General features: G+C 60.0%; 100 protein-coding genes (1 of these 100 running past the window's edge). 25 read left to right on the top strand and 75 right to left on the bottom strand.

Annotated elements, in window-relative coordinates:
• The 4 genes in view from NUW12_02060 to NUW12_02045 are tightly spaced (at most 43 nt apart) and all read right to left on the bottom strand, a layout consistent with a single transcriptional unit that may run on beyond the window.
• Positions 1–875: the beginning of a DUF6259 domain-containing protein gene (locus NUW12_02060; GenBank protein MCR4401558.1), read on the bottom strand. 1,435 nt of this gene lie to the left of the window's left edge; the window shows 875 of its 2,310 coding nt (coding positions 1–875); its start codon is at positions 873–875; its stop codon lies off the left edge, out of view.
• Positions 876–918: 43 nt separating this feature from the next.
• A complete protein-coding gene (locus NUW12_02055; protein ID MCR4401557.1) occupies positions 919–1,665 on the bottom strand; it encodes a sugar isomerase domain-containing protein in 747 nt (248 codons plus the stop codon).
• Positions 1,652–2,677 (bottom strand): hypothetical protein, encoded by a 1,026-nt coding sequence (locus NUW12_02050; GenBank protein ID MCR4401556.1) that lies wholly within the window; start codon positions 2,675–2,677, stop codon positions 1,652–1,654. Before NUW12_02050 ends, NUW12_02055 begins: the two co-directional genes overlap by 14 nt.
• On the bottom strand, positions 2,674–3,435 hold the full coding sequence (locus tag NUW12_02045) for a GntR family transcriptional regulator (GenBank protein ID MCR4401555.1): 762 nt from the start codon (positions 3,433–3,435) through the stop codon (positions 2,674–2,676). Before NUW12_02045 ends, NUW12_02050 begins: the two co-directional genes overlap by 4 nt.
• Before the next feature lie 205 nt (positions 3,436–3,640).
• On the opposite strand from NUW12_02045, the gene NUW12_02040 reads away from it, so the two are divergent.
• Together NUW12_02040 and NUW12_02035 are read left to right on the top strand one after the other, a co-directional pair.
• Positions 3,641–4,552, top strand: coding sequence for a glycyl-radical enzyme activating protein (locus NUW12_02040; GenBank protein MCR4401554.1), 912 nt, complete (start codon positions 3,641–3,643; stop codon positions 4,550–4,552).
• A 5-nt stretch (positions 4,553–4,557) separates the two neighbouring features.
• A complete protein-coding gene (locus tag NUW12_02035) occupies positions 4,558–6,915 on the top strand; it encodes a glycyl radical protein (protein MCR4401553.1) in 2,358 nt (785 codons plus the stop codon).
• A gap of 50 nt (positions 6,916–6,965) precedes the next feature.
• On the opposite strand, the gene NUW12_02030 is transcribed toward NUW12_02035, so the two are convergent.
• From NUW12_02030 to NUW12_01960, 15 genes are all read right to left on the bottom strand, one after another.
• Positions 6,966–7,670 (bottom strand): ABC transporter ATP-binding protein, encoded by a 705-nt coding sequence (locus tag NUW12_02030; protein ID MCR4401552.1) that lies wholly within the window; start codon positions 7,668–7,670, stop codon positions 6,966–6,968.
• Between the two features lie 14 nt (positions 7,671–7,684).
• A complete protein-coding gene (locus NUW12_02025) occupies positions 7,685–8,629 on the bottom strand; it encodes a DUF1177 domain-containing protein (GenBank protein MCR4401551.1) in 945 nt (314 codons plus the stop codon).
• A gap of 8 nt (positions 8,630–8,637) precedes the next feature.
• A complete protein-coding gene (locus NUW12_02020; GenBank protein MCR4401550.1) occupies positions 8,638–9,405 on the bottom strand; it encodes an ABC transporter ATP-binding protein in 768 nt (255 codons plus the stop codon).
• 178 nt (positions 9,406–9,583) lie between these two features.
• A complete protein-coding gene (locus tag NUW12_02015) occupies positions 9,584–10,570 on the bottom strand; it encodes a branched-chain amino acid ABC transporter permease (protein ID MCR4401549.1) in 987 nt (328 codons plus the stop codon).
• 10 nt (positions 10,571–10,580) lie between these two features.
• Positions 10,581–11,459 (bottom strand): branched-chain amino acid ABC transporter permease, encoded by an 879-nt coding sequence (locus NUW12_02010; GenBank protein MCR4401548.1) that lies wholly within the window; start codon positions 11,457–11,459, stop codon positions 10,581–10,583.
• Between the two features lie 74 nt (positions 11,460–11,533).
• A complete protein-coding gene (locus NUW12_02005; protein MCR4401547.1) occupies positions 11,534–11,845 on the bottom strand; it encodes a MoaD/ThiS family protein in 312 nt (103 codons plus the stop codon).
• Positions 11,842–12,549 carry a flavodoxin family protein gene (locus tag NUW12_02000; GenBank protein MCR4401546.1) on the bottom strand — a complete coding sequence of 236 codons (708 nt, stop codon included), beginning with the start codon at positions 12,547–12,549 and terminating at the stop codon, positions 11,842–11,844. Before NUW12_02000 ends, NUW12_02005 begins: the two co-directional genes overlap by 4 nt.
• Positions 12,550–12,571: 22 nt before the next feature.
• The gene (locus NUW12_01995) at positions 12,572–14,521 is read right to left on the bottom strand and encodes an aldehyde ferredoxin oxidoreductase family protein (protein ID MCR4401545.1); all 1,950 of its coding nucleotides are present in this window, start codon (positions 14,519–14,521) and stop codon (positions 12,572–12,574) included.
• Positions 14,522–14,584: 63 nt separating this feature from the next.
• A complete protein-coding gene (locus NUW12_01990) occupies positions 14,585–14,998 on the bottom strand; it encodes a 4Fe-4S dicluster domain-containing protein (GenBank protein MCR4401544.1) in 414 nt (137 codons plus the stop codon).
• Positions 14,999–15,053: 55 nt separating this feature from the next.
• The gene (locus NUW12_01985) at positions 15,054–16,193 is read right to left on the bottom strand and encodes an ABC transporter substrate-binding protein (GenBank protein ID MCR4401543.1); all 1,140 of its coding nucleotides are present in this window, start codon (positions 16,191–16,193) and stop codon (positions 15,054–15,056) included.
• Between the two features lie 161 nt (positions 16,194–16,354).
• Positions 16,355–17,986 carry a PucR family transcriptional regulator ligand-binding domain-containing protein gene (locus tag NUW12_01980; GenBank protein ID MCR4401542.1) on the bottom strand — a complete coding sequence of 544 codons (1,632 nt, stop codon included), beginning with the start codon at positions 17,984–17,986 and terminating at the stop codon, positions 16,355–16,357.
• Positions 17,987–18,007: 21 nt separating this feature from the next.
• Positions 18,008–18,280: a TIGR04076 family protein gene (locus NUW12_01975; protein ID MCR4401541.1), complete on the bottom strand. Its 273-nt coding sequence runs from the start codon at positions 18,278–18,280 to the stop codon at positions 18,008–18,010.
• Positions 18,281–18,826: 546 nt separating this feature from the next.
• Positions 18,827–19,000 carry a hypothetical protein gene (locus NUW12_01970; GenBank protein ID MCR4401540.1) on the bottom strand — a complete coding sequence of 58 codons (174 nt, stop codon included), beginning with the start codon at positions 18,998–19,000 and terminating at the stop codon, positions 18,827–18,829.
• Between the two features lie 111 nt (positions 19,001–19,111).
• Positions 19,112–20,029 (bottom strand): nitroreductase family protein, encoded by a 918-nt coding sequence (locus NUW12_01965; GenBank protein ID MCR4401539.1) that lies wholly within the window; start codon positions 20,027–20,029, stop codon positions 19,112–19,114.
• A 283-nt stretch (positions 20,030–20,312) separates the two neighbouring features.
• The gene (locus NUW12_01960) at positions 20,313–21,665 is read right to left on the bottom strand and encodes an L-serine ammonia-lyase, iron-sulfur-dependent, subunit alpha (GenBank protein MCR4401538.1); all 1,353 of its coding nucleotides are present in this window, start codon (positions 21,663–21,665) and stop codon (positions 20,313–20,315) included.
• 582 nt (positions 21,666–22,247) lie between these two features.
• Here NUW12_01960 and NUW12_01955 point away from each other — a divergent pair.
• From NUW12_01955 to phoU, 6 genes are all read left to right on the top strand, one after another.
• Positions 22,248–23,198: a phosphate ABC transporter substrate-binding protein gene (locus NUW12_01955; protein ID MCR4401537.1), complete on the top strand. Its 951-nt coding sequence runs from the start codon at positions 22,248–22,250 to the stop codon at positions 23,196–23,198.
• A 14-nt stretch (positions 23,199–23,212) separates the two neighbouring features.
• A complete protein-coding gene (gene pstC / locus NUW12_01950) occupies positions 23,213–24,112 on the top strand; it encodes a phosphate ABC transporter permease subunit PstC (protein ID MCR4401536.1) in 900 nt (299 codons plus the stop codon).
• Positions 24,113–24,168: 56 nt separating this feature from the next.
• Positions 24,169–24,972 (top strand): phosphate ABC transporter permease PstA, encoded by an 804-nt coding sequence (pstA, locus tag NUW12_01945; protein MCR4401535.1) that lies wholly within the window; start codon positions 24,169–24,171, stop codon positions 24,970–24,972.
• A gap of 158 nt (positions 24,973–25,130) precedes the next feature.
• Positions 25,131–25,892 (top strand): phosphate ABC transporter ATP-binding protein, encoded by a 762-nt coding sequence (locus tag NUW12_01940; GenBank protein ID MCR4401534.1) that lies wholly within the window; start codon positions 25,131–25,133, stop codon positions 25,890–25,892.
• Positions 25,893–25,951: 59 nt separating this feature from the next.
• Positions 25,952–26,758, top strand: coding sequence for a phosphate ABC transporter ATP-binding protein PstB (pstB, locus tag NUW12_01935; GenBank protein ID MCR4401533.1), 807 nt, complete (start codon positions 25,952–25,954; stop codon positions 26,756–26,758).
• 54 nt (positions 26,759–26,812) lie between these two features.
• Positions 26,813–27,475 (top strand): phosphate signaling complex protein PhoU, encoded by a 663-nt coding sequence (gene phoU / locus NUW12_01930; GenBank protein MCR4401532.1) that lies wholly within the window; start codon positions 26,813–26,815, stop codon positions 27,473–27,475.
• A gap of 213 nt (positions 27,476–27,688) precedes the next feature.
• On the opposite strand, the gene NUW12_01925 is transcribed toward phoU, so the two are convergent.
• The 30 genes from NUW12_01925 to NUW12_01780 form a co-directional block, all read right to left on the bottom strand.
• Complete coding sequence (locus NUW12_01925) at positions 27,689–28,798, bottom strand: ABC transporter ATP-binding protein (GenBank protein MCR4401531.1); 1,110 nt, start codon at positions 28,796–28,798, stop codon at positions 27,689–27,691.
• A gap of 12 nt (positions 28,799–28,810) precedes the next feature.
• On the bottom strand, positions 28,811–29,944 hold the full coding sequence (locus tag NUW12_01920; protein ID MCR4401530.1) for an ABC transporter ATP-binding protein: 1,134 nt from the start codon (positions 29,942–29,944) through the stop codon (positions 28,811–28,813).
• A gap of 2 nt (positions 29,945–29,946) precedes the next feature.
• On the bottom strand, positions 29,947–30,207 hold the full coding sequence (locus NUW12_01915) for a hypothetical protein (GenBank protein MCR4401529.1): 261 nt from the start codon (positions 30,205–30,207) through the stop codon (positions 29,947–29,949).
• A 274-nt stretch (positions 30,208–30,481) separates the two neighbouring features.
• Positions 30,482–31,297, bottom strand: a complete 816-nt coding sequence (locus tag NUW12_01910; protein ID MCR4401528.1) for a carbohydrate ABC transporter permease — start codon at positions 31,295–31,297, stop codon at positions 30,482–30,484.
• Between the two features lie 195 nt (positions 31,298–31,492).
• Positions 31,493–32,452, bottom strand: a complete 960-nt coding sequence (locus NUW12_01905; protein ID MCR4401527.1) for a sugar ABC transporter permease — start codon at positions 32,450–32,452, stop codon at positions 31,493–31,495.
• A 131-nt stretch (positions 32,453–32,583) separates the two neighbouring features.
• Positions 32,584–34,026 carry an extracellular solute-binding protein gene (locus tag NUW12_01900; protein MCR4401526.1) on the bottom strand — a complete coding sequence of 481 codons (1,443 nt, stop codon included), beginning with the start codon at positions 34,024–34,026 and terminating at the stop codon, positions 32,584–32,586.
• A gap of 315 nt (positions 34,027–34,341) precedes the next feature.
• On the bottom strand, positions 34,342–35,889 hold the full coding sequence (xylB, locus tag NUW12_01895) for a xylulokinase (protein MCR4401525.1): 1,548 nt from the start codon (positions 35,887–35,889) through the stop codon (positions 34,342–34,344).
• Positions 35,890–36,019: 130 nt separating this feature from the next.
• Positions 36,020–36,802: a glucose 1-dehydrogenase gene (locus NUW12_01890; GenBank protein MCR4401524.1), complete on the bottom strand. Its 783-nt coding sequence runs from the start codon at positions 36,800–36,802 to the stop codon at positions 36,020–36,022.
• A gap of 333 nt (positions 36,803–37,135) precedes the next feature.
• A complete protein-coding gene (locus tag NUW12_01885; GenBank protein MCR4401523.1) occupies positions 37,136–38,581 on the bottom strand; it encodes an NAD-dependent succinate-semialdehyde dehydrogenase in 1,446 nt (481 codons plus the stop codon).
• A 17-nt stretch (positions 38,582–38,598) separates the two neighbouring features.
• A complete protein-coding gene (locus NUW12_01880) occupies positions 38,599–38,985 on the bottom strand; it encodes a dimethylsulfonioproprionate lyase family protein (protein ID MCR4401522.1) in 387 nt (128 codons plus the stop codon).
• 257 nt (positions 38,986–39,242) lie between these two features.
• Positions 39,243–40,217: a PHP domain-containing protein gene (locus tag NUW12_01875; protein ID MCR4401521.1), complete on the bottom strand. Its 975-nt coding sequence runs from the start codon at positions 40,215–40,217 to the stop codon at positions 39,243–39,245.
• A 317-nt stretch (positions 40,218–40,534) separates the two neighbouring features.
• Positions 40,535–40,999 (bottom strand): ribose 5-phosphate isomerase B, encoded by a 465-nt coding sequence (rpiB, locus tag NUW12_01870; protein ID MCR4401520.1) that lies wholly within the window; start codon positions 40,997–40,999, stop codon positions 40,535–40,537.
• Between the two features lie 43 nt (positions 41,000–41,042).
• Positions 41,043–41,987 carry a transketolase gene (locus NUW12_01865; GenBank protein ID MCR4401519.1) on the bottom strand — a complete coding sequence of 315 codons (945 nt, stop codon included), beginning with the start codon at positions 41,985–41,987 and terminating at the stop codon, positions 41,043–41,045.
• A 1-nt stretch (position 41,988) separates the two neighbouring features.
• Positions 41,989–42,813 (bottom strand): transketolase, encoded by an 825-nt coding sequence (locus tag NUW12_01860; protein MCR4401518.1) that lies wholly within the window; start codon positions 42,811–42,813, stop codon positions 41,989–41,991.
• A 411-nt stretch (positions 42,814–43,224) separates the two neighbouring features.
• Complete coding sequence (locus tag NUW12_01855) at positions 43,225–44,427, bottom strand: transaldolase family protein (GenBank protein ID MCR4401517.1); 1,203 nt, start codon at positions 44,425–44,427, stop codon at positions 43,225–43,227.
• 581 nt (positions 44,428–45,008) lie between these two features.
• Complete coding sequence (locus NUW12_01850; protein MCR4401516.1) at positions 45,009–45,698, bottom strand: GntR family transcriptional regulator; 690 nt, start codon at positions 45,696–45,698, stop codon at positions 45,009–45,011.
• Positions 45,699–45,999: 301 nt separating this feature from the next.
• A complete protein-coding gene (locus tag NUW12_01845) occupies positions 46,000–47,946 on the bottom strand; it encodes a tetratricopeptide repeat protein (protein MCR4401515.1) in 1,947 nt (648 codons plus the stop codon).
• 525 nt (positions 47,947–48,471) lie between these two features.
• Positions 48,472–49,128, bottom strand: coding sequence for a bifunctional 4-hydroxy-2-oxoglutarate aldolase/2-dehydro-3-deoxy-phosphogluconate aldolase (gene eda, locus NUW12_01840; protein MCR4401514.1), 657 nt, complete (start codon positions 49,126–49,128; stop codon positions 48,472–48,474).
• 6 nt (positions 49,129–49,134) lie between these two features.
• Positions 49,135–50,181 (bottom strand): phosphoglycerate dehydrogenase, encoded by a 1,047-nt coding sequence (locus NUW12_01835; protein MCR4401513.1) that lies wholly within the window; start codon positions 50,179–50,181, stop codon positions 49,135–49,137.
• 32 nt (positions 50,182–50,213) lie between these two features.
• A complete protein-coding gene (locus NUW12_01830) occupies positions 50,214–51,317 on the bottom strand; it encodes an ABC transporter ATP-binding protein (GenBank protein ID MCR4401512.1) in 1,104 nt (367 codons plus the stop codon).
• A gap of 64 nt (positions 51,318–51,381) precedes the next feature.
• Positions 51,382–52,473 (bottom strand): ABC transporter ATP-binding protein, encoded by a 1,092-nt coding sequence (locus NUW12_01825; protein ID MCR4401511.1) that lies wholly within the window; start codon positions 52,471–52,473, stop codon positions 51,382–51,384.
• A 95-nt stretch (positions 52,474–52,568) separates the two neighbouring features.
• Positions 52,569–52,745 (bottom strand): hypothetical protein, encoded by a 177-nt coding sequence (locus tag NUW12_01820; GenBank protein MCR4401510.1) that lies wholly within the window; start codon positions 52,743–52,745, stop codon positions 52,569–52,571.
• A gap of 12 nt (positions 52,746–52,757) precedes the next feature.
• Entirely contained in the window at positions 52,758–53,594 is an 837-nt protein-coding gene (locus tag NUW12_01815) for a carbohydrate ABC transporter permease (protein MCR4401509.1), read from the bottom strand.
• Positions 53,595–53,597: 3 nt separating this feature from the next.
• The gene (locus NUW12_01810) at positions 53,598–54,530 is read right to left on the bottom strand and encodes a sugar ABC transporter permease (GenBank protein ID MCR4401508.1); all 933 of its coding nucleotides are present in this window, start codon (positions 54,528–54,530) and stop codon (positions 53,598–53,600) included.
• A gap of 72 nt (positions 54,531–54,602) precedes the next feature.
• Positions 54,603–55,955 carry an extracellular solute-binding protein gene (locus NUW12_01805; protein MCR4401507.1) on the bottom strand — a complete coding sequence of 451 codons (1,353 nt, stop codon included), beginning with the start codon at positions 55,953–55,955 and terminating at the stop codon, positions 54,603–54,605.
• Positions 55,956–56,138: 183 nt separating this feature from the next.
• Positions 56,139–56,867 (bottom strand): acetoacetate decarboxylase family protein, encoded by a 729-nt coding sequence (locus NUW12_01800; protein ID MCR4401506.1) that lies wholly within the window; start codon positions 56,865–56,867, stop codon positions 56,139–56,141.
• 180 nt (positions 56,868–57,047) lie between these two features.
• Positions 57,048–58,580, bottom strand: coding sequence for an FGGY family carbohydrate kinase (locus NUW12_01795; protein ID MCR4401505.1), 1,533 nt, complete (start codon positions 58,578–58,580; stop codon positions 57,048–57,050).
• A 33-nt stretch (positions 58,581–58,613) separates the two neighbouring features.
• Complete coding sequence (locus tag NUW12_01790) at positions 58,614–58,994, bottom strand: dimethylsulfonioproprionate lyase family protein (protein MCR4401504.1); 381 nt, start codon at positions 58,992–58,994, stop codon at positions 58,614–58,616.
• 26 nt (positions 58,995–59,020) lie between these two features.
• On the bottom strand, positions 59,021–60,832 hold the full coding sequence (locus NUW12_01785) for an aldehyde ferredoxin oxidoreductase family protein (protein ID MCR4401503.1): 1,812 nt from the start codon (positions 60,830–60,832) through the stop codon (positions 59,021–59,023).
• A 51-nt stretch (positions 60,833–60,883) separates the two neighbouring features.
• Complete coding sequence (locus NUW12_01780; GenBank protein MCR4401502.1) at positions 60,884–61,624, bottom strand: GntR family transcriptional regulator; 741 nt, start codon at positions 61,622–61,624, stop codon at positions 60,884–60,886.
• A gap of 354 nt (positions 61,625–61,978) precedes the next feature.
• On the opposite strand from NUW12_01780, the gene splB reads away from it, so the two are divergent.
• Together splB and NUW12_01770 are read left to right on the top strand one after the other, a co-directional pair.
• Complete coding sequence (gene splB / locus NUW12_01775; protein MCR4401501.1) at positions 61,979–62,992, top strand: spore photoproduct lyase; 1,014 nt, start codon at positions 61,979–61,981, stop codon at positions 62,990–62,992.
• A 402-nt stretch (positions 62,993–63,394) separates the two neighbouring features.
• Positions 63,395–64,675 (top strand): alkaline phosphatase family protein, encoded by a 1,281-nt coding sequence (locus NUW12_01770; GenBank protein ID MCR4401500.1) that lies wholly within the window; start codon positions 63,395–63,397, stop codon positions 64,673–64,675.
• A gap of 130 nt (positions 64,676–64,805) precedes the next feature.
• Here the strand turns inward: NUW12_01770 and NUW12_01765 are convergent, their stop codons facing one another.
• Together NUW12_01765 and NUW12_01760 are read right to left on the bottom strand one after the other, a co-directional pair.
• A complete protein-coding gene (locus NUW12_01765; protein MCR4401499.1) occupies positions 64,806–65,495 on the bottom strand; it encodes a DegT/DnrJ/EryC1/StrS family aminotransferase in 690 nt (229 codons plus the stop codon).
• 572 nt (positions 65,496–66,067) lie between these two features.
• Entirely contained in the window at positions 66,068–66,316 is a 249-nt protein-coding gene (locus NUW12_01760; GenBank protein MCR4401498.1) for a hypothetical protein, read from the bottom strand.
• An 872-nt stretch (positions 66,317–67,188) separates the two neighbouring features.
• Between NUW12_01760 and NUW12_01755 the strand changes: the two genes are divergently transcribed.
• From NUW12_01755 to NUW12_01735, 5 genes are all read left to right on the top strand, one after another.
• Positions 67,189–67,869 (top strand): FadR family transcriptional regulator, encoded by a 681-nt coding sequence (locus NUW12_01755; GenBank protein MCR4401497.1) that lies wholly within the window; start codon positions 67,189–67,191, stop codon positions 67,867–67,869.
• 432 nt (positions 67,870–68,301) lie between these two features.
• Positions 68,302–69,579 carry a sugar ABC transporter substrate-binding protein gene (locus tag NUW12_01750; GenBank protein ID MCR4401496.1) on the top strand — a complete coding sequence of 426 codons (1,278 nt, stop codon included), beginning with the start codon at positions 68,302–68,304 and terminating at the stop codon, positions 69,577–69,579.
• A 306-nt stretch (positions 69,580–69,885) separates the two neighbouring features.
• Positions 69,886–70,785, top strand: coding sequence for a sugar ABC transporter permease (locus NUW12_01745; protein MCR4401495.1), 900 nt, complete (start codon positions 69,886–69,888; stop codon positions 70,783–70,785).
• Entirely contained in the window at positions 70,782–71,618 is an 837-nt protein-coding gene (locus tag NUW12_01740) for a carbohydrate ABC transporter permease (GenBank protein MCR4401494.1), read from the top strand. Before NUW12_01745 ends, NUW12_01740 begins: the two co-directional genes overlap by 4 nt.
• Before the next feature lie 106 nt (positions 71,619–71,724).
• Positions 71,725–72,930, top strand: coding sequence for an aminotransferase class I/II-fold pyridoxal phosphate-dependent enzyme (locus NUW12_01735; protein ID MCR4401493.1), 1,206 nt, complete (start codon positions 71,725–71,727; stop codon positions 72,928–72,930).
• A gap of 226 nt (positions 72,931–73,156) precedes the next feature.
• Here NUW12_01735 and NUW12_01730 read toward each other — a convergent pair whose 3' ends face one another.
• The 7 genes from NUW12_01730 to NUW12_01700 all read right to left on the bottom strand — a co-directional run bounded on the left by NUW12_01730 (position 73,157) and on the right by NUW12_01700 (position 84,325).
• On the bottom strand, positions 73,157–73,909 hold the full coding sequence (locus tag NUW12_01730; protein ID MCR4401492.1) for a carbohydrate ABC transporter permease: 753 nt from the start codon (positions 73,907–73,909) through the stop codon (positions 73,157–73,159).
• 158 nt (positions 73,910–74,067) lie between these two features.
• Entirely contained in the window at positions 74,068–74,973 is a 906-nt protein-coding gene (locus tag NUW12_01725) for a sugar ABC transporter permease (GenBank protein MCR4401491.1), read from the bottom strand.
• Between the two features lie 104 nt (positions 74,974–75,077).
• Complete coding sequence (locus NUW12_01720) at positions 75,078–76,367, bottom strand: extracellular solute-binding protein (protein ID MCR4401490.1); 1,290 nt, start codon at positions 76,365–76,367, stop codon at positions 75,078–75,080.
• Positions 76,368–76,471: 104 nt separating this feature from the next.
• On the bottom strand, positions 76,472–78,076 hold the full coding sequence (argH, locus tag NUW12_01715) for an argininosuccinate lyase (protein ID MCR4401489.1): 1,605 nt from the start codon (positions 78,074–78,076) through the stop codon (positions 76,472–76,474).
• Positions 78,073–79,314: an ROK family transcriptional regulator gene (locus NUW12_01710; GenBank protein MCR4401488.1), complete on the bottom strand. Its 1,242-nt coding sequence runs from the start codon at positions 79,312–79,314 to the stop codon at positions 78,073–78,075. Before NUW12_01710 ends, argH begins: the two co-directional genes overlap by 4 nt.
• 475 nt (positions 79,315–79,789) lie before the next feature.
• Positions 79,790–82,393: an NEW3 domain-containing protein gene (locus NUW12_01705; GenBank protein ID MCR4401487.1), complete on the bottom strand. Its 2,604-nt coding sequence runs from the start codon at positions 82,391–82,393 to the stop codon at positions 79,790–79,792.
• Between the two features lie 1,167 nt (positions 82,394–83,560).
• Entirely contained in the window at positions 83,561–84,325 is a 765-nt protein-coding gene (locus NUW12_01700) for a thiamine pyrophosphate-dependent enzyme (protein ID MCR4401486.1), read from the bottom strand.
• Positions 84,326–85,457: 1,132 nt separating this feature from the next.
• Here NUW12_01700 and NUW12_01695 point away from each other — a divergent pair.
• Positions 85,458–85,826, top strand: coding sequence for a helix-turn-helix domain-containing protein (locus NUW12_01695; GenBank protein ID MCR4401485.1), 369 nt, complete (start codon positions 85,458–85,460; stop codon positions 85,824–85,826).
• A gap of 79 nt (positions 85,827–85,905) precedes the next feature.
• Here the strand turns inward: NUW12_01695 and NUW12_01690 are convergent, their stop codons facing one another.
• Entirely contained in the window at positions 85,906–87,327 is a 1,422-nt protein-coding gene (locus NUW12_01690) for an MmgE/PrpD family protein (protein ID MCR4401484.1), read from the bottom strand.
• Positions 87,328–87,955: 628 nt separating this feature from the next.
• Here NUW12_01690 and NUW12_01685 point away from each other — a divergent pair.
• On the top strand, positions 87,956–88,171 hold the full coding sequence (locus NUW12_01685; GenBank protein MCR4401483.1) for a nucleotidyltransferase domain-containing protein: 216 nt from the start codon (positions 87,956–87,958) through the stop codon (positions 88,169–88,171).
• A 76-nt stretch (positions 88,172–88,247) separates the two neighbouring features.
• Here the strand turns inward: NUW12_01685 and NUW12_01680 are convergent, their stop codons facing one another.
• From NUW12_01680 to NUW12_01640, 9 genes are all read right to left on the bottom strand, one after another.
• Positions 88,248–88,433 (bottom strand): hypothetical protein, encoded by a 186-nt coding sequence (locus tag NUW12_01680; protein MCR4401482.1) that lies wholly within the window; start codon positions 88,431–88,433, stop codon positions 88,248–88,250.
• Complete coding sequence (locus NUW12_01675) at positions 88,414–88,707, bottom strand: hypothetical protein (protein MCR4401481.1); 294 nt, start codon at positions 88,705–88,707, stop codon at positions 88,414–88,416. The genes NUW12_01680 and NUW12_01675 overlap by 20 nt, the downstream gene beginning before the upstream one ends.
• Positions 88,700–89,776 carry a hypothetical protein gene (locus tag NUW12_01670; GenBank protein MCR4401480.1) on the bottom strand — a complete coding sequence of 359 codons (1,077 nt, stop codon included), beginning with the start codon at positions 89,774–89,776 and terminating at the stop codon, positions 88,700–88,702. Before NUW12_01670 ends, NUW12_01675 begins: the two co-directional genes overlap by 8 nt.
• Before the next feature lie 525 nt (positions 89,777–90,301).
• Complete coding sequence (locus tag NUW12_01665) at positions 90,302–91,066, bottom strand: glutamine amidotransferase (protein ID MCR4401479.1); 765 nt, start codon at positions 91,064–91,066, stop codon at positions 90,302–90,304.
• Between the two features lie 158 nt (positions 91,067–91,224).
• The gene (locus tag NUW12_01660) at positions 91,225–92,334 is read right to left on the bottom strand and encodes a Gfo/Idh/MocA family oxidoreductase (GenBank protein MCR4401478.1); all 1,110 of its coding nucleotides are present in this window, start codon (positions 92,332–92,334) and stop codon (positions 91,225–91,227) included.
• 57 nt (positions 92,335–92,391) lie between these two features.
• Complete coding sequence (locus tag NUW12_01655) at positions 92,392–93,300, bottom strand: carbohydrate ABC transporter permease (GenBank protein ID MCR4401477.1); 909 nt, start codon at positions 93,298–93,300, stop codon at positions 92,392–92,394.
• A 102-nt stretch (positions 93,301–93,402) separates the two neighbouring features.
• Positions 93,403–94,332: a sugar ABC transporter permease gene (locus tag NUW12_01650; protein MCR4401476.1), complete on the bottom strand. Its 930-nt coding sequence runs from the start codon at positions 94,330–94,332 to the stop codon at positions 93,403–93,405.
• A 259-nt stretch (positions 94,333–94,591) separates the two neighbouring features.
• Positions 94,592–95,896, bottom strand: coding sequence for an ABC transporter substrate-binding protein (locus tag NUW12_01645; GenBank protein MCR4401475.1), 1,305 nt, complete (start codon positions 95,894–95,896; stop codon positions 94,592–94,594).
• A gap of 268 nt (positions 95,897–96,164) precedes the next feature.
• The gene (locus NUW12_01640; protein MCR4401474.1) at positions 96,165–97,226 is read right to left on the bottom strand and encodes a LacI family transcriptional regulator; all 1,062 of its coding nucleotides are present in this window, start codon (positions 97,224–97,226) and stop codon (positions 96,165–96,167) included.
• A 395-nt stretch (positions 97,227–97,621) separates the two neighbouring features.
• Between NUW12_01640 and NUW12_01635 the strand changes: the two genes are divergently transcribed.
• Positions 97,622–97,921, top strand: coding sequence for a hypothetical protein (locus NUW12_01635; protein ID MCR4401473.1), 300 nt, complete (start codon positions 97,622–97,624; stop codon positions 97,919–97,921).
• A gap of 163 nt (positions 97,922–98,084) precedes the next feature.
• On the opposite strand, the gene NUW12_01630 is transcribed toward NUW12_01635, so the two are convergent.
• Positions 98,085–99,497: an MBL fold metallo-hydrolase gene (locus NUW12_01630; GenBank protein ID MCR4401472.1), complete on the bottom strand. Its 1,413-nt coding sequence runs from the start codon at positions 99,495–99,497 to the stop codon at positions 98,085–98,087.
• Between the two features lie 589 nt (positions 99,498–100,086).
• Between NUW12_01630 and NUW12_01625 the strand changes: the two genes are divergently transcribed.
• The 3 genes from NUW12_01625 to NUW12_01615 all read left to right on the top strand — a co-directional run bounded on the left by NUW12_01625 (position 100,087) and on the right by NUW12_01615 (position 104,295).
• Complete coding sequence (locus NUW12_01625) at positions 100,087–100,701, top strand: Uma2 family endonuclease (protein MCR4401471.1); 615 nt, start codon at positions 100,087–100,089, stop codon at positions 100,699–100,701.
• Positions 100,702–101,394: 693 nt separating this feature from the next.
• Positions 101,395–102,807 (top strand): MATE family efflux transporter, encoded by a 1,413-nt coding sequence (locus tag NUW12_01620; GenBank protein MCR4401470.1) that lies wholly within the window; start codon positions 101,395–101,397, stop codon positions 102,805–102,807.
• A 207-nt stretch (positions 102,808–103,014) separates the two neighbouring features.
• Positions 103,015–104,295, top strand: coding sequence for an alkaline phosphatase family protein (locus tag NUW12_01615; GenBank protein ID MCR4401469.1), 1,281 nt, complete (start codon positions 103,015–103,017; stop codon positions 104,293–104,295).
• 434 nt (positions 104,296–104,729) lie between these two features.
• Here NUW12_01615 and NUW12_01610 read toward each other — a convergent pair whose 3' ends face one another.
• The 5 genes from NUW12_01610 to NUW12_01590 all read right to left on the bottom strand — a co-directional run bounded on the left by NUW12_01610 (position 104,730) and on the right by NUW12_01590 (position 108,867).
• Positions 104,730–105,860: a hypothetical protein gene (locus NUW12_01610; protein MCR4401468.1), complete on the bottom strand. Its 1,131-nt coding sequence runs from the start codon at positions 105,858–105,860 to the stop codon at positions 104,730–104,732.
• A 66-nt stretch (positions 105,861–105,926) separates the two neighbouring features.
• Complete coding sequence (locus NUW12_01605; GenBank protein ID MCR4401467.1) at positions 105,927–106,700, bottom strand: hypothetical protein; 774 nt, start codon at positions 106,698–106,700, stop codon at positions 105,927–105,929.
• Positions 106,697–107,419, bottom strand: coding sequence for an ABC transporter ATP-binding protein (locus tag NUW12_01600; protein ID MCR4401466.1), 723 nt, complete (start codon positions 107,417–107,419; stop codon positions 106,697–106,699). Before NUW12_01600 ends, NUW12_01605 begins: the two co-directional genes overlap by 4 nt.
• On the bottom strand, positions 107,361–107,828 hold the full coding sequence (locus NUW12_01595) for a GntR family transcriptional regulator (protein MCR4401465.1): 468 nt from the start codon (positions 107,826–107,828) through the stop codon (positions 107,361–107,363). The genes NUW12_01600 and NUW12_01595 overlap by 59 nt, the downstream gene beginning before the upstream one ends.
• Before the next feature lie 289 nt (positions 107,829–108,117).
• Positions 108,118–108,867, bottom strand: coding sequence for a DegT/DnrJ/EryC1/StrS family aminotransferase (locus NUW12_01590; protein MCR4401464.1), 750 nt, complete (start codon positions 108,865–108,867; stop codon positions 108,118–108,120).
• 633 nt (positions 108,868–109,500) lie between these two features.
• Between NUW12_01590 and NUW12_01585 the strand changes: the two genes are divergently transcribed.
• From NUW12_01585 to NUW12_01570, 4 genes are all read left to right on the top strand, one after another.
• Positions 109,501–111,180 (top strand): IS1634 family transposase, encoded by a 1,680-nt coding sequence (locus NUW12_01585; GenBank protein ID MCR4401463.1) that lies wholly within the window; start codon positions 109,501–109,503, stop codon positions 111,178–111,180.
• Positions 111,177–111,731 carry an XRE family transcriptional regulator gene (locus NUW12_01580; protein MCR4401462.1) on the top strand — a complete coding sequence of 185 codons (555 nt, stop codon included), beginning with the start codon at positions 111,177–111,179 and terminating at the stop codon, positions 111,729–111,731. The genes NUW12_01585 and NUW12_01580 overlap by 4 nt, the downstream gene beginning before the upstream one ends.
• Positions 111,732–111,751: 20 nt before the next feature.
• Positions 111,752–113,050, top strand: coding sequence for an amidohydrolase family protein (locus tag NUW12_01575; GenBank protein ID MCR4401461.1), 1,299 nt, complete (start codon positions 111,752–111,754; stop codon positions 113,048–113,050).
• A 141-nt stretch (positions 113,051–113,191) separates the two neighbouring features.
• Entirely contained in the window at positions 113,192–114,541 is a 1,350-nt protein-coding gene (locus tag NUW12_01570) for a hypothetical protein (GenBank protein MCR4401460.1), read from the top strand.
• 368 nt (positions 114,542–114,909) lie between these two features.
• On the opposite strand, the gene NUW12_01565 is transcribed toward NUW12_01570, so the two are convergent.
• The coding region (locus NUW12_01565; protein ID MCR4401459.1) for a transposase at positions 114,910–115,343 on the bottom strand (434 nt) is incomplete at its 5' end.

Raw genomic sequence — 115,343 nt, 5'->3', positions numbered from 1 at the left:
AACCAGCGTCGGTACTCTCTCGCGGCCTCATGCCAGTCGCCAGAGTGAACCCGCCAGACCACAGGGCCCGTCTCGTGTAGACCCCCGGGCTCGACATCCACGTACTTCCGAAAACCCAGGGTAACCCATGGGTCCTCCGGCCCTCCCGTCTCCACGCGGAGCCCGGTGACGGGAAAGGAAGGGTCATACGAAGCTGCATACAGCCCTATCACACCGTCGGTGAGGTCCATCCATGTCATGGAGGCAAGGCCGCAGTAATTGATCTCCCGGGCGTACCCGCACGGAGTCGGGACACTCTGTGCCCGCCAGAACCTCAAGTATCGCTCGCTCGCGAGGCTCGCGGGAACGTCACGGATCTTCTCGCCTGCGTGGTGGGGATAGAGCAGGTCCGCCGTCCCGGGCAGTCGCACGGGGCCGAGGCAAGGGAAGAGGATCTCATGCACCGGGAGACCGGTCTTGTTCTCGAGTGATAAACGCCATATGAAGGTCCCATCGTCTTCGATGTCCAAGAGGCAGCGTCCGGTCACCTGGTAGAGCTGCGCGCTTCGCTCGGCCGCCTCCTCGAGGTCAACCTCGGGAACATCTTGGCGAGCACCTGGAAGCTCTTGAACCTCGGCACACTGCACAAACTCCACTTCAGCCGCGCGCATGCCACACGCCCCGTTCATAGACCCATGATGTGGTCTTACGTGAACCGTGTGCGGCCGGACTCGAATCTTTCGCTCGCCCATCACGAGCACGACTTCGAGTAGCGGCGTCTCACCCTCGACAGCCGGCTTTGCTAACAGCGGCCGCTCGTTTACCGCGAAGCGCGCGATGGCTCCGGAACCTGGGTCCAGCTCAAAGTCAATCGCTTCCCTGTTGTACCAAGCCATTCTGTCTCCCCCATCCGAATGGATGCCTACGACCCGTGGACACCTAGAACCCTTGGCTGCGATACCGTAGCCGCATAGCTGCGTTGAATTCACCCGCCCCAGGAAGGTGATTGCTCAGATACACGCTCGGGCGCAAGCCCCGTTCTACCAGAAGCTCGATCACTGTCGCTTGGAGCGCCCACATCAAGTAGGCGGCCGCGATTCCCGACGCGGGGCAGATGTGCTGGCCGTCGAGGGCGCTCACCTCCACCAGCGCGTCTCCGTACGGAACGCACTGGTCCAGAACCAGATCCACGACCTCGTACAGGCGGCGTCCGCTCTCATGCTGCGAGGTCATTAGGGCGGACGCGGCCACGGAGGTGATGCCGATGGTCTTGACCCCCATCTCTCGCGCTTTGATGGCCAGCCCGACCGGCAACACGTTCACGCCCGACACGGAGCCAATCATCAACACATCCCCCGCTTGCAGCTCCGCTCTGGTAAGGATGAATTCCGGGAGGTCCCGGATCTGGTCGAGAAAGAGTCGGTTCGGGTTGGGTGGGATGGCGCGAGGCCTGGATTCGTGCTCCACTTTCACTTCGACGCGGATCGGGGTCACCATCATGAGTCCACCCGCGCGGCCCACCGCCTCCGTCATCAGCATGTGCCCCGTGTCGTAGAGGTTCCACGTACCCCCGCTCACTACAGATTCCACGATCAGAGAAGCGGCCGCGTCTATTGCCCTGCCCTGTGTTTCCTCTATCCTCCTCAAGACCGTCCTCATGGCCGAGAAGTACTTATCCCGTAGCATACTCTCCTCCCTTCGATCGCGGCTCGTCCGGGCGGACGATGGATTCTTCCAGCCTCGTCAAGTGAGCGTCCGTGATTCCGATCCCGTCGAGCTCAAGAGCGCAGAGAGCCGCACCCACCCATGGTTGGAAACGCGCCGGGACGTACCGTGCCTGAGGTACCAGTCGCTCGATTTCGCGGCGAAACGTTTCCAGCACAATAGATCCAGCCCTCATGACTCCGCCCGTGGCGGAGACCACCAGAGGCCCATCATCCGCACCAAGGCGTTCCGCCACGCTGAACCCCAGAATCGCCAGCTCCCGGCCGGCGCGTTCGAGAATGTCTCTCGCCACAGAATCGCCATCCCTGGCGGCCTGCGCTACCAGCAGCGTTAGGCCTGCAATGCGCTGCCTGTTCAATTCGTTGCCGTAGATGAAGTGGCGCAGCTCCCGATCGAACGAGTAATGCAACGTCCGCCGGAAGACCTCTCGTAGCCCGGTTGAGGGTCCGCGGCCATCGACCGCGCGCACAACCGCTTTGAGAGCCTCCACACCGATCCAATATCCGCTGCCCTCGTCGCCTACAAGCGGACCCCAGCCTCCTGTCGTGATCCAGCGGCCATGCCAGTGCCCGCAAGCAAAGGAGCCGGTGCCGGACAAGACAACGACCCCATCGCCCCGCGGCAGAGCCCCGCGGAAGGCCGCGTACGCGTCGGATTCGACCACGATTCTCGCTCTTGGGACTATCGGCCTCAAGGCGCGCTCCGCGCTGTCAGCCGGGAAGCCTGGCGCGGAAAGGTAGACCACCCGCACCGGCGGAAATGCTCCGCCAGCTGCCCCGCTCTGCCCAAGCGCGCCCAACACGGCCTCCCTTACCGCGTGTCTCGCGTCCCGCTCCGGAACGAAGAGGATATTCGTGGGCCCGCCGTAACCGAGACCCAACACCGTTCCGCTAGACGAAATCACGCACCCGACGGTCTTAGTGCCGCCGCTGTCCACGCCGATGGATATCGACTCGCAAGGGTCGTTCGTCAAGCAAGCTCGCCTCTTTCCTCAGAAGCTCCCGCAAATCGTCGCAGGTGAAACCGCAATATGTACCGGTCGGCACGGTAGAGCGTTCTGGAGTACTCGACCCTCTGTCGCCCAATACCCTCGACCGTCCGGTCGGCCACGATGAGGATCAACTGCTCGTCTCGAGCGTCGAGAAGAGCGCTTTCTTCCGGCGTCGCCGGGCGCGCATGGACGTACTCCAAGGCTTTCAAGATCGCAAGACGATAGCGGTCCTCGAGAAGCCGTTCGATCGGGTAGACCTCGAGATCGTGATCGAACAATCCGGGACAAGACGCACACGGGACATACGCTTCTTCGAGCGCCACAGGCACGGATTCGGCCGTCTTCAGGCTTCGGACGAAGTAGACGTCGCTGCCTTCCGGCAAGTCCAGTTGCCATGCGAGCTCTCCGTCGGCCTGGATGATCTCCTTCGTCAGCACCTTGGACCCCGGCGTGAGACCGCGAGCTCTCATCTCTTCGTGGAAGCTGCGCAAGGGCACCTCGGTGCCGGCGCTTTGAGGCCTCGTAACGAAGGTGCCGCGCCCAGGGGTTCGGTCGAGAAGATGATCCGAGACCAACGCCGCTATCGCCCTCTTGATCGTCGACATGCTGACTCCGAATTCCCGACTCAGCTCAGCCTCGGATGGAAGGCGATCTCCCGGTGCAAGATCCCCTGAAAGGATGCGATTCTGGAGATCTGCTTTGATCCTCAAGTAGTGTGGCAACTTTGCGTCCGCTCTCAAGGCTCGCTCATCACCTTCTCATCACATTAATACTATTAATGCTACTAATAATGCATTACTTGGGTTCGCTGTCCCGCGCGAGAATCCTGCTTGCCCCTGGACTTTTTCTTGGATAGGGTTTCGGGTGAGCCGCGTCGAATTGTGTTTTTCATCAGATCGCCCTCGCTCAGCGTAAACCTGTAGTGAGGCAAAGGAGCCCGGTCGCGTGCGACAAGGTCTGGTCTTCGACATCCGACGATACTCGGTCCACGACGGACCGGGAATACGCACCGCAGTGTTCTTCAAAGGGTGCCCCGCGCGATGCGAATGGTGCCACAATCCGGAGAGCCAGGATCCGAGCCCAGAGATCATGTTCTGGGAGCGTAGGTGCGCCGGGTGCGGGGCGTGCGCCGAGGCGTGCCCGGTGGGCGCGATAGAGATGGTGGGCGGGTGTCCCGAGACGTCGCGCCGCAAGTGCTCGGCGTGCGGCATGTGCGTCCGCGCGTGCCGCTTCGACGCCCGGACCGTGGTCGGGCGGCTGGTGAGCGTGGACGAAGTCATGCGGGAGCTCGAGCGCGACAGGATCTTCTACGACGAATCGGGAGGAGGCGCGACATTTAGCGGGGGCGAGCCGCTCGCGCAGCCAGAGTTCCTCGAGGATCTCCTCGTGGCCTGCCGTGCGGCAGACATCCACACCGCGGTGGACACGAGCGGAGTCGGCGGCCGGGGACTCGTGGAGAGACTGGCGCCGTTGGTGGGAGTGTGGTTGTACGACATCAAGGTCCTAGACCCCGAGATCCACCTTCGCAAGGTCGGCCTCCCCAACGAGGATGTCTTGGGGAACCTGCGCGCCCTGACCGCGAAGGGGGCGAGTGTGATCCTGCGCGTGCCGGTGATCCCCGGGGTCAACGACGACCAAGAAAGCCTCCGCCGGTTCGCGGAGTTAATCTCGTCACTAGAGGGCAGGCGCCCGGAGCGCCTCGACCTGCTCCCGTATCACAAGATTGGAGTGGACAAGTACAAGCGCCTCGGCAGGGCGTACAGCCTCGAAGCGTTGGAGGGCCCGGATGCCGGGCGCATGGACCGCATCGCCGATTTCTTCAGAGTGCTCGGGCTTGAGGTGAAGATAGGAGGGTGACGCTCATGACCGAGAGAGTATGCAGGCTCCGTCAACAAAGCCTCGAGGCTACCCCGTACATTTCGACGGAGAGGGCGGAGCTCGTAACGGAGTTCTATGAGAGAGACCGGACCGTTTCCGCGCCAATCCGACGCGCGCTCGCGTTTCGGCACCTCTTGGAGCGAAAGGCCATCCGCATCAACGACGGTGAGCTGATTGTGGGTGAAAGGGGTCCCGAACCCAAGGCGACCCCCACTTACCCCGAGCTGTGCTGTCATTCACTCGAGGATCTCGAGGTGCTCCACGCCCGGGAGAAGATACCTTTCGCGTCGTCCCCAGAGACTAGAAGGGTGTATGAGGAGAGGATCATCCCGTTCTGGAAGGGCAGATCCATGAGGGACCTCATCTTCGCGGAGATGACCGGAGAGTGGAAGGCCGCGTACGAGGCCGGCATTTTCACCGAGTTCATGGAGCAGCGCGCGCCTGGTCACACCGTGGCGGACGACAAGATATACAGGAAAGGGTTCAAGAGGATACGGGAAGAGATCGCGGAAAGCCTTGCCTCGCTCGACTGGCTCAATGACCCGGAGGCCCAATCAAAGGCCGAGGAGCTACGAGCGATGGATATAGCCGCCGCGGCGATATGCACATACGCCAGACGCCACGCCGCGGCCGCGCGCGAACTCGCTTTGAAGGAGCGGGACCCGCAGCGACGAGCGGAGCTCGATCGTATTGCTGAGATCTGCGACTGGGTCCCTGAGAACCCGCCCCGCGACTTCTGGGAGGCGCTGCAAGCGTACTGGTTTGTTCATCTCGGAGTCATCACCGAGCTCAATACGTGGGATTCTTTCAACCCCGGGAGGCTCGACCAGCACCTCTATCCGTTCTACAAGAAGGGCCTCGAGGACGGAACTCTTACTGAAGAGCAGGCACGCGAACTGCTGCAATGTTTTTGGATCAAGTTCAATAACCAGCCCGCGCCTCCGAAGGTTGGGGTGACGGCGGCCGAAAGCGGCACGTACACGGACTTCGCGAACATCAACAACGGCGGTCTCAAGCCCGAGGGCTCGGACGCGGTCAACGAGCTGACATATCTCATACTGGACGTCATCGACGAGATGAGGCTGTTGCAGCCGAGCTCCAATATCCAGTTAAGCGCGAAGAATCCCGATAGGTTCCTGAAGCGGGCGCTCAGGATAGTGAGGAAGGGATGGGGCCAGCCGTCCATCTTCAACGCCGACATGGTCGTTCAAGAGATGCTCCGCCAGGGTAAGTCCGTAGAGGACGCGCGGTGCGGCGGAACGAGCGGGTGCGTGGAGACCGGCGCCTTCGGCAAAGAGAGCTACATCCTGACGGGTTACCTCAACCTCCCGAAGATCCTCGAGCTCGCGCTGTACAACGGGATCGACGCTCGCACGGGGAAACAGCTCGGACCGCGCACGGGAGACGCGTCCGAATTTACATCGTTCGATCAAGTTTGGCGCGCCTTCCGGGAACAACTCCACTACTTCGTGGAGGTGAAGATCCGCGGCAACAATGCCGTAGAGAGGCTCTACGCCAAGTACATGCCTGCGCCGTTCCTGTCCACCCTCATAGACGACTGCGTCGCTCGCGGAAAGGACTACAACGACGGAGGGGCTCGGTACAACACTACATACATCCAGGGCGTGGGAATAGGCACGGTAACCGACAGTCTCTCAGCCATCGAGTATCACGTGTTCGACAGAGGCAGCATAACTATGGACGAGCTCCTTGGCGCCTTGCGCAGCAACTTCGAGGGATTCGAGCGAATGCGGGCGATGTTGATGAACCAGACCCCGCGGTACGGGAACGATGACGACTTTGCCGACGACATCATGCGAAAGGTCTTTCTCGCATTCTTCGAAGAGGTAGATGGTCGTCCGAACACCAAGGGCGGGCGCTACGGGATCGACATGCTCCCCACGACCTGCCACATCTACTTCGGCTCCGTCACGGGAGCAACCCCCGACGGGCGAAAGGCGTGGCAGCCGGTGTCCGAGGGCATATCCCCCGTCCAGGGGGCGGACAGGCGAGGCCCGACCGCAGTGATAAAGTCAGCGGCGAAGATGGACCACGTGCTCACGGGCGGGACGCTCCTGAACATGAAGTTCACGCCCAAGCTGCTCGAGGGGGAGGATGGCATCGACAACCTCGCGCACCTGGTACGGACGTACTTTCGGCTTGGCGGCCATCACATCCAGTTCAACGTGGTGAGCGCCCAGACGCTGCGTGACGCCCAGGACCACCCCGAGCGTCACCGCGACCTGATAGTGCGCGTCGCAGGCTACAGCGACTACTTCTGCGACCTTTCCCGGGCCCTGCAGGACGAGATAATCGCCAGGACCGAACACGACTCGTTCTGACGAGCTCGTTCTGACGAGCAGCCGTCGTCCGAGACGGGTGCGAGCCGCAGTCAGTCCGCGAGGTAGGCCTCTCGCACCTCAGGGTTGGCCGCCACCTCGCGTCCGCTGCCGGAGAGCACTATCGTCCCCGTCCGGAGGACGTACGCCCTGTCAGCAAGGCTCAAGGCCATTCGCGCGTTCTGCTCGACCAGCAGTATAGTGGCGCCTCCCCTGCTTATCTCCTCGATGATGGAGAAGACCTCCCTGACCAGTATGGGGGCGAGTCCCATGGAAGGTTCGTCGAGGAGCAGGAGCTTGGGGCGGGACATGAGGGCGCGCCCTATCGCAAGCATTTGCTGTTCCCCGCCGGACAGCGTCCCGGCCATCTGCCTCCTTCGCTCTCTCAACCTTGGGAAACGCTCGTACACCTGTTCGAGCGCCTCGAGCCGGTCAGCCGCGTGCTTGGCAGTGTAGGCTCCAAGGACGAGGTTGTCCTCCACGGATAGTTCCTGGAACACCTGACGACCTTCGGGCACGTGAACGATGCCTTGCGACACGATGGCGTGAGGGGGCTGGTTCGCTATGCTCCGACCCTCGTACACCACGTCACCCTTGGCTACGCGGACCAAGCCGGATATGGCGCGCAGGGTTGTGGTCTTGCCAGCGCCGTTGGCACCGATGAGGGCCACGATCTCCCCCGTGTCAACGTGGAAGCTGACGCCCCTGAGGACGTTTATGCTGCCGTAGAAGCATTCAACCCCCTTGACCTCCAGCATCCGGCCTCTACTCCTTATCTGGATATGGCTGGCTGCCCGTTTGCCGCCTGGAGGACGGAGAGCCGTCCATAGAGTCTTACCGCCCTTTCGTAAGCCTCCTGGTCGAACAGATGGCCGTCGCCTGCCGTGACGACCTTGGCAACCTCGATACAGAACCTCACGGCCGCGTCTATGTCGAACGCCTGAGTAGCTCCTGTGGCGCAACCAGGGACGGCCGCGCAAGATACTATCGCAACGCCCATCACCGGGCTAGACACGGCCGTCGACGGCTGGACTATGCTGTTCACGTGCGGCAGACCGTTATCATACGGCGTAATGTCGTACGTCGTGAGGGGAAGCACCACCGGCAGCTCCCCCGTCACGTTCTGAAAGACATCAAGGATTCCATCAGATATAGGAAGTATGTAACCTTCCTTTACGACAGGAGTGATCGCTATGCCGCGTCGATTGAGAGTGCGGTTCCCGCGCGTGGTGTCGACCGATAGTATCGCGTCCATCAGGGGATCGACTTCCATCCTGTTCAGGGTCTCCATGTCCACCGGGGATCCCATGAACGGAACTGGCTCGTGGGGCGTGACCGGAGCATCGGGGCATACGTGAGTGGCGATCATCACGTCTCCGGGCAGCACGTCCCCTCGCCGTCGCATGTCGCCGATCTTGAACGCGATGGCGAGAGCTGCGACGGCGCCATCTCCATCCGACACGAGGCCGATCCTTGCCGGCCTCGCCCCGACGCCCCCGAGCCGTCCGATGATACCCACGGTCGGAGCGGAGCCTCCCACGCTCTTACCAGCCTTGCCTGCCACCGTCACGTTGACAAAGTCCGTCCTGCCTCGTTCACCCTGAACCGTGGCGATCTCGGGGGAAAGCCCGTGCCGCTCAAGGGCTTCCCTCACGTCGTTTCCAGTGACCCACCCATCCAGCAACTCAATGGCTTCTAGTACATGTTTCAGCGACATTCGGTATTTCACTGCTCCTCTGCAACACCAAGGTACGCCTCAATCACTTTGGGGTCGTTCCTCACCTGTTCCGGGGTGCCCTCGGAGACCAGCCTGCCGTAGTTCAGAACGGACACGCGCTCCGCAAGGTTCATGACCAACTTCATGTCGTGTTCTATGAGGATGACCGTCGTTCCCAACTCATCGCGGATGCGACGAATCGTGCTCATCAGGACACCTGTCTCCTGAGGATTCATGCCCGCCGCAGGCTCGTCCAGGAGGACTAGCCGCGGACTAGTTCCCAGCGCTCGCGCGATCTCCAGCAGACGCTGATCGCCGTATGATAGATACCTGGACGGCTGATCGCGCGCGCCGCCCATCCGGACGAAATCGAGGAGTCTGGCTGCTTCGCTGTACATCTTGTCGGTCGCGCCTGCCCCCCGCCTCAGGATCGCCTCCATGAGAGAATAACCGTTGCGACACTGGAGACCCACCATGACGTTGTCCACGGCCGTCATGTCTCCGAAGAGGAGCAGGTTCTGAAAAGTGCGCCCGATTCCCTTCCTGGCTATCGCGTGTGGCAAGAGTCCGTTGACGGGCTCGCCGTCGAACAGGATCTCCCCGCCGTCAGGCGCGTACATCCCGGTCACCAAGTTGAAGAAAGTCGTCTTACCCGACCCGTTGGGACCGATTATCGCGTGGATGGTCCCTTTGTCGACCTGAAGGGAGAGGTCGTCTATGGCGACTAGTCCCCCAAACGTCTTGGAGAGGTTACGCACATCAAGGATGACTGCCATTCCTGGTTCTCCCCCACATGCACAACGCTGCGCTCTCACCGCGACGTCGCGGTCAAGTCCGGTCGCAAAATCCCGGTCGCCCCCGTCGGGGCCCTGGATGACGCCAAGTACGCGGCCCGCGTTTGTGGAGACAAGAGCGACCTAGCTGGGGTCGCCCCGGTGCGCGTCCCAGCGCGTCCTAGCTCTCGTTCCGGCGCGCGTTCCGGCGCGCGACCAGGCGGTGCCACCTGCTGGCAAGCTCCGGAACCGACCCAGCCACTCCTTTGGGCATGAACACGATCACGATGATCAGCAGGAGGCCGTACACCACGAGCTGGTAGTCTTGAAAGTATCGGAAGCTCTCGCGCCCGACCGTCAGCAGAAGAACACCGATTACCGGCCCCCACCTGTAGCCCATGCCTCCGGCGAGGACCATGCACAAGACGCCCACCGACTCCTTGAAGCCGAATCCGTAAGGCGATATGTACCCTTGCAGGTGGGCGAAGAGGCTGCCGGCCACGCCTGCGTACACCGTGCTCGTCACGAACGCGAGGACTTTGAGACGCGCGATGTCGACGCCCATGAACTGCGCGGCCACCTCGTTCTGACGTATGGCCAGAAACGCCCGCCCAATGGGCGATCCCACGATCCCGTCATTGATCCAGAAGACCAGAACGAAAACGGCGAGGATGAGATAAAACATATGGACTTCTGTAACCAACTCAAACCCGAACACCCTTGGAAGGGGTATTCCCTTGATCCCAAGGGCGCCCCCCGTTCCTTTCGTCCAGTTGAGCAGCACCAGCTGAACGATCTCTCCCACACCAATGGAGGCGATCGCCAGGTAGGCACCCTTGAGGCGCAGGGTGGGTCGACCGATCACGTACCCGAGCGCGCCGGCCGTGAGTCCCGACGCAGGCAGCGCCGCCCAGAACGACCAACCTAGCCTCGTCGTCAAGAGAGCTGAGGTATACGCTCCCACTGCCCAGAACGCCGCATGGCCTATGGAGATCTGGCCGCAGTACCCCGTGAGGAGGTTCAGGCCGGTGGCGACGATCATGGTTATCATGGCGGTGTTGGCGAGGTGGACGTAGTAGTTGTTGCGCAGGACCACCGGGACCAGGCATACAGCCGCTATGACGAGCACTTGCCGTGTTGTGCTGGAGGTCAATCTCGGTGCTGCCATGAACAACCCCCTATCGCGTCTTCGGCCCCATGATGCCGCTGGGCCGCCACAAGAGAACTGCGATCAGGATAATGAAGGCCACAGCGTCCCTGTATGTGGATGCGACCGTCGCCGCGAAGCTCTCACTCACTCCAAGCACCAGCCCTCCCACGATCGCTCCAGGAATCGTGCCGAACCCACCCAAGACGGCAGCGGCGAAACCCTTGAGCCCCGCTAGCGCCCCCATCTCCGTGGTCACGAAGAACACCGGGGCGATGAGCACGCCACCCAGGCCTCCGAGACCCGCGCTAATCGCGGACGCAAGCGCATCCATGCGAAAGACGTTGATCCCCATGAGGGAGGCGGCGTCGCGGTTCTGAGCCGTGGCCCTCATGGCCTTCCCCGGTAGGGTGAGGGTGAAGAAGGCTTGGAGCAGCGCGATGATAGCAACGGCGATGGCTATGATCCACAAGTAGTGGGGCATCACTACGAGCCCACCGACGCAGATCGGCTTGTCCCCGAAGACGGGCGGAAAGAGGAGCGCTTGAGACCCCCATATTATCAGGGCGAGCGCCCGCAAGGTTATGGAAATGCCGATGGTCGCTATTATGAGGTTGAGGACGGGGTAACGCCTCAGCGGACGAAAGACCGTTCTCTCTATTATCATCCCCACGACTGCCACCGCCAGCCCGGTCAACACGAAAGCGAGGGAGAACGGCAGGCGCCACATGACGAACAATGTCAGCCCGAAGGTCGCTCCGAGCATGAACATGTCTCCCTGGGCGAAGTTGATGAGCCTCAAGGCGTTGTATATGATAGTGAATCCGAGCGCCATGAGAGCGTAGATCGAGCCCATGGCTACGCCCGAAAGGACGACTTGAAGGAAGTCGGATACACCGAATCGGAACACCAAACAACACTCCCGATAGCGCGGCCAATGACATGTCACCACGACGACAGGGTGGCCCGGCGCGTCTGCGCCCTTCACCCCCCTGCCATGGCTGTGAGAACAGTCACCCTGTCTCCTTCTTTGAGCGCCGTGTGCGGTCCGTCGAGAACGCTCACGTTTACGTGGTTCACGACGACCAAGAGGCCTCCGAGCACGTCTTGGGTCTCCGCGGCCTCGCGGGCCGCCCGGGTCTCGCGGACGTCGCGGCACTCCTCGAAAACCTGAGGCAGCCGGTCGGCGCCTCTCAGCCAGGCGACCACGTCCGCCACAGTCGCCCCCTCTTCGAGGTCCACCTCGGAGCTGAACGGACCTTTGATGGAGCCGAACACGTTGACCGTGATCCTCACTGCGATTCCCCCGGGACGTTCCACTCTTTTCTGGAGTCCCACGCCCTGCCACTGCCACTGAGGGTTTCATGGCCCGCCTTCAGCAGGGCAGCCGTCTCGGCGACGCGTCGTCCGACAATCCGGCACGCCTTCAGGCCGAGCTCGGTGTCGCGTAGGATCGAGTCGCGATCGTTCGCACCCATGAGCCATCCGGGCGCCCCTATGTAGCCGACGTGGCTGCCCCCTACGCAGACGAAGTTGTTTATGAGAAACCAATGGATGATGCTGGAGATCGCGTGCTCCTGTCCTCCGTGACGATCGAAACCGACAGCCAGCCCTGCGCCCACCGTCCTGCTCCAATCGGGCGGCTTCTGGACCGCTTCCGGAAAGAAGAGCCCTTTTAGCAGCGACGTGCACCTCTCCATGAAGGCCCTCGCCTGAGAGTTGATGTTGAAGAAGTAAACGGCCGCACCGATGATGACGCCGTCGGGCACCGGGTCGATGAGTGGCCTTGCGCATTCTTGCCAGTCATCCTGGACGACGCAATATCCTTTACGGACGCACCCCCTACAGTTGACGCAGCCCGTGATCTTCTTGTTCGCGAGCGAAACAAACTCCGTCGTCGTCCCGGGCACATCCGCCGCTGCGGCGAGCGCCTCCTTGACCATGATGTCTGTGTTGGCGTGACGAGGGCTTCCGGAGATCCCGACCACCCGGACGTTCATTCGCACCTTCCTCCTCACAGACCTAGGGTTTGCCGGCCTGGGAAGGCTCCCTCGCGGCCGTGGCGGTACGTAGGGCGGACGCGACGTCCCCCAATCCCAAGCTGACCAGGGTTGACGCCTTCGGGATGCCCTTATCGCGGTCCCAGCCCCGGATGTCGTAGTATTCGTCCAACATCGTCCCCAGCTCCTCCTCCGAGTTCACGGCTTTGATGCCCCTGGAGTTGGGGAGCTCTTCGTGCATCAAGCGCCATGGAAGCCTGTCGTCCTTCCGGCCGGCTCCTTCACGAGCGTTGAACGCGCGTTCCAGGTTGATGACGCGCCTTGCGGCTTGGTGCATCTCGTCTTCCGTGACTTCGAGGCCGGTTGCTGCGGAGAGCATCTCGGCCATCATGGCCGGCGTGATAGCATAAGTAGAAAGGGTCGCCCTGGAGCAGAGCCCGAGGCTGTCGGTCATCGCAAAGCACTCCTCGTGCCATGCCACGAGCTTCGGTTTGTGATCCGTGATCACAGGGTCAGCGTACTTTGCGTCGCCGGTCAGGCGCCTGACGAGATCGCGCGCTTCCGGGGAGAACCCGAACTCCGCCATCGGTTGTCCGTACAGGTGGTCGGGCCCTCTGGGGTTCGTGGCGAAAGCGAGAGCGTAGGCCTTTGCCATGCGCGTCTCGACACGCGACTGCTCCAAGCCCTTGGCCTCCACCGCCCATCTCCAGGAGTCTCCCCCTACCTTTTGAGCAGCGGCGCGAACCCCATCGGCAAGGACGTCACCGAATCCTCTCCTGTACGCGATCATCTCTATCAAAGCCAGGACGGCGTCGGCGTCGCCCCAGGCCAGACGGATGCGGCCTCCACGCCCGTCATCCACGTACTCGGGAACCACGCCTCGCTCCGCTGATTCGAACGCCCATTGTATCACGGAGGCAGTGGATATCGAATCGAGGCCGAGGATGTTGCAGAGCTCGTTGGCTCTGAGGTTGTCGTCCATGTCTTCCAGGAGGCAGCCTGCCCCAAAGGCTGCGACCGTCTCGTATTCCGGTCCTCCTGCCTCCGACCCCGGATGTTTCTCGCGCGCCGCGGAATACCTCTTGCACGCAATGGGACACGCAAAGCAAGACTCCCGTCGGACGAGGTAGCCCTTTTCGGTCAGGCACTGCCCGCTTATCGAGTAGGCGTTCTCCATGTAGCCGCGTCGAAAGTTCTGAACGGGCAATGCCTCCATTTCGTTCGTCCCAACCACTACCCCGGCTGTACCGTACTTTCCGTAAAACTTGCACCTGCCGGTAGCGACGATTCGCCTGCGGACTTGCTCAGATACGTCCCAGAACCTAGCAGGGTCCGCCAGCCTCATGGGAGTGTGCCCCCGCACGGCGATGGCCTTCAAGTTCTTCGCCCCAAGCGCAGCGCCAAGGCCGCCCCTCGCGGCCGCGTGGTAGTAGGTGCACATAATCCCGGCGAGCTTGACATTGTTTTCACCGGAAGGGCCGATACAGGCGACGTCCACGTCGGGCATGGCAAGTTCCTTGGCCATCCGCCGGCTCGTCTCCCGAACGTCAAGGCCCCAGTAGTGTGAGGCATCCCCGAACTGAACCACGGTGTCCGTAATAAGCAGGTACGTCGGACGAGAAGCCGTCCCACGGACCACGAGAATGTCGTACCCCGCGAACTTGAGCCCAGCACCCCAGTGCCCACCCATGCTCGACTTCATGAAGAGCCCGGTAGCAGGGCTCTTGCCCACAACCGTCGTTCTTCCCGCGGTCGGGGCGCACGTGCCGGTGAGGTGGCCGGGCGCGAAGACGAGCACGGCCTCGTCTCCGAGTGGGTCCGATCCTCGACCCGTCTCGCTGAAAAGAATACGCGAGGCCAGGCCCCGGCCACCTAGAAACCTTACAGCGTCCTGAAGCGGAAGCCTTTCTACACTAGTGCAACGTTGTGAGAGATCGACGCGTAGAACAATAATGTCGCAGCCGCTACTCATCATCGGCCCTCCTCCGGCCGGGTTTCCTGGCCTCGCAAGACGGTGACTCCGCGGCGGGGTGTATTATCCACACCGCTCCATAGTGATCGCTTCGCTAGGACATACCTTCGCGCAGGCTGGCTCACCGTTGCAGAGGTCACACTTCAGCGCCACTCCCTTGTCAGGATCGAAAGATATGGATCCATTGGGGCACGCTTCGAGGCACTCTCGGCAACCTATGCACTCGACCACGTCGACGTACACCGCACCTGTCGCGGGAGAAGGCTTTAGAGCCCCAACAGGACAGGCACGAACACAAGGCGGATCGTCGCAATGGCGGCACACGTTGGGAAAGGCACGGCACGTCTCAGGCTCTCTGTGAACCACGACTCGAGCAAGCCAGGGAGCGAACACGCCTTCGTGCTTCAAAGAGCACGCCAGCTCGCACTGCAGACACCCCGTGCACCTTGCCGGATCCGTAACCAACGCATGTCCCATCGCTCATCCTCCCTCCACACATCCTCCCCCGACATCGTGACATCGTGTGGCCTCGTCACTTCTTGGACTGTATCAGAACGGGCTTGCCGTCCTTCACCCTGAACAGGATGGCCTCGGTCCCGCCATCGCCGTTCTCGTTGATGGCGATCTTTCCTGTGATCCCGTCCAGCGTCACCTTGGACAAAGCTTCACGGATCTTCGCCCTGTCGGTGACCGTGCCGGCTTCCTTCATGGCCTTGGCTAGGAGCATGACCGCATCATAGCCACATGCCACATTCATATCGGCCACGTAACCCTTTGCCTTCTTGAATCTTTCAATGAAATCGACGGCGCGGGCATCTGAACGCTCCGGATGCCAGCCGCCCGTTATGCCGATGATTCCGTCGGCCGCGCTGCCCGCCAGCTCGTAGAAGTTCCCGATAGTGACACCCGTTGATACCATGACCTGGAACGGAAGGTTCATGGATCTGATCTGCCGGACAAGCTGCGCCCCCTCGGTGTAGTTGCCCCAGATGATGAGAGCCTGGGGGCTTGCGTTCTTGATGCTCATGAGCTGCGGAGTGAAGTCCTTGGTCTCCTTGTTGTATCCTTCGACCGCCACGGGGGACAAACCGTGACCTTTCAACCATTTGATCACAAGGTCCCTTCCGCCCTGGCCGTAGTCGTTCGTGTCAAAGATGATGGCGAACTTCGAAAAGCCCAGTTCGCTGACTCCGTAGTCGACCAGCTTTTTCGTGAACACCTCGTCGGTAGCCGTGACCCTGAACACCCACGGATTGCCGGAGTGGGTAATGGCGTACGCCACTCCGCTGGGCACTATGTGCGGCGTCTGAGCACGCTTGATCACGTCGAGCACCGCGAGGACGCTTGGGCTGTTGTTGCTTCCCATGGTGGCCACTACCTTGTCGCGGTACAACAGCTTGTTCATGATGTTGACCGTGTTTGCAGGGATGCCCTCATCGTCCTCGAACACGAACTCGAGCTTGTACCCCAGGATGCCGCCCGCGGCGTTGATCTCGTCTCCTGCGAAGCGGATGCCGTCGTTCTGGTGCTGTCCGGCGACGGCCATGGACCCGGAGAGAGGAGCGAACACGCCGATTCTTACCACCTTCGACTGCGCGTGAACAGCCATGGTTGCTGACGTCATGAGGAAAGCAAGACACAGGAGTAGACTGACTCTCTGCCTGGATGACATGGTGCCTATCCCTCCTTCTTTCCCGTTGCAAGGTTATTCCTTGTTTCTGCATGTTTTCCCTGCGTGACGGGTGCACGAATAACAGGCGACCGTATTGTGCACGCCGCACACTGAAATCCGATGTTGGGCTTCGAGATCCAACGTTGGGCGTCATCTGCTGACTAGCGGCTTGCCAGGATGCGTCGCAGTTTGAGGGCTACAGACAGGGCGAGCAGGTATTCAGGATCCGCGAGGTCCTTTCCGAGCAGCTCTTCGGCCTTTTTTATGCGATATGCCAAGGTATTCCTGTGTATGAACAGCTTACGAGCGGCCTCTACCCGGGATCCATTGCATGATGTGAGGGCCTCCAGGGTCTCTATCAGCGGCATGGCAGCTCCCTCTCGATCCTCGAAAAGCGGCCCGAGGATGCGTTTGCAGAAGCCATCTAGGAGCGGACGTTCCACGCTATCCAGAAGCAACGCGTACAGCGCGACATCCTCTATGTGGACCACTCCACCCCCGCCGTAAAGAGAGCGGGCGATACTCGCCGCGTTGCGCGCCTCCTTGTACGCCGTCGGGACCTGAGTGAGCTGCGTTCTTACGCTCGAGATCCCTGTCGAAAGGGAGAGCCTTGCGTCGAGTGCAGCGACGGCGCGTTGCACGGCCTGAACGATGCACGCCCGCTGCCGCACGAGTTCCTCTGAGGCAGGGACGAGGCAGACCAGGCTGTCTCCTCGCATGAACACCGCGGACGCATGCTCCTGCCCGGATCCCAGCTGTGAAGCAACGGCCTTTCCAGCGGCACGTGCTATTCGATGTTTGACCGACTGCGTGAGGTGCTCTCCTTCGATCCGAGCGGTCTTCTTCTCAAAGTCATCAACACGGGCGACTATGACATAGAACGGTCGCCCTACGGGCCAGCCAAGCGCCCTCGCACGGCCTTCGGCCACCTCCTCCATCTTCACCGACCCGTCGAGCAGATCGTCGAAGAGATCCATCTCCAGCCGCTTGCTCGCTTCAGACACGGCCTGCTGCTTCGTGATCTCTAGAGCGACGGCTGTGCATGCGTGCTCCAGGGCTGTGAGCTCCATGTCGTTTAGCTGCTTGTTTCGTTCCGATACCGCGATGTAACCCAAGACCTTCCTCTTCACGCGCACCGGCTGGCAGCAGTACTCCCACGAAGAGTCGCCGATGCGCGTGCGGCCTTGTCCGTTCAGCTTACTCAAGTACAGCCGTTGTTCCGTTGTGGGAATCAGCTCGGGCTCTCCAACAGAGGCCATGACGTTGAAGTCGGTGTCGTACACCACGATCCCCGCGTCGAGCAAGGAGCTCAGTGTGGCGGCGATCGAGCCGTAACCCTGGCCCTCGAGTTCGACGCGGAGCAGCTCCCGGTGGACTGTTTCCGAGTACTCAAGATAACGTGCCTGTCTGCTCAGAATGGCCTTCATGAGCGGATGCGTGATCTCGATGAACGGCACGTCCGCCGGGATCTCTACGAGCGGCACACCCAACTCTTCGGCGGTCTTGACCACGGCCTCGGGCAACTCCCCGATGAACCGCGCCGGCTTTATGACGAGCCCGGCCGCCTTGACATCCGCGAGCGCCTCGATCAAACGGGTAAGCGCGGGGATGTCATCTCTGATGGCATACGCGGTGGTCACGAGGAGTTCGTTCTTCCTCAACCAGGGCCGTATGTCGGGGACCTCCATCGTGTCGATGTGCTGAATGACGTTCCCCGCGTTTCGCGCGCCCGCGACCAGCTGACCGCGCCGTAGCCCGCCGATCTTGAGAGCTTCCGCGACTGTGATCGCCACCCGGCTCACCTCGCTGACTCGCTAGGAAGACGCGAGCCTCCTGATCTCGAACGTCACGGGATTCTGCCGGTCCTGGCACGTCCGGCAACACGAATCAGGGTCGTCCTCCCACGGGAAGCTGCCTCCCACCATGAGCACGGACACGGCGGGGATGAGCGCGGCCATGGCGGTCATGCATAGTCCGGAAGGGCTGGCCCCCTTTCTGACGTAGAACCTGTCCCCGACTCTGTGGCCCAAGGCACATGAGCCTTTCTGGTCTTTAACCGTAATGACTAGGTCGTAGATAGCTCCCACCAGTGAGCCCTCCCCACCGCGGAATCGACGAGTCGTTACAAGGATCGACAGTCCGTTCGCTCTCCTTCGATATTCGACACCAAAGGCGAAGTGACTCTGTCAATGTTTGACATTGTGCGCTGGTATTTAATGGTAAGCCGTGGAGGAGACAGCGACCGCCGAGGTTTCACCGATATTCTTTGGTCTGGGGTGTTCCGCGAGTCCAGGGGTGGGAAAGAAAACACCTCCGCGCAGCGCCGCCCGCAAGCGTGCGGGGAAGCGGCGATACGTGGAAGTGTGCGAGAGGGAACGGGTACCCGTCTGAAAGGAGGAACAGGCACCCGCTGGGCTTCACTCTTTCAACGCCGTGCTGCGCCGTGGCTTGCAGGATTCACCCTTGCGGATTGCTCGCCCTCCAAGCGATGCGACACTCACAGCCGACCGGGCGCATTCTCACGGCTCCCGCCAGATAGGCGTTCTAGGCGTCCGCCGCGGAGGCACGGCGGCATCCGCAAACCTGCCGCCCTGCAGGCGCGCTTCAGGCGCGCTCGCCTCCTGGTGCGGTGTTCACGAGCGCTGTCTCACGGTCGGCCTGAGCATGTCGAGGAAGCCCAGCAGCACGTGAGCGAGGCCGAATCCCAGGATTCCAGAGCCCAGCTCCCCGGGCCTCATGACTTGACCCACGGCAGACACCGCCGCCCCCAAGACCACCACGATCCAGCTCGTACTCTTAGGACCCATGGTTGCACCTCCCGTGCGCTTTTCGCTCACATAGGATTCCCCTGCAGAGCGGAAAGGCTCACCGTGCGTACATGGGATTTGGAGCCTCAAGAGGAAACATGAGGGAGCTCGTCAGTCGGAATGCGCGGACCCCGAGGTTCGATCGCTTGCATTCTCGGGATCTTGCGAGCAGTCTGCCCATTCGAACCCGAAGTCCCTCAGCGTTTCCAGGTACTCGCGGCTGCCTTGGGGCATCAGGTCGGCCCGGTAGTGCAGGCCGAAGTATCTCTGAGCCGCGTTTATGAACCCCTGGGCCTGGATTCGCGCTAGACACTCACGAGCCAGAGCGTCGCCGCCCACGGCGCTGCAAACCTCGCCGATCTCCTCTAGTCGCTCGACCGTGGGCTGCACTCTGAGGCCCGGGTACTTTGCACGAAACGCCTCGACCAATTCGGCGTCGTTCATCTCGCGGTACGCCTCGTCGTGAACCACCACGTCCACACCTAGACGCCTCGAGGGTCGGGGGGCCTTGGTGGGATAACCCAAGCAGAGGAGCACGACGGGAAACACCCCGCAAGGCAGGCTGAACATCTCGCGGAGCTCGCGGAAGCACTCGAGCACGCTGCCGACATACACCGATCCGAGCCCGAGCGCGTCCGCCGCTGTGCAGATGTTCTGGGCACACATCACGGTATCCTGGAAGGCGATCCAGAAGTGCCTGAAGCTCTTTCTGGCGGTGAAGGGAGCGGCCTCAAGGGCGGCCCAGCGTTCCAAACGATGCAGATCTATGCAGAAAAGGAGATCCACAGGCGCTCGCGCGATGAAGGGCTGGTCCTCACACATCTTGGCCAGCTTGTCCTTGGCGGCTTGGTCTTCTATCTTGATTATGCTGTACGGTTGCAGGTTGCCTCCGGTAGGCGCCTGGATGCCTGCCTCGAGCACCTGTCGCAGAACGTCCGGCGGGATTTTGTCATCGGTGAAGTTGCGACAGCTCGCCCGCTCCATCAGGAGACGCAGGGTTACGTGCTTGTCGGATGCTGCTTCTCTCACCTGAACCACCTCTTGATTGCTGCATTGTCCCTCGCTGTCAAGTTGTTGTCACAGGGGACGGGCTGTTCTCTCGTCTACCGTCTACGCGTGCCGGTGTCGACACCTGGAGCGGGCAGCGATGTCCTTCTGCCGAGCGCCCGTCTTCCCGAAGATCCGTCCGTGTCGCGCTATCCGTTCGGCACGCGCTATCCGTTCAGCAAGACGCCGAGCCCCATCGGAAGTCGCCCGCTCGAGAGCTTCTCGGACGCGCGAAGCGGCAGCCGGCTACGGTCCGCGACGCGAGCTAGTTCCTTGATTCCATGATATCTATCAGGACGCTGTCGACCTGCCGCATGCCCACCTTGTTCAGCAGCTTCACGTTGTCAATAGTCTTCTCGATGGATGTATCCACAAGGCCTTGAGGAGTTGAGAACCCCATGCCCTCGAGGGCGAAAAGCGCGGCCAGGTACGCCTCCCCAGCCCCCACCCCCACCCTCAGCGAACAACTCTCCTTGGCTCCGTCGCACACCATGCCCGCGGTGTCCGCCAGGACCGTCTGCATCGCCTGAATCGCTCCCTTCTCGTCGCCACCCATCAGGAATACCATGCCTGCAGCGGCCCCGGCTCCGGCGGCCACGACACACCCGCAGACGGAAGAAAGCCGGCCTATCCTGCTCTTCACGAAGCTGGTCGACAGGTGGCTCTGAGCGATAGCTCGAGCCACCTCTCTCTCGCTCTTGAGCAAGGCCTCGCCCACAAGGTACACGGGCAGCACGGCCGTGATGCCGTGGTTCCCGCTACCGGCGCTGCTCATCACCGCAAGCGGCGCGCCCGCCATCCGCGCGTCAGCCGCTGCGTAGCAATAAGCCTTGATGAGGTATCCGAGGTCTTCTCCGAGCCTCCTCTGGTCCAGGAGGGTCTTCATGCCCTTGCCGAGGCCCAAGCCGGAGATCGAGCCCTTCTCAAGGCCATACTCAGCGATCCTTTTGTTGAGCCTTGCGCCTTCCATGAGGAAACGGACGTCCTCGTCATCCATCTGATCTGCGAGCCTTATGACCTCGCTGTAAGTCATGGTGCCGATGGCTTCGGACACGGAGCCATCTCTCGCTGACCGGACGGCATCCCCCGACTCATCCTCCCGCAACAGCGGCTTCTCGAAAACCACCTTGCCGTCGATGGTCACCTTGACGATGTTGGAGTGCTCGCCCTCGATGACGCACGAGGCCTCGTGGCAGGGCGTGCCTTGCGAGCTCACAACCGCTTCCACGTACACTCCCGACTTCTCCGGATGCCTCAAGACCTTTACCCGGCCGGTTCGCACCCATTCCTCGGCTCTCGCGACATCGGAGGGTCTGGAATCTTTCAGCACCTCGAGCCCATATGCGGACCGTCCGGTGAATACGGCGAGCGCGGCGGCCACGGCATTCCCCTTCGCCCCGTTTGAGCCTGGGATCCCTACCGCCATGCCGTTCTTGTAGACGCTGTCGCTCACGACCACCTTCACCGAGTGCACTCTAGCTCGGTCCAGCTCTTCACATGCTCTGGCAACCGCGAGGGCCACGGCGCCGGGCTCGGTGCATCCGAGAGCCGGCTTCACCTCGCTCTGCAGGAACTCTTTCAGGGATACCACGGAGTACTCCCCCTCGGTGTACAACATTGGGCGTACACGCGACCGACTGTCGCGAGCCCAAGAAGACCGCAGTATTCTCCTAAGCAAGCTGCTCTAGAATGATCACAGCGTGCCACGCCGTAGCGCTTGCTCGACTATCTCACAGCAGATGAGGGTTCTCTCACTGTCGATTGTGTACTTTTTCTTTATTCTCACCCATAGTCCTCCCGTGCTGCGTTGGGGTTTGCCGTAGTTCAAGCCTGAGCCTGAAGCTCGTGTCCGCGTGCGCCCAGAATGCGTCCAGTTCGGTGACGCAAGCCCCACGCCCCCGGTAAGCAGGCAAGGAACACCAAGGCAGAAGCTGTTTGCCCGGTGTCGAGCTAGTGCCATACTCATAGATGTGTGCTATAATGGTGGACGAGCAAAATCACCATGCTTGCACACGTGAGCGAGTGGGAGCGCGCAACGATGTGTCGGATTCCTGGTGCCCGGCTGTCTGGCTGCCCATGAGGGGGGGCGGAGCACTGGGAGATGAGAGCGGGAGCGGAAGCCGGGGTAGGAAGCTGGAGTAAGAGGAGGGGGAGGGTCCCGTTGCACAGGCCTACTTCTTCCCGACCAACGCGGTCGGCGATGTCGCAGCCCAGAGCGTCCGCGGAGCGAGGTGCTCCATCCGTCGGGCACGCAGAGTTCGTGCCGGGTGGATCGCCTGCGCGGCCGCGGGATCCTTCGGTCCTCCTGGTTCTACTGCGCCTCGCGTTGGCGGTCACCCTCGCGCTCACAGCCATCATTGTGACGGGCTGCGGCACCCCTTCCCGGCCCGGTGGTCAGGCCCCCGGCAGCGCCACGAGGTCGCTGACGGTCGCGGGGTCCACGTCGGTCCAGCCTTTCGCGGAGCTCCTTGCGGAAGAGTTCATGACCATCAACCCCGATGTGTCAGTGAGCGTCCAGGGCGGCGGCTCGAGCGCCGGCGCAAGAGCGGCGCTGACCGGCGTCGCCCAGATCGGGATGCTGTCTCGGCCGCTGAAGGAGGACGAGCGCTCCCTCCAGGCCATAGTGATCGCGCGGGACGCCATCGCCGTGATCGTCCACCCGTCCAATCCTGTCAATGACCTCACGATCGACCAGATCCGAGACATCTTCGCCGGTCGCGTCACGAACTGGTCGCGCGTTGGAGGCATGGATCACAGAATCGACGTGGTTAGCCGCGAAGAAGGCTCCGGGACCCGCGGCTCGTTTGATGAGATAGTCATGGGAGACAGCGAGGTCACGCCCGCAGCGATCGTTCAGGATTCCAACGGGGCCGTGCGAGAGACCGTGGCGGGAGACCCCGCGGCGATAGGTTACATTTCCCTTGGGCTACTCGATGGACGCGTCAAGGGCATCAGAGTTTCAGGCGTCGCCCCAAGCGTCCCGAACATCGAAAACGGCACTTACCGCATCGTAAGGCCGTTCATATTCGCGGTGCGCGGCGCCTTGAGCCCGCACGCCCAGGAGTTCATGGACTTCGTTTTGAGCCCGACTGGACAGGGGCTGCTCAAGGCCGAAGGGCTGGTGCCCGCATCGGCCGACGACCAACCGTGAAGGAGAGCGAGAGCTTGATCGGCAATTCCGCACAATATCCCGTACGACGTCCGGCGCGATACGGCGAAGCCATCATCGAGAGGGCTCTCGTGGCTATGGCCCTCTCGGCCATAGCCGTGCTCGGACTCATAATCCTGTTTGTGTTCCGCGAAGGGGCGCCGCTAATGTACAAGGTCGGCGTGGCGCGGTTCGTCCTCGGGGCGAAGTGGTCGCCCAGCCGCGGCGTGTTCGGGATCCTTCCCATGATCCTGGGATCTCTCTCGGTCACGCTCGGCGCGCTCGCGGTGGGCCTGCCGCTGGGACTTGCCTGTGCTATCTTCCTCGCGGAGATGGCACCCGCCAGGCTCAGCTCGGTCCTGAAGCCCTGCGTCGAGCTCCTGGCCGGTATCCCCTCCGTCGCCTACGGGTTCATGGGCCTCGTCGTGCTCGTCCCGCTGATCAGACGTTGGTTCGGTGGGCCGGGCTTTTCGGTCCTGGCCGCGGCCATCGTGCTCGCAATGATGGTCTTGCCAACGATAGTCAGCATCTCCTACGACGCACTCAAAGCTGTGCCCGCCGCTTACAGAGATGGTATGCTCGCCCTGGGCGCCACCAGGTGGCAGGCCATAAGGATGGTGATCCTGCCGGCGGCGAGGCCGGGGATCATCGCCGCGGTGATACTGGGCATGGGTCGAGCCATTGGGGAAACGATGGCGGTCATCATGGTCGCGGGAAACGCCACGAAGATACCCTCGTCCGTCCTCGAGCCCGTGCGGACCCTCACGAGCAACATAGCCCTTGAGATGGGCTACGCCGCGGGCGAACACAGGGAAGCGCTCTTCGCTACTGGGATCGTGCTCTTCGTCGTCATAGCGCTGCTCAATGTCGTGGCTCGCCTCTTCGCAGGCGCGCCGGCAAGGGGGCGTTCGAAATGACGGCTCCATCGCGAGAAAGACGCAGAAGCATCAATGAGCGGCTCGCGGACAAGATCATGACGGCCGTCTTCGCGAGCGCCGCCGTGGCGACCGTGTGCGTCCTCGTATTCGTGGTCGCCTACATCCTCGGCAAAGGGCTGCACATGGTGACACCGGCCTTTCTCACACAGGCGCCGAGGCAGATGGGGAGGTCCGGAGGCATCTACCCCGCGATAGTCGGGAGCGTTCTCGTCACCGGCATCGCAGTCCTCATCGCAACTCCCGTCGGCGTCGCGACAGCGCTCTACCTCACCGAATATACGAGGGAGGACCGGCTCCCTCGTATAGTGCGCTTCGGCACCGAGAGCCTCGCCGGGATCCCATCGATCATCTTCGGCTTGTTTGGGTTCCTCTTCTTCGTGATCTATTTGGGTCTCGGCTGGTCCGTGCTTTCGGGCGCGCTCACGCTCGCTGCCATGATCCTCCCGACCATAGTCCGGACCTCGGAGGAAGCGATCAGGGCGGTGCCCAACGCGTATCGCGAGATAAGCTACGCTCTGGGTTCGACCAGGTGGCAGACGGTGATGGGCGTCGTCCTGCCGAGCGCGCTGCCCGGCATAGTGACGGGAATAGTGTTGGCCATCGGGAGGAGCATCGGCGAGACGGCCGCGGTGATCTTCACGGCCGGCGCATCGCTGAAGTTGCCCGGATCCTTGCTCGATCCCGTGAGGACACTGCCGGTGCATTTCTACATCCTTGCGCGCGAGGGCATCTCCATGGACCACGCGTACGGCACGGCAGCAGTCTTGATCGTCTTGATACTCGTCATCAACGTAGCGGCGTATTCTATTGTGAATCGCTTCGCAGCCCGGAGCAGGTAGCAAGGGCGGAAGCAACCTACTTCAGGCAGCTTGAAGAGATCAGGCTGGACACGCGCCGGTCGCTGGCCGCCCTCACGGCCGTCGACCGGCAGGGAACCTCCCGGGAACCTGCCGGGACCAGTAAGGAGAGAAAGGAGCGGCTCTACACGGCGAAGGCCATGCACGATTCGACCAAGATCCGAGCTCGAGGATTCAGGTTCTACTATGGTCAGCACCGCGCCCTCAAGGGAATCGACCTGGAGATCCCGCGCAACCGGCTGTTGACCATCATGGGCCCGTCCGGGAGCGGTAAGACCACGTTCCTCCGGTCGCTCAACCGGCTCAACGACCTCATCCCTAGCACGAGGGCCGAGGGCAGCCTGGAGATAGACGGCGTGGACGTATACAGCCACTCAGTGAACGTAGCGGACCTGCGCAGGCGAGTGGGGATGGTGTTCGCGCTGCCGATGGCGCTTCCGATGAGCATCTTCGACAACGTGGCGTACGGTCCGCGCAAGCGGGGGATCCGCAACAGACGGGGCCTGGAAGAGATCGTTGAGAAGGCTCTGCGCGACGCGATCCTGTGGGATGAGGTGAAAGACAGACTGCGAGACCATGCGGGCACGCTATCCGGCGGCCAACAGCAGAGGCTCTCCATAGCGCGCGTCCTCGCCGTGGAGCCCGAGATCCTCCTGCTGGACGAGCCGACCTCCGGTCTCGACCCCATATCCACGTTGCGAATCGAAGAACTCCTGTGGGAGCTAGTGAAGTCGTACACGGTCGTGCTCGTCACCCACAACCCGTTGCAGGGCGCGCGGGTGGGAGGCGACATAGCGTTCTTTCTCATGGGGGAGCTCGTCGAGACGGGGCCTTCGTCGGAGATATTCACGCACCCCAGAGACAAACGCACAGAGGACTACGTATGCGGGAAATTCGGATGACATGAGATATCTAGGTATCTAAAGAAGTATCTAAAGGAGAAGCCATGTCGCTAACAACAATGTCTGTGTCGGCCAATGAAGATGTCCGTGACCGTGAGCAGGAGAGGACCCGGAGACACAAGATCGAGATCAGCAACCTCAACCTTTACTACGGGCTGGTTCACGCCCTGAAGGGTGTGACGCTGAGCATAATCGAGAACTCGATCACGGCGCTCATCGGTCCGTCAGGGTGCGGCAAGTCCACCCTTCTCAGATGCATGAATCGGATGAACGACGTCATCGAGAACGTGAGGATCGAGGGGTCGATCAGGCTGGACGGGGAGGACATCTACGCCCCGGAAGCGGACGTGACGCGTCTGCGCCAGCGCGTGGGCATGGTGTTCCAAAGGCCAGTGGTGTTTCCGCTGTCCATATACGAGAACGTGGCGTGCGCAGCTCGCGTGCACGGAATCGGGGACAGAAAGAGCCTCGACCCAATCGTGGAGGAAAGCCTGCGCCGGGTCGGCCTCTGGGATGAGGTCAAAGACAAGCTCAGAAGCCCGGGGCTCGGTCTTTCCCTGGGACAACAGCAGCAGCTATGCATCGCGCGAGTCATCGCGACGGGGCCCGATGTCATCCTGCTCGATGAGCCGTGCTCCGCATTGGATCCGGCGTCCACCCTGAGGATCGAGGATCTGATGAGGGAGCTGCAGGAGTCCTACACGGTGGTCATCGTCACGCACAACATGCAGCAAGCCGCGAGGGCGTCTGACCACACGGCGTTCATGCTCTCCGGGGAGCTCGTGGAGTACGGCCCCACGGGTCAGGTTTTCACGTCCCCGGCAGACAGAAGGACGGAGAATTACGTCGCCGGGAGGCTAGGGTAGCCACTGACTCGGCTTGCCGAAAGACAGGATGAACGAGCGAACGGAGGTGTTGCAATGACGACCCCCAGGAAGCGGTTCGAGGCCGAGCTCGCGGGGCTTGACAGCTCCCTCCTCCGCATGGGCAGGATCTCAGAAGACATGTTGGGGAAGGCGCTCATCGCCCTAGCGGAAAGGGACGTCGCGCTCGCGGATGAGACGATCGCCATGGACGACCAGGTGGACGCGCTGAACCTGGAGATCGAGACCACTTGCATAAGACTCATTGCCACGCAACAACCGGCGGCGCGGGATCTGCGCGTGATAGTCGCCGCTCTCAAGATCTGCGCAGATGTAGAGAGGGTCGCTGACTACGTCGTAGACATAGCGAAGATGGCCAAGCGCCTCGCGGACAGGCCGCTCTTCAAGCCGCTCGTGGATATCCCGAGGCTCCAGGGTCTCGTGAGTCAGATGCTGCGCGAGGCGCTCGAGGCTTTCGTGACAAGAGACCTCGCTCTGATTCAGAAGATGGTCGACGCCGACGACGAGGTAGACCACCTCTACCGCAGTCTGTACGACGAGCTCGTCGAGTTCATGAAGAGGGATCCGGACGTCGTGGACCAGGCGGTGCAGCTCCTCCTGATCTCTCGTTACCTCGAACGCATCGCTGACCACGTCACGAATATCGCGGAGCGTGTGTTCTACGTGGAGACCGGGGAACTGAAGGAGCTACACACTTAGTTGGTCTTGAGAGGAAAGCCGACCATCCCAGCCAACTCCCGCAGCACGGTTTCTGGGGGGGAATGAGGGGTTGGTTGGGATGGTCTACTTGACGTTCTCTTGGAGCCTCTAGGAGCCCCTAGGCGGCGCGTCGAGACTGTCGAGACTCGTGGGACGTCCACCGAACGTATGGATGGTTTCAACGGGATGGCCGATCGGCGGATCGGACCGTCGTCATCCCGGCATGTTCCTGGTTATCGGCAGGTCTCCGTCAAAGAGGTGTATTATCTCGGGTTCCCAGTGAAGCCACAGCGCTTCCCCAATGACGTACCGTTCAGTCGCCGGGACCACGACTTTGACCTCTGTCTTCTTGACATCCGAGAGATCCATCGTAAGCACCGTGATCTCACCGCGGAATTCGATGAGTCGCACCTTGGCGGGAATCGTGTTCTCCCCTTGCCCCTCGCGGGCGACGGTGATCTGTTGAGGGCGAACGCCCACGGTGATGTCGCGTCCAACGTACGCCTCACCTATCTCCCCGGCGATCTTGAAGACTCTCGCACCCTGGTCGGTGGGAATGGAGACGCTCCGCGTGTCACGGATCACCCCGGTGATGAAGTTCATTGCCGGCTCGCCCACGAAGAACGCCACGAACTTGTTGGCCGGCCGGTTCCAGATCTCGTCGATGGTCCCTATTTGCTGCAGCTTGCCGCCGTTTATGATCGCTATCCGGTCGCAAAGGGCTATGGCCTCCGCTTGATCGTGAGTCACGTAGGCCGTCGTATTCCCCATCGTGTCGTGAATGTGCCTGATCAAGGCCCTCATTTCGGCTCGAACCCGCTGATCCATGTGAGAGATAGGCTCATCCAAGAGCGTGAGGTTGGGTTGACGGATCAAGGCGCGCGCGAGCGACACCCTCTGCTGCTGGCCGCCGGCGAGCGACGACGGGTGCTTCTTCAATACCGAGGAGAGCCCGAACCTTTCGGCGATCTCTGTCACCTTTTGATGGACCTCGGGCTGCCTCATACCCTTGGCCCTCAGCGGGAAAGCGATGTTCTCGTACACCGTCAACCGCTGGTAGAGCGCGTAGGACTCAAAGGCCAACGCGACGTTTCTCTCGGCGGGACCCAGGCTGTTCACGACCTTCCCGTCGAAGCGGATCTCGCCTCGTGTGATGTCCTCCAGGCCAGCCAGCATCCTCAACGTCGAGCTCTTGCCGCCGCCAGACGGACCGAGGATGACGAGGAACTCCTTGTGGTTGATGGTGAACGTCAGATCCTTGACGGCCGCTTCGGTCGCCCGGGGGTACACCTTCCAAACATGGTTTATGTCGACTCTGCTCATTGCAAGACGCCCCTATAAGCGTGTAGCACGCTCAGTTGTTATTGGGAAGAAGAACATGTTGTGCCTGTCGAACTCCACCCAGAGCTTTTCCCCGACTTCACAGCCGGTTACGTCCTCATCGCGGGTCCTGGCGTGCAGAAGCTTTCCCTCCTGTATCTGGAAAGAGAACAGGACGCTCTCCGCCTCACGAACGACCGCGTAGATCGGGAGCTGAAAAGCATCTTCCGAGATTCTCTCGTGACTCACTTTCACGTACTCACACCTGATACCAAGGCGGGCACGCTGTCTCATCCCCTGCCCCTGCGGCAGGTTCTTCAGGGGACGGACGAGCTCTCGATCCACGCGAAGCGCTATCGACTCTCCGCTTCTGAACACGAGGCCCGCTATGCCCTCCTCGAGCTCACCATCCACAAGGTTCATGGGCGGCTCCCCGACCAGCCTTCCGACGAAATCGGTCGCGGGCGTGTAATAGACTTCCTCGGGCGATCCTTCCTGTTCGATCCTGCCCTTCCTCAGCACGATGATGCGGTCGGACAGAGCAAGCGCCTCGCGGTAGTCGTGAGTTACGTACACGATGGTGCTGCGGTAGCTGTTCGCGAACTCCTTCAGGAGAGTCTGAGTCGTGAACTTGAGCCGAGCATCGAGGTGGGCTATGGGCTCGTCGAGGAGGAACACCTCCGGCTTCCTCACCAAAGCGCGGGCCAGAGACACTCTTTGCTTCTGGCCACCGCTCAGCTGCTGAGGGAGCCTGTCCAGCAGCTCGCCGATGCCGAGGAAATTGGCGATCTCCTCTACTTTCTCCCTTTCCTTCTCCCGGCTCAACTTGAGACCCCACCGCGGCGCGCGCAGCGGAAACGCGATGTTATCGTACACATTCATGTGCGGATAGAGGTTGTACGTTTCGAAAGCCATGGAGACGTTCCGCTCCTGGGGAGGAACGTCGTTCACCACGCGGCCATTGAACATGATCCGCCCCGACGTAACGTCCTCTATTCCCGCGATCATCTTCAGGATCGTGCTCTTGCCAGCCCCGGTGGGGCCAAGTATCGAAAGGAACTCTCCTTCCTTGCACACGAAACTGACATCGCTGATCGCTCTCTTGCGCCCGTACAGCTTTGTCACGTTCTCCAGTCTGACCTCTGCCACAGCTATTCTCCTTCCCTGTCCTCCTCATGAGCCGTCTCTTCCGCGCCGTCACCGTCGCCCTCATCCCCTGCCGCACCCGGACCGGGGCCAAAGGCGATGAACGCAGCCACGAGGGCGGTCGCGATCGCCGCGCCCACCCATTGTGGCACGTAGTTCTCAAGGAATCTCAACCACAGCAGGTTGAAGAAGATCCAACACAACACACCCCACGTGATGCGATCAGTTATCTTCATTTGTGGCAGCATCTTCCTGATCTCAGTCATGGTCCTCCTCTGCTCACTTTCCGGCCTTCTCAGGCCTGTTTGCAGCATAGGCGCGTATCGTGATCACGCTCAATCGCACGCGCCGCTGATGATGTGCGCCATCGTCTCGCGCACTCGTGCCGCGCCCGCGCGTCCCACGTTCGTCGTCGTCCGCAGCGGTCGCGCTCACATTCGGGCTCACGCGAACACTCGCGTGCGCGTCCGCGCGCTCCTGAATGCCAAATCCGCTCGAGCGATCCGTGAGGCGATCCGCGTCGGCTCCGTCGCCTCCCGCCTAGCCCTTGACAGCGCCAAACGTCAGGCCGCGGATGATGTACCTTTGCATGAAGCCCACGATAAGGAGCGCAGGCAAAATCGTAATCGCGGCCCCCGCCGCCATCAGGCCGTACTGAACCTGCAACCCTCCCCAGAAGGACGAGATCAGGACGTTCACCGGCCTGGCAACGTTCCTTGTGAACAGGAACGCGAAGAAGAACTCATTCCACGCCCATATGAGGCAGAACACCGACGTCACGGCCAACCCGGGTTTGATGAGCGGAAAGACGATCTTTCGGAACACCTCGGTGCGGCTGTACCCGTCGATCATCGCCGCCTGCTCGAGCTCCTTCGGGACTTGATCGAAGAACCCATACAGGAGGAAAGTCGCGAAGGACACATTGAGGAAAACGTAAAGCAGCATCAGCCCCCAGTGCGTGTCCAGCAGGCCCAGCGTCTTGAACACTATGAAATGGGGAATCGCCGCTACCGCTGGAGGGAACATGCGCGTGGAGATTGTGAGGAACAGCAAGTCCCCTCCCCCGGTATTCCACCGCGCGAAGCTGTAGGCGGCCGGAAAGGCAACCAACATGGTGATGATGGTGCTTCCGATGCTTACGATCAAGCTGTTGAGCAAGTTCTGCCAGAAGGGATACTGCGAGAACAGGTTGCGAAAGTTGTCAAGCGTGGGCTTGAAAACCACGAACCTGATGAGCCTCGGGTCGAATATGTCGGCATTTGACTTGAACGCCGTCAGGTAAACCCACGCCAGCGGAAAGAGCACGAAAAGGAGCACTACTGTGGTTACGAGCCAGAAAAGCACCCTCTTAATCATAGTCGACCTTCTCCATATCGTCACTTTATTCCTGGTCAGCGCCTTCTTCAGCTTAGCGCCTTCGGCCCAAAGCCTTCGGCGCACGGCCTTAGGGCACCGCCTCGGCGTAACATCCTCGGCACAGCATCTTAGGCACAGCCCGCACAGCGCCACTCTCGCCGCGCTTTGGACCGGTCGCCACCCTCACCCGCAGGACTACCTGCCCGCTCTCATGGAGTTCATCAACTGCCTGAACATTATGAGACACAACACCATGGTAGCGGCCCACGAAACCACCGCCATCGCTGAACCGTACCCTATGTCGAACATGACAAAGCCCGTGCGGTACACGATCCAGTCGAGCAGCTCCGTGTTGACCGCGCCGCGCGTGGTCCCGAAGAGCGGATCCATCAGCCTTATCAGCCACATCGCCCGAAGGACGATGATGATCATGATGAGCGGTGACAACATCGGGAGGGTGAGACGCCGGAAGGTGTAGAAGCTCGAGCCTCCGTCAACCCTCGCCGCTTCGAAGACGTCCTTGGGCAGGCTCTTCAGCCCTGCCAACAGCACGAACGCTGAGAACGGGAACCATTGCCAGATCGTGATGAAACATATCGTGAACAGAGCCTTGTTAGGGGCCCACCAGTAGACCTTATCGAAGCCCATCGCGCCAAGCAGCTGGTTCACGGCTCCGAAGTTGAAGTCCAGGAGGAAGTACCAGAGCAGTGACAAAGTCAACGGGGCAACCAACAACGGGAGGAGCGCAAGCCCCCTCACGATGTTCTGCCCTTTGAACTCCCGGTTCCAGAGCAAAGCAACCCCGAGGCCCAGCAGCAGCTCAATCGTGATACATATGACAAGCACCTCAATCGTCCTGCCGAACGCCACCCAGAACGTGGTGTCGTGTACCAGCTGCCGGTAGTTCCTAAGGCCGGAGAACACCGGGCTTCCCTGCATTCCCCAATCGTGGAACGAGAAGTACATGCTGTAGAACAGCGGATAGAAAGCGAATATCACGAGCAAGACCAGGAGCGGCACAACGAGGGTCCACCGGAAGTTCCTCTCGTTGGTGAGAGTCTCCCAGATGGTCGGTCGCCTGCCCCTCTTCGTCTGTGCGCCGCTTTCAACGCCCGCCGGTCCCATACTGAAGTCTGCGCTCGCATGACGGCCCACCGATCTTACCTCCACAACCCATGCCGCGCTGGCGGATTCGTGTTCTCCGAGGTGCCGGACCTTTAGGATCCGGCACCTCGGCTCAGCTACCAGCTAGCAACAGTTACCAGCTGGCGATGGCACCTCGTTCTCTACTTCTCCTCGCGGATGGGGATCTTGTCGAACTTGGATGTCAGTTCAAGCGTCTGTTTGGTGATGGACTCCACCGTCTGATCGATCGTCATCTCGCCAGTCAGAGCCTTGCTCACCGCGTAGATCTGCATGTCATAGACCTTGCCGCCGGCCTTCGTGTTGAAGTACCAGTAGTTGGGAATGTGCGGCGCCATGGTCTTCCATATGTTGATGTGGTAGTCCGCGAGCATCGCGTACGGGTAGTTGTTCTTGTCCTTGGCCACCTCGGTCATCAGGTCCACGCGCGCCGGCACCATGCCGCCTTCCTTGAAGATGATCTGCGCGCACTCGTACGAAGTGAGGTACCTAAGGAGCCAGTACGCGGCCTCGGGGTTCTTGGAGGCCTTGGCTATGCCGTAGGACCAGGCGCCCGTGTACGGGCGGCCGCCCGGGCTCGGGTACACGCCGATCTTCGCCCCCGGAACCTTCTCGCGGAGGATCCCGTCGGCCCAAACCGTGCAGTTGGCCCAGATCGTCGGGCAGATGATGGCGTTTCCGTTACCCATCTGCGCGACCACGAAGTCGAAGTTGGCCGTGATAGCGCTGGGGGAATCGTACTTCAGCTCATCCTTGTAGTCTTGCAGCGCCGCCTTCAGGGCCTCTTTGTTCGCCTTGGTGATCACGAACTCCTTGATGTTCCCCTTGTCATCGCGCACCACCGTTACCCAGTCTTGCCCGCGAGCCCACAGCCGGGCGCTGGTCTCATCGTTACACTGGTACGCGCCCGCCTGCATGGACAGACCGTAGATGTCGTGGGTGAGGGGCTTGCCTTTGAGGAGCTCGCCTTTCTTCCTGGTGAAGAACTCCCCTTGATCCTTGAGTTCCTTTTCGGTGGTGGCGGGTTTGAGGTCATATCCATACTTCTTCTTGAAGTTGGCCTTTTCGGTCGGATCGTCGAAGACATCCTGCCGGACCCACATGCACATGTCAAACGTGTAGAAAGGCAACACCATCTGTTTGCCGTACGCCTTGCCACACATCAAAATGGATGGCGCCATGAAGGCGAGCTCTTTCTGCAGAGCCGCGGCCTTGCCCGGATCGTACTTGTTCGCCAGCTCGTCCAGGTCATACAGGTAGTCCGACCACTCCGTCGTCCAGGAAGTCTCCACGTACACGAGGTCATAGTAGCCGGTGCCCGCCATGAGCTCCACGTTCTCTTTGCCGTACACGCCGGAGGACGCGATGCGCTCAACGTTCACCTTGACTCCGGTCTTCTTGGTGAAGGCTTCGATTGCCGGCAGCATTCTCGAATAACCTTCGCCCGTCTCCAGCACCATGGTTATGGGCTTTGTGTTCTGGATCTTCGGGACGTCATCGAGGCCGAACTTATCGGCCTGAGCTTGAGCAACCCACGGTAGCAGCATGAACGAGAGGCAAAGAAGGACAGCAATCATTCGTTTCATTTCGTTACAGCCTCCTCAGCTAAGCTTCCCGCTTCACCAGGGACAAGCGTCCCGTTTTGCCGGGGACAACATACGACAGTTACATCCGTTCCTTCGGTCTCGTCAACTGTCCAGCACAGAACCTCGTAACCATGAGACTCGGCACCTAGCGGATCTAGACGATCCCGATCCCGATTCATCGATTCCCTCTTTCACACTCACCTCCCCGTTCACATTTGCACCTGAAGCGCGCCCGCCGCGGGATGTTCGCTGCCATTCCATTCCCGCAGCACCCCGTCATCCGGGCGTAAACCCAAGATGCGGCTGCCCCAGACTTCAATTAGCTGTGTACGCGGCAAGTTCCCCGAAGGATCCCCGTAGCGCCGGGTACAATCCGTTGTAGATTCCATACAGTCTCATGTACACATCGCGCAAGGCCGGGTTCGGCCTGGTCTCGGTCTCGACTTTCAGGACACGCACGGCGTCATCAATGCTCCCCCATACCTCGCACCCTACCCCGGCGACAAGCGCCGCGCCGTACGCACCGCCTTCCGAGCTGCCGCTCACGGTCCTCACAGGCAACTGAAACACGTCAGCCAGGATCTGACGCCAAACAGCGCTCCGAGAGCCTCCGCCCGAGGCCGTTATTGTCGCGATGGTCATGTCTTTGTCCAGGTTCCGGATGAGCTCGAACACATCATAGAGACTGTAGGTGACTCCCTCCATGACGGCTCTCGTCATATCCTTCTTGTTATGGAGCAAGTTCAACCCGATGAACGCACCTCTCGCGGTAGGGTCCGGATACGGACACCTCTCACCGCTCAGGTACGGCAGGAACACCAGGTTCTTGCTGCCCGGCGGCGAAGACAGCGCATCCTCGTCCAAGAGCTCGTATACGTCGCGCCCCTCGTGAGCAGCGCGCGCCTTCTCGCTCTCACAGAGGTTATTCTTGTACCACTGGTACGCCCCACCCGCGGACAGCGTGACTCCCATGACGTGCCAGGCGTCGGCGGAGTTGTTGCAGAATATCTGGAGCCGTCCTCCCGGGTTGTTTCGGAACCTCTCGAGGCCCATGGCCACTATCCCGGCGGTCCCGATCGTTACGCCGAGCGTCCCTTCCCTGATCACGCCCATGCCGGTCGTCTGGACCACAGCGTCTCCGCCTCCGCCCACGACAGGCAGGCCTTCGGGCAACCCTGTCTCTTCCGATGCCCGTCTAGTGACCTTGCCGGTGACCTCGTCCGACTCAAAGCAAGCTGGGAGCAGGCTTGCAGGTATGCCCAGGATCGAGAGGAGTTCATAGTTCCATCGGCGGTTCCTCACATCGAAGAGCCCCGTTCCCGAGGCGTCCGAGACCTCAGTAGCCGCCTCGCCCGTGAGTCTGAACCTGATGTAGTCCTTGGGGTTGAGCACGAGCCGAGTGCGTTCGTATCGATCTGGTTCGTTCTCGCGCAACCAAAGGATCTTGCCGCCCGTATAGCCTGGCAGCATGAGGTTGTTAGTGTAGCTCATCAACCTCTCTTCGCCGCCCACGGCTTCGACTATCTCCCGGCATTGCTTCGCGGTCCTCTGATCGTTCCACAGTATGGCGGGCCTTATGACTCGGTTCTCGCCGTCCAAGGCCACCATGCCATGCATCTGGCCGGAAAGGCCGACGCCTGCCAGCGAGTCTGGGTTCACCCGGCTCTCCTGGAGGATACGGCTCACGGTTTTGACGGTAGCTTGCCACCAGTCCTCAGGGTCCTGCTCTGCCCACCCCGGGCGCGGGGTGTACAGAGGGTAGTCGGCTATGCTCCTGGCCACGACTTCTCCCTGTTCATCGATGAGGATCGCCTTGCACCCTGAGGTCCCTATGTCTATCCCCACGAGGTATCTTTTCCGCAAGACCTCATACCTCCCTCTGGTGGGATGTCGGCTCGGTTCCCTCACCCCGGCCGGTCTTCCCAGCCCGTTTCGCCTGCCTCTTCGCCTACCTCCGTTTCATTTCCCGGAGGGGACGGAGGCCGGCCCGAAATTACCACACAGTGTACCCTCCGTCGATCGTGAAGACCGCCCCGGTCGCGAAGGAGGAAGCGTCCGACGCAAGGTATACTGCGATGCCACCCAACTCGTCCGGCATTCCAGCCCTCTTCATCGGCGTGAAATCCATCCATCTCGCGATCATGGCCCTGTCGCCCTTCTCAAAGAACCCGCGGGTCAGCTCCGTCTTCATGTAACCCGGCGCGATGCAGTTCACACGGATGTTATGGTCTACCCACTCGGACGCAAGGCTCTTGGTGAGCATTATCACTCCGCCTTTTGAGGCGTTGTACGCGCACTGAGCCTGGGGAGTGTTGGCGATGAGCCCGGACATTGAGGCGATGTTTATTATCGAGCCTCTCTTCTGTCTTATCATCGCTCGTCCCACGGCCTGAGACATATTGAAGACCCCGTTGAGGTTGACGTCGATGATTCTATACCAGTCTTCGAACTCCATGTCCTCGGCCCTGATGTGAGCGCATATACCGGCGTTGTTGACGAGGACGTCGATCTTCCCGAACTCCTCCACGACACGCTGCGCCGTCATCCGACAATCACCCGGACGCGTCACGTCACACTGGACGGCGACCGCACGCACACCCTTACTCCGTATCCCATCCACCGTAAGATTCGCGGCGTCGAGGTTTATATCGGCTATCACGACGTCGGACCCGGCCTCGGCCAGGGCCTCAGCCATTGCTTTCCCCAGGCCCATGGCCCCTCCCGTGACTACGGAACACCTTCCCCGAAGGCTGAATCTCTCCATTACGTTCATCATAGATCACCCCGGTTACGGGCCGCATCAATCCGTTCTGATCAAGGCACACATTCTCGCCTGCTTGACAGCGCCAACCAGTCACGAAGCGCTTCGCCGTTCGGTCAACCATTGTGCCTGCATTGTGCCGGAGAACCAGAGTTCTGTCTGAAATCAAAACGTCGGTGCCGGTCGTCTCCGCATCAGTGTCGATCATTGCTACGTCGATACGTCGATCATGTCAGCAGCTACGAATGCGTCAGTTGCGTCGGTCAAAACAACAGTCACAGCCTAGAACGAGAACATGGCAAGAACCACAGCGGGCGCACCGGCACCGAACACTCGAAGTGACCTCTGTCACAGATAGCGAACACGCACATGCTTGATGTGCAGGTACTCGTGCAGACCTTCGGGCCCGTGCTCGTGCCCGAAGCCGCTCTCGTTCCATCCTCCGTACGGCGCATTGATCACGCCGGCGTCCACGTTGTTGATGGCCACGTTGCCGAAGTTGAGCTGGCGTGAGAGCGTCTCTGCTCGCGTCAGGCTGTTCGTGAACACGATCGCCGCCAGCCCGTACCCAGTGTCATTCGCGAGCGCCACCGCCTCCTCGAGGTCCTTGAACGGCATCACGCCCACCACCGGGCCGAACGTTTCCTCTTTCATGACCAACATCTCGTGGGTGGCGTCTGCAATGATCGTGGGCTCGAAGAAGTACCCCTTTTCGTACTCCTGTCCTGTCGGCCTCTTGCCGCCGCAAAGCAGCCTGGCTCCCTTTCTCACTGCGTCATCGGTGTGGGACATGGCCTTCTTGACCCCGTCCAGAGTGCACATCGGGCCTAGATCGAAATCTCCTTTGAGCCCGTTCCCGATGGTCAGCTTCTTGGTCGCGGATGCGAACCTCTCCAGGAATTCCTCATATATCTTGCGATCAACGTATATGCGGTTGATGGCTATGCAGATCTGCCCCATGTTCCGGAACGATCTCCTGACCGCTCCCGCCACCGCGGCGTCGATGTCACAGTCATCGCACACGATCATGGGCAGGCTCCCGCCGAGCTCCAGGGACACCCTCTTCAACGACGGAGCGCATTTCTTCAGGACTTCCTTCCCGACCTCGGTCGATCCTGTGAAGGCGACCCTCTTGACCACCGGGCTTTCGAAGAGGATCGGCCCGATAACCGAGCCCTTGCCGGCAAGGGCATTGACTACCCCCCTCGGCACGCCCGCGTCCGTCAGACACTTGACGAAAGCCAGCGGGGAAAGGGGAGTCTCCGACGGGACCTTGGCCACGATCGTGCAGCCTGCGGCGAGAGCGCCCCCCAGCTTCCAGGCAAGGAGCTCGACCGGGTAGTTCCATGGAGAGATGGCGGCGGCTACTCCCACGGGCTGGTAAATCACCCTGCTCTCCGTCTTTGGCTCGGAGTTCGCGATGATCCTCCCATAGAGTCTCTCGCCTTCTTCCGCATAGTACCGGAAGATCTCCGCCCCCTTGACCACCTCTCCCTCGGCCTCTTTGAGCGGTTTCCCCTCTTCTTGGGTCATCAGGGTCGCGATCTCTCGGGATCGAGCCAGCGCGATCTCGCTTGCTTTCCGGAGAAAGCGACCCCTCTCGAAGGGTGTAAGCTCCGACCAAGGCCTGAAAGCCGCGGCTGCTGCATCTATCGCTGCCCTGACATCGTTCTCATCGGCCTTCGGGACAATGGCAAAGACCTCTTCGGTGGCCGGGTTTATGACCTCCAAAGCTTCCCTGTTCCCGGGCCCTATCCAGTTGCCGTCTATCAATATCTGGCCGTGTATGATCATTTGCGCCTCTCCTCCGGTTACGCCTCTCCTGCTGTGACCTTCGAGGTGACCCAAACCACTGTGAGCGGGATGTTTCCTTTCTGATACGTGGTGTGGAACAGCCCCGGCGGCACGTAGAGCGCGTCACCCGGCTTTATGTCAAACTTCTCGTCACCTACCTGCATGATGCCCTCCCCTGAGATGACGAAGTACACTTCCTCATCGTCGTGTGTATGTCCTGTTGTCGTCCCGGTCGGATAGATGACGGTGTAACCCATCTTCACGTTGCGGGACGGCCCTTTGTCGTTGTCAAACAGGATGTAAGTATCCCGCAACACCGCCTTGTCCCTGTTCACCACTCGCGCCCTCAAGGAACGCGGATCTTCGTCAGGGTTCTTCGATTGCACGTTGACCAGGTACTTCATCATCACGCCTCCCTATAGATGCTGCGACCGCTCGTCTCTCTCGTTTCATGCGTCGGCCCGATCTTTCAGGTTACTGGCTGGTCATTCGTTGACTATTCGCTGGCAGGAGACCACGTAATACATGCTGTCATAATGTCATATAAGCCTCTAATTATTATTCGACGGGATTGTCCACTCTCCTCCAAAGAGGGGTTCTGAAAAGTACAGGAAACGCTCCGTGACATCGTGGCCCCTTTGGTGGCAAGCCCCCCGTGCCGCTAAGGGGACTGCACGCGGAGGAACTCCCTTACCGCCTCGTACTCTTTCAGGGATATTCCGCCTTCCCCGATGTACCTTGGGTTACTCACGCCTTTGCGCTCGTCCGCATGGTAGTCAGAGCCGCCGGTGAGAAGTTTCAGCTTGCTCCCGAACTCTCCGCGTATGTACGCTTCTGCTTCCGTGTCTGACCAGCGGCCCTTGTAGCTCGTCTTGCTGTACGGATAGGACGCCTCCATTCCGTCGAGACCCTCGCAAATCAGCCTCCAGATGTACTCCCGCCGCGTAAAGACCCTTCCGTCCGGATAGCTAACCGTCTCATCTATCAGGAGCGGGTGCGCCAGGACCGCCGTTCCACCCAAGCTCTTTATCAGGTGGATAGCACGTACCGGATCGATCTTCTCCCTTCTGACATTCAACTCCGGGTCGTCTCTCACTATCAGCTTCGCGTCTTTCCAGGTCGGGGCGTAGCCTTTCCTCGCCATGGCCTCGAAGACGTGCTTCCTCTCCACCTCGTCGGGACTCGCGGACTTCCCCTCGTTGCTTCCGCCCAGGAGGGCTAAAACGTCTTCCTCGAAGTCCAGAGGCATGCCCTTGGAAGTCAGCTTCTCACACAACCGCATGTACGCCTCGGTCTTGCTCTCCCTGGCACGCTTCACCTCTCTGGCCAGTTCCTCACTCGTCCAGTCCATTCTGTATCCCAGTATGTGCACGTCGTCCACGTATGTGTCGCACGAGAACTCGTAACCCAACACAAGCTCCACGCCGCGTTCCCGCGCGTAGGAGTGTATGTCCACGTGGCTCCCCCTGGCGTCCACGCACAGAGACAGAGGCGGCTGCACATCGTGGTCGGTGATGGCCACGACCCTCACCCCTGCTGCCGCCGCATTGTCTATCAGGTCGGCGGGCGTGTCGTTTCCGTCGGACCTGGTCGTGTGGCAGTGGAGGTCACATTCGTGTCTATTCATGCGAGTCATGTTTGTCACCCCGTGTCTTGCTGGCACTGTCCACCGTGGCATCACCTCAGCGTCCGTGCAGCGTCAGTCAACCGCCTCGCTTCGCCCGCAGTCCGAGGCCTCCGGTCCGCCGACACCACCGACACGCCGTTTTCGCGCTTTGCATGCTACATCCTCGTCTTTCGGACACACAGCCAGGCCCGCATACCGGTGCAAACGACCGTCAAGACGCAGCAGCAAAGCTGCCGCGCTGCGGAACGGGGAGACCCGTCGAAGCCGGTAGCCTGTAGGAGGGCACTCCAGTGGAAGCTGGGAGCATCGGATACGGGCTTACGTTCTCATGTAAGTCCCACATCCTTACGGTACATCTGGTCTATCCTGTCAATCTTCTCGACTTTAGGCCCGGACCTGCCGCCCTGGAACTCCGACTCCAGCCACGCGTCCACGAGCGTCTTCGCGAGCTCGGGCCCGACCACCAAGGCGCCGAGAGTCATGATCTGCGCGTTGTTGCTCTTCCGGGCGCGCTCCGCGGAATACACGTCGTGACACTGGGCCGCCCTTACACCGGGGACCTTGTTGGCCACTATGGCCATGCCGATCCCCGTGCCGCATATGAGGATCCCCCTGTCCAGTTCCCCGCTGGCGATCCTTTTCGCCACGGCATGGGCGATATCGGGGTAATCCACGGGATTCGTGTCGTAGGTGCCCGCGTCCACTACTTCTACCCCTTTGTCGCACAGATAGGACTTTATGGTCTCCTTCAGCCCGAAACCGAGATGGTCAGCTCCGAGTATCACCTTCATGGTCGTTTCTCCCTGCCTTCGTCATCTTCCCCTGTCATCTTGGTCATTTCTCGTTCATCAAGAAACGGCCCACAGCCCGCGCTATCCCCGCTCCATCCAGTGACAGAGCCTTCTTCAGGGCCTTCTCCGAACCCGGCCTGCAGAACCCATCCACGACACCGAGCCTTCGGAGGCGAGCACCTATGCCCTGTTCGCACAGGAACTCCGCAACGGCGCTCCCCAGCCCGCCGACGATGCTGTGTTCCTCCACCGTCACCACTTTCGGTATCCGGGCAGCCAGCTCACCGATGAGACCCTCGTCCAACGGTCTCACCGTGGACATCTTTACCACCGAAGCGCTCAAGCCTTGCTCCCTGAGAAGACGCGCTGCCTCCATGCTTTCGTACACCGCAGCGCCGCACGCCACGATGAGCACGTCATCTCCCTCCGCGAGGACTTCACCCTGTCCTATCACGAAAGGCCTGTCCGGAACGGGCAGGGCCGGCTCCCCCTGCCTACCACGCAAACGAATGTAGACCGGTCCGCGATACTCGAACATGGCTCGAGTGGCGCAAAACGCCTCGTTGCCGTCTGCGGGATCGATTATCACGATGTTGGGCAGAGCTCGTATGGCAGCCATGTCTTCCAGGGCTAAGTGGGTGTAGCCCGACCAGCCTGCTGAGAAGCCTGTGTCGGTGCCCACGATCTTCACGTCCAGCTTCTCAGCGGCGATGTCCACTCTGATCTGCTCCAAGGCCCTGAAAGCCAGGAAACTGGCGTAAGCCGTTATCACCGGGGTCTTCCCAGCAAGCGCCAAACCCGCGGCCGTGCCCACCATGGTCTGCTCGGCAATGCCCACGTTGAAACTCCTGCCGGGAAACTCCTTGACGAACCCGCCGAACCGGGACTCAGAGTCAGCGCTTACCACGACTATACCAGCATTCGCTCGCCCCGCCTCGATGAGTGCCGCTATGAAGGCGCTCCTCGTCGACTCATACTCACCAGCCATCCTAGAGCACCTCCAATTGCAAGTCGGGCTCCAGCTCGCTGTACTGTTCCGGTGTGAGCGCCTTGTAGTGCCACTCCACCTTGTTCTCCGCTACCTTCAGCCCCTTGCCTTTGATCGTCTTGGCTACGACCGCTGTGGGTTTCGCGTTTTGCGGGCGAACGCTCTCGAGCGCTTCCAAGAGCGCCCGGACGTCATGTCCATCAACTGTTTTCACGTCCCACCCGAACGCCTCCCATTTCCTTTCCAGGGGCTCGAGACGGCTGATCTCCTCGGTAAAGCCCCCGAGTTGCAGACCGTTCCTGTCAACGATCACTGTGAGATTGCCTGCCTCGTGGCGAGCGGCAGCCATGGCCGCCTCCCAATTGCTCCCCTCTTCGAGCTCTCCATCGCCCACCAGCACGAACACGCGATACGCGAGCCCGTCCAGACGAGCGGCCAGCGCCATGCCCAGACCCAGCGCGATCCCGTGGCCAAGGGACCCCGTGTTCGCTTCCACGCCGGGCAGACACCTTTCCGGATGGCCCGCTAACATGGTGCCGTACTCGGAGCAGAAACTCGAGAGCAGTCGCCTTTCGAAATAGCCGGTCTCGCACAAGACGGAGTATAGAGCTAGGCACCCGTGACCTTTGCTGAGAATGAACCTGTCCCTCTCGGGCCATGTAGGGTTCTTGGGGTCGTGCCTCATGACCCCTCCGTACAGAACGGCCACGATATCCGCAGCGGAAAGCGCCGGGGCCAGGTGTCCGCAACCCGCTTTCGTGCTCATCCATATGGCGTCTCGCCTTATGTTCCGAGCGAGCGCCTCGATTGAGTGGGTTTTCGACATGTCGCTAGCGCCCACAGCCTCTCTAGCTCCTTACGTTCCAGTCTCGTGACGTGCCCGCACGTCCCACATGCCTCGCAATGCCCCGCACGCCTCGCGCGTCTCATCTGTACCACTTGTAACGCAGCCGTGAGGCGGCCGCCGGGAGACGCCCGTCGGCAAGCGGGCCGAGCCCCCCGGCGCACGCCATCATGTGCTCCATTGCCCGCGCCTGCACACGCGCGCTGTCACGAGCGCTCCGTGCCCGTCTCCGAGTGCCCGCGTCCGCATGCGCGATTCTACGTGCCCGCTCCTGCGTGCGCGGGCGCGCGTGCGGGCGCGCGTGCGAGCGCGGGTGCGCGCGCGTCGGCGGAGGCGTGTGCAGGCGCCGAAGCGCGTGTGAGCAAGCGCAAGCACCTCAGCTGGACAAGACTCCTATCCTTCCAACACCTTCTTGACATACGAGGCCAGATCGTCCATAGCGCCGGAAAACTGCCGGTAAGTAGTGACGAACGGCTCTATCGTCTCGAAGTCCTCTTCGCGTATGCCGTCCTCGGCGTACGCCTGGGCGAAATAAGGAGCTTGGAGGATCTGCTCCATCACACTGTCGGGTATCTCGTTCCGGCTCAAGTCGGTCTCAATCGGACGATCGGCATACAACAGCATGAACGACTGGATGAGTTCAGGATTCATGGTGTATACGAGATCCCGGCCGACGACCCCTTCTATGTGCCATATCCGCTGCTGTCCGTCGACCGTCGGTCCGACCCTGCTCGAGGCGATGAGGAGTTTGCACGGGTAGCCTCCCTCCGCAATCAGCTGGCAAGCCTTTCGTGCCACAGCGATTCCCGACCACCTCTTCAGCTCATCGGTAAGTTGAATGCCTTTCTGGGCCGCTTGCTCCCGGAAGATGGCGGCGTCTTCGAACCTTCCGATCATGAGGGTGATCACCGCACGCCACTTGTCGTAGCGGATACCCGATTTCTCGCCGAGTTCCTTTCCTTCCTTCACGGCACGCGCGACCGCCATTATCTGTGGAAGGGTGAACGAGAGCGTGGCGTTGATCGGAACCCCCATCGAGGTAAGGATGCGCATGGCCGCAACACCCGCACGGGAGGCCGGAACCTTTATCATGACGTTGGGCGCGAGCCTCCATAGCTCGAGGCCTTGACGGACCATCTCCGCAGTGTCTTTGCAGAGCGCGGGATCCACTTGGGCACACACGAACCCGAACCGGTAACCGGAACCCTCGAAGAGAGGAAGGTACCGCCGCGCTCCCTTCTGGGAGGCCGCCTTGTACGCTTCCCACGCAACCTCGCGATAGCCCAGGGAAGGATGGTTTCGACGGGCTTCCTTTATGATCGATATTCCTTCGTCCTTGACGTATTCGAACGCCGCCTTGGTCAGCGGAGGATTCGTGGTCACTCCCCTAAATACCCAGTCGTTCGGGCTCGCTCCCTCGTCCCACATAGCTTTCAGCTGTTCGGAGAGCTGCCCTCTCTGGTCTTCCGGCACCGCTGCGAGGAACTTCGCGCACCAAGCCTCGTATATCAGCGGATTCGAGTCCCACCACAACTCCATACCCTTGCCATCCCTGGCAAGTCGCTCCATAGCGCCTCGTTTCCTACTGCCAGCCAACGGAATCTCCTCCTCAACCAACCTTTAGGTTTGTATGACCGCGCTAACCCGGTGAACTCACCAGGAACGGTGCCTAAACTCGGCCGCGCACATGGACACGCACCCAAGTCGATGCTTCCCATACATGTTGTTATAACATCATATAAGTCTGGTACTATGTATTCGCGGCTGAGTCCCGTTATCCTTCTTCCCAAGTAGAAAAAGAGACTCCCCATCCTCTCCCATGGCTGACCAACCCTCACGCGGAGCCCGGGTCCGACCACGCTTTAGGCGCGGCCGAGCGAGCCGCGTTCGAGGCGTACTCTGACAGGCCGCATATGAGGTGCGTCTTTGCGGCCACACGTGCCACGTTCGAAACTTGTCCGACAGGGTCAAGTTTGAGACTTGTCCGACCGGGCGCAGGCAGGGACGCCGCCAGGGACGCCATGAAGACGCCCGGAGACAAAGAAGCCCGAAGCTGTGCCATGTAAGAAGCACGCATCGGGTTCTTCGTTCGGACGACAGACTAAGATGAAGAAGAAGACAAAGCTACTCGACTGCCTCGACATCCGTCCGCGAGCGAGTGCTGTTCATGACCATTGCTACTTGTAGTGCTTCACGTGGTAATCCACGACGCTGCCGTCCGCCGTCGAGACCGTCCCCGTGATTCTGAGGATCGGCGTCCCCACCGGCACCTCAAGCAGCCGCGCTTCGTAATCCGCCGCCTCAATCATCTCGAATTCTCGGATCGCCTTCTTGATGCGCAGCCCGTATTTCGCCTCGAGCGCCCCGTACAGGGAGCCAACCGCAACGTCCTGTCGGGAGAGGGTCGGACACAAGCGACACGGGATGTACGATAGGTTCAGCGCCACGACCCTGTCATCAGCGAAACGGCGCCGCTCGACACGAAACACCTTGTCCCCCGGGGACAACACGAGGCGGCGAGCGAGGTCCTCAGTCGCGGGGACAACGGAGAAATCCAGGATCTCCGTTCCTGGGTGAAAGCCCTTTTCGATCAGATCTTCCGTCAAGCTCGTGAGCATCGTCACGCTGGACGAGTGCCTCGGCGGCGCGATGAAGGCGCCGAGACCTTTTTGCCGAATGACCAAGCCGTCGCGCACGAGCTCGTCCACGGCACGGCGCACCGTGATTCTACTCACGTTGAACTGCTCGACTAGTTCCGCCTCCGAGGGTAAACGCTCCCTGGGTAGCCATTTGTGCGAGGTGATGTTGTCCCGCATGGCATTGTACACCTGAACGTAAAGCGGAATGTTACTTAGCCTGTCAATCATCCCCATACCCCTACATTCTCAAGGCTGTTTAAGACCCCGTGATAGTAATGAGACCTCGCAATCACATGGGTACGCAAGTCCTCCGCATAGCACTGGAGATATCGTTATTATAATATCATATAACTCGTGCAGTCTCCTTCTGTTCGTTCGAGAGAACTGGCGATTCTCCTGCTTGCTCTGGGGAAATTCGTCAAGAGATGGCGCGTGACGTCGCGGCCCACAGATGCCCTCGTGGAACGCGCAGAGGCACTCCAGCATGAATGGGACGCGTACTGCTGCGCACCGCCCAGTAGAGGCGTCATCAGCCTCTCTTTCCTCGTTTCCCTTGGGATCTCCCCCGCTCGCCCGCAAGAGGCGGCTCGAGAAGGTCCGCGAGGCCTTCTCGCAGCTCAATGGGGATTACCGCGACCTTGTGCCGGCGCCCCTCGATAACGGCTCGTCCTACGAACACCAAGGCCTTGAGCCGAAGCCTTCCCAGAGTGGATCGAGGTGGGCTTTCGTCCCACCAGAACCCGTCGCCCTCCATGGAGCCGAACCGCCGAGTGAGGGTCGAGAGGTCGGCCCAGCCTCCCCTATCGAGGACATGACGAAGAGCCTCCCTTTCATCCTGTTCCAGCCGCGACACGGTCTCCTCCATGTGGCGTCGGTCCACGAGCCGTCGTCCGAGGGCTTCCGCCCGCTCCTTCTTGCGCCCTAGAGATGCCGGATCGATCCCGTGCTCTTTGCAGGCGGCACTCACCCATCTCGCAGGCACCCCACGCATAGCCTGGGACAGGTTTACATTCAGGGAAACGGGCTTGTCTTCCTGATCCTCACGCCAGGACTCCGCAAGAGCGGCCACGATCTGGCTTGGCGTTGTCATCAGGTGTTCAAGGCGGCTTATCTCGTCTTCGAGCAGTCTGAGTTTGTCACGGAGCTCGCCTGGGAGATCGCGGCGGTCTATCCGGCCGGCGTGCTCCTTGGCGCGCTCGAGGTCGCCGAGCTGAAGGTACAGCGCTGCAAGGTTGAAGAGCACAGCGGGATCGTGGGGGGCGATCTCCATCAGAGTGAGGAGAAAGTCCTCGGCTTCGTCCAACCTGTCCTTGCGCCTCAGAAGGTTGGCCAGCATCAGGATCGCGGGCGGGTAGAAGTCGCCTTGCTCAATCAAGGGCTCTAGTCTCTCTATAGCCTCATCGACTTTCCCCGCGTCGCGGAGACGCCTCGCTTCCTCCAAGATCTCGTCCATCCTCCTGTCGGGCTGCTCCGCAACCTTGAGGCTCTGGATGAATAGATTCGTTGTCTTGCCGCCCACCACGGCTTCGATGGGCTCTCCCTCCTTGTAAACACCAAGCTCCACAAGCACGTTCGCGGCTGCGAGCTTCATTTCCCTGCCGAGTCCGCGCGCCGAGAGGACGCGTTTTGCCAGGTCCTGTCCCCAATCTCCGCCGTGGTAGATGAGCAAGCGCAGCTGCGCGGCACAGCGCCGTTTGCTCTCTTCATCAGCGGACTCGCCAAGGATGTATCCCAGCGCGATCATACGGGACCAGCCTTGCTGCGCCAATCTACGGAGGTCGTCATCTGTCTCGCGTCCCTTGATTTGACGCAGCTTGGGGACGTGGTATTCCAGAGGGAACTGCGGCACAAGTCCCGCGTTTGCGGCGTCGGCCACGATCACGTATAGGTCCGCAAAGCCCCACGCTGGCCGCGGCAGTCTTCTCCAGTGGGACGCTGCCCTCGAGAACCGGCCGAGATTGAAAGCGGCAACCCCGGCCAGGAAGCGGTCCTCGGGATGCGTGTGGTACCCCTCCCACTTGCGATACAGGTCCAGGACTTGGCGGTGATTCCCCAGGTCGCCAGCGGCTCTCTTGACGATCACGGTGTACTCACGCCATGACCGCCCGCTAACCAAGCCTTCGGGCACCACGGTTTCCAGCCCCATCTCAAAGTCGGATATCGCCTTCGCGAGTTGCTCCTCCGCATCGCCGCGGCGCCCCAATGCCGCGAGGGCTTGCGCAGCGAGGGCGTGCGCGAAGGGATTCGGCAGGTCCGCCTCGAGGTTGGGCTTGAGGACCATCAGGGCTCCCTCGGGGTCTCCTTGTCGAAAGCGGGACATCGCCAGGTTATTGCGGAAAACCGGACTTGGGTTCATCTTCACCAGCTTCTTGAATATCCTTTCAGCCTCCTCGAATTCATCCATGTCCAAGTGTCGCATGCCCTTTAGCCGCAAGGCTTCGATCTCCTCGAAACGACTCATGTCTGAAACGCCCATGCCCGACTCTCCTCACAAGACAAGTGTGCTCTTGGACACCCTGACGGTGTTCCTGCCACATTCCGACTGTATCTTGACCGCATCTTGATCGCGGCCCTTTGGGTTGTTGGGGTGAAAGGCAGCCGTAGACCGACTGCGGGCTCACCAAAAGCGGACCGAATTGGCGTGCCGCCGATGACAGCATACCATAGCGAGTGCGAGACAGGAAGAGGCGGCGGCCCTAAGAGGCGGCGTTATGGAGATCGCTCACTTGGTGGCTGTTGATGAGCTGACAGGTCCTCGACCTTCTCCTCAGGCTTTCCTTCTGTCTACTCAGGTCGAACGCGAGGTCGTCCACCCTTCTCTTGTCAGACTCCCGTGGGTGAACGAGTAAAGCGATTCGGTCTGCCGAGGAGTTCGGCAGGACCGAAACGTCAAGGCTCCCGTAGACCTCTCGTCGACGCGGCACGGGACAGTGCGGTGCGTGAGCGCGCTGCCCGTCGTCGCTAGGGCATGTTCGATGCGCCGGATCTGCGGGGTATCGGCTCAGAGAGTGTTAGGCACTGCGCAGCTCCGTACAGCCTTCACGAAAGCGGCAGCTCGCTCCCCTATCACATCGAAGCGCTTCTCAGTCACCAGCTGTCGGTCAACGAGCTCCGAGCCCACGCCTACTGCTACGCAACCCGCCTTGAGGAACTCTGCGGCGTTCGATTGGGTGACGCCTCCGACGGCCACCATTTCTATGTGGGGGAATGGTCCTCTGAGATCCTTGACGTAGCCTGGGCCGAGACGACCCGCAGGAAAGATCTTGACGAGTGAGGCACCGAGTTCCCAGGCTGTGAGCACTTCACTGGGTGTCAGCACTCCTGGTATCGTGAGAACACCGTACCTGTGACACATCTCCAGCATCTTCGCGTTCAACGACGGAGAAATGATGAAAGACGCCCCCGCGAGCATGGCGGATCTCGCTGTCTCACTGTCAAGCACCGTTCCGGAACCGATTGCTACATCCCGGCCTCCATATCTTGCCAGCCAAGCGACCATGTCAAGAGCCTGCGAAGTATTCATCGTCACTTCGATGGCGCGCACACCCGCCGCCTTCAGAGCGTCTGTCACCCCTGCGAGACCCTCAGCAGGTATGCCGCGGATTATCGCCACTATCCCGGTTTCCTTGATCAGCGCAAGAGTCTCCTCCCGGTTCATGGAGCGTCAATCGCCCCTTTCAGTGCAGCGTCTATCGTTGTGGCAAGCGTGGCGCGCTGTGTCGCGCTGCTCCCACTTACGATCTTCATAGACCTCCGGATTGACCACGTACCGAGTCTTCCTTCCTTCCAGGACATCTACAACGTTAGTGGCAGCCAGGATGCCCATGTTGTCCACCGACTCGCGCGTGTATCCCCCGATATGTGAGGTTACAAGGACGTTATCAAGCGTGATGAGCGGGTTGCCAAAGGGGGGTTCGTGCGAAAACACGTCAAGCGCAGCACCCGCGATGCGCTTCTCCTTGAGGGCCGCGTACAAGGCTTCTTCGTCGACCACTCCTCCGCGCGAGGCGTTGATCAGGAACGCGGTCGGCTTCATCAACGAGAGCTCTCGGGCGCCAATCAGGTGCCGGGTCTGTTGCGTGAGGGGAGTATGGAGCGTCACGAAATCGGAGCACCCGAGCAACGTGTTCAGCGGCACATAGCTTACACCATAGTCTCGCGCAAAGCGGTCGTCCCTCACAGGGTCGTAGGCGAGGGTCGTCACATCAAACCCCGCCAGACGCCTAACCACCGCCTTACCAACCCGTCCGAGGCCGACCACGCCGACATTCTTGCCAGCCATGTCCATGCCAAGGATCCGTGTCCACTTTCCCTGCCTTACCATGTCGACTGTGGGGCAGATATGCCTGGCCAAGGAAATCATCAGCCCCACCGCAAGGTCAGCCACAGCTTCGTCGTTGACCCCCGGTGTGTTCGTTACCACTACACCTCTAGCTGTGGCCGCTCGTATGTCGATGTTGTCCACCCCGGCGCCGTAGCGCGATATCACCTTGAGCCTGGGAGCGCTCTCGATCACCGACCCACTCACCTGGTCGTTTCCCACGATGATCGCGTCTGCTTGAGAAACCATGCCTGACAGCTCATCGCTGTCGAGAGGACGGTCTATGGAACTCGACACTACCTCGCATCCAGCGCTCGTGAGTATTTCGGCCGGTCTGGAGCTCACCTGACCGAAGGACCGAGCGGTAACGATCACTTTCCATTTCCCCATGCCAATGAGCACCTTCTTGCTGCCAGATCGTCTCAAGCCATGAGGCTGAGGCCGGTTTCCACGGAGAACACTCGTATGCGCTCAGTTTTCGGCCTGATGGCCACGGGACTTCCCTCATCAGGCCTCATGGCTCCGGGTTCGAGAACCATGTGAATCTTCTCTCCATCCAGTCCGATCGTAACGACAACCTCATCCCCCAAGTCTTCTACCAGTTGCGTCGTTCCGAAGAACACACCGTTGGACTCGCCGCCGTCAGAGTCGCAGATCTCGAGGTCCTCCGGTCGGACTCCCAACACGACTGCATCACCGTTTCGTGTGCCGTCCGCCAAGCGAGCGCTCTCCGGAAACGTAACCGAGAAGCCCTCCCCTCTCAGGAGAATACGCCCACCATCGACATACAGCTCACACGGCAAGAGATTCATCGGCGGCTCACCGATGAAACCCGCTACGAACTGTGTCTTGGGCGCTTCGTACAGCTCGACAGGGTCGCTCACTTGTTCCAGCTTGCCCTCGTTCATGACGGCCACCCTATCTGCCATGGCGAGCGCCTCTACTTGGTCGTGTGTGACCATTATCATCGTGGTCTTAATCTCCTGGTGAAGCCTTTTGAGAAACGTCCTCATCCTTGCCCGTTGTCTGGCGTCCAAATGAGAGAGGGGCTCATCAAGGAGAAACACTACCGGCTCTCTGACGAGGGCGCGAGCGAGCCCGACCCTCTGCTTCTGGCCATCAGACAGCTTGGAGGGCTTCATGTCAGCGATGTGCTCGATCTCGAGAGCCTCGAGAAGCGTCTGGACACGTCTCTTGATCTCGGACTTGCTGTACCCGCGGGCTACGAGAGGAAACGCGATGTTGTCTCGAACGGTGAGCGACGGGTACAAGGCGTAGTGCTCAAACGCCATTGCCACGTTTCGTTCAGCTGGCCGCATTCTTGTCACTTGCCTATCGTTGAAGTAGATGTCACCTGCAGACACCTCCTCGAGTCCCGCGACCATCCTCAGAGTGGAAGTCTTTCCGCAGCCGGATGGGCCCAAGAGAGCCATGAACTCTCCGTCCTGGATCTCTAGGGAGAGGCCTTTGACAGCCTGCGTCTTGCCATACGTTTTCCAAACGCCCTCAAATCTGACTTGCGCCATCTCGGTCACCCGCTTTGCGAAGAGAAGTTCGTTGTGTCAGGTCGCGTCCAGACATAACCGCGGCCTAGCTCGCAGAATCGAGGTCAAACAACACGGCACGGTCCATGTCAGGCACCAGCCAAACGGTCTGGTCCATATCGAAGCGGCTCTCTCTGCCCACTATGGCTTGAACGAGCATGCCGTTTACGGAACATGTCAGGATGACCCTTCGGCCAATCACCTCTGTAACGTACACCTTGCCTCTAAGGCAAGGTCCTCCGGGGAAGGCGTCGCGAACTTCCAGGTGTTGGGCTCTTATCCCCAACGTCACACCCCGCGGCACCTGCCGGTCGCCGTCACGGCACCTAGACCAGACCGACTCAGGCAGAGCCAGCTCCTGTTCGCCCACTCTCAAGGTCGTTCTCCCGTCCTGGACGGCCAGAACACCGTCGATCAGGTTCATCGGAGGGTCTCCTACGAAATCGGCCACGAACCGCGTGGCAGGCCTTGCGTATATCTCCTTTGGAAAGCCGATCTGCACCACTTGACCGGAGTTCAGGACAAGCACCCGATCAGCCATGGCTAGAGCTTCCCTGTAATCGTGCGTAACATAGATTATCGTCGACCTGAGCTGACGGCACATCTGGGTGAGCTCTCCCCGCATCCTGTGCCTCAGCTTGGCATCGAGGTGCGCTATCGGTTCGTCGAGAAGGTATACCCGTGCCGGTTTCACGAGTGCGCGCCCGAGTGCGACCCTTTGCTTCTGTCCGCCGCTCAGTTGACCGGGATATCTATCCAACAGGTGCCCTATCTGAAGCGCATCCGCTATCTCGCTGATTCTCGCGTTACGGTCATCCTGCGACCATTTGAGCACACGCAAGGAACTCCCCAGGTTCTCACGGACCGTCAGGTGGGGATAGAGGAGGTAGTCCTCGAAAACCATCGCAACCTGACGCTCCTCGGGAGCCCACCGCGTCGCGCAAACGTCGTCGAGATACACGTCCCCGGCGGTAGGGGTTTCCACTCCAGCTATTATCCGTAAGAGCGTCGTCTTCCCCGCACCCGATGGACCCAGCACTGCGAACAGCTCCTGGTCATTCACAGTGAATGAGACATCCTGTAGGGCAACGACGTGCCTGAACCGCTTGGTGAGATTTCTTATTTCTATCTTGGCCACCGCTATGTACCCCCATGGACCTAACTTCAAGGTCGCCCGATGCGCCGGCAATCGACCCAATCAGCACTCCCCTACGATGGAACTCATCAGCTCGATCACTTCCGCGACGCCCCCGCCTTCGGACGACCGAAAGCCAGTACCCCCAGGAAGGCGCCTATAGCAACGATCGTTCCGAACCACATGGGAAGAAACCTTTCCACGAACTTCAGCCAAAACAGGCACACGAAAACGAACGTCACGACCCCCCAGAATATCCGATCACTTGTGCTCATGCGAGTCCCTCCTCAGCCCTTCACAGCGCCAAACGTAAGCCCTCTCACTATGTACTTCTGGAGGAATAGAGTGAATATGAACATGGGAGCCACGGCCGTGGTCGCAGCGGCGCACATCGGGCCCCAGAGTATTCCGCGTTGAGTCCAGAACCCCGAAACACCAACGGTCGCCGTGGTCGCCACAGATCGCGTGAGCAAGAACGCGAACAGAAACTCGTTCCAGCTGAACAGAAGACAGAAAATGGCGGTCACTGCGAGACCAGGCGCCACCAGAGGTACGACCACTTTCCAGAGCGCCTGGAGAGGAGTATGGCCGTCGATCCGGGCCGAATCCTCAAGGCCGACCGGAACGTCACTTATGAATCCCATGAGGAGCCAGATGGCGAACGGCAAATTGAACATCGTGTAACAGAGGATGAGACCGAGTCTCGTATCGATGAGGTGCAGTGACCGGAAAATGAGGAAGTACGGTATCACCACCGCGATAGGCGGGAACATTCTCGTTGAAAGGATGAAGAACGTCAGCTGGCCGCGCCCGACGTCGTACCTGGCGAACGAGTACGCAGCCAGAAAACCGAGGACGCATACAGCCGCCGTGGAACAGACCGAGACGATCAGGCTGTTTATGAGGTATCGCCCAAACTCGCTGTTCTCAATCAAGTACGCGTAGTTCTCGAATGTTGGCGAGAATAGGATCTTCGGCCGCGGCGTGAGGATGTCCAGCGGCTGCTTGAATGAAGTAGCAACCATCCAGTACACGGGGAACACAAACATTAGAGAAACGGCAAAGATAGCAACCGTGGCAATGACATTGATCCTTGGTCTGCTCGCAAGCAGGCTCGGAGGCATGGGTCACCGCTCCTTCCCGACCGCTTTCTCCATAGCTCGTATCGTGAGAGAGCTGATGATCATCATTCCATACAGAAAGAGGAGTGCAATGACCGCAGAATAACTGGTGTCCCAGTAGGCGAACGCGTTTCGGTAGAGGTACCAACTGAGGGTTTCCGTGGCAGTGCCGGGGCCGCCGCGCGTCAGGGCGTAAATCGGGTCGTAAAGGCGAACGGCATCTATGACTCTCAAGAGGAACACGAAGACCCACAGAGGAGCCATCATCGGTGCGATTAATGACTTGAAAACGAGCCACTTGGGAGCCCCGTCTACTTGGGCGGCTTCAAATGGTTCCTTGGAGAGGGCGTGAAGGCCGGCAGATACTACGAAGGCCACGAAGGGCGTCCATTGCCAGACGTCAAACAATATGATCCCGTACATCGCAATGGATGGTTCGCCAAGCCAGTTCCTCCTGGCGAGCCCGACCTTCTGCACAAGGAAGTTGATGATCCCGAAGTCGGCATGGTACATGTATCTCCACACTAGGCCCATTGCGACAGGAGCGGCGGTGACAGGCAAGAGCATCAGCGTTCTCACCAACCCCCGTCCTCCGACAGGCTGAGCAAGCAAGAACGCAATGAGGGTTCCCAGAAGCATCTCCAAGAAGACCGCGATAAGGGTAAAGGACATGGTTCGCCCCAGCGACGACCAGAACATGGGATCGTTCAACGCCCTGCGGTAGTTTGCGAGACCGACAAACGAAGGCGCGCCCGGGTTTGTCAGCACCTGATTCATGAAACTGAGCCGCAGGGTATAAAGGAGAGGGAAGAGTGCAAAGAAGAATATGATCACCATCGCCGGAGCAAGTATGACGTAACGAAAGTACTTGCCACGAGTCAACTCGAACATCAGAGAACGTCTGGCACCGTGTGGGCGCACTAGCTCTTCGACGGCCACGACAAGCGTCCCCCCTCCTGGACCCCGGTGGTGGGCGGCTAGCCAAGCCCGCCCACCACCGGAACCGCCCGGTCACTTTGTCGCCTGTGAGTGGTAGAGTCTTATTCTCTCAGCCAGCGTGTCCATTGACTGCTTCGCTGTCATCTCGCCTGCCACCGCCGCGCAGAGGCACACGGACATTTCCCGATATATCTTGCCTGCAGCGGGCGAATTCAACCAGGGATGCTCCACATGGTTGTCGGCGTGGTACTTCAGAATGTCGGCCAGGACGGGGTAGTGCCCAGCGACGTCACGATGTTTCTGGACTTCAGGGTCGAGCAATACACTCATTAGGCAGGTCGTGCCTCCGCCGAGGGCGAACTTCCTCTGAGTCGCCGGTCCGGACAGGAACTTGAGGAACTCCCAGGCTTCCTTCTTCTGCCTAGAGTCGCGCGGAATCGACACCGAGAAGGATCCGATGAATGCCGTGTAGCCAGGTGCAGGCGCGCAGGCTATCACAGCTCCAGGAACGTTCTTCTCTGTCTTGACCGCGTTGGCCCACTGGTCTAGGAACATGCCCATGGTCATGGCGATCATACCCTGCTGCAGCTGCGCAATTACTTCATCATAGGATGACGTCAACGCTCCTGGAGGTGCAAACTTGAGGGTGTCGAGATAGTGCTGAGTAGCCTTAACGCCGATAGGGCTGTTGACAACGGGATTCATGTTCTTGTCCATGACTTCCCCGCCCATGGCCCAGAGAATGGCCTGCCATTCGTCCTGAATCTCGTCGAATCGACCTGCCATCATGCCGACACCGTAGAAGTCGCTTTTCAGCACTTGACCTTTGAGTGTCTGTCCCGCTTTGCGCGTGAAGAACTCCGCGATGTTCTTGTGTTGCTCCCACGTCTTCGGAACCGCCAGGTCGTATCCGTACTTCTTCTTGAAGGCTTCCCGCTCTCCTGGATCGTCAAAGAGATCCTTGCGGTAGAACATTCCAGCGGTAAACGTGTAGTATGGCAAAGCGTATACCCTGTCCTTGTATGAGCACGAGATCCTCACCAAAGCTGGGCTCACGTCGTTGATGTCGAACTCCGACTTAGGCGTCTGCGAAATGAAGCCGTCAAGAGGCTCGAGCCACCCTGCGTTGGCCCATTCGGCAAGCCACGTGCTCTCAACTGTCACGAGGTCGTATGCACCTGTGCGGCCTGCCATCTCGATGGCTTCCTTCTCGTACATCGTCGCGAGGTCTATCTGAACAACCTGGACGTCTACGCCCGTCTTCGCCTCGAATTCTTTCACGAGCTCGCTGGCCCAGTCAGTGTAAAAGCCTGCTATCGTCGCCCACTTCAGCGTCACGCGTGCCTGTGCCCCAACCGTCAACATTCCGAACACTGTCAGCATGGTGACCAGCAACACCACGCGTTTCAAGGCTCTCTTGGACACTTCTGCGTCCCCTCTTTCTTTCGTAGAATCGAATGCTCAAACGGTCAGGTCCGTCTCCATAGTCCCCGGCTTGCTGCACGCACAGTGGTGATCGCTCGCGGCCTGTTTCCCGAAGACCACCCCCCTCGTTTAGTGGGTATTGTCCTGAAGCGTGCGTCGCCCTGACATGGTGTCCGCCCGGTATCAACCTTCAGGGTACCGATGTACGATCTCTCCGAGGGGAAGCACCATGTCACAGATGCCATAGTAACCCGCGATCACTTTCGTGGGAGAAAGCAAGTAGGTAGGATCTATGTCCGACCTCTCATAGTTGACAGACCCGCGCCCCCTGAAGAACTCACCGGGTCGAGCCTTGAGATCGGCGCGCGTGAACACTAGTTGTCTGAGCGACGGTTCTCCTTCGGCAGCTCCTGGTATGTACTTGAGCGAGAACACGGGTCCCAGAGGAAGCTCGGAGAGCGACGCTGGTTCGTCGATGGTGTTCTGGAGCTTCATGATCTTCGTGCCTCGACGCTCGACTTCGCCCAGGACGACCTCCTTGTCGAAGGTGAGCGATATATTGGCGAGCTTCTTGCAGAACCCCCAGATTTCCCTGCCGCCTGCCAGCGGTATCTCGTGACCAACGTACAAGAAAGGCTCATAGGTACCCACGTAATCGCCGTAGCGAACCGTCACGTAGATGCAAGCCTCCTGGCCGGGGCCTTGAGTGCCCATGGGAAGGTCGGAAATCCAGGCGATGACTTTGTTCGACGTAACCTCCAAGGGCTCAGGAACAACGCTCCTTATGGCGTCAATGTCTGCCTCATAGAGCACGAGTTGTACCTTGGCACCGACCCAGTAAATCGGTGGTCTCGGATAGAGCGGAGCGATTATCGGATTCGTGTAACCCCACTCGCGTGTCTTAATTGTCATGGCAGATGACCTCCTGTCAACGCTATGTGTTGAGCTACTCAGAGTCGGCTCCGGAAGACAACCCACGGGCGTCTCCGGTGGTGTCTTCAGCCCAGCCTAGGCGATGCCCTTGGGCCGCCGCCTTCGGGCCAACGTTGACTATGGCTCGATGCCACGCGATGTACGAAGCCGTCCCGACTATCAGCCCGCGAAGACCCTAGCCGCCGCGTCGAACTTGTCTTGGAGAGCGTCATGAAGCGACTTGAATACGCGATAGCCTTCGTCATAGCGGACCACCGAAGAAGGCGACGGCAAATAGGTCTGTCCGCGTTTCACCATTGCGGACGCAGCTTCCTCGACAGACTCGTACAATCCCGCGCCCGTCGATGCCAGAATTGCGCCGCCCATGATCCCTCCTTCAGTTTCCTCGAGCGCGACTATGGGTTTCTTGTAGATGTCGGCTTTGATCTGGCACCACACGGAGCTCCTAGCGCCTCCTGCGGTAGCCCTGATCTCCCTAACACTCACCCCGCTTTCTTCTATGATCTCTAGACTCTGCCTCAAGTCGAAGTTGACTCCCTCCATGATTGCTCTGATGACATGGGCTTTCGTGTGTCGAGTCGTAAGGCCGAAAATGACTCCGCGCGCATTGGGAGTCCCCAGGGTTCGCTCGCCCAACAGGTAGGGAAGGAAGACCACTCCCTCAGAACAAGGCCCCACGGCCGATGCCTTCTTGCTCATGACCTCATATACCGAGACGCCGCACTCCTGGGCTTCACGCCGCTCCTCTTGACAGAACTCGTCCTTGAACCATTTCAGGCTGCCGCCGCCGGCGTCGAGGATACCGAAAGCGATCCAGCCAGGCGCAACGTGATGCAGGTTCATGAGACGGATGTCGGTGACGGGAGACGGGCAGAAGACCGATATGTCCGCAGCAGTGCCCGTGACGTCGCACGCTACTCCGTGGACTGCCACTCCCGCTCCCAGAAGGATACACATCATGTCGCCGCCGCACGTTACGACCGGCGTACCCTCGGCAAGACCCGTCTGCCTTCCGGCTTCTCTCGTTACCGTGCCGACTACGTGGTCCGCCGGCAGAATGGGTGGGAGCTTACCGATGTCAACGTCCAAGACGTCGCAAAGCTCAACCGACCAGGCCTTTCTCTCAGCATCCATCAAGAACGTTCCGGAAGCCTCGGAGTAGTCCGTTGCGACCTCCCCCGTCAACTTGTAGTTGATGAAATCCTTACAGGTAAGGAACTTCCATGTGCGTTCGTAAACCGCCGGGCTGTTCTCACGCAGCCAAGCCATCTTCAGTCCGGTCCAAGACGGACATACCGGATTGCCAGCTAGTCGCGCCAATGCCACCTCGTCATTGGACGCCCGGATTTGTTTGCACAAGTCGGCCGTTCTCTTGTCACACCAGAGGGGAACCGGTCCGGGAACCAGCGATCCATCCTTCGCCAGGGAGACAGGCGCGTGCATCTGTCCACACGCGGCAACACATGCTATCGAGGCTGGATCGACTTCGCACTCCTTCAGCAGCTGCTGAATGTTGTGACATGTCGATGTCCACCACATCTCCGGATCCTGTTGGACCCAATTGGGCTTTGGGCAGTCAACCTCATAAGGGACTGAGACAATCCTCACACACGATCCGCTCGGGTCGACCAAAGCCGCGCGTCCTGTCTCGGTTCCTATGTCGATTGTCAATACGTAGTCCTTTGAACCCATTCGGCTTCACCTCGACCGGAGAACCGAAGTCCATCAGCGCTTGGGCGCAATGGCCCACACATACTCCAGGCATGTCTTGTAGGGATTCTTCACCGCGTGAAACTTTCCAAACGGCACGTAGAACGCGCTGCCTTGGCTTATCTCAAACTCCTCTTCCCCGACAACGGCCGTGCCACGGCCTTTCACAACGAAGTACGCCTCCTCCAGGTCAGCATGTTGATGACCGCGCGTTCGACACCCCGGGTACACCACCGTATAGCCCATGGTGATGCTCTCAGAGCCCCCTTTCTCCGGCGACAAGAGGACGAACGAGTCTCTCACTATTGCATCAGGTTTAGCGTTGAGCAGAGTCGGGAACGAGCACACATCCGAATCCACGGCCTCAACGTGAAGATCAACGACTTTGGGAGACAACAGCCCATGCCTCCTTCCGAATCAGATCAAGATAGACCGAGTTCTTTCAGCTTCTCCTCACTCGGCCGCCCATCCACGCTCCAGCACCGCGTGCGGTAGTATTCATCCAGCATCACGTCATACTCAGCCGAGCCAAGACTATGGCCGGCGGCCGGTCCGGTCGGTATCGGAACGCTCATCCGCGCCGGGAGCAGGTCGTCGCGGCGACCCACGCCTTCCCGGTTGAGGCACAGCCGCTCGAGGTTATATATGCGTTCTCCAATTTCAATGAGTCTTGGTGTCATGTCCAGTCCCGTGACGGCTTTCAGAACGACATCCTTCGGTTTGTCGGTGAGACCCAATGGTCTTCGAGCGTTGGTGCAGATGCCCGACGAGTCCACGAACGCGCGCACATCCTGAAGCCGTTTGACTAGCTCACCTTTGCCTACCAACGCGTATCGGTCATACCGGCCGGACAAGAGTTCATCAGAAATGGTCCAGCCGCCGACGTTGTGGCATGCACCTCGGCTCGAGGTTCCGTACGTCAGTCCTATCCCGTGGAACGCCCGGGGATCGTAGCCGGCGAACGGCATACCCTTGACGTGCACTGCGTACTCAGCCCAGTCGGGGTGACGCTCGAGCACAGCTAGAATACCGTCTGCGAGCTCGGCTCCCAGTCCCTCACGAAGAGTTATCATTTCGATCATCTTCACCAAATCTTCGCCGTCGCCGAACTCGAGAGATATACCAGCCAGATGTCTCGAATCTATTAGCCGGTGCTGGAAAAGGTCCATCGCAAACCCGACCATGTACCCGGCCGTCATGGAGTCTAGCCCATATTCATTGCACAGATGAAGCGCCCCAAGAATCGCAGAATAATCGGTCACGCCACAGTGCCCGCCGAGGGCCCAGCTGGACTCGTACTCGGGCCTCACTGCGCAACCCGCGAATGGCCCCTCCTTGACCTTACACACCTGTCCGCACGCGATGGGACATCTGTAGCATGAGGAATTCTTGAACCAATACTTAGCCTTCATGGTGATTGCGTTGATGGCTTCGATATTCTCCGAGTACGATGTGCGGAAGTTCTCGATGGGATAGCAGCCAAGGTCATTCATGATCTGCGTCAGCTGAGAGGTGCCAAATTCCGCTAGATCCAACTTCTCGCCACGGATCGTCCTGGCTAGTTCCGGCACAACAGCGTCGATCGCCCTGGCGTCACCAACTGGCACTTCCTGGCTGCCACCCACCACTATAGCCTTGAGGCGCTTGGAGCCCATCACGGCCCCGGCGCCTCCTCGGCCAAAGACCCGGTCGTCGGCCATCATTGACGCGAAGCGTACAAGTCTCTCCCCAGCTGGCCCTATGGTCAGGACACTCTCGGAAGGGGAAACCGACGTGTCGCGAAGCTTCTCCATAGTTTCGGACACTGTCAGCCCCCAAAGGTCAGCAGCGTCGCGGATGTCTACGCCCTGCTCCGACACTTTGATGTAGACTGGTGAGGTCGCTCTGCCGCGAACGATGAGGCCGTCGTACCCCGCCGCTTTCAGGCGTGGTCCGAGGTCGCCGCCGGCGTTCGAGCAGGTATAGTGCATGGTGAGAGGTGAGCGGGTGGACAGACTCAGCTTTGTTCCGCAGGGGATCTTCACTCCGGTCAGCGGACCCGTGAAGAAGATCAGCTCGTTGTCTTCTCCGAAGGGGTCGACGGAAGGCCCGGTCCGGTCGTAGTAGTAGCGTGCAGCCACGCCGCGTCCACCAAGCAACGCCTCGTAGTACTCCCCCGGGACTGTCTCCGTCCCCCACTCCCGGGAACTCAGATCAACGAGAAGTAGACGTCCGTGAAACCCTCCTATCGACACCCATTGCGCCTCCTTCTCTGCTAACGTGTGCTCGGTGCGCACCGCGTGCTCTTAAGAACGCTTCGGTCGCCCGGCGAGATGAACGCTGTATTGATATCGGTCCGCCCTAGACACCACTGTCACGTATTCGATCGGCGTGCCCTCCGAGTCATAGGTTACTCGAGCCACCTGTATCAATGGAAACCCCCTTTTCACCCCCAGGCGTTTTGCCTGTTCCCCATCTGCGGCGAGTGCCTGGACTATCTCCTCAGCACTGGCAAGGACCACGCCCAGCTTCTCCTCGAGGACTCTGTATAGAGATTCATCGGTCACCCCTATCTTCATTAGAGGCCTGCCGATCGATGTGACGAGGTAGTTCGTCATCAGAGTCATAGGTTCGCCGTTCGCCATTCGGAGTCTGAATACCTCGACTACCGGCTCGTCGGGCTGCAGGCACAGGACCTCTGCCACTCTGGCAGGCGGTAGTTTCTCTTCGACTCTTAGTTCCCTGGTTTCGACCTTCACACCGCGTGCAAGCATCGTCTCTGTCCAGCTGCTTATGACATTGAGGGGCTGCGTGACTTTGGCAGCGCGCACGAACGTTCCCTTCCCCGGCCGCTTGACAAGCAAGCCTTGGGATACCAGAAGGTCGATGGCATTCCGTACAGTCACGCGGCTCACTCTGAACAGCTGCTCAAGTTCCGGCTCAGGCGGGATGGCCTCCCCAATGACGTACTCATTGGACTCAATCCTGGACCTTATTTCCTCAGCTAGCTGGTAATACAGCGGAGTAGGGTTGTCTCTGTTCAGCATTTCAACGTCTCCCATGTGCTCAAGATCTTGCAGGGGAAATCGTCAGACGCCCCCGCGCAGTGGCCATTATAACGGTAATAGATCATCCCGTTATAACGTCCTTATGAGGAGTATTCGATAGGCAGTCCAGATTTCCTTCTAATCGCGTAAGGATTTTCTGATCACGAGTGTGTCCGCCCGAATGGAGACTCGTCGGAGGGATCGACACGTCATCACGGACCGCCGACGGCGTCAAGGGCGTCAACCGGTCATGCGACCCTAAGCCCATTGTGGCATGGAATCTAGAGAGGTTAACAATCGGGAACCGGGGGCAGCATTAGTACAGTGATCACTACGACTACGAGGTGAAGACGGGTGGGCTCGTTCATTCCCAGGCTGGCCTTTATCCAGCAAGCAGCTCTCGCGTATCCGTTGGGACGCGAACTCATGAATCGGCTAAAGGCCAAAGGCATTGAAGTGTCGGTTTACGAGAAACGGATCCCGGTCCTGCCGAGACAAGACTTCTCAGAGCGGTTCTTCCTGTCCAAGCGAACGATGGTGGTATTGGTATGGCGGGGTCGGGATTTCCAGACTTGCAGGCCATCGGCGCACTATCAGCTGCCCCTGGTATCCGGATGTCCAGGATTGTGCCAGTATTGTTACTTGAACACCAATCTCGGGCGAACCCCTTACGTCAAGGTGTATGTGAATGTCGACGAAATCATGGATCGGGCACGGGACTACGTAGACGAGCGTAGCCCGGCGACCACTGTATTCGAGGGCTCCGCCACATCGGATCCCGTCGCGGTCGAAGCATGGACGGGCTCACTTCGGCGGGCGATAGAGTTCTTTGCCGGTCTGGATAACGCCAGGTTCCGGTTCGTGACCAAGTACACTGACGTCGGCGGGCTGCTCGGGCTCCCACACCAGGGCAAGACCGAGGTCAGGTTCAGCGTCAACTGCAACTACGCCCTTGAGAAATTCGAGACGGGAACGCCGCGGCTTCAGCACAGGCTCAAAGCAGCGCGGGAGATCGCGAAGGCCGGGTACCCCTTGGGTTTTCTCGTGGGACCCATCTTTGTGTTCGAGGGATGGCAAGAGGAGTACGCGAACCTCCTCCGCACAGTGAGGGACCACCTGCCCGAGGACGTTCAGGTTACCTTCGAGCTCATAACACACCGCTTCACGGCGAGGGCCAAGAAGATCATCAAAGAAGTGTATCCTGGCACCGAGGTCCCTCTCGGCGAGGAAGAGCGGAGATTCAAGTACGGTCAGTTCGGATACGGCAAGTATGTCTACCCGGATAACGTGATGGACGAGATTCGAGAGTTCTTCGAGAGCCAAATCGAGGCGGTGCTACCTCACGCAGAGATTCTCTATATTGTCTAGCATTGTCCAGCGTACCCACCCGTGCCATAGCCCGCCTGCTGCGGCGCCGGTGCCACAGCCCCCTGCCACGGCGTCCGTCTCGCAGCGTCCGCAGCACATTCCTTCCCGATGAAATCCTCGCCACTCGCCAAAGGAGAGTAGTCTACTCGGCTCAGGACGGACATGCGCGAGAACAGACGTGAGGCACAGGCCGGAGGATGACGGCATCCACCATGATGTTCCCGACATACTCCCCGACCGCGCCAGCCGTCAACCCCGTGATGAGGTAGCGTTGCAGGAACAGGACTATGAACACCGCCGGAACGAGGCTTATTGCTCCGCCCTCCCCATTCCGGGAACCTCCGGAGGGGATGGTCCGTCATAGATAGAGCGAAACCATAAACCATACGGGGGGTGCTAACCATGAGACAGTTCGGGCTCGGAAGGAGAGGGTATCGTGCAGCCTGGCGTGCGCTGGTGTGTGTACTAGTCTCTTTGCTCGTTGTTAGCGCCACAAGCTCCGTCGGTATTGCAGAGGAAGCCACCGGGTCAGTCAAGAACGCGATTCTCATTTCGTGGGACGGAGTGCAGAGAGAGCACCTACGTGAGCTACTCGACGCGGGTCAACTGCCCAACCTCGAAGCCCTCATAGCCGAGGGCGCGATAGTGGAGATAGACGTGACTCATAAGACGGACACCAAAGCCGGCCATGCGCAGATGCTCACTGGTTATGGTCCGGAGGTCACGGGGGTATTCAGCAACTCCGTGTACCGGCCGATTCCAAAGGGCTACACAATCTTCGAGCGGCTCGAAGACGAGTTCGGTGACGACGGCATCGCAACGATCATGGTTACCGGCAAGGGCGGAAACCTGGGCTCCCAGGGGCCGGCTTCAGAGGCTCGTCGAGCAGGCATGTCAATCGCCAGGCGCGCCCGGAGCCGGTCGGGCGGGACCCGGTTGCTGGACCGGACCCGGCTGAAAAGTGAGAGCATATCTCGGGAGCAGGTCCTCGAAAGGCTGGAAAAGGTGTTCGGGGATGATAAGGTCGGGCGTGCCATAGTCTCCACCATGACTGAGTTCCGCTCCAGGGTTCTGAAGGAGCTTCTGCCGAGGCTGCAGTCCGCACGGATCCCGCAGCTCCCGCGGCTTCCACGACTCCCTGAGAGAGCCAAGGCAAGATATCGCGGGGCAGTGCAGCTACGCCTGCGTCGAGGTGAGCCATATTACAACGCCAAGCAAGACATCGATCTCTTCCAGGGCGACCAGCCAAGGCCTGCTGATGAAGTGGGGCAGCTAGCCCTGAACAGCTTGGATCGGTATGGCACGCAGCGGTTCTTCGCGTTCTTCCACTTCGGTGACCCTGATGCGGCTGGGCACAAGCACGGCGAGAACTCCCAGGACTACTCGAACGCCATCGTGGAAGTAGACCGGTGGCTGGGCCGCATAGTGGAGAAGCTCAAGCAGCTAGGAGTGTACGAGAGGACGCGGATCTACGTTACCTCGGATCACGGTTTCGATGAAGGAAAGACCTCTCACTCGATGGCTCCATACGTGTTCCTCGCCACGAATGACGAGACGATTCAAAGGAGGGGCGATCAGAGAGACGTAGCGCCCACCATTCTCAGCCGCATGGGAGTGGACGTCTCGAAGATCGAGCCGCCGCTTCCCGGGAGGCTTCTGACGGATCCGGAGAAGCCCTGGTAGCGGGCGCAAGACCTCCAAGTGGCCTAGGCCAAAGCAAACAGGAGATGGGTCAGTACAAATTCGAAGGGTGAAGGGGTCCCCGGAAAGGGGACCCCGCACGACACCCATGCTTGCTAGACGACAGCGCACGCTACGCTCGCATTATCGCGTTGCGATACCGCACTTGACTTGCCGATACTTGCCTAGCCGATGGGCGCATGGGCGCGGTGTCATGCCCGATGTTCACGACCACCGGCTTCGCCTTGCGGTCGCCACGCCGCCGTGCCCCTGACGAGGCCTGGGAGCCGGCCATGCCCGGCAAGGGACTCGCCGCTGCGGAACACTGTCCCGAGTACATCGCCGCAACCCGCTCGCGATTGACGATGATCTCCTCGATGCGCGAGATCGGCGCAACCCCGAGCGCGGCCGAAAGCTCGTCCATGCGGTAGTTGTAGCCCAGCCGCTCGTGAGAAAGCCACACCCCGGCCTCCCTCCCCATCGCTGGTTGCACATGCTCCGGCAGAGGCGGGCTACCCCGTCGTCGTCGGTGACGATCATCCCGCCCTCTCCCGTGGTGATCTGCTTGTTGGGATAGAACGCGAACACCGCCCCGTGCGAGAAGGCGCCGTGCCCGACCTTCGTGCCCTTGTATTCGACCCAGGGACTCGCAGGGGTCCTCGATAACCACGAGTCCGTGGCGGTCCGCGAGCTCGCGGATAACATCGAGCCTCGCCGGCTGGCCGAAGGCGTCCACTGGGAGGATGGCCTTCGTGCGGAGGGAGGTGATGGCAGCCTTGCTGAGGTTTGCGTGGATGTCCCCCGTATCGGGCTCGATGTCCACGGGCAACTGCAGCCAGGGGGCTTCAACAGCTGGAAGTCTTGTCCCATGCTACTGATTCGGAGAGCGAATGCTGATCAGGACCGCCCGGCCGCACAGTGCTGACTTCCTGCTCCGTTCCGTTCGTACCGTCGTATTAAGGAACGAACCACCTCTGTTGTCAGCATGCCACAGGAACGGCAAGACGGGAGGTGTCTCCATCGGGATAGATCAGCTAGCGGTTGCTAGAGGTTCGTTAATTCCGCCAACTTGCCAACATCTGGCGGGTTACCGGTACTCGGCTCCAGGGACGCCGCCCCGAGCGAGGCACCTTGGCAGAATCCCGCCCATTGGGCGAGTGACCGGATTCTGCGGCCTGTCGTGCAATCACCGGCAACTCCTCCCAGGAGTCGGGATCATTTCTGCACTCTCACATAGGCTGCAAGGAGGCGCAGCAGGCTTGCACGAGCCAGTCGCTCCTAAGGACCTGACGACTTGCGAAGCTCATCCATGAACCGCCTCAAACATACGAAGAAGGCCCAGGAGGCCTACTTCTGCCAGATGGATAAGGGGGCCGGAGTCCGCCACGACAGGACCTACTGCTCCAGCCCCCATTTGAGATCCTCCTTCGCCGCATCATACTGCCGCTCCGCCAGCTCGACCCAGTCGATCCCTACGAGCTCGACTGCCTCGTCGCGGCTAAGCTCGCCTCGGAGATAACGGCCGAGGGTCCGTTCACGCCACAACTGGCGAAGGCCTGCGCGAAGTGCCATTGCCAGTATCTCAACTTCGGGCTTCTTGCTCTCCCGAGACAGGACCTCCAAGTAGGTCAAGGTGGTCTCCACCAGACACCCCTCCTTGTGGGGCATGCGCCTTTGCCCGACGCAACGCCATTTGCCCATTTGCCCCTATGTCTGCCGGGGTCCCGCGCCAAGACAAGTCACTGCGGAGCGCCAGACGCTCCGTTAAATTCATTATATTATCCGAAAGGGACGGTTCAAAGCGTTGAAACAATAGTGGGCGCGTGCAGCGGTTGTGTCACCCAACAGTTTCCACTTTTCCACGCGCTGCCTACCTGGCAGAGTAGCGTTAGCCCTGCCTCCTGCCGAGCCCAGCACTCACGAGAGTGCAGGTGATTCTGTCTGCACCGGGCATGCCCTCTCGGCGCCCGCCTCCATGGCATCGCGACCACGAGGATCGTGAGTGTGCTTACCGCACCTCCTCCAGCGCGCGCTCGAGGACGCCGGCGAAGCCTGTCCCGCAAGAAGCTCAGCGGCCGGAACAACAACTCCCCGGGATTTCGGAGGAGTTCAAGGAGCAGATCGTACGGGGATGTCAGCAGGCCGGTAACTAGCCGTAGTGGCTGGGCCTCACTAGAGCTTGGGGGAAATGGCTGCCAACCGGGTGAGGGCAGCCGGGGCGAGAGGGTCGCAAGCCCCCTTCCGAGGGGTAAGGACGCGAGGCCCACAGACAGCGCCCATGCCGGGCGCACAACACCACGGCGTGCCGGCTGCCGGCCGCGTCAGGATGTGGTAACTGCCACAATGACCAGGTGGGGCGCCCTCACAGTTACACATATCCTTATGGGCACGGAAGGAATTCCGAATTCGGCGGCGAACTCCCTTGTTGCTGACATCAGATGGGCTGACGTCAGACCAGATGTCTTTTGATTCTATGGGAAGTTCAACACGACCATGTTCCACCGGAGGCTATTGAATTGGATCGGATCATACGGCAGAAAGTGCCTGCCGCGGTAGCGCAGCAGATCGAGAAGTACATCAAAGATGCAAGGCTAGTCCCGGGTTCCCGACTTCCCAGTGAGCGTGAGCTGATGAAGCTCCTTGGGGTGGGCCGGTCATCTCTACGCGAAGGCATACGAATCCTGGAGGTCAACGGCGTCGTCGAGATTCGCGAAGGGAAAGGGACTTTCGTGGCTCCCGGCCCCCCGGACCACCACACCGTCAGGATGCAGTTTCTCTCCGACAAGCGCACCGCTCTGCAAGCTTTGAAGGTCCGCCGTTACCTCGAGACGCTCGCCGTCGAAGAGGCCATCGAGAACGCCACCGAAGAGGACCTCAAGGCCATCGGTGAGGCTCTCGATTCTCTGGAAAGGGCAAGAGCCGAGGGGCGCAGCAACACCAGGGAGGACGCCGCCTTTCACCAACTGATATACAAGGTATCTGGCAACGATGTACTCGCCCAGGTGCTCTCGGCAATCAAGGAACTCTCTCTGTTCTGGGAAAATCCACTCGGCGACTCTCACTTGTTCGACGACTCGCATGAGTTCCACCGACCGATCTACGACGCGATCTGTGCACGTAACAAGGCCGCCGGCAGGAAGAGCGTCAGGCGGCTCATGGATAGGATCGAGGCAAATATCAGGAAGAAACGACCGTAGGTGCGGCCTTCAAAGGCAGGAGTGAGCAGGAGCGCGCCATGCAAGGCGCCATGCAAGGCGCCATGCGAGAAGGGCGTGAAGGCCAAGTCGCGAAGACCAAGCAGGGAGGTGGTGACGGAGTCGGCAGACCGAAGCATGTGTTGCAGTCGGCGTCGTCGTGCATAACGTTGTCAGCGTGAACGCTATCGAAGTTGGCACCGGGAGAGGCAGCGCCACTGAAGTTAGCACTGCTGAAGCTGGTACTGCCGAGGTCAGTGATGCTGGAGCTAGCACCGCCCGATTAAGCCCGGTCGGGATCGGCACGTGGTGGGATCAGCACCGGTCGGGATGGGCGGCGGCCGGAACCACCAATCGAAGCGAGCGCGACCAGCGTCAGCGCCGCCAGACGGGAATCCACATCATGAACACGCACTATACGAGGAGGGGATATTCGTGCGCAAGGCCGGAATCAGCCTGGTTCTGTGTGTCGTCATGATAGGAGCGTTGGCATTGTCGGGAATAGCCGCTGCAAAGACAGTTACCCTGAACCTCGTGATTGTGATGCCCAGTCCCACGCGTGACCAGTTGATGGCGTCCGTCCTGAGCGAGTTTGAGAAGCAGAACCCCGATATCAAGGTCAACCTGATCTCGCTTCCGTGGGAGGAGTCCTATCAGAAGCTACTCACCATGTATACAGCGGGCCAGGGACCCGATGTCACCGAGATGACGGAGAAATGGGTATCTCAATTTGCCGCAATGAGGGCACTTGAGGATCTCGCGCCGTACGTCGAGGCATGGGACAAGTGGGGGGATTTCACGAGTGCGGCTCGGCAAATGAGCCGGATAGCCGGGAGCGGGGCCTACCTGATCCCGTGGGGCTTCTATGAAAGGGCGCTGTACTACAGGGCGGATTGGTTCAAGGAGGCCGGGCTGAAGCCGCCTGCGACCTTTGAGGAATTCCTGAGTGCCGCAGAGAAGCTGACCAACAAGGCGAAAGGCCGTTACGGTTACGCGCTGCGAGGGGCAAGCGGGTGCTGGGACAACATCCAGCTCTGGATGCTCGGCTACCTCGGCAGCGGCGACTACTTTGACAGCGAGGGCAAGTGCAACCTCAACAAGCCGGGAGCCGTCAAGGGGCTTGAGAAGCTCGCCGAGATCTACAAGAAGGGCTGGGCATCCCCGGACTCGATAACGTGGGGTTTCAACGACATCGTCGGGGCTTTCTACTCTGGCCACGCCGCGATGCTCGACCAGGACCCCGATACCTTGACAGCGGTACAGACGCACATGGCAAAGGGAACATACGCTGTGGCTCCACTCCCACTCGGACCGTCTGGGAAGAGCTTCTTCCAATTGGGCTTCGCTGGTTGGTCCATGTCAAAGGGGACCAAGTACCCCAAGGAGGCCTGGAAGCTCCTATCATTCCTGGCTTCTCCCGAAACCAGTGTGAAGTTCGCAGCAGACACCGGCGCGCTGCCTGTTGCAAGAAGTGCCCAGAAGGTGGGGATTTACCAAGATCCGATCTACCAGGCGTGGTTCACCGAGCTCGATGCGCCCGAGTACGTGAAGATCGTTCCTCCGTGGTACCTGCCTGAGTGGGGCACGTTCTTCAACCAGATCGTTCCCACGGACTTCCAGAAGGTGCTCCTGGGGCAGATGACAGCGCAGGAAGCCGCTGACAAGTGGGCGAAGTTCCTTACCGATGCCGAGCAGAAGTACCGAAAGCGCTGACGCATCATAGAAACGTTAGCGCACCATAGAACCCTCGCAGGGAGGGACGCGACGGCGAGGACGCGGCGGCGATGTAGACCCGCAGCCGCAGCTGAGCGTCCCTCCACTCCGAGGGCCCGAGAGCCTCTCCTGACCCGAAAGCCACCCAGAGGAGAGAGGAGGTACCGCCCGACCGCAAGACCGCAAGACCGCAAGACCGCAAGACCGCAATTCCCGGTCCATTGCCAGGCGTGGCGTTGCCATCCGGCGACAGCCCCGGGAAGACGTTCGTCTGGAGCCCAATCAGGAGCCGAGGAGGACTCGGACATGCACGCGCGCTCGAAGTCCTGGACAAGAAAGCTAACTCCGTACCTAATGCTGAGCCCTTCCTATGCATTCATAGTCACGCTGATGGCCGTGCCCGTTGGCATGGGCATCCTGTATTCGTTCCAGAACTACATGTTCTTCGACCCATTCAACAGGGCCTTCATCGGGCTCGACAACTTCTCTCGTATTCTTGGCGACCGCACCTTCTGGACAGCCGTCCGGAATACCGTGGTATGGACAGTCGTCTCTCTTGCATTGCAGTTCATCCTGGGCATGACCTTGGCCCTACTCCTAAACGCCGGGCCATTCCCGGGCAAACCCTTGTATCAGGCACTAGTGTTCTTGCCCTGGGCGGTGCCGGGGTTTCTCATCGGAATGACTTGGAAGTGGATGTTCAATGCGGAGCTTGGAGTGATAAGTGACATACTCATGCGGTTACACCTAATAAGCCAGCCGGTTGGCATCCTTTCGAACCCGTCCACTGCGTTGCTAGGGGTTATCGCCGCCAATGTGTGGTTCGGCGTGCCGTTCTTCGCCATCACGTTGCTGGCAGGCCTGCAGTCCATACCATACGAGCTGTACGAGGCCGGGACGATCGATGGAGCGTCGTCAACCGGTCTCTTCTACCACGTTACACTCCCTCTCCTCAAGCCGACAATCATCGTATCCACGCTCCTTAGGTTCATCTGGATCGCCAACTTTCCGGACCTCATCTACATAATGACCGAGGGCGGTCCCGCAGGTGCCTCCCAGACCCTCGCAACGTACATCTTCGCTACGGGCTACAAGTCGCTCAACATTGGATATTCTGCAGCGCTCTCTGTCGTGCTGTTCCTCGGGCTACTCGTCTTCGCAGCAGTGTACATGGGAATCACCAGATTCGGGAGGGAGGGCGCATGATTCACCGCAGACCCGCTTGGCAACGAGTGGGGCGTGGGCTCGGGCTTCTCTGCTTCCTTGTCTTTGCATTGTTCCCATTGTATTGGATGGTCCTGACCTCGCTCAAGCCAACCCAGGAACTGTTCTCGCACAACATCAACTACTGGCCGCTGAATCCCAGTCTGCAGCACTACCTGGGAGTGCTCCGGCGCACATCGTTCCCGGTGTACTTCAGGAACAGCCTGCTCGTCGCGGGCATCACATCGTTGACAGTCCTGGTGATCAGCATCTTCGGTGGGTATGCTATCGCCAGGTTCAGGTTCAAAGGCAGGCAGGCAAGCCTGATGATTCTCCTTGCCACCCAGATGTTCCCCGGGGTCATACTGGTGAGCCCGATCTTCATCTTGTTCGCCAAGATGCATCTTCTCAATACCCTCGTCGGCTTGATTCTCATATACGTTACGCTCAACATACCATTCGCAGTGTTCCTGATGCGCGGGTACTTCGAGAGCGTCCCTGTCGAGATCGAGGAGGCAGCACACATCGATGGATGCAGCCGTGTGGCGGCCATATGGAGGGTGCTCGTGCCGTCGCTGTGGCCGGGACTCGTCGCCACGATCGTATTCGTGTTTACCGCTGCGTGGAGCGAGATGATATTCGCGATAATGTTCATCAACAGCGAAGGACTCAAGACGGTGCCCGTCGGGCTAACGATGTTCGTGAGCAAGTTCAACGTCGACTGGGGCATGATGATGGCCGCCGCGACGTTGGCACTCATCCCGGTGGCAATCCTATTCGGTTTCATACAGAGGTACCTGGTCCAGGGCCTTACCATGGGCGCGGTCAAGGGCTGATTGAGCGCGGGCGGAGGTGGGGCCCAAACGGGCGCGGGTATTCCGGCAGGTCTGCCGGCGCACGGCCCACGGATGGACCGGACTTCCGATGGAGGTGCACGGCGATATGGCACGCAGGAATGATCAGGCCAGGATGTCACAATGGAAGCAGCAAACTCGCTTACTACACATCGGCGAAGAACCGGGCACGTACTTGAACGCGGTAGTGCCCCCGCTCTTCCAGACTTCGCTCTTCGTCTACGACAGCTATGAGGATCTAGACGAGGCTTTTGGTAACAGGGAACACCACTTCATATACACGCGCGAACAGAATCCAACGGTGGAGCTGACCGCCTCCAAGATCGCGGATCTCGAAGGCGCTGAGGCCGGGAAGCTCTTTGGCTCCGGCATGGCCGCAATATCGTCCACCATCCTGTCCCAGGTTGGCTCGGGAGACCACATCGTATGCGTGAAATCCGCGTATGGACCGGCGATGAGTTTCCTTCGTGGCTGGCTTCCCCGTTTCGGGGTGACCACGACGTTCGTGGACGGCAAGGACGCCGCGGAGTTCGAGGCCGCGATCAGGCCGGAGACGAAGCTCATATACCTAGAGAGCCCAACAAGCATAATCTTTGAGCTCCAGGACCTTAGGGCGGTGTCTGCAATAGCGAAGGAGCATGGCATCGTCACCGCCATCGACAACTCGTGGGCCACGCCGGTGTTCCAGCGTCCGATCGAGTTTGGCATCGACCTGGTGATCCACTCGGCCAGCAAGTACCTCGGCGGACATAGCGACATAGTCGCCGGTGTCGTCGTAGGCCGCAAAGCCCTCGTGGACAAGATCGCCGCTAACGAGCGAGTCCTGCTCGGCGGCATTCTCGGACCGTTCGAAGCCTGGCTGCTGCTTCGAGGGCTTCGAACTCTAGACGTTCGCCTCAGGCGCCACGAACAGAACGCCATGAAAGTGGCTCAATTCCTTGCCGCACACCCTAAGGTGGCTCGCGTCAATTACCCCGGGCTTCCCTCATACCCTCAACGCGAGCTAGCAGTCTCCCAGATGTCGGGCTCGAGTGGGCTCATGAGTATCGTGATCGACACCGACTCGGAGGGCGTGAGACGATTCGTGAACGGTCTCACCCTCTTCGGCCTGGGGGTAAGCTGGGGCGGGTTCGAGAGCCTCGCATGGGCGCCGATCATCAGCATGGCCAAGGAGCAGCCGGAGGCCGTATGGAAGGCGGCAGGAGTAGAGCCTGCCCTCGTAAGGCTTGCGATCGGCCTCGAGGACGCCGACGATCTCATAAGTGACTTGGATACGGCTTTAGCCTTAGTCTGAGTGCAAGGGCAAGCGGAAACCGGCCGCTCGCAGCGTCGGCCACGGCACATACATGACCCTCCCGAGGGCGCGGTCACGCGGCCACCGCGAGTGCGACGCGGCGAGCCGCTATCTGGGGCGACGCTCCGCGGGCGCTGTGCTCCGCGACTCGCTTCGCGTCCAACGCCGCCTCCTTACTCTAGCTGCGCTCTTGCCGCGACTTATCACACCGCCCCGCAATGAGCCGTCATTTCATCCCAGTCAGGGCAATTCCCTGGACGATCTGCCTCTGGAAGAAGGCAAAGACCACCACGACCGGGACCACAGCCAGGCTCGCCGCAGCCATTATGAGCTGCCACTCCGGCCCCGCTTCCCCACTGAAGAGGGCGATACCCACCGGCAGGGTGCGCATGGCAGGGCTTTCAATGACGATGACGGGCCACAAGAACGCGTTCCAGTTTCCCAGGAATACCAAGATACATAAGGCCGCTAAGGCGGGTTTTACTTGGTGCAATGCCACATGCCACCACACCCCGAACTCGCTCAAGCCATCGATCCTAGCTGCGTCCAACAAGTCATCGGGGATGCCCTGCATGAACTGGTTCATGAGAAACACGCCGAACGCCGACACGAGGCCCGGCAACATGATGCCCCAGTATGTGTCCACAAGCCCTGCCCTCGTAAACATCATGTACCAGGGAATGATCAACATCTCGGTGGGGATCATGAGCGTGCTCAGGATCAACACCAGGATCAACCCGCGCCCAGGGAACCTGATCTTTGCCAGACCATATCCCGCCATCGTGTCAAAGAAGGCCTCGCTCATAGTGGTGATAACCGCCACTATCGCGCTGTTCAGATACCAGCGTAGGTACTGGGTGCCTTCAAGCAGCGTACGGTAGTTCTCCCAGGTCGGCCTGCGCGGTATCAGGCTGATGTTGAAGACCTCCGCGCTCTCCTTGAACGACGTCGCAAGCATCCACAAGAACGGAAAGACCATCAAGATGACCCCGGCTATGAGAAGGGCATGCAGGCTGGCGGCACGAACATCCTGGGTTCGGAGCAAGACGCCCGCCTGTCTCGCTCTCTCACGTACATCCCTCTGCATTGCTGACTCTCGCATCGGTGGCGTTCTCCTCTCATCTGACCGGGACCGGCTCAGTATTCTACGCGACGACTCAGGACCTTGAGCTCAATCAGCGTTGCCACCAAAATGATCGCGAAAAGGACAACGGTGATGGCAGACGCATATCCCATCTGGAACCGATAGAATGCTTGCTTGTAGATATACACAACCAAGCTGAGCGTGCTGTTCAGGGGACCGCCGAGGTCTCCCTGCCCATAGCCGCCGGAGGTCATGTTCATGATCTGGGTGAAGATTTGAAGGGAATTGATTGTTCCCAAGACCGCCAGGAAAACGACGGTGGGATTCAGTAGCGGGAGCGTGACATACCGAAAGACGTGCCAACTGCTTGCCCCATCGATCTTAGCCGCTTCCTTGTACATCGAGGGAACCATCTCCAGACCGGCAAGGAAGATCACCACGTAGTACCCAAGCGCCTGCCACACCACCACCGCAGTCACGCAATACAAGGCTTGCTCCGGCCCTGACAGGAAAGATTGAGCTGGCAATCCCAGGCTGAGCAAGATCTGATTGAACACGCCGCCGTTCTTAAAGTACATCCAGCGCCAAACCCAGCTCACCGCGACAGTGGACGTGATATACGGAACAAAGTATATCGTGCGATAGAACCCTCTAAAGCGATTCACAGATTGAATCGTCACGGCCACCAGGAGGCCCAGGATGAGCTCTAGGGGCACGGAGATCACGACGTACAGGAGGGTATTGAGGGCGGCTTTCCAAAAGACCTGGTCATGCCATAGCTCAACGAAGTTCCGCAGCCCAACGAAAGGCTTTCGCGCCGACATGACGTCCCACTGGTGCAGGCTCATGTTCAGAGCCGATAGCGCTGGGTAGATGCGGACGACCAGGAAAAAGATGAGTGGCAGCGCGAGAAACGCGTACCCCCACAACGCCTTCCGTTGGCGCAAGGACAAGTGCATGCTCGCCATCAACACACCCCCATGGCGGGTGTACGGCAGGCAAGCGCCCGCCGCACACCCTGGCATGCCCGGTGTACCGGGCATCACACCGGATCGGTCACAGGTTACCGATTGCTGAAGTACTCGTCCCGGATCTTCTGCTCACTGGCTACGAGACGATCGAGGGCCACCTTGGGATTCGTGCCCTGGAGACGGACTTCGTTGGTGGCATCGATTATCGCCTGACGCTCGGATGTTTCATCCACGAAGAACGTAGCATGCGCGTACTTCAGTCCTGCTAGGAACGGACCGTAGATCGGGTCCTTCTGAAGCGCTGGGTCCTCGGTCAAGGCGCTCCGCGCCGGCAGTTCACCGACCTTCTCCATCCAAACTTTCATCACCTCTGGAGAGGTGAGGAACCTCAGGAACTTGATGGCAGCGTCGCGCTTCTCGTCCTTCGCGTTGACCGTCAAGGCATTCATCCAGAAGGAGCCAACGTTTGCGCGTACGCTCGGGTTCGCTGCCCGCACCGGGAGGGTCGTGACGCCCCAGTTGATGTTCTTCGCCTTATCTCTCAACGTCCCAAGAGCAAAGGAGCCGTCGATCATCATGGCTGCCTTGCCCGTGATAAACGCGGTGCGGTAGTCGCCCATGAACGTGGGATCGCCTACGCGGTGCTTGACCGCGAGGTCCGTCCACCACTGGAAAGCCTCATATCCACCGGGCTTGGAGTTCCACAGCACCTGCTTGTTGTCGGGTGAGAATGGAGTCACGCCCCACTGCCGGAGCAGCACCTGGATGAAGACGTGGTTGTCTTGCCCGTCGGCGTTCCAAGCATAGCCTTCCTGGACGAGTTGGTCGTTCTTGTCGCGCTTAGTCAGCTTGATTGCATACTCCTGCAGCTGCTCCCATGTCTGTGGCGGAGCGTTCGGATCGAGCCCCGCCTCTTTGAAGAGGTCCTTGTTCCAGAACAATGCCAGCGCGCGCACGGCTGTGGGCAGCCCCCAGTACTGACCGTTCAGCTTGGCAGCTTCTACCATGGGGAGGAACTCTTTCTGTATGGTGCTGGCCGGAAAGGCGTCAGCCGGCAATGGCTGGAGGTAGCCACCGTCCACGTACTTGGGCACCCAGCCATAGTAAAGGTTGACCACATCCGGCCCCGTGCCCGCAGGAACGGAAATGGCGACCTTCTGGTTGAACTGCTCGTAAGGAAAGGTCTTCTGCTCCACGCGGATTCCCGGGTTCTGCTGCTCGAATTGTTTGATGAGGTCGGTCATGAGCTTGACCTTGCTCTCGTAGTAGTACTGCCAGTATTCGATGGTGACCTCCTTGGCCGCCGCAACCGAAGCCGATGCAGCCCACAGTAGAGTGGTCATGACCACTATCATGGATAAGCTCAGCCAACGCTTAAGCATCGCCTTCTCCTCCTTCGGATGACTTTCCCTGTTGAGACCCGAGTCGCACGAAGCACAATCATTTCTGACGGTCCGGTTTCGAAACCCCGTCTGTGCCTCACCTCCTAGGCCTGACTTTGCACCGCCTTGCGCCACTCTCGCGAGAGCCGTTCTCTATAAGCCTTCATGGATGCCTCACACTTGTCCCAAAAGGCCGTGCTTTCGCTCAAGGCCTGGCGCCGCCGTTTCAAGTACTCCCCGAGCACTGCTTCCGCAGGCCCGCCCGGGACTCGCCGTCGCGCCACAAACTCAAGGGGATCCAAAGCGGCCTGGAGCTCATCGCTTGTTAAACTTGTCCCCTGACTCCCTCCGGTGACCGCGCGCACCTCCGCCTCCAACTCTGAGAGGGCGAGCTCGGACCACACCCTACCTGCCGCACTGAGCCGAGCCGCCAGCCTGCTCACAACCCGATGGGCGAGGCGGAATGGAAGGCGGTCTCGGCGCACCAGAGTGTCAGCCAGCTCGGTGGAGGTGGCGAAGCTGCGGATGGCCCGCTGTTTCAGCACCTCCTGATCGACCTTCATGGTTGCCAGGACCTCGCCAAGCAAGGCCACGGCCTCGCGTAGGCGGCTGCATTGCTCATGCACTATGGGCTGCAGTTGGACGCCGGCGTCGTTCACGTCTCCAAACGGAACGTTGTGCAACAGCAGCCTCCCGCTTGCCTCCCCGGCGATCGCCTTCCCGAGAAGGGCACGCGTGTGCTCCAGGGCCACCGGGTTGCGCTTTTGCGGCATGATGCTTGAGACCTGGATGAATGCGTCGTCCAGCCGCAGAACACCCACCTCGTTCGTGGCCCAGAACATCAGGTCACAGACGAACCTGCTCAGATCCCCAGCCGTTCCGCTACAGATCCCTGCGAGCTCAAGGGCGTAATCCGCGGAAGACACCGCATCATACGTGTTCTCTACTAGGCCTTCGAAGCCGAGCGAGGCACTGATCCACTCGCGGTCCACGGGAAACCCGGTGCCTGCCAGTGCTGCGGCGCCCAGCGGGGAGAGGTTGGTGCGAGGCCACGCTTGGATGAGCCTTTGCCCGTCGCGCGCCACCACCGCCTCAACGGCGGCGAGGTAATGCCCAAACGTGGTGGGCTGAGCTTGCTGATTGTGGGTGTACGCGGGCATGACAGTGGCACGTTCCCGTTCCGCCACGTCCAAAAGGGTTCGACGCAGTGCATCCAATCTCCGGCCCAGCTCGATGAGCCTGTCGCGTGCCGCCATCCTGAAGATAGCCGTATCTAGGTCGTTGCGACTCAGCGCCACATGCATTGACCCGGCGGCTTCGTCTCCAGCGTCCCTTGCGACGCACTCCTCAATCATGAAGAAGAGATCCTCGAACCGGGGATCGTACACAGCAGGCGCGGTTTCTTCGGGACTCTCCATCATCGGCCCGATTACTCGCAAGAGGGCGCGAGCCGTCTCGGCAGGGACGATCTCGCAGCGCATGAGCATGATGACGTGGGCTACATCCACCTCGAGGATGTAGCGCAAGAGCCGTTCTCTCGCGAAAGCGAAGTCCGGTCGCAAGACAGCCTCCACATATACGGGGTTCCGCTCCTCGTTGAGCTGCCCCGCGGTTGCCTGCGTCTGGTTCTCCTTCGCGGTCGCTCTACGTCCATCCGGGGACCAGGCCCGCTGCTTGTCTCCGTTGGGACTATGCGTCATCAGCGTCATTCCCCGTTCAGCAACCTTTCCTTTATCTCCGAAATCCCCAGAGCCGCGGCGCCCAAGAGCCCGGCGTCGGCGCCTAACGCGGAGAAACGCAGCACGGGAACGACCGGGGATAGTTGCCTCATTCTTTCTATCACTGGGTTGAGCAACGTGTCGCCGGCTTGTGAGATCCCGCCGCCGAGGATGATCGCGTGAGGATCCAACAACACCGCCACGTTGGTTAGAGCAGCCGCCAAGTACCCAGCGATCCTCGCAACAGCCTGCTTGGCAGGCTCATAGCCCTCCTCTGCGGCCTTGAATAGCGCCTCCGGCCCTCCCGTCAGCATGGTCGAGGCGTCGGTCGCGCCGCCAGCGTGCTCGCGCGGGCCGACGCTCTCATCAGACATGCTTCCCGGCAAGACCTCTTGTGCCCATCGCGTGATGGCTGGCGCAGCAGCCATGCTCTCAAGACACCCGAAGTCCCGCACATCGGCCGGATTCCACGAATGGTCTATGACCATGTACCCCAGTTCGCCGGCCGCATAGGTGGCCCCCCTATATAACTGGCTGTTTATCACGACACCGGCGCCGATGCCCGTCCCTATCGCCACGAATACGAAATTGGGATACTCGCGGCCGTGGCCGAAGGCTTGCTCCGCCATGGCAGCAGCGTTCACGTCATTATCCACACGCACTGGGATTCGGAACCTTTCGGTGAGAAGAGTTCGCACAGGGGTCCTGTCCCACCCCACCGCAGGCGCGAGGCTCACCGTGCCGGTATTGGGGTCCGTCACTCCCGGCGCGCCGACCCCAATCGCCAAGACCCTCTCCCAACTCACTCCCGCTTCGTCCACGGCCTTCTGAACGGCGGCGCAGATCGCGTCGGTCACGGCGCCAGGAGAGCCATTCTGCCACTTCGGCGTCGGCTCCTCAATTCGGCAAAGCACCCGACCCCGCAAATCGGTCAGGCCGACCTTGATGTTGGTACCTCCTAAGTCGATTCCCACAATGAACCCGTGCGTGGCGTTGAACTCCAACATGATTGGCGGACGGCCGCCGCTCGATTCACCGGTCCCGACCGGCCGAACAAGCCCGCTCCGGAAGAGCACATCTATCGCAGCCCCCACCGTGGGCTGGCTCAAACCTGTCACCCTTGAGAGGCTTGCCCGTGAAATGGGGCCCTGAGACTCGATGATCTCCAGAAGCAGACTCAAGTTGTGGCGACGCACGCTCGCGGTGGTTCGAAGTGATGCAAAGGCCATCGTTCACACCAACCTGCCATTCTTTCCAATCAATTGGGCTCGAGGAGACTAACTTTATTACCGTGCCTAACTTAGTTGTGCCTTCTACACCAACAGCCGGATTCCTTCTCACAACTCACCTCTTTCGCGGGTGCGACCGCGAAGCGCCCTGCTCGAACGGGAGCGATCGTCCTTGCTGACGTCCTCATAGCATAACTGGCGGCGGCGTCCGTGCCGGGATTTCCGAGTCCGGGCTCCTGGCATCTGGCGGTCGGGCGGTCTCACGCTCGCAGCCGCCCACACGGCTCCCGTCATCTCCATCGTGCTCGCGACAAACCACCTTCCGCAACGCTTAGTCGCGCGATCGCCGCAACCCTAGTGCGACCGGCCCACGAGGCCATCATCTGCATGGGCCGGATGAGGCGCCTCACTGTAGCCTGCAGGCCTAATAGGGCACTCGCGGCCGACCCGCTCGGACTCTCGACTCCCGTCCGGGTCAATGGGTTGCGTCGCCGTGCTGCACCCGGGGGAGGCTGATCATGTTGGCAAAGATCCGGTATCCGCCAGACACTAGGCTATCAAGCTGGCGATACCAGACATACGCTGTATAGATATACGTCCCTTTCCCATACCGCGCGATCAGCCACGGGCCCTGCTGAGATGGCTCGCCCGGGTCGTTGCAGGCGGTGAGAGCGGTATACTCCTTGGCCCAGCTATTGGGGAAGTACAGGCCCCTCTCCTGAATCCATCCTTCCCAGTCCTCCGCGGAGATCTTATTCGGTGCGTTGAAGAGGACGTGGTCGGGTTGCAGCACCGTCACCGGAGCCTCCTCTACCGTAACGCGGTTGCTGCTCACTGTGATCGGGAACGGAGCGTAATCTTGGCGCCATTCTCCGGTCTTGCTGTATTGGACGATCAGATTGCCACCATTTCGCACGTAGTCGAGCAAGCGCCCGTTGTTGGCAACTAGGTCCGGACGGCTGAGATAGGCTCGGATCCCAAGTATAATGGTATCGTATTGCGACAGGTCGGAGGCGTTCAGGTCAGCCGCGGTCAGGAGGTGGACATTCACGCTCATCTCTTCGAGGTACTCCGGCACCTGGTCGAACCCGCTGCTGACGTAGCCGACCTTGAGCTCGGGTGCGACCTTCACATCGATGACGGCCAGGCGCGCTTGGGCTGGTTTGTAAAGATAGCGTGTGTTGATATGCGGATAGGCAATCACTTGATAGCCTACGTTCGACTCGCCGCCACCGTACTCTGCCCTGGCTCCTATCATATATCGGCCAGTGAGTGCGTGCGCCGGGATGACGACCTTCACAGGCACGGAGGTCTCCTGGCCCTCCGACTTCAGCGTGAATTCCGTGGCCGAAGAATCCGCCAAAGTCCAGCCCTTGGGGAGGTCCAGAACCACCCGCCCCGTGATAGGCCCCTTGCTGTTGTTGCGAAGACCTACGGCCAACTCCTTCACCACGGCGGTGTCAAGCGCGAGCGTCATGAGTTTCTCGGGCGTCAGCGACACGGCCACAACCGGCACGACTCGCATCTCCGCAGCTCCTGCCGTCGACAGGGGCACGCCCATAACCTCCCAGTCCGCTGTGGCTTGGACCGGGCTGTTATCGTGCGCGTCAGTGTATGACGCCTTGGGTGCCACGGTGACCTTGAACTTCGCTTCCACCTTCTGGTTATGAGTCACGCTGGCGAACTCGACCGTTTCGGGGCTGACGGTCCAGCCAACAGGAAGGTCGAGGTGAATGCGGATATTCTCGACGGGCTCATCCCCCCGGTTCCAGAACGCGGCTGTGACAGTCACGGTCTGGCCGGGCACAACATCGGCATCATCGGTCGTTACATCGAGCGACGCAGCGAAGAGGTCTTGCGCGGCCTGCACGAAGTCGCGTTCCTTGTCGGCAAGGCGCTGGAGAACGAGGGATCTATCTGCCGGCGCTATCGGCATCGCAGACACCTCGCGCTCCATCTCCCGGACCAACTGAAGCCCTCTCAGTAAGTCGCCGGCCACAGCCTGAGGCTGAGCATAGCTGAGCCCAGCGAGCACGTCCCGGACCGTGCTGTCTAGTTCAACGATCCGCTGGCGGAGGCTCGTAAGCGCGTCTGAAGGCGCGTTAAGGCCAGCAAGCAGCGCATTGAGAGACGTGTCGATCCCGTCGAACACGCTCTTCTCCTTGGCGTTCGCCTGGACGCCAACGGCGCTTTCGACCAGCCTGTAATGGACGATCTGGTCTCCCTTCACTCCCGGACGGACCATGCCCTGGCACTTGTGCATGGACCGGGCGAGCGCGCCGACCTCTTGGTAGGAGCGACCGAGGATCGGGTCGAACGCACCGACGTTGATGTCGACGGTGGGTTTGTCTGCCCAGGCACTCATGCTGTACTCGTCACTCACTCTTGCCTGGAGGTCCGGCGTCAGGTAGATTGGTTCCCTGGAGTCCGCGACATAGAGCTTCAGGACCTGCCAGGGTTGCAGCCCCTGATCGCGTATCTGCTCTGGGAACTGGCTTGGATCCGCCGCAGCTCTGACCGCTTCGAGAACCAATCTCCCTACAGCCTGATGGTGACCGTGTCCGTGAATGGGGTCGTGATGTGTCATCACAATATCAGGACGATATTGCCGAAAGACCCGCACCATGCGCGATAGAAGCTGTGCATGTCCCCACTTTTGGAGGGCCTCGTCGCCCGATTTGGAGAAGCCGAAGTCAGTAGCTCCGAGGTATAGCTGGATCGCGCCGTCTATTGTGCGAGCGGACGCGAGTTCCTGAGATCGTAGCACCCCGAGGGCCTCGTACAGCTCCGGACCGATCTCGTTCTGACCTCCTTCACCATGGGTCGCGACAAGGTAATATGCATTCACATGCGCCCCTTTGGTCAGATAAGCGAGGAGCGCGTTATCCTCGTCATCTGGGTGAGCCCCCACCATCATGACCGTTCCCACTACAGGGAGCTTCTGCATATCCAGGATAATCTTCGCCATTCCCGTCTCTGGAATCGCGTTGAACTCAGCGTTTCGTGCCATAGCAAAAGGAGCTGGGATAAAGGTTAGGGTCAACGCTAGTAAGAAAGCCGCCATCCGAACCTTCCGCATATTGCCGTCCCCCCTTACGTTGGCAGGTGTGCGTACATCCCTCACTTGCATCCCACCGTGCGTTCTCCATGGCGTCCTTCGCGTTGTTCACCTTGCCGTGCGAGTCTAGGCTGGCCCTGACAGCGTCGGCCTGGGCGTGAGCCGGCCCCGTGGCCATCCCTCCGACGTCAAGTGCAGGGCTGACTCCCTGCCCCTGAATCCCCCCTCCCGTCTCTTAAAGTCTATTCCATGCGGGGCAACCGAGCCCGGAGGCCTATGGGGATACTTTGAGTGCCTTATTAAGTTACTGGAGTAATTGTTCACCGCGCTTGCCCAAATTCCTGCCTTTACTCACTTGGTTTTCAGTCTAAGAGCAAGCTCGGCTCAAAGGCCCGACGGGGTCATGTTGGCTATCGGAATCACGTTGGCCGGGGATCTCACGCGAAAGTGCCACGACGGCCCTCCTAGTGCACCATGCTCTCGATGGTCCGCGCGATCAAGGCCGACGTCTTTCCCGCCACGTCGCCGTCTCGCCGCGCCTGGAAGTCCGACAGTGGTGTCGACCACGGGTCGTAGCGAGGCTGTTGCGCCTACTCGAGACGCGGCCAGTAAAGGAGCTCGTCCGGCTTCGGCGAGAGAACCGGCTTTTGCGCGAGAGATGTGGGATTCTCAAGAGAGCCTTTGCGGGACCTAGTGGAGCGAGGTTTCACGTAGGAGGTTCCTAACCGTCTATAGGTGGCTGATATGACAGGATCTTGCGGCCGGTTGTACAATCCACCGTGGAGGCCGGATGGGAATTCCCCCACCCCCACCGAATTAGAGACGCCGAATCCATCTCAAACCGCATCTGCTCAGCCGCATCAAGGAAGGGATGCTTAACTACAGCGTGCTGTTGGACAAGATCCGCGTCATAGGCTACGCGGTCGGCAAGACCACTCTTAAGGAGCCCCCGCACGCTCTTGTGAAGTGTCGGATATCTGAGGCACTCCGGGCAAATCGTCGGGGTTCCGGCACCACGAGAGTTCCGGCCACGTATCTTGTCCTCGACCTCGATTCCTCTCGATTCCCAGCTCGAGCGCCAGTCCGACGCGCGCCATCCCTGCCCCGCTTCCCAGCTCGGCGCGCGCGTGCCTCCCTCCGCTCCCGGCTCGTCATGTGCCTTGGTCGCCTCGACTCCCAGCCCGACGCTCACCTTGGCTCGCCTTTCACCGTAAACGCTATGATCGCGGTCGGTCGTCCCTGCCGACCGGGGATGTCTCGAAGAGCCTCCAAGAGCTGAGCGATATCGTGCCCCTCCACTGTCGCGACGTACCATCCAATCGCCCGAAGTCTCTCGACGAAGTGCTCCGACGCCATGGTCTTCCGCGTCGGGCCACCCATGGACGGGCTACCCGTGGACGGGCTCTTCTTGTCAATGATCACTACGAGGTTGTCGAGCCCATGATGGGCCGCAGCCGTGAAAGCCTCCCACACGAGTCTTTCGTGGCGCTCGCCGTCGTCCGCGACGAGAAAGACCCGATAGTCGCGATCAGCGAGCTTACCGGCCAAGGCCATTCCCATGGCGACGGGGAGGCCGTGGCCCAGGGAATCTGTGGTCATGTCCACACCAGGGACCTTGTTCATTTCAGGGTGTGTCCCCAACGGGCTCCTGAGTCTGTTGAGCGTGGCCAACAGATCTGATTCGGGGAAGTACCCCTTGAGGGCTAAAGCCGCACAGAGCACACCGAAGGCGTGGCCTTTTCCAAGGACCAATCGATCTCGGTCAGGCCACCCGGGTCGGGTTGGATCAACTCTCATTACTGCGAAGTACAGAGTCGCCAGAATCTCGCTCAAGGAGAGTGAGCCATCATGGGGAACGCGTCCACAGGCTTTGTGGGTCTTTGCCGTCAGCTGGCGAATCGCGCAAGCTGTGGACTCCAGTGCGGGTACCTCGGCTTGCTGGCCCTCCGTCATGTCTTCCACCCCCATGGCCTCGCCGTACAAGCAGGCGCGGCACTGCGGTGGGCTAGGTTCCACGTCGCCGCCGCCAAGGGGCCCCACGAAATGACGAACCGGAAGTGCAGGGACAGCTCCTCGGCGGCACCGACGACCCCACTCCGCCGGAGTCTCACGAGATCACGAACCGGAAGTGCAGGGACAGGGAGAGACGCGCTCATCCGGCGTGTCGCGTGTGCCACACCTTCATAGCCCCCTCGGAACCCCGGAACCCCGGCTCAACCGGATAGCCCCTAGGTCGCAGGGGGCGGAGAGGCTCCCTCGACACCGTCAGCGACCATCGCAACGCTAAGTGAGGGTGCGTTGATTCTCGCCCCTCCTCCAGTAGCTGCGGGTTTGTCGGTGTTGCACTCGGGGACGGCGCCCCAAGCGGGGCGTCTTGACATAATCCGCCCCTCTGGCCAGTGGCCGGATTCTAACACCCCTCGTGCAATCACCGGCAAACTCTTCCAAAGGTCGGGAGCATTTCTGTACCCTCACTTAATGGATGGCTCACAGGCATCAGGGGATCGCTCGCGAGCGCCCGCCGCCTTGCCTTCCCACACCCTCCGGGCACACCGTCAGCCTCGCTCGCTCGGCCTCGCGGAGCTCGGACGTCATAGCGACATGCCTTCAGCCTGGAAGGACAAGCGCACCCACACGGCGAAACAATGAACGGCTTTATCATGTCTCGGCGACTCCGGCGTGATTTCTCCGCGTCCACGGTACGGCGTGCCCGTGGCTGCGACGGCTCTGGGACCTTCTGCGCCCGAGTCATCTTGTGCGCCAGCGGCGCCTTCGACACCTGCGCCGCCTCGCGCCAGCCGCGGGGAAGCCGGCATTTCCATGCGAGACGCCAAGCGGAGACTAGCGCCGGCGCCGACAGGGCACGCTTTGTGTGACAGACACACTCCACTCCTAGACGATCGGACTCCCCCTTTCTGCGTTCCGAAATAGCGCAGGACAGCGGGACAATGTGAGCGCCTTGTGTAGTTTCCGGACAGATTGTAACACAGACTGCCCAGCATGTCAATTATATTGTACGCACGATTTCTGTCCTCCCCGCGTCCACGAACACAGCAGCGATTTTGGTAGAAACGAGGCGATGTGATTGAACCAGATAGGAGACAAGCTCCGCGAAATCCGCATCCAAAGGCGCCTAAGTCTCCGAGAGGCGGCCGAGAAGGTTGGAATCAGCCACACTTACCTGAGCGCACTCGAACGAGGCCGTGACGCGCGCACAGGTAGGCCCGTGAATCCTTCCGCGAAGACGTTGATGCGCATAGCAAACGGGTACGGGATAGCCGCGCAGGATCTACTCAGGCTGGCGACCGGCGAGGGGGTGGAGGAAACAGACCAGGTCGAGGCGATGGCCCGCACCCTGCAAAGCCTCGCACCCGAGGACCAGAAGGTGATTCTGTACTTGATCGAGAGGCTCAGCGCGAGCCGTGGGAACCATGGCGCGAAACCAAACAGGTAGGAAGCACATCCCGGGAAGTACGAACTGCACGCAAGCGGTTCAAAGAGCGCGAAGAAGGCGGAAGCCAGACAACCCGGATTCAGACATCCAACAACACGGCCACGTCTTTCGCGTTCTGCACGTCAGCGACCTGCTGCACGCAAGCCACCGCCTGCTCATGAGGCAAGGCGATCTCCGCTAGGTCCACCGCCTTGTCGCACACTTCCTCCAGAGACATGGGGTTCTCGGGGTCTCCCTTTGGCCGCATGACGGACGAGGACAGCGTCGCGCCGTCGTCCATGGTGACCTCGACTTCCGCGCCGCACATCTTGGGGTACTCCGCGTCGAGTTCGTCGTCGACCTCAAGGGTCGTGTTGGGAATGAGCCTCCTCGCGTAGTCGTTGAGCCTTATCGCATCGGGACGGAAGTCGCGCAGCCCAAGACGCCCCTTCTGAAGCGCGACGGCGACGCAGTACGGGGAGCTCCGAAAGGCTTCGCTCGGAGAGCGCGGGTACTTCCCGCCCCCACCCGTAGACGTGATGGCCGCCTTGACGGCGGTCTCGTAGGTGCGCACCCTGACAGCCCGGACCCTGTCGGGATCGAAGCCAGGCTCGGCCGCGATCTCTAGCGCCGCGTCGACCTGGGCGTGCGAGTGCTTGCAAGAAGGGTAGGGCTTCATGGACACCTCGCAGATCCGGTATCTCTCGCCCAACCGGTCGGTGAGCGCTTCGAGGGCGGGCTCGGATGACATCGTCTTCAAGAAGCCTTGCTCTCCCTCGAGGATCCGCACAGGCCCGCCGAACCCGCACTTGGCCATGAGGGCCGCCAGGAGCCCGGTTAGCGCCGCCTTCGCGGCATACAGTGGCCTGGAGATCGCGCCATCCTCGCGAACCTGCCGAAGGCCTGAAGCGTGGGCGCCAGCGTGTCCCAGCGCCCAGCACATCTCGACGTCGTCCAAGCCGAGGACCTTGCCAGCGGCGGCGGCCGCGCCGAACGCCCCGCACGTGCCAGTGGTATCCCATCTGGCATGATGTGAACGTCCCGCGGCCTCCGCAACCCTCGAGCACACCTCGTAGCCGACCACAATCGCCGCTAGCAGGCGAGACCCGGAAGCCCGGTATCTCTCAGCGCACGCGAGCGCCGCAGGGATCACCGCTGCCCCGGGATGGAGCAGCGTGCTCCTGTGGACGTGGTCAAGCCCGAGCACGTGTCCGTTGAAGCCGTTCAGGAAGGATGCCCACATCCACATGCCAGAGAACTTGTCGAGCCCGGCTCTCAAGACGGTCGACGCCCCCCGGCGAGGCACAGCGTCCACGGCGCCATCGAATAGCGGCGCGACCAGGGCTGCGACATCCTGGGCGGACCCCGCTAGCGCAACCCCGACCCAGTCCACAACGCACTCCACAGCCATCGCGATTGCGTCCTCGGGTAGGTCTTGGATTTCGACCCGCGAAGCCCAAGAGGCGAGGGTTCGCGTCGCGAAGTCACCGAGTCCGGCTGACACACATCGCTTGCCTGTCATGCCTTCGGAGCCTCCTTTCGCGTTTATGCGGGATCCGCGCTTCTCCGGGACCCGCGTTTCTGCGGGATCCGCGCTTCTCCGGGATGCACGATTCCGAGGGGCATGCGTTTCTGCAGGACACGCGCTTCCGCGGGCCCCACGCTCTTACGGGACCCGCGCCACTGCGGGCTCCGCGTTTCGGCGGGATCCCCTCGCCTTGACACTGGGACAGCGCTTGCATACCGTCGGCGCCCGCATGGACTGGGGCTTGCAGGGCTGGGACGGGGACCGCCGAAGCGCTGCTGAACACGTTCGCCCTCCTGCCATCTTGCCATGGCCAGGTGGGTTCCCAGACAGACGCGAGCCTCCGCCAAATTAACAGACGATCACACCTGGCGCAGTCTTCGAACCGGCGGGGCGCCTCTCGAACCCTGACAGAAGAGGTCCCGCCCCGCAAGCACGAGCTGGTGCGACTCGCCGATGAGGCCGGCGTTTGGGGCGAATGTTCGGATAGGCAGAAGGTCCTCCTCTCGACGCTCACGGAATTCTATATAGAAGCGCGATACCCTGGGGACAGGGCGCAGCTGTCTACAAGGTGCGATAGGGACTTTGCGCGCGTAACTCTGGATGATACCAGGGAGATGATGGCGTGGCTCGAGAATCAGTTGAATGCCTCATAAGACGGTACGTGGAGACGCTTCGACATGCGGGTTTCTGGGTCCGTGGCACATCAAAACCCTGTCTCGCTGTCAAAGATGAGTTTGGGTCCCACGCTCGAGGGGACGCGGACGGCGAGAGCGACATCGACGTTGCGATCGTCTCACCCGACCTCGGACGTGACCGCTTCGAGGAGGGAGTGAGGTGACTGAGTCTGCCTGCACGGGGCATGTCCTCTCGGCGCACCCCGCCACGTGATCGCGACCGCGAGATCGTGAGTGCGCCTACTGCACATCCTCCAGCTCCAGCGCGCGCTCATGGATGCCGGAAACGTAGTCGACCTCCGTGGCGTTGAGGTGGTTGTGGAACGGGATGGCGATGCTCGTGCGCCCCGCAGGCCAGACAGTGAAGGCAGACTTGGCGGATTCGGTGAAGGGAAAGCTGAATGCCCTATTCTCTTGTACTCCCACTTTGTACCAGCAGCCCCTCGTACTCCTCACGTGACATAGGACGCTCGATCAGTCTTCTGAATTGAGGATAGGAGAGGCGGCACTGATCGGCCATCTTGTGAAGTATGAATTCCGAGAGGTCTCTGTGTTTGGATCCGTGACTTATCTCGGTCCATACCGACGTCTTCTTTCCGCCGCACGTGTAGAACACGAACTTGCGATGGCTGCCACCTGACTGCCGAAACCCTTTCTTGCGTAACGCGCTTTCCACGTCCCTGCGGTTCGCCTCACCCATTCCCCACCGAAGCCTCCTCGATCATTCCGCGAAGACGTTCCGCGAGCTCCCTCGCGTCCTGAGACAACTCCTCATGGGGTGCGAGCACGTACTCCTTCCACAACCAAATGAGATCGGAAAAGAGCTTCTCCACAGCGTCCTCACGCGTGGCGCCCGATGCGACGATGTGCAAGTCGGGCAGCTCGAATACGACCTCCCCGTCCTCGAATGATGGCCTGACTGACTCCGCCCGCCTGAGAACGAGCCTCCCCTCAGCCGTTTCGATTGATTTGAGCATGAGCGGTCGAAGGTCAAGAGCACGAATGTCGGAGACATCGACGATCTTGTCAGGAAAGCCGTTCGCATCGAGTTGCACCCTGAGTTGCACCCTGCCGGCGACATGGACGATTCCTTTCAGATTCTCCACGATTAGGTCCTCCAGTTCAGGGTCGTAGTAGCAGTCCAGCACGCGGCTTGTCGGTTGATAATAGATCCCAAGCTTGTGCTCGTCCAGATGTATCCGCACAAGCTCTCCGCTAACAGTCGTCTCCTCGAATCCCGGTTCAGCAAGGAGCCTAGATATCCGCTCACGGGTCACGGCTGACAGAGTTGCCGCAGTGCCTTTGGGCTCGTGACTCACGGTCAGGTGCCACTGGTCCCCCTTCTTTGGGCAATAGACCTCCAGAGACCGGAGTATCCTTCTCCGCCACATCGTATCAGGAAACAGCACAGACAACGTGTGGTCGCCGGATTCCGAGAGAGCACCCAGAAGGGACGTGTACTTCTCGAGCACCGCCGTCCGCCTGTTCGGTTCGAACGATAGGGAAGCTTGCGCGGGGGATGCAAACGCGGCTTCAATGGTATATGCACTGTTGTGCTCCGCCGCGCGTATCAGCTGATACTGCGTCCTGATATCGTCGGGCACGCGAGCCCTCGGGCGTACATCGTGGCCGGATTCGGCCATGGCCATGTGGTAAATCGTGTCCTGCACGCCCCTAAAGACTGTCGCGAGGAGTTGCAGCGGCACCCCTTCTCTGATCCCTTCCCCGTCAATGGTCATGCAAAGACTCTGTCCTGCCATCGGTACCACCCGATCAGCCTCTTTTTGCGTCCGGTTGGAGGGCGACGCACTCTCCGGACAGCGTATTTGACGGTTTAGTCATACGCTCCCTTCCCTCAGAACATGCGACGCTGCAGACGCTTCAGGCATGCCGAGTCTATGCCATGACCGTCGACAAGGAACCGACGATTATCCAGACATATCCAGTCGCCTACTTCGACAAGACATCGTGCAATCCTGCCCCCTGCCGATGAACCTTTCGTCGTTCTCACGGCAACCGCCCTGACACCAACGCCGTCGCGAAACCTGCACCTGTGCACCTGTGCCTACTGTACGCCATGTAACGGCCGGCGCCGGCCGAGACGATGACCGACTCATGTGAGGACGCAGACAGGAGGGCCTCGCCAGCACTGTCCGCGGCCACCGCCGCAGTCGCAGCCGCAGTCGCAGCCGCCGCGATGGCCGCGGACAGTGGAGCTTGCTACACAGCTTACTACACCTAGGAGGCTTTTCTAGTCCCCGTGCTGTGATCCTACGCTCCCCATGGCGCTGGGCCTACGCTCTCCGAGCAAGCCATTGGATGGCCTGTCTCCAGAACTGCCCGTAGTAATCCCATTTTACGAAGTCAACGCCCCAGTGAGGCGAGCAGTCGGTGGTGAAAGCCATGGAGCGGCCTTTGCCATAATCCCATACCACGATGAACGGGTCGTCGTTGATGGTTGCCAGCACCTTGGCGCCCGGCTTGACCTTTACCTTGTTGTATCCCAACATGATCGGCCATTCCTTCGGGATGCCCCTGAGAATGGGGTGGTCGGGCTCTAGTGTCTTGATGACTGCGCCCTCAGGACACTCGACCCGGTCGTCCAGCCCGGCAAGGCACTCCACAGGCAGTGTCTGCTCGATGGGAGTCCCATAGTAGGCCGCCTTGCCGTAACGACCCGAGAAGGAGGTCCATCCTCCGACCATGAGGAACCCGCCGCCGTTCTCTACGTACTTACGCGTTGTCTCGAGCCTGTTCGGTCCCATGGGAGCCTTCGTCCATACCGGATAGAGCACCAGTACGTCCTTCTCGACGTCACTTACTATAACTACATCATACGCAGCCATTTCCTCGGGCGTCTTCGGGTACGAACCATAGGCTTGCCAGCTGGGCTGATGGGTCACCTCGATCTCGCCGGTAGCCTGAAGTCCGTCGATGAGAGGCTGTCCCCACACGTGAACGTTGAACCCCTTCACCTCGACCTCAAACGGTGAGGCCACGAAGACGGGCCCAACCACTCCCGCTGAATCCCCAACATAGAGCACTCGAGTCTTGTTCATCTCAACCCCTCCTGGTATTGCTATATCCTGACGGTGAGCGCAAGGCGGTCACAAGACGAATATCGGACCTGCGCCGGCTGCAAACGTCAGAGCTACACTGGCTGCGAGCGCCAGAGCGGCACCGGCCGCAAACATCAGACCTGCGCCGGTTACAAACGTCATAGCTGCACCGGCTGGTTTCGGTCAATGGACTTTGCGCATGCCTCGATGATCCGGACGGCTGCAAGAGCATCCGTGTTACTCACCGCGTACTCCTCTCCGTCGAGTGTCCGGTCCACAAAGTGAGCTATCTCATCTCGCAGGTCGCCGACGATCTGCCCGTTCACCTCCGGCCAATGCAGAGTATCGGGACATCTGAGCCCGTTCTCCGTGTATATGCACAGGCCCTGGTCCAGGATGTTCACGTAACCTGCTCCTTTGGTCCCAACCACCTCCGCGGAAGCATAGATGCCAGAAGGAAAGTTCTGGGGAAGCGCCCAGCCAAGCTCGATCGTCCCAATCGCCCCGCTTTTGAACGTCAGGAGAGCAATGAGGGCGTCCTCCGCACCTTGCCTGCCACCCTGGCCACGGCTTTGCCCGCTACCCTCGCCACTGCCTTGTCCGCTGCCCTGGCCGCCACCTTGGCTCCCGCCTTGGCTCCTGCTCTCGCCGCTGCCCTCGCCGCTGGAGAACTTGGTGACTCTCTGGGCGTAAACTCGGTCGACATCGCTCGATGCGTACCAGCGGATGAGGTCGGCGTCGTGGATACCAAGGTACTGCAGTATTGGAACAGAGCCACCCAGTCTTCTGGCCGTCAGCACGGGGTTCTGCCGTCTCAGGCGTAGATGGATCGGCTCTCCAAGCTCTCCGCGAACCAGAGCATCGTGAAGCTGCACATACCTGGGGTCGAAGCGCAGTATATGCGCGACCATCATCCGGACCCCAGCTGCCTGGACTGCGTCTATGATCTCCTCGCCTTCAGCCACGGTCGCAGCAAGCGGCTTCTCAAGCAGAATGTGCTTGCCTGACGAGGCTGCTGCGGCACTCACCTCCAGGTGGTACGTGTCAGGAACGCATATGGAGACAGCGTCGATATCGCCCCTAGCAAGCAGGTCGCGATAGTCCGTGTATGAGCAGCACCGCTCTTCCTCGCCGACGGCACGAGCCCTCTCCGGGTCGGCATCTGCTACTGCCACAAGGCTCGCGTTGGGAAGCTGGCGCATGATCCTCGCATGTAGGGAACCGATGAGACCCAGTCCAATCACGCCCACATTCAGCGTCTTTTCCACTGTGACACCCCCGATCGCAATCAGTGCCCCGATAGACCTACTTCGAACGCGACAGGCCTACTTCGAAATCGTGGTTAGAAGCCCCCTCGTGATGTACTGCCTGAGGAGAAGGGCAAGTATGACAGGCGGAATTATCGCCAGCGTTATGCAGACACAGAGAAGGGCATAGCTTACGTCCGGGTTCGTTGAGATGCCAGCTATGAGCACAGGCATTGTCCTGCTCTTGATGGTTTGCGTGAGCATGAGCCCGAAAAGGAACTCGTTGTAGACCGCCATGAAGGCAAACGCAGCAGCAGCCGTTATGCCCGGCGCCGCAACCGGAGCCAACACAAACCGTAGAGCCTGAAGGCGCGTGCACCCGTCCACGAGGCCGGCCTCCTCCATACTGGCTGGCACGCTTCGAAAATACAACGTGAGATACCATACGGAGAACGGAAGGGTTATCGCGCTGTATACCAGGATCAGTCCGAGATACGTATCGAGTAGGCCCACCCACTTGATGATGAGATAGTATGGGATCGCGATGGCAACCGCGGGGAGGAGGCGGCTCATCAGGATGAATTGGTATACTCTCAGGGATCCCCTGAATCTCATCCTTGCGAAAACGTAGGCGGCCGGCGTTCCGAAAATGAGATTCACCAGGGTCACGGAGACGGCAACTACTGTGCTGTTCTTGAGAGCGCCCAGAATGTACCGGGTCTCTTGAGAAACCCTGCTCCTCATGAGGCCCTTGACCTGGTAACTCGTGGGTATTTCGCCCGTGAAGACGTACCTGTAGTTGTCCAGGGTCGGGTGCCGCGTGAGCCACACAATCGGGCGCGAGAAGAGGTCCTCCTCACCCATTAGGCTTGAGCGGAACACCCAGTAGAACGGAAACAAAATGAACACGACCAGGAGAATCGACACACCGTAGAGAAACGCGAGTCGCAAGCGCCTGCGCTTGGCCCCCACCATGACTTCGAACACCCCCAGGAAACCACCTATCTACGAGGCAAGACCAAAGGGACGCCGCAAGGTTCTCACGCCCACGCGGACGCCGTCACCGGAACGACCTGCCGGAGCGTCCTGTCAGTACACTTCCTCTGTCTTGAGCACTCTCAGGTACACCAGTATCATCACCAGGATGACCGCGGCAATTGTGAACGATAGCGCGGCGCCGTGCCCGAAGTTGAGGAACCTGAAGGACTCGATATACGCATACCAGGAGACCAAAGCCGTCGCGTTCCCAGGCCCTCCTCCGGTCATCACGTAAACAAGGTCAAACGTCAGAATCGCAATCATCGTTTCGTAGATCGCTATCACAAGCAGGGTAGGTTTCAGGAACGGGATCACGACATGCCTGAAATACGTCCACGGCCCGCCACCATCACAAAAGATGGCATCGCGGAGTTCGCGAGGGATCGTCTGTAGCCCAGCAAGAACCAAGACTGCGGCGAGCGAGCCTTCTTTCCAAACGTGGGCGATGACAAGGCAAGTTCTTGCGGTGGAAGGCGTGCTGAGCCACGGAAAGTAATCCTTCAGCAGACCAAGCCCTACAAGAAACCCGTTGACCGCACCATAGTCGGCATGGAATATCCACTTCCACATGATGCCGGCGATGGCCGGAGGGATCGCCCATGGCAGCAGGATAAGCACCTGAAGCAGCCGTGAAGTCCACAGTCTCGCATCGAGGAGGAGGCCGACCAGACCGCCATAGATGAGGACACAGACCACTGCAAGCGCGGCGAACTTGAACGTGCTCGCAATGGAGGCACGGAAGTAATCGCTCGTTATCACTTCCCAATAGTTGCGCAAACCCACAAACGAAGTGTCCCAGGGCTGCGTAAGCAGGAAACGCCTCAGGCTCAGAACTAGGGCGTACCCGATCGGAAACACGGTGAAGCACAGGACAATTCCCAGCGTCGGAACGACAAGAAGGAAGGGTTTCTCGCGACGACCACTGATCATGGGTGTACTCGAAGCGAGCGTACCCCGTCCACTAACTCCAACAGGACTCATCTAAATACCTCCCGGCCCGTAAAGCAGAGGTAAAGTGCCAGATCCGCGCCCTCGGTCCGTGCCGACTCCAATTCCTTGAGAACCCCCGGACGTAGAACCCTCGGGCGGGGAGAACCCTCGGGCGGGGCAAGCTCCGAGCACCGTGACCCGTGCGCGGAGCCGCCCCGTAAACCCGAGGGTGTACTGCCGTGCATAGCCCGACTGGAGCGCAGTCAGAGAATCAGAACCATTGGCACCTGCGGGCTGCTCTTTCTTCGGGCTACTTCTTCCTCATCTCGTTCCACTTCTTGGCGCAGGTATCCAGCACTTGCTGAGGCGACTGTTGACCGAGGTAGGCCTTGTGGAGTTCTGTCCTCACAAACAGATCCCACGTTCCGTAGAAGGGGCTCAGCCCTTCCTTGGCCCTCGCAAGCTTGGCCTGCTCGAGCTCGAGCTTAACGTCGCCCCACGAGTTAATGGCCTTGACAACGTCTGGATCGTCGTACAGAGGCAACTGGGCGAAACCAAGGCCCTTTTCCACTGCCCAGCGCTTCTCCACGATGTACTTACCGTTGGTCTTGCCGCCGAAGTACTGGATGAACTTGCCGACCGCATCGACAACGTCTTTGCCGCGGTCCACTGCCATCTTGGTCATCGCGTAGAACCTGACATAGCCGACGGTTTCGTGCGTGTCGCCCGGCATGAGCGCCATCTTGAACTTCCCGGCCAGCTTCGAGGAAGCAGGGTTGTTCAGCTCGGCAAGGTTGTACTTAGGAAGGATGGTGAACGCGTGCTGCCCAGACTGCATGCTCTTGACCAGCTCGATCTCGGCCATCGTGAGTGATGCCGGGTCGATGATCTTTGACTTCTGCATTCCCTCGGTTATCCATTCAAGCGTCTTGGCAGCAGCCGACCCTGGTTTGTTGAAGACCGGCTCCAAGCCGTTGAACATGTGCCCGTCTTTCCGGGAGTAAACCATGGATATGAGGACCTCGTTGGCTGCTCCTTCTTGCTGACCGAACTCGAAGATGATCGGATAGTTGCAGATGCCCTTGGCCTTCATGGCCTTGGCTTGTTCGGCGAGCTCCTCCCATGTCTTGGGCGGTTGGTTGAAACCAGCCTTCTTCAGCATTTCCTCGTTGTAGATGAAGATCATGAGATCCGCGTAATATGGAACCCCATAGAGCTTCCCGTTGTAAGTCATGCCCTCGACAGCATACTTGGCGAACTCAGCTTTGGATTCACGGACCCACGGGAAGTAGTCCTCGAGAGGCACGATCCATCCAGCGGCTGCCCACTCCTGAAGCCAGTGGTCCGAACTGTAGCATACATCGGTAGGAGTCTTGGAGAAGAACCTCGTGGCCATGATGTCGTGGTAATCGAACCAAGAGAAGTCGGAAAACGCGACCTTTATCCCCGGGTACATCTGTTCAAACTTGGCGATATTGTCGTTGACCGTCTCGACTCCGTACGACCACGCTGTGAAGGTGAGATCGACGTTGCCCGACGCATAGCCCGTCCCTGCAACAAAGCAGCAAGTAAGCGCAAGCACCGCGGCCATCAACACTCTCGACCTGCCGAACATGCGTTTCAACTCCGACGACCTCCTTCGATAATCGCTTGCGGGCCGCCTCAGCAGGCGCGTCGCTCGTCCTTGCTGGAGCAACTCGCTTCTTCAACCATAATTCCCAATGACATCCTGAAATCCTCGCGTTTGCGCCCTTTGAATCGCCTCGACCCCCGTCGCACCACCTACCCCCAGATAGTACTCTGCCGGTTACATCGTCTCCGCTATCGCGTTGGGGCAACCTCATTGCCTGTGCCCAGTGAGTCATGTTCCCGCCTGACCCAGCCTATTCTGCCTGCCCCATTTCATCGGAACGCCCGCTCGCCTCCGTCTCCGCCCGCGTACAGCTTCCGCGTACGACGAGAGAACACAGAACCACTTGCTTCCTGACAGAACGTTTGCCCGTCCTCTTCGATAGCTTGTCGAGGAGCATCTTCGTCGCGATCTCGCCCAGTTCCAAGTACGACTGCCGCACAGTCGTAAGGTTGATTCTCTTGAGCGAACTCAGCATCGTGTCGTCAAAGCCGACAAGCGATATGTCCTCAGGGATTCTGAGACCGGCCTCAAGGACCGCGTCCATCACGCCTATCGCCATCATGTCGTTGGCTGCGAATATGGCTGTGGGTCTATCGGATATTCTTACTAGATCCTTTGCCGCCTCATAACCGCCCGAATACTTGAGATACCCGTAGCGGATGATCTCGTTGTCAGCCGGTATGCCCGCCTTGGCAAGGCCGCGCAAGTAGCCCTCGAGCCGCTCGCGGCTCGGCAGCGAGTCGCGCGCGCCCCCGACAAACCCGATGCGCCTGTGACCGAGAGAGACCAGATAGTCCATCGCCTGCAGGGCTCCGCCGACGTTGTCGCTTACCACGCAGTCGGTTTCGACCCCGTCGAGCCGACGGTTGATGAGGACGAGCGGATACTCGTCGGTGACGAGCTTCTCGATGAGCTCGTTGCCCGTGCCTGTCGAGGCGATGATTATGCCGTCGACCTGTCTGTCTCTCAAGACCTGGACGTGTTTCGCCTCGGCGCTCTTGTTGTCGTTCGTCGTGCAAAGCAGCACGGTGTATCCGCGCCTGGAACAGACCCGCTCGACCCCAGCCGCTATTTCAGAGAAGTACGGGTTCAGCATGTCGGAGATTACGAGCCCGACGGTGTAGGTGCGGCTTACCCTGAGCCCCCTTGCCAGCACGTTCGGGCGGTACCCGAGTTCCTCTATGGCCCTCGTCACCGACTCCACGAGCGCTGGGCTCACATTCCCTTTCTGGTTGATCACGTTTGATACGGTAGCTGGAGATACCCCAGCGCGTTTGGCGACGTCCTTGACTGTGGTCAAAGCAAAACTCACCCGCAGCTCTCTTGAGATATCCCAAGGCGTTCCATGTTGTCGACAGCCCCAAAGAATCGCCCCGACGATGCGCCGCGACTCGCACGACCCGGGCCCATTAAATCGTTCCATTAATCGATTTAATCTCTTCGACGCAATCTCAATGACTCCTCTCTATGGGATGAAGAAAACATGGCGGGTCCGCCTCTGAGGGGTGCTGGCCTCGGGTCGAGACTGTACCTGTCCCCGCATCTGTCCCGGCGGCCTGACAGGCGGACCGGCACAGCAGCGGGACGCCGCCCCGCGTAACCCGCCGCCGAGCCGCCTCCAGCGCCCGCTCGAGCCCGAGTCCTGCCTCGTGGCGCTGTCGCGTGAGAACCAGAGCCCCGCCCAGTTAGGGCTCGTGTGAGCGCCGCATGACTTGGTCAGGCACGGTGGACCTTGTGTACGCGTGCTTCGTCGCACACCATCTCCCGATGGCCGTCGGGATCGCTCGCACGACCTACCATCACACGATCGTCGAGTGGGTGTTCCTCGCGTCGGCCGCCGTGCCCCTCGTGAACAGCGAGGCTGTGGAGAAGACACGTGCAGCTTGCGACGCCCGAGAGGTGTCCAATGACAGATTCGACCCCATCGAGAACAAGATTGGTTTCATTGCAGCCAATCTTGGTCATCTCCTTCCCAAGGCTTCCCGGCCCAAGCGTGTCAGCGGATAGGGCCTCTACCCTTTCGGCAGGTCTCGCCCTCCATACCATGCCGCTATGAGGTCCTTCACCGTCGAGGTGGTCCCGGCAAGCCCGTTCGCGACAAGATGCCGCCAGAGCTCCTCCGCTCGCAAAGCTTCGTCCCTGTAGAGGGAAATGGCTCTGATCCGCGGGCTCAAAGAGTACTTTCTAGCGGCACTGGGACCCGGCGCGCATTCATGCTCGCGCCCTCTCGCTGCGACCTCGATGCGCGCCCAGGGCATCTCCGAAGCGAGAGAGGTCGCGAGCGCGGCGCAGGACTCGTCGTTGCCGTGATTGACCAGCACGGATTCCGGTCGCAGAGTCTTAACCGATAGCAGGACTCGAGGGAGTCCGCGTGCGCGGAGAGCCCGTACTTCCCGACCTTGCAGTTCACCTCGAGATCGGCGTCGTTCAAAGTCAGCCTGCGCTCGCCCGGAGGCTTCTCCGATAGCTCCAGCAGCCGGCGCCCAGGCGACTCCTCGTCTCGATAACCGACTATCGCAAGGTGGTTCCTCTCGTCCCCGACGATCCTCTCCGCGCAAAGCGGGGATACGCCAACGGTCAGCATCCCTGAGCTTGCGATGGCCACGAACGGGCCGTTCGAGGCGAACACTTCGTCCCTCTTCGCCTTCGAACCAACGGCCTCTATGCCGTTGGTGCAGAAGAGCTCGCGGCCCCGGAGGACCTCTCTGTTGTACCTCGGCGCCAGATACTCCGCGTTCGCCGCAAACACGGCGTTGACGTTCCTCACAAGGCCGTCGACGTACACAGGGATCTTCATCTTCGTCCTTCTTAAGTGGTTCCTTAGAGCGAGGATTATCTCTTGAGCCCGCCCCACGGCAAAGGCGGGTACGAGTACCTTGCCGCCGGCCGCAACCGTCTCGGCGACCGCGTCAAGCAGCCCCTCGACTTCGTGGGTTCTTGCGGCATAAAGCCTCGAGCCGAACGTGGCTTCCGTTACGACCACGTCCACTCCGCGCTTCAGGGCCGGAGTGAACTTCTGCATCCCCACAGTCTCCTGGTCGAACGAGGTGAAGTCGCCCGTGTAGAGGAGCGTGCCCTCCTCGAACTGCAGGAGCACCGACGCCGCCCCCGGAATATGCCCGGCTGGCAGGAACTCCGCGCGAACGCCATCGGCCACGTCGAACGGCTGATAGTAGCCGTGGGTCAAGGTGCTGTCGAGCGCTCTCTCCGCGTCCGCCTCGTCGTAGAGCTTGAGGCCCTCCCTGAACTCGGCCACCTTCATCGCATCGTAGAGTAGGACCCTCGCGAGGTCCTTCGTCGCCGCGGTTGCGTGGGCGTATGCGACCCCCGTGGCAGGGACGCCCGTTCCCGGGAGGACCTTCATGACGAGCGGTAGGGCGCCTGAGTGGTCCAGGTGAGCGTGGGACATCACGACGGCGTCAACGCGGAGGTCGCGGAGAGGCTCGAGGTCCGGGAGCATCTCCGTCCCTTCCTCGTTCACCCTCACGCCACAGTCAAGCGGGACGTTCCTGCCGGACGCGCTCGTCACTAGCATGCACGAGGCGCCGACCTCGCGAGCGCCGCCCAGGAACCTTATCCTCATCGATCGCCCTCCTTCTTTACACCCCGCGCGAGCTTCCTGCTTCACACCCCGCGCGAGCTTCCTGAGACGGAGACGCCCATCGCCTGGACAACAAGATTCCCAAGGGACGCGCAACCTTCGCCGCCCTCCTCCGCGCGAAGGCGCCTTGCCACGTCCGGGAGCCCAAGGGGCGCGCCAATGCTGTCCAGACTGTCCAGGACACACGGGTCCACCGACGTCTCACCCGCCCGGCCGCCCGTCTACCCATTCCCACGTTCGTCTGACCACAGATCTAATCCGCCGTCAACCTTCGGGAGGCAAAATGCCATCATGGGCCACGGAACGGCGAGGCGGCCATTGACCTGGATGCTGGACAATGTGCATGGCCAGACCATATACCGACTCGGCCCTGATCAGGCCGTTCGAGTGCCGGGTGAGCGCCTGTCACCTGACAAGACCGTGGATAACATGCCAGACCACGTCCTCCCGAGAATGGACGCTCGCCGGTGCCACCAGGCCGCGCCGTTACGTTGACAAATCATCAGGCGCCTGGTAAAATCAGGATATAGGGGCGAGGATCAAATGAGTGCGGAAATGCGGGGTGATTGTGATGAAGGACCCAAGTCAGGAGAGGAACAGAGGAGTGGTGAGTGAAACAGCACCCCAATACGTCCCCCCTCAGTTGCGACTCACTTACGAGGATTATCGCCGGATGCCATCTGGAGAACGATACGAGCTCGTGGAGGGGGACCTGAGGAGAATGACGCCGGCTCCAAGCGTTCTTCACCAGAGAGTCTCGGGGAAAATCGAGAAGGCGCTGAGACAATGGGTCGATGATCACAACCTGGGCGAGGTGTACGATGCCCCGATCGATGTGGTCTTGAGCGAGCATAATGTAGTTCAGCCCGACATCCTGTACATCTGTAGAGAGCGTCTCGGGATAATCAAGGACGCTTATATCCAGGGCGCCCCCGATCTGGTAGTCGAGATCCTTTCGCCTGCCACCGTAGAGCTGGACCGGGTGACAAAACGAAGACTGTATGGACGATATGGGGCTCGCGAACTCTGGATAGCGGATCCTGAGGGCCGTAGTATCGAGGTTGCCTCGCACAATGGCAGAGAGCTTGCCACCGTGCAGGTCTATCCGTTAGGAACAACACTGGCAAGCCCCCTGCTGAAAGGATTCTTGATGGAAATGAATTGGGTCTTTGGGGTCCGTAGCTGAGCAAGTTCGAAACCCTAGTGAAACCACACTGACGGCGCGGAGTCCAGTAGCTTCGGGCCTGCTACGCCGAAGGTCCCGCCGCTTCTTGTGATCGCCCTGCGGTCGAGCTCGGCAAGCGGAGGCCAGTAGCTTCGGGTCTGCCAGGCTGGTCTGGCGTGGAACGCTTGGCCTTCGAGCCAGCTCGTTTGGACGGGAACGCGATTCCCGAGCACGTCTCGAGCGTGTTGAGCCCCGCCTCTACGCACCACGCTGCAAACGCAAGCAGCCCGTCCTTGGGCCTCTCTCTTCGGGCCTCTAGCGTATCGCCTCCAGGCTCAGCGACACCTCGCGGGAGACACAATCACCGCTTCACGCTGCCATCTTGGGCCGCCAGTCTCATTCCGGAGACGTCGGATCGTCAATTCTGGACAATCAGCAAAAGTGATCGGAATGCCACCGGAATGGGTGATCGGCTTACTCCGGAATCAGTGATCGGATTTCGCCGGAATCAGCGATCGAATTCGGCCGGAATGGGTGATCTAATTCGGCCGGAATGGGTGGTCGATTTCCCCGGAATGCACGCCAACCCGCTTGCCCGCAATGCTCTCATCAGTGGAGCGAGGGAAGGCTGGATGGACACGAGGCGGCTTGAAACCCCACATTGCGCTGTCGGCATTTACGTGGCATAATCATCAGGGAAAAGGTGGTTGCTGCATGATCGAGAAGCTCAATGCATTGTTCGGCGCTCAGGACATGACGGTGGGCAAACCAAGGTCCGCCTTGCTGAGTTTTTCCTTACCCCTGCTCATCGGCAACCTGGCCCAGCAACTGTACAGCACCGCCGATTCAATCATTGTAGGTCGCTATGTGGGTGATAGAGCTCTCTCAGCCATCGGGACGACCATTCCTATCATCAACCTGCTGTATGTCCTCTTCATGTCGATCTCGACGGGCGCAGGAATCATGGTTGCGCAATACTATGGGGCCAAGGACAGAGAGTCGCTTTCGCGCGCAATTGGCAATGCCATCAGCTTGGCCGCAGTGTCTGCGCTTCTGGTTGTGGCTGTCGGGATACCTCTGGTGGATTCCCTATTGATGATGACGAACACGCCTGTGGAAACATTCGATATGGCTCGCTCCTATCTCACTATCATCCTCTGGGGAATCGTGTGGGTCGGATTCTATAACATACTGTCGGGAATCCTCCGCGGACTGGGCAATTCCATCTTTCCATTGCTCACCCTGATGCTGACGTCGTTCCTGAACATAGTCCTGGACATCTGGTTGGTCGCGGGACTCGGTATGGGAGTCGCAGGCGCTGCCGTGGCAACGGTCATTTCGATAGCCATCTCTGCGGTGTTGTGCATGATCAGGCTATATACCATGACAGACGTCGTGAGCACGAACGGCGCGAACCTGGTCCCGTGCAAGAAGCTGACCGGGCAGCTACTGCGGTTGGGGCTGCCGGCAGGCGTTACGCAGGCGATCTTTTCGATGTCCATGGTCATCGTGCAGGCGCTGGCCAATAGCATGGGCTATCAGGTAGTGACCTGCACGACCGCGGTCATGCGGATCGACGGCTTCGCAATGATGCCCAACTTCACCTTCGGCATGGCTATCGCTACCTTCGTCGGCCAGAACATCGGGGCGGGCAGAATGGACCGGGTCAACCAGGGGACAAAGGACATACTGGGCATGAGCTTGACTACGTCCTTTGTGCTCGTGGCATTGCTGCTGTTGTTCGGCAAGAACCTGATAACCATGTTCACCACAACCGAGGAGATCATCCGCCTGGGCGTGCGGCAGATCCGCATCTTGGCCGCAGGATACGTGGCCATGGCGATCTCTCAGGTCTACGGAGGCATCATGCGGGGAGCCGGCGACACCATGCCGCCCATGTGGATCTCGTTGTTCACCACTGTTGTAGTGCGCGTGCCCGTTGCGTATCTCTGGGCATGGCTTACCAGAAGCCAAACGTACCCCGCAGGATCCCCAAATGCTCTGTTCTTCTCGCTCCTCATAAGCTGGACCGCCGGGGCGGTCGCCAATTACCTTTGGTACCGTCGAGGGACCTGGCGTAACAAGTCTCTCATTCCAGCTTCAAGAGCCTTGCCTGCTTTCGAGTGAAGGCTCTTGGAGCGCAAACGTTCGATGATCGACCGGGTTGTCGGCCCGCCGGCCAGGTCGGCCGGTCGACCAGTCTGCCCGTCTGCCCGTGAGCCTGTGCGCCTGTGCTCCTGTGCGCTATCGCCCTCCCCACTCCGGGAACCTCCGGAGGGGATGGTCCGTCATAGATAGAGCGAGACCACAAACCATGCGGGGGGGGTGCTAACCATGAGACAGTCCGGGTGCGGAAGGAGAGGGTATCATGCAGCCTGGCATGCGCTGGCGTGTGTACTAGTCGCTTTGCTCGTTGTTAGCGCCACAAGCTCCATCGGTATTGCAGAGGAAGCCACCGGGTCAGTCAAGAACGCGATTCTCATTTCGTGGGACGGAGTGCAGAGAGAGCACCTACGTGAGCTACTCGACGCGGGTCAACTGCCCAACCTCGAAGCCCTCATAGCCGAGGGCGCGATAGTGGAGATAGACGTGACTCATAAGACGGACACCAAAGCCGGCCATGCGCAGATGCTCACGGGTTATGGTCCGGAGGTCACGGGGGTATTCAGCAACTCCGTGTACCGGCCGATTCCAAAAGGCTACACAATCTTCGAGCGGCTCGAAGACGCGTTCGGTGACGACGGCATCGCGACGATCATGGTTACCGGCAAGGGCGGAAACCTGGGCTCCCAGGGGCCGGCTTCAGAGGCTCGTCGAGCAGGCATGTCAATCGCCAGGCGCGCCCGGAGCCGGTCGGGCGGGACCCGGTTGCTGGACCGGACCCGGCTGAAAAGTGAGAGCATATCTCGGGAGCAGGTCCTCGAAAGGCTGGAAAAGGTGTTCGGGGATGATAAGGTCGGGCGTGCCATAGTCTCCACCATGACTGAGTTCCGCTCCAGGGTTCTGAAGGAGCTTCTGCCGAGGCTGCAGTCCGCACGGATCCCGCAGCTCCCGCGGCTTCCACGACTCCCTGAGAGAGCCAAGGCAAGATATCGCGGGGCAGTGCAGCTACGCCTGCGTCGAGGTGAGCCATATTACAACGCCAAGCAAGACATCGATCTCTTCCAGGGCGACCAGCCAAGGCCTGCTGATGAAGTGGGGCAGCTGGCCCTGAATAGCTTGGATCGGTATGGCACGCAGCGGTTCTTCGCTTTCTTCCACTTCGGTGACCCTGATGCGGCTGGGCACAAGCACGGCGAGAACTCCCAGGATTACTCGAACGCCATCGTGGAAGTAGATAGGTGGCTGGGCCGCATAGTGGAAAAGCTCAAGCAGCTAGGAGTATACGAGAGGACGCGGATCTACGTTACCTCGGATCACGGTTTCGACGAAGGAAAGACCTCACACTCGATGGCTCCATACGTGTTCCTTGCCACAAATGACGATATGGTTCGAAGGAGGGGCGACCAGAGAGACATAGCGCCCACGATTCTCAGCCGCATGGGAGTGGACGTTTCAAGGCTCAAGCCGCCGCTTCCAGGGAGGATTCTCACAGACCAGGAGAAGCCTTGGTAGAGGGCGCAAGACCTCGAAGTGGCCCAGCTCAACGCAAACGGAAGATGGAGATGGCCCAATGCTAGTTCGAAGGACGAAAGGGTCCCCCGAAAGGGGACCCTTTCCCACACCCACGCTTGCTGGGCGACAGTGCACGACGAGAGTGCACGCTACGCTCGCATTGTCGCGTTACGACAGCGCACTTGACTTGCCGATGCCTGCCTAACCGATGGGCACACGGGCGTGGCGTCATGTCCGATGTTCATGATCGCAGGCTTCGCCCTGCGGTCGCCATGCCGCCGTGCCCCTGACGAGGCCCGGGAGCTGGCGAGGTCCGGCGAGGTCCAGGAAAAGACTCGCCGCTGCGGAAAGGGATGGCGCTGCTCCTGCACCCGGCGCTCTCCGTTGACACCTGCTGACATTTGACATCGCTGCCTCTTCGCCATCCACTTCCACTACCTCGTCCTCAGCGTTATCCTCCCGAACTCCGACTCCACGTGCACAGGGATCCCTCCCCGACCTACTACAACAGTGGCCTGTTCTTCGTTCTGAACGGGTCTGCCGGTCGTGACAGGCACGTCCGCGTCGATGTTCCCGAACCTGGCGCGCATCTCTACCCTGTAGCCCTGGGCTGCCTCTCCAAGCTCCACCCGCACCGGGGCGTACCTGGCCTGCACACGCGCCTCACCGTCGATCCCGCTGATCTCCACGGGGCCGTGTTCGGAGGTGAGGAGCACAGTCCCGTGAACGTTTCGTCCGCTCACCGGAGAGAAGCTGGTTCTACCCGTAAAGCCGCCGTCCACGTCCGCCACGTAGACCTGGCCATGTTCCGCAGTGAGGTCAACCTCTCCGGCGATGTCCGACACAACAACCAGTGAATACCTCGTCCTCAGGATGATATCGCCCTGAACCCCGTTCAGGGTAAGGCGACCATGCCCATGCGTGATGTCAGCGTCCTTGGCGATCCTGGAGACCTCGGCCGAGCCAAACCCGGTTCTCGCAACCAGCGAGCCGCCGAGGTTGGACGCCCTGGTAACGCCGTATTGGTTCTCAAGATCCACATCTCCCGACACCCCGTCAATACTCGCCTCGCCGAAGCGGTTTACCATATCAACCTTGAGGCGAGCGGGGAGCCTCACCGTGTACTTAGTGACCACCCCGGTTATGTTCGTGGAGCTCTCCGGTGGTCGATTCAGCTGAGCCCTGGCCTTGCCGCCGCTGGCGCTAAGCTCAACCGAACATGTGTCAGCAAACTTCTTTGCCTCTTCTTCGGACTCAGCATAGACCGTGATATCGTAGTCCACCTCTATAGAGTCTCCGGCGCCGGCTGTAATGGCCACGCTCCCGAAATCGTTGGCGATCCCAAACTTCGTGATACCACCGGCGTCCATCTTGAGGCTGCCCGACACAGTGACATGAGGAGTCTTCGAATCCGTGGACACGCCCCCGCCAACGTTCTCAAGCTCGGATTCGAGAATCACGGGGCCGATTCCATCAAACTTGTTCAACCCGCCGCGGACGGTATCCACGACCGCCACAATGCTCAATGCAGCTAGGACTAAGAAGAACACAAACCTCGATCTCATCTCGTTCCCTCCCGGACTGTGCGCTTTCGTGTCGAATCCTGCGCCTGGACACGCCGACGCCGGACCCTACACCTCAACATGGCGCTCAAGGAGCCAGGAACCCACCCAAAACAGGATGAGTATCCACAGCGCCGCCGCCGCGAGAGGCGCGCTATCGAGGTGTACGGTTACCAGCCTCACGAAGCCGTTTACGTTGTTCCAAACCTGGAACGGCAGGTCCGGAAGCCATCTGAACGCGGGCGTCACGATGGACATGAACCGGAGCAGTCCCCAGAAGCTAAGAAGAAGCGTCCAGACCATAACAAGGCCTCCGAACCTCTGAAACATCCTGCCGGCGACGTAGGAGAACTGGGCCATGATGACGACCGCGATAACCGAAAGCCACAGCAGCACTATACCAAGGGCTACCAGTCGGTAGACCAGGCTTGCAGGCACTGCGCTCGGAACTCCCCCTCCACTGCGAAACAGCGCGACCGTTGGCCCGAACCCCAGGAGAGAAGCACCTCCCATGGTCACGATGGTGATGACTACGGCTTCGCAGAGTGTGGACAATGCCTTTGCGCTGAAGATCTGCCAGCCTCGAACAGGGAGAGAAAGCATCAGGTGCATATGGTTCCCATGCCATTCCTGGCTGAAGGACGCTGTGCCCGAGAACAAAGCGTACAAGTACATGATCCCCAGGGGCATCCACGCGAAGCCCGCGACAAGCGCCTCCTGCCACTTCGCCAATCTGGTAGCAAGGAAGATGTCCCAAGCGACTATCACCGAAACCGAAAGCAGCATAGCCAGCTTGGAACTGCGGACCTCTTTGCTGAGAAGCTGCCAATATGCGCTCTTCATGCGTACACCTCCTCAAGCATGGCCTGGATTGAGGTGCCGCGGCTCTGCCGAAGTTCCTCCGCGTCAGCCGCCATCTTCACCTGGCCCTTGTGTAGGAAGATCACTTTGTCGAATATGCTCTCAGACTCCGCCACCTCATGGGTGGACAAGATGATGGTCTGCTCGCCCGCCTCGTACTCGGATACGATGGCCTTTAGTATCCTCGCTCGTGAGGTCGGGTCGATGCCAGACAGCGGCTCGTCGAGCAGCACGAGCGGCGCGCTCCTTGCCATAGCGAGGAGCAGCTTGAGCCTGGCGCGTTGGCCCCTGGAAAGCCTGCCCACCTGAGCCTTGGGGTTGACGTTGACAAGTTCCAGCAGCCTCTGCACACGCTCAGGCTGCCAATCCCTGTAGAACGCCCCTACGAACTCTATGGTCTCAGCTACCGACATCCACGGGTAAAGGTGGTCCACTTCAGGGAGGTAAGCCACCTTCGCCTTGGTCACGACGTCAGGCTCCCTACCTTCGATCAGCACCCGTCCTGCTGTGGGCTTCACAAGTCCAGTGATGCACTTGAGAAACGTCGACTTCCCGCTCCCGTTGGGACCCAGAAGACCAACGATTGTCCCCTTCTCTATGTCGATGTTCACCTTGTCGAGGGCTTTGGTGAGAAAGTACCTTTTAGAGAGGTTCTCCGCCTTGACGAGGGGCGGGTTCCCGCTCGTTGCCGAGATGCTCATTCATGCTCACCTCGATTTCTTGAATCTGCTGAACGACGGACTCCTTTATCCCTTTCAGCCCGTCCTGAACTAGTTCCAGGATCTCCTCGTCCCGGAACCCCAGGCCTCGCATCTCTTTGATGAACGCTGCAAGGGCGCGGTGGGCCATGCCGGTGCGTATCTCCCTCAGAAGCCTTGGGTTGTCTTTGACGAACGTGCCCTGTCCGCGAAGCGTCTCCACCAGCTCAGCCTGCTCCATCTCTCTGTATGCCCGCTGCACGGTGTTGGGGTTCACGCCGGCCTTCTGAGCAAGGTCGCGATGGGACGGCAGCTTGTCGCCCGGCCTAAGATCGCCACGAGCCACGGATCGTTTGATCTCGTCAATGATCTGCTGGTATATGGGCTTAGCGAGGTCCAGTTCGATCTTCACTGCAGATGTTCACCCTCCTTTCGTGGAAGCCATGGACTTAGGTGGAACTTCTCTCCATGATTAGCTGCGGGCCGCTATGAGCGCGTTATGATGTCATAGTGCACTACATAACTAGTGCACTATGAGTATATATCCCCTCCGCATCGCTGTCAACACCAAAACCGGAGTTTTCTCGGGAGGAAGACAGGAGGAGGACGGGAGGGGAGCAGCATGAGAGGAGAGAGACCGCACCCACCTCCGGTTTACCCATGGCGCACGTCCGAGGACGCTGGCAACGCTGTCGATTGCCTCAGCTGATCGCTGCGGCCGCGCACGTGGGCTCGACGATGATCCCCTCGATGCACACAACATCTGCACGACCCCGAGCGCGGCCGAAAGCTCGTCCATGCGGTAGTTGTAGCCCAGCCGTTCGTGGGAGAGCCACACCCCGGCCTCCCCGGCCCTGGTTGCACATGCTCCGGCAGAGGCGCGCTGTCCGGTTGTCGTCGGTGACGATCATCCCGCCCTCGCCCGTGGTGATCTGCTTGTTGGGATAGAACGCGAACACCGCGCCGTGTGAGAAGGCGCCGTGCCTGGCCTTGACGCCCTCATTCTCGGACCCCAAGGACTCGCAGGAGTCCTCAAGCACGACGAGGATCACCATGAGCCCGTGGCGGTCCGCGATCTCGCGGATGGCATCGAGCCGAGCCCTTCCGTCTGGCCGTGGATTTCCATGCGGACTGAGGCTGGCTCGCGGGTGGGTGGACGCGCAGAAGGCGGCACCCGGGAGAGTGGGTTTCACAGGGAAAGTGATGGCGTCTTCCATAAGGTCCGGATGAATGTCCGCGGTGTCGAGCCCGATGTCCACGAACATAAGCTCCGCTCCTCTCAAGGCGCGTGCCGCCGCAGGCACCATGAACTCTAGCGCCGTCAAGCAGGTCAGGCTGTCGACAAGACCATCTGGCGGTTGCTGCAAGGACAGTGTTCCGTAAGTATGACGGCACCTCAGAGGCCACATTCTCTCTAGGTCCCTTGCGTTGTTTCTAAGGAACCAAGCCATCACCTCTGTTACACTTCTTCGAGAAGAGAAGCCCGCCGGAGAAAGGAATAGGCGAACAGGGGTGCGAGGAATTTCAAGTCGTTGATTTTGGGGAATCTCATTCCGTCGTTGTAGGGATTGCTGGTCTGCGGTTGACAAGTGTCCACGAAACCGGATCAACTTAACAACGCCCTACGCGATATGAGAAGTGTACAGAGGGCTTGAGCGATACTTCAAGCTGTTTGCAAGAGAGAAAAGCATCTGGTCGCTTTGCCGGTACATCGTTGGGCATAGTTGCTTGTAGTTAGCCGCAGCGTCTCTAGAATTTCGAGCAACCGCAAGATTGCGATGTCATTACAAATTTGAGCAGGAATTGCGTCGCTAACGTCGAATTGGCAAAGTTAATATCTTGCCGGCTGGGAAAGGGCCGAAGGAGGGGTCCCCGCATGTCTTATGTTTGTGGGAGGAAAGTCCCATGAAGATAGGAGAACGTCTTAGACTGATCTTTGACAGCAAAACGGGGTTTTGATGTGCCATGGACCCGGAAACCCGCATGAAACGGACATCGGCATCCGCAAGATAGGAAAATGTTGTGCCACGTGTATGCGATGATACTCTTGACATGGCTGGTATATATGGTATGATATAGGTGCCATGTATGTTAGAAGCAAGTCCTTCCGAAACAAAGACGGCTCAACGCGTACATACCTCCAGCTCGTCAAGGGTGAGCGAGTCGGCGAGAAGATACGTCAGAGGGTGGTGGCTAACCTCGGCAGGCTCGAAGAGCTCAAAGAGGGTAAGCTAGACGAGCTCATAGAAGCGCTCGCCCGCTTCTCCGCCCGCGAGTGGATCATCTCCCGGGCCAAGGAGCTCAAGGAGCTTGAGGCTACATCGGCCAGGGTCTGGGGGCCGGCGCTTGTATTCAGGAGGCTGTGGGAGGACCTTGGGCTTAGCGGTCTTATGAGCCGGGCTCTAGATGCGACATCCATCGAGTCCGACTTCGAGGAAGCGGCGTTTGCGATGGTGCTGAACAGGCTGTGCGACCCCATGAGCAAGCTTGCGATGACCGAGTGGATGCGTGACGTGTACCGTCCCGAGTGGGAGGGGCTAGAGCTACATCACTTCTACCGGGCTTTAGACTTCCTTGCCGACCACAAGGACGAGATCGAAACCGGGCTCTACAGGCGCTCGGCTCACCTCTTCAACCTCGATGTGGACCTTGTGCTGTGGGACACGACAACCACCTACTTCCAGGGACAGGCCTGCGAGAGTCTTGCCAGGTACGGATTCTCCAAGGACAAGAGGCCCGACAGGTTGCAGATAATGATCGGGGTCATGCTCACGCGCGACGGGTTTCCCATGGGCCATGAGGTATTCCCCGGGGACACTTCCGAGGTGGAGACGTTTCGGGTAGCGCTCGATAAGGCGAAGAGGCAGTTCGACTTGAAGCGGGTGATCCTCGTGGCCGACCGGGGGATGGTATCGGAGGAGGTGCTCGAGGAGATCGACAAGGCCGGGCTTGAGTACATAGTCGGGGTGAGGATGCGCAAGGCCAAGGCCGCCCGGGAGGTGCTTTCGAGAGCTGGGCGCTACTCCATCGTAGCCGAGAATCTTCAAGTAAAGGAAGTCGTGCACGAGGGCACACGGTACATAGTCTGCTTTAACCCTGTGGAAGCCGAGCATGACAGGGCTGCGCGGGAGGCCATGGTGGCAGCTCTTCGAGAGAAGCTCTCCTCTGGCCCATCGAAGTCGCTCATCGGAAATAGCGGCTACCGCAGATATATCAAGATGGAGGGCGCGAGGCTTTCCATCGATGAAGATGCCATCAAGGCGGAAGAGAGGTATGACGGGAAGTACGTCCTGAGGACCAACGCCCATCTCACGCCTCAAGACGTAGCCACCTCATATAAGAGCCTCTGGCAGGTGGAGAGGGCGTTTCGGGAGCTGAAGAGCGGTCTTGACCTCCGGCCGATCTACCATTATGCGGAGAAGCGGATCCGGGGGCACATCATGGTGTGTTTCCTGGCGCTTGTGCTTGAGATGGCGCTGCGTCGGAAGCTCGGAGCCATCACCGACGAGGCTGTGTCCTACGACGACCTCCTTCACCACCTTGAGCAGGTCAAGGCGGTCGAGATAAACCTCGACGGCAAGCGGTACCTTGCGAGGACGGAGCTCGTAGGGCATGCCGATTTGGCATTCAGAGCGCTCGGCACAAGACCCCCTCTACGGGTGACCGAACTGCCACGCCGACATAATGACCCGGGAGAGGAATGTTGTGGTACGCGGGAGTCGTATGCCACAAAACCCAATGACCACAAGGCCTCGCAGAAATGAGGTGTCAAACGCCAGTTAGAGCGGTTAGGACCGCCAAAGGACTTACACTGCGCGAGGTTTCCCAGCTATCAGGTCTCTCCTTGAGTTACATAGCCCAAATAGAGCGGGATGAGGTGAACCCCTCCATAAGCTCGTTGCGCCAGCTTACAGACTCGCTAGGCATAAGGTTAAGCGCGCTCTTCGACGAGACCGAGGAGGAGCCGACAGCGCACTCTGGGGTGCTAGTCAGAAGCCACGAACGCAAGGCTCTGGTCTCGGGGAACAGGGCGGTGCGGCAGTACCTCCTCGCAGCGGTGGAGCCGCGCACAATGGAGCCCATGTGGACTGAAGTGGAAGTTGGGGGATCCTCGGGTGACGATCTGTACAGCCACGATGGGGAGGAGTTCGGGATACTCCTCAAGGGCGCGCTCCGAGTAACGGTGGGCCTGGATGTCTACGTGCTCGGCCCTGGGGATAGCATGTATTTCAAGTCCACCGAGCCCCACCGGTTCGAGAATGTGGGAGGCGAAACTGCTGTCATGGTGTGGGTGGTATGCCCACCTTCCTGGTGAGAGGGACAGGAGCATCATTCTTGTTTGGGGGGATAGCCGTGCTGGTCATCGAGGCATCACAGGTTGTTGATGGGACAGGCCGCGATGTGATCGTAAACGGCCTCATAGTAGTAGACGGAGAAAGGATAGAGTCTGTTGGTCGCCGTGAGGAGATGGCGTCTCTCGCCCAGGAAGACCGAATTGAGAGGCTATCATTTCCAGGGTGCACGATACTACCGGGACTTATCGATGCGCACGTGCACACCAGCTTCAATGGTGAGCCAAATTACTGGGATGTCGTGTTTCAACAGACTAGTCCGTACAGGACACTGGTTTCGCTCCGAAACATCCAGAAGGACCTGCTGGCAGGGTTCACCGCCCTGAGGGTCATGGGGGAAAAGGGATTCCTGGACATCGCACTCAAGAGGGCTTCCGACCAAGGCCTCATCGTGGCTCCGCGGCTGATAGTCGCCGGCCAAAACATCACGGTTACGGGGGGGCACGGCGACATCTGGGTTGCTCCTGGCATCAGCTATGAAGAAGGCCTTGGCGGAGTAATTGTGGATGGTCCGGACGAAGTGCGCAAGGCAGCCCGCATCCAGATGAAGGCAGGCGCCGATCTGGTAAAGCTGCTCGTAACCGGCGGGGTAATGTCGGAAGGAAGCAACCCAGGTGTTCAACATATGTCCATGGACGAGATAGAGGTAGCCGTTGAGGAGGCCCACCGATTAGGAAAGCGCGTGGCTGCTCACGCTCAGGGAACGGCCGGCATCAAGGCATGTGTGAGAGCCGGGGTAGACTCGATAGAGCACGGGTTCTATCTGGACGAGGAAGCCTGCAAAATGATGGTCGGAACCGGCACGTATTATGTTCCGACTCTCAGCGCTGGAGCGACCATGGTCCGGGATGAAATTAGCGACAAGCTGCCGAAGTATGTGGTTGCCAAGTCCCTCGCAGCGCGCGATAGAGCCGTGGAGAGCTTCAAAATGGCTCTCAGCTTCGGGGTAAAGGTGGTGGCCGGAACAGACGCGGGTTCTCCGTACAATTACCACGGCGACAACGCCCAGGAGATCGAGTTGATGGTCAAGTACGGAATGGACCCCATGAAGGCGCTTGTGGCCGCGACGAAGACGGCGGCAGAGTGTCTCGGAATTGACGGCCGGGTGGGAACACTTGAGCGCGGAAAACTGGCTGACCTGGTAGTCCTGGAGGGCGATCCTCTGGAAGACATCGCGGCGCTGCGAAAGGTGAAGGCTGTCATGAAAGGAGGTAAGCTCGTATGTAAGGACGGAGAGATTCTGGACGACTTCTTCAAACCTGTCCGGAGTCGGCTGGACTGAAAGCAACCACATCGCGCATAACTCGAGTGTCGGACGCGACGCCGCACCCGCGGCTACTCGTCGCAGAAACACGGAAAGGCACAGTAAGAACGGAGAAGATCAGTAGGCCAATCAACCGAACCCTATGGAGGTGAACCGAACATGAACCTTACACCGGAACAGATAGTAATCGATGTGTGCGTCCTGGCGACACTCTTGCTCGTGGGCACCTTGATCCGTAGTCGGGTGACAGTCTTTGCCAGGTGGCTGATGCCCGCAGCAGTTATCGGTGGCATAGTGGGCTTCATACTCGGTCCCGAGGTACTCGGCTTGGTGCCGATGAACCAGCAGCTGTTTGCAGGCTACTCTGCCGCTCTCACAAACGTCGTGTTCGCTGGAATGTTCCTGGGCAGGAAAGTGCCGCGCGCATCCGAGTTCGGCGCGATGGCCGGAGCCCAGACCCTGTTTGCCGTGCTGTGTAACCTTGCGCAGGTAGGAATCGGCATGCTGGCAGTGCTAGCTTTCGGCCTGCTGGGATACTCTCTACATACGGGCTTCGGGTTTCAGTTGGTCTGGGCCTTCCAGGGCGGTCCCGGGATTCCCACGGCTCTGGGGAAGATGTACGAACAGCTGGGTTGGTCCGCCCACGAGGCCGCCGCAGTGGGTGAGGTGGCGGCTATCGCAGGCCTCGTGCTTGCAGTGGTTGTTGGAATGATACTGGCCAATTACGGTGTGAGGCACGGCTTCAGCCAGGGGACTTCCGTGGATAAGATCAAGGTCGGCAGCACCTTCCTGAGTCCGAAGCACAGGCCTTCTCTGGGCGCCTCGGTAGTAGACCAGGAAGCCCTGAGCGGGATGGCGTATTCCCTGGCCTGGGTGGGCCTTGCCATACTTGCGGGCCTCGGATTAAGGAAGGGTCTTTCCACACTCTGTGCACCTCTCGGAAAGGTCCCGCTGTTCACTTACTCGCTGGTGCTGGGCCTGGTCATACAGGTCATCCTTCAGTGGCTCCGGCTTGACACTTATGTTGACAGAGCCAGCATCGTCTCCATTCAGGGTCTGGCGCTCGATCTCTTGATAGTCGCGGCCCTAGCTTCCGTTTCCCTGAGAGTGGTAATCACCTACGCGGCGCCGTTGACAGGTATGCTGGTCCTCGGGTTGGCATGGAATCTTTTCTGGGTTATGTGGCTTGCTCCCAGGATGCTGCCTGGCGCCTGGTTCGAAAAGGCGCTGGCCGAGTTCGGACAGGCAACGGGTTCGACATCCGAAGCTTTGCTGCTGCTGAGGATGGTGGACCCGGGCCTGAAAACGGACGCAGGAGATGCCTTTGCCATAAAGATGTTTCTGACGTCTCCGACCATGATACCGCTGATGATCTTCCTATCGTCCTTCGCTGTCAGGGTAGGCGCACTGACTACCTTCGGCTGGATGGTACTCGGGTGCGGGCTCATTGTGGTGGTTAGCAGATTGGTAGGATGGCGGTACCGTCGACCGCAGGTCCGCTGGTTCTAGGCAAGAGTAGCACGGTCGGGGAGCAGGAGTCCAGACCCGCACTAAGACTTGGTGGGATTCACTCTACTAGGTCCTAAGTTGTCCCAATGTCGCCAGGTGCACCTCATCACAGGCTCCGCAGCTCCCTGGCTACAGACGTCCACCAGAGAAGACGAACTCCCCGCTTTCCGGGGAGTTCTCTGCTTTGTGCCATCGGGCATCCCTCCACGCCTAAACTCGCTGCTGGGACCGCTCTCAGGTCACGTCCCGTCAAGTGGTGTAAATCGGGTTCCAGCGTTACCCGAGTTCGACAAGGCCTGGGCACACAAAGGGGCTGAAGTGCAGTAATGACGGGCACTCTGGCCCCTGGGTCGGAAAGACGCGTGTATCTAGGATATCCTAGCTTCTGGCTCAGCTGGGGAGATATCCCACACCTTGGGTGGTTCCTTCACGCCAAGCAATTTGAAGATCTTTCCCTGCATCGCCGTGGTTTCTGTCCTCCTCGTCGCAAGAGCCCCCGGCAGCTTGAGCTGTGTGAGGTGCATTCTCTGTAGCTCCCGCCGTATGTTACGCCAGGTGTCCTTCGCACGGGTCTCCGCTACGCGAACAAGTAACAGGGCAAGCCAGCAGAGCATCACGTGAGCCCTTATCCTGTCATCGAGCCGGTGGTACACCGGTCGCACGTCGAGCGTGCTCTTTAAGGTCCGAAAGGCCTCCTCCACCTCGATGAGTTGCTTGTATCCCAAAACCACGTCCTCAGCCGACAGCGTATCATCCGAGGTCCGAAGAAGGTACTTTCCGTCCAGCTTCTCTTCTTCCCGTA

The organism is Bacillota bacterium (assembly GCA_024653485.1).
Taxonomy (GTDB): Bacteria; Bacillota; SHA-98; order UBA4971; family UBA4971; genus UBA6256.
Note: the sequence above shows the minus strand (reverse complement) of the source record. Positions and strands in the feature narration are given on the sequence as shown.

Excerpts from the sequence above, each read along its gene's own strand:
- NUW12_01635 (MCR4401473.1), top strand. The coding sequence starts at position 97,622 with ATGACTTGGTCAGGCACGGTGGACCTTGTGTACGCGTGCTTCGTCGCA.
- NUW12_01590 (MCR4401464.1), bottom strand. The coding sequence starts at position 108,867 with ATGGCTTGGTTCCTTAGAAACAACGCAAGGGACCTAGAGAGAATGTGG.
- NUW12_01725 (MCR4401491.1), bottom strand. The coding sequence starts at position 74,973 with ATGCACTTGTCCTTGCGCCAACGGAAGGCGTTGTGGGGGTACGCGTTT.
- NUW12_01665 (MCR4401479.1), bottom strand. The coding sequence starts at position 91,066 with ATGAACAAGACTCGAGTGCTCTATGTTGGGGATTCAGCGGGAGTGGTT.
- NUW12_01970 (MCR4401540.1), bottom strand. The coding sequence starts at position 19,000 with ATGGGTCCTAAGAGTACGAGCTGGATCGTGGTGGTCTTGGGGGCGGCG.
- pstB (MCR4401533.1), top strand. The coding sequence starts at position 25,952 with ATGTCTGTGTCGGCCAATGAAGATGTCCGTGACCGTGAGCAGGAGAGG.
- NUW12_02020 (MCR4401550.1), bottom strand. The coding sequence starts at position 9,405 with ATGGCAGTCATCCTTGATGTGCGTAACCTCTCCAAGACGTTTGGGGGA.
- NUW12_01730 (MCR4401492.1), bottom strand. The coding sequence starts at position 73,909 with ATGGTCTTTCCGTTCTTGTGGATGCTTGCGACGTCGTTCAAGGAGAGC.
- NUW12_01795 (MCR4401505.1), bottom strand. The coding sequence starts at position 58,580 with ATGGGTTCAAAGGACTACGTATTGACAATCGACATAGGAACCGAGACA.
- NUW12_01990 (MCR4401544.1), bottom strand. The coding sequence starts at position 14,998 with ATGGGACATGCGTTGGTTACGGATCCGGCAAGGTGCACGGGGTGTCTG.
- NUW12_01710 (MCR4401488.1), bottom strand. The coding sequence starts at position 79,314 with ATGGCCTTTGCATCACTTCGAACCACCGCGAGCGTGCGTCGCCACAAC.
- eda (MCR4401514.1), bottom strand. The coding sequence starts at position 49,128 with ATGAACCGGGAGGAGACTCTTGCGCTGATCAAGGAAACCGGGATAGTG.
- NUW12_01835 (MCR4401513.1), bottom strand. The coding sequence starts at position 50,181 with ATGGGGAAATGGAAAGTGATCGTTACCGCTCGGTCCTTCGGTCAGGTG.
- NUW12_01800 (MCR4401506.1), bottom strand. The coding sequence starts at position 56,867 with ATGACAATTAAGACACGCGAGTGGGGTTACACGAATCCGATAATCGCT.
- NUW12_01600 (MCR4401466.1), bottom strand. The coding sequence starts at position 107,419 with ATGAGCATCTCGGCAACGAGCGGGAACCCGCCCCTCGTCAAGGCGGAG.
- NUW12_01570 (MCR4401460.1), top strand. The coding sequence starts at position 113,192 with ATGAACCTTACACCGGAACAGATAGTAATCGATGTGTGCGTCCTGGCG.
- NUW12_01995 (MCR4401545.1), bottom strand. The coding sequence starts at position 14,521 with ATGAGTAGCGGCTGCGACATTATTGTTCTACGCGTCGATCTCTCACAA.
- NUW12_01630 (MCR4401472.1), bottom strand. The coding sequence starts at position 99,497 with ATGAGGATAAGGTTCCTGGGCGGCGCTCGCGAGGTCGGCGCCTCGTGC.
- NUW12_01720 (MCR4401490.1), bottom strand. The coding sequence starts at position 76,367 with ATGCTTAAGCGTTGGCTGAGCTTATCCATGATAGTGGTCATGACCACT.
- NUW12_01845 (MCR4401515.1), bottom strand. The coding sequence starts at position 47,946 with ATGGGCGTTTCAGACATGAGTCGTTTCGAGGAGATCGAAGCCTTGCGG.
- NUW12_01910 (MCR4401528.1), bottom strand. The coding sequence starts at position 31,297 with ATGATTAAGAGGGTGCTTTTCTGGCTCGTAACCACAGTAGTGCTCCTT.
- NUW12_02025 (MCR4401551.1), bottom strand. The coding sequence starts at position 8,629 with ATGTCGCTGAAACATGTACTAGAAGCCATTGAGTTGCTGGATGGGTGG.
- NUW12_01780 (MCR4401502.1), bottom strand. The coding sequence starts at position 61,624 with ATGCTGAACAGAGACAACCCTACTCCGCTGTATTACCAGCTAGCTGAG.
- NUW12_01880 (MCR4401522.1), bottom strand. The coding sequence starts at position 38,985 with ATGAAGTACCTGGTCAACGTGCAATCGAAGAACCCTGACGAAGATCCG.
- NUW12_01960 (MCR4401538.1), bottom strand. The coding sequence starts at position 21,665 with ATGTTGTACACCGAGGGGGAGTACTCCGTGGTATCCCTGAAAGAGTTC.
- NUW12_01985 (MCR4401543.1), bottom strand. The coding sequence starts at position 16,193 with ATGTCATCCAGGCAGAGAGTCAGTCTACTCCTGTGTCTTGCTTTCCTC.
- NUW12_01705 (MCR4401487.1), bottom strand. The coding sequence starts at position 82,393 with ATGCGGAAGGTTCGGATGGCGGCTTTCTTACTAGCGTTGACCCTAACC.
- NUW12_01830 (MCR4401512.1), bottom strand. The coding sequence starts at position 51,317 with ATGGCGCAAGTCAGATTTGAGGGCGTTTGGAAAACGTATGGCAAGACG.
- NUW12_01745 (MCR4401495.1), top strand. The coding sequence starts at position 69,886 with ATGCACGCGCGCTCGAAGTCCTGGACAAGAAAGCTAACTCCGTACCTA.
- NUW12_01645 (MCR4401475.1), bottom strand. The coding sequence starts at position 95,896 with ATGTTCGGCAGGTCGAGAGTGTTGATGGCCGCGGTGCTTGCGCTTACT.
- NUW12_01900 (MCR4401526.1), bottom strand. The coding sequence starts at position 34,026 with ATGAAACGAATGATTGCTGTCCTTCTTTGCCTCTCGTTCATGCTGCTA.
- NUW12_01675 (MCR4401481.1), bottom strand. The coding sequence starts at position 88,707 with ATGGGTGAGGCGAACCGCAGGGACGTGGAAAGCGCGTTACGCAAGAAA.
- NUW12_01650 (MCR4401476.1), bottom strand. The coding sequence starts at position 94,332 with ATGAGTCCTGTTGGAGTTAGTGGACGGGGTACGCTCGCTTCGAGTACA.
- NUW12_01850 (MCR4401516.1), bottom strand. The coding sequence starts at position 45,698 with ATGATTGACAGGCTAAGTAACATTCCGCTTTACGTTCAGGTGTACAAT.
- pstA (MCR4401535.1), top strand. The coding sequence starts at position 24,169 with ATGACGGCCGTCTTCGCGAGCGCCGCCGTGGCGACCGTGTGCGTCCTC.
- NUW12_02000 (MCR4401546.1), bottom strand. The coding sequence starts at position 12,549 with ATGAACGTCCGGGTGGTCGGGATCTCCGGAAGCCCTCGTCACGCCAAC.
- NUW12_01690 (MCR4401484.1), bottom strand. The coding sequence starts at position 87,327 with ATGACAGGCAAGCGATGTGTGTCAGCCGGACTCGGTGACTTCGCGACG.
- NUW12_01770 (MCR4401500.1), top strand. The coding sequence starts at position 63,395 with ATGAGACAGTTCGGGCTCGGAAGGAGAGGGTATCGTGCAGCCTGGCGT.
- argH (MCR4401489.1), bottom strand. The coding sequence starts at position 78,076 with ATGACGCTGATGACGCATAGTCCCAACGGAGACAAGCAGCGGGCCTGG.
- NUW12_01815 (MCR4401509.1), bottom strand. The coding sequence starts at position 53,594 with ATGCCTCCGAGCCTGCTTGCGAGCAGACCAAGGATCAATGTCATTGCC.
- NUW12_01610 (MCR4401468.1), bottom strand. The coding sequence starts at position 105,860 with ATGAGATCGAGGTTTGTGTTCTTCTTAGTCCTAGCTGCATTGAGCATT.
- NUW12_01865 (MCR4401519.1), bottom strand. The coding sequence starts at position 41,987 with ATGGCTGGTGAGTATGAGTCGACGAGGAGCGCCTTCATAGCGGCACTC.
- NUW12_01700 (MCR4401486.1), bottom strand. The coding sequence starts at position 84,325 with ATGACGGAGGGCCAGCAAGCCGAGGTACCCGCACTGGAGTCCACAGCT.
- NUW12_02030 (MCR4401552.1), bottom strand. The coding sequence starts at position 7,670 with ATGCTGGAGGTCAAGGGGGTTGAATGCTTCTACGGCAGCATAAACGTC.
- NUW12_01625 (MCR4401471.1), top strand. The coding sequence starts at position 100,087 with ATGAAGGACCCAAGTCAGGAGAGGAACAGAGGAGTGGTGAGTGAAACA.
- NUW12_01890 (MCR4401524.1), bottom strand. The coding sequence starts at position 36,802 with ATGATGAACGTAATGGAGAGATTCAGCCTTCGGGGAAGGTGTTCCGTA.
- NUW12_02055 (MCR4401557.1), bottom strand. The coding sequence starts at position 1,665 with ATGCTACGGGATAAGTACTTCTCGGCCATGAGGACGGTCTTGAGGAGG.
- NUW12_01885 (MCR4401523.1), bottom strand. The coding sequence starts at position 38,581 with ATGATCATACACGGCCAGATATTGATAGACGGCAACTGGATAGGGCCC.
- phoU (MCR4401532.1), top strand. The coding sequence starts at position 26,813 with ATGACGACCCCCAGGAAGCGGTTCGAGGCCGAGCTCGCGGGGCTTGAC.
- NUW12_02035 (MCR4401553.1), top strand. The coding sequence starts at position 4,558 with ATGACCGAGAGAGTATGCAGGCTCCGTCAACAAAGCCTCGAGGCTACC.
- NUW12_01820 (MCR4401510.1), bottom strand. The coding sequence starts at position 52,745 with ATGAGCACAAGTGATCGGATATTCTGGGGGGTCGTGACGTTCGTTTTC.
- NUW12_01615 (MCR4401469.1), top strand. The coding sequence starts at position 103,015 with ATGAGACAGTCCGGGTGCGGAAGGAGAGGGTATCATGCAGCCTGGCAT.
- NUW12_01740 (MCR4401494.1), top strand. The coding sequence starts at position 70,782 with ATGATTCACCGCAGACCCGCTTGGCAACGAGTGGGGCGTGGGCTCGGG.
- NUW12_01735 (MCR4401493.1), top strand. The coding sequence starts at position 71,725 with ATGGCACGCAGGAATGATCAGGCCAGGATGTCACAATGGAAGCAGCAA.
- NUW12_01925 (MCR4401531.1), bottom strand. The coding sequence starts at position 28,798 with ATGAGCAGAGTCGACATAAACCATGTTTGGAAGGTGTACCCCCGGGCG.
- NUW12_01955 (MCR4401537.1), top strand. The coding sequence starts at position 22,248 with ATGTCGCAGCCCAGAGCGTCCGCGGAGCGAGGTGCTCCATCCGTCGGG.
- NUW12_01875 (MCR4401521.1), bottom strand. The coding sequence starts at position 40,217 with ATGACTCGCATGAATAGACACGAATGTGACCTCCACTGCCACACGACC.
- NUW12_01605 (MCR4401467.1), bottom strand. The coding sequence starts at position 106,700 with ATGAAGAGCGCATATTGGCAGCTTCTCAGCAAAGAGGTCCGCAGTTCC.
- NUW12_01580 (MCR4401462.1), top strand. The coding sequence starts at position 111,177 with ATGAGGTGTCAAACGCCAGTTAGAGCGGTTAGGACCGCCAAAGGACTT.
- NUW12_01860 (MCR4401518.1), bottom strand. The coding sequence starts at position 42,813 with ATGTCGAAAACCCACTCAATCGAGGCGCTCGCTCGGAACATAAGGCGA.
- NUW12_01585 (MCR4401463.1), top strand. The coding sequence starts at position 109,501 with ATGTATGTTAGAAGCAAGTCCTTCCGAAACAAAGACGGCTCAACGCGT.
- rpiB (MCR4401520.1), bottom strand. The coding sequence starts at position 40,999 with ATGAAGGTGATACTCGGAGCTGACCATCTCGGTTTCGGGCTGAAGGAG.
- NUW12_01940 (MCR4401534.1), top strand. The coding sequence starts at position 25,131 with ATGCACGATTCGACCAAGATCCGAGCTCGAGGATTCAGGTTCTACTAT.
- NUW12_02015 (MCR4401549.1), bottom strand. The coding sequence starts at position 10,570 with ATGGCAGCACCGAGATTGACCTCCAGCACAACACGGCAAGTGCTCGTC.
- NUW12_01915 (MCR4401529.1), bottom strand. The coding sequence starts at position 30,207 with ATGACTGAGATCAGGAAGATGCTGCCACAAATGAAGATAACTGATCGC.
- NUW12_01620 (MCR4401470.1), top strand. The coding sequence starts at position 101,395 with ATGATCGAGAAGCTCAATGCATTGTTCGGCGCTCAGGACATGACGGTG.